115 protein-coding genes, 1 pseudogene and 1 riboswitch (1 of these 117 cut by a window edge) are annotated in these 113,821 nt (G+C 57.0%); of the genes and pseudogenes, 88 read left to right on the forward strand and 28 right to left on the reverse strand.

All coding sequences use genetic code 11. The features are described from left to right. The 29 genes from G403_RS22955 to rplQ form a co-directional block, all read left to right on the forward strand. Positions 1-339 (forward strand): EF-Tu C-terminal domain-related protein (locus G403_RS22955; protein WP_036233445.1); only part of this gene is annotated, 339 nt, incomplete at its 5' end. A gap of 206 nt (positions 340-545) precedes the next feature. Beyond that, a complete protein-coding gene (gene rpsJ, locus G403_RS0110515) occupies positions 546-857 on the forward strand; it encodes a 30S ribosomal protein S10 (RefSeq protein ID WP_027853959.1) in 312 nt (103 codons plus the stop codon). Between the two features lie 111 nt (positions 858-968). Then, positions 969-1,607 carry a 50S ribosomal protein L3 gene (rplC, locus tag G403_RS0110520; protein ID WP_027853960.1) on the forward strand — a complete coding sequence of 213 codons (639 nt, stop codon included), beginning with the start codon at positions 969-971 and terminating at the stop codon, positions 1,605-1,607. An 11-nt stretch (positions 1,608-1,618) separates the two neighbouring features. Further along, the gene (gene rplD / locus G403_RS0110525) at positions 1,619-2,224 is read left to right on the forward strand and encodes a 50S ribosomal protein L4 (RefSeq protein ID WP_027853961.1); all 606 of its coding nucleotides are present in this window, start codon (positions 1,619-1,621) and stop codon (positions 2,222-2,224) included. Beyond that, positions 2,221-2,517 carry a 50S ribosomal protein L23 gene (gene rplW, locus G403_RS0110530; protein ID WP_027853962.1) on the forward strand — a complete coding sequence of 99 codons (297 nt, stop codon included), beginning with the start codon at positions 2,221-2,223 and terminating at the stop codon, positions 2,515-2,517. The genes rplD and rplW overlap by 4 nt, the downstream gene beginning before the upstream one ends. 14 nt (positions 2,518-2,531) lie before the next feature. Next, entirely contained in the window at positions 2,532-3,359 is an 828-nt protein-coding gene (rplB, locus tag G403_RS0110535) for a 50S ribosomal protein L2 (RefSeq protein WP_027853963.1), read from the forward strand. Between the two features lie 12 nt (positions 3,360-3,371). Continuing rightward, positions 3,372-3,650 carry a 30S ribosomal protein S19 gene (rpsS, locus tag G403_RS0110540; protein WP_027853964.1) on the forward strand — a complete coding sequence of 93 codons (279 nt, stop codon included), beginning with the start codon at positions 3,372-3,374 and terminating at the stop codon, positions 3,648-3,650. Between the two features lie 7 nt (positions 3,651-3,657). Then, entirely contained in the window at positions 3,658-3,990 is a 333-nt protein-coding gene (gene rplV / locus G403_RS0110545; protein ID WP_425411698.1) for a 50S ribosomal protein L22, read from the forward strand. A gap of 25 nt (positions 3,991-4,015) precedes the next feature. Further along, positions 4,016-4,696, forward strand: coding sequence for a 30S ribosomal protein S3 (rpsC, locus tag G403_RS0110550; RefSeq protein ID WP_027853966.1), 681 nt, complete (start codon positions 4,016-4,018; stop codon positions 4,694-4,696). An 11-nt stretch (positions 4,697-4,707) separates the two neighbouring features. Continuing rightward, complete coding sequence (gene rplP, locus G403_RS0110555; protein ID WP_027853967.1) at positions 4,708-5,121, forward strand: 50S ribosomal protein L16; 414 nt, start codon at positions 4,708-4,710, stop codon at positions 5,119-5,121. Beyond that, entirely contained in the window at positions 5,121-5,315 is a 195-nt protein-coding gene (rpmC, locus tag G403_RS0110560; protein ID WP_027853968.1) for a 50S ribosomal protein L29, read from the forward strand. The genes rplP and rpmC overlap by 1 nt, the downstream gene beginning before the upstream one ends. After that, positions 5,312-5,575 carry a 30S ribosomal protein S17 gene (gene rpsQ / locus G403_RS0110565; protein WP_027853969.1) on the forward strand — a complete coding sequence of 88 codons (264 nt, stop codon included), beginning with the start codon at positions 5,312-5,314 and terminating at the stop codon, positions 5,573-5,575. The genes rpmC and rpsQ overlap by 4 nt, the downstream gene beginning before the upstream one ends. A gap of 80 nt (positions 5,576-5,655) precedes the next feature. Further along, positions 5,656-6,024 carry a 50S ribosomal protein L14 gene (gene rplN, locus G403_RS0110570; protein ID WP_027853970.1) on the forward strand — a complete coding sequence of 123 codons (369 nt, stop codon included), beginning with the start codon at positions 5,656-5,658 and terminating at the stop codon, positions 6,022-6,024. A gap of 99 nt (positions 6,025-6,123) precedes the next feature. Continuing rightward, positions 6,124-6,447 (forward strand): 50S ribosomal protein L24, encoded by a 324-nt coding sequence (gene rplX, locus G403_RS0110575; protein WP_027853971.1) that lies wholly within the window; start codon positions 6,124-6,126, stop codon positions 6,445-6,447. Positions 6,448-6,462: 15 nt separating this feature from the next. Further along, positions 6,463-7,002 carry a 50S ribosomal protein L5 gene (gene rplE / locus G403_RS0110580; protein WP_027853972.1) on the forward strand — a complete coding sequence of 180 codons (540 nt, stop codon included), beginning with the start codon at positions 6,463-6,465 and terminating at the stop codon, positions 7,000-7,002. A gap of 14 nt (positions 7,003-7,016) precedes the next feature. Then, the gene (gene rpsN / locus G403_RS0110585) at positions 7,017-7,322 is read left to right on the forward strand and encodes a 30S ribosomal protein S14 (RefSeq protein ID WP_027853973.1); all 306 of its coding nucleotides are present in this window, start codon (positions 7,017-7,019) and stop codon (positions 7,320-7,322) included. A 92-nt stretch (positions 7,323-7,414) separates the two neighbouring features. Beyond that, entirely contained in the window at positions 7,415-7,807 is a 393-nt protein-coding gene (gene rpsH, locus G403_RS0110590; protein WP_027853974.1) for a 30S ribosomal protein S8, read from the forward strand. A gap of 10 nt (positions 7,808-7,817) precedes the next feature. Further along, the gene (gene rplF, locus G403_RS0110595; RefSeq protein WP_027853975.1) at positions 7,818-8,351 is read left to right on the forward strand and encodes a 50S ribosomal protein L6; all 534 of its coding nucleotides are present in this window, start codon (positions 7,818-7,820) and stop codon (positions 8,349-8,351) included. A 9-nt stretch (positions 8,352-8,360) separates the two neighbouring features. Continuing rightward, positions 8,361-8,711 (forward strand): 50S ribosomal protein L18, encoded by a 351-nt coding sequence (gene rplR / locus G403_RS0110600; RefSeq protein WP_027853976.1) that lies wholly within the window; start codon positions 8,361-8,363, stop codon positions 8,709-8,711. Positions 8,712-8,722: 11 nt separating this feature from the next. Further along, positions 8,723-9,226 carry a 30S ribosomal protein S5 gene (rpsE, locus tag G403_RS0110605; protein WP_027853977.1) on the forward strand — a complete coding sequence of 168 codons (504 nt, stop codon included), beginning with the start codon at positions 8,723-8,725 and terminating at the stop codon, positions 9,224-9,226. 3 nt (positions 9,227-9,229) lie between these two features. After that, positions 9,230-9,412: a 50S ribosomal protein L30 gene (gene rpmD, locus G403_RS0110610; RefSeq protein WP_027853978.1), complete on the forward strand. Its 183-nt coding sequence runs from the start codon at positions 9,230-9,232 to the stop codon at positions 9,410-9,412. A 13-nt stretch (positions 9,413-9,425) separates the two neighbouring features. After that, positions 9,426-9,860 (forward strand): 50S ribosomal protein L15, encoded by a 435-nt coding sequence (rplO, locus tag G403_RS0110615; RefSeq protein WP_027853979.1) that lies wholly within the window; start codon positions 9,426-9,428, stop codon positions 9,858-9,860. Beyond that, a complete protein-coding gene (secY, locus tag G403_RS0110620) occupies positions 9,861-11,186 on the forward strand; it encodes a preprotein translocase subunit SecY (protein WP_027853980.1) in 1,326 nt (441 codons plus the stop codon). 17 nt (positions 11,187-11,203) lie between these two features. Beyond that, positions 11,204-11,320: a 50S ribosomal protein L36 gene (gene rpmJ, locus G403_RS0110625; RefSeq protein ID WP_027853981.1), complete on the forward strand. Its 117-nt coding sequence runs from the start codon at positions 11,204-11,206 to the stop codon at positions 11,318-11,320. A gap of 142 nt (positions 11,321-11,462) precedes the next feature. Further along, positions 11,463-11,819 carry a 30S ribosomal protein S13 gene (rpsM, locus tag G403_RS0110630; protein WP_027853982.1) on the forward strand — a complete coding sequence of 119 codons (357 nt, stop codon included), beginning with the start codon at positions 11,463-11,465 and terminating at the stop codon, positions 11,817-11,819. A 19-nt stretch (positions 11,820-11,838) separates the two neighbouring features. Continuing rightward, positions 11,839-12,228, forward strand: a complete 390-nt coding sequence (gene rpsK, locus G403_RS0110635) for a 30S ribosomal protein S11 (protein ID WP_027853983.1) — start codon at positions 11,839-11,841, stop codon at positions 12,226-12,228. 15 nt (positions 12,229-12,243) lie between these two features. After that, on the forward strand, positions 12,244-12,864 hold the full coding sequence (rpsD, locus tag G403_RS0110640) for a 30S ribosomal protein S4 (RefSeq protein ID WP_027853984.1): 621 nt from the start codon (positions 12,244-12,246) through the stop codon (positions 12,862-12,864). A gap of 26 nt (positions 12,865-12,890) precedes the next feature. Then, positions 12,891-13,895, forward strand: coding sequence for a DNA-directed RNA polymerase subunit alpha (locus G403_RS0110645; RefSeq protein ID WP_027853985.1), 1,005 nt, complete (start codon positions 12,891-12,893; stop codon positions 13,893-13,895). Positions 13,896-13,934: 39 nt separating this feature from the next. Next, positions 13,935-14,330: a 50S ribosomal protein L17 gene (gene rplQ / locus G403_RS0110650; protein ID WP_027853986.1), complete on the forward strand. Its 396-nt coding sequence runs from the start codon at positions 13,935-13,937 to the stop codon at positions 14,328-14,330. Between the two features lie 66 nt (positions 14,331-14,396). Here the strand turns inward: rplQ and uvrA are convergent, their stop codons facing one another. Beyond that, positions 14,397-17,222, reverse strand: coding sequence for an excinuclease ABC subunit UvrA (uvrA, locus tag G403_RS0110655; protein ID WP_027853987.1), 2,826 nt, complete (start codon positions 17,220-17,222; stop codon positions 14,397-14,399). Positions 17,223-17,378: 156 nt separating this feature from the next. Here uvrA and ssb point away from each other — a divergent pair, with 156 nt between their 5' ends. Further along, entirely contained in the window at positions 17,379-17,882 is a 504-nt protein-coding gene (ssb, locus tag G403_RS0110660; protein ID WP_027853988.1) for a single-stranded DNA-binding protein, read from the forward strand. 3 nt (positions 17,883-17,885) lie between these two features. Next, the gene (rfbD, locus tag G403_RS22960; protein ID WP_051298869.1) at positions 17,886-18,860 is read left to right on the forward strand and encodes a dTDP-4-dehydrorhamnose reductase; all 975 of its coding nucleotides are present in this window, start codon (positions 17,886-17,888) and stop codon (positions 18,858-18,860) included. Here the strand turns inward: rfbD and G403_RS24945 are convergent. Next, positions 18,795-19,178, reverse strand: coding sequence for a SirB2 family protein (locus tag G403_RS24945; RefSeq protein ID WP_084404009.1), 384 nt, complete (start codon positions 19,176-19,178; stop codon positions 18,795-18,797). The two genes, rfbD and G403_RS24945, sit on opposite strands and share 66 nt — an antisense overlap. Before the next feature lie 97 nt (positions 19,179-19,275). Here G403_RS24945 and moaA point away from each other — a divergent pair, with 97 nt between their 5' ends. The 14 genes from moaA (at position 19,276) to atzF (ending at position 34,870) form a co-directional block, all read left to right on the forward strand. Beyond that, complete coding sequence (gene moaA, locus G403_RS0110675) at positions 19,276-20,280, forward strand: GTP 3',8-cyclase MoaA (protein WP_036233458.1); 1,005 nt, start codon at positions 19,276-19,278, stop codon at positions 20,278-20,280. A 40-nt stretch (positions 20,281-20,320) separates the two neighbouring features. Further along, positions 20,321-20,863 carry a molybdenum cofactor biosynthesis protein B gene (gene moaB / locus G403_RS0110680; protein ID WP_027853991.1) on the forward strand — a complete coding sequence of 181 codons (543 nt, stop codon included), beginning with the start codon at positions 20,321-20,323 and terminating at the stop codon, positions 20,861-20,863. Continuing rightward, positions 20,860-22,077, forward strand: coding sequence for a molybdopterin molybdotransferase MoeA (locus G403_RS0110685; RefSeq protein WP_027853992.1), 1,218 nt, complete (start codon positions 20,860-20,862; stop codon positions 22,075-22,077). Before moaB ends, G403_RS0110685 begins: the two co-directional genes overlap by 4 nt. Positions 22,078-22,161: 84 nt before the next feature. Beyond that, a complete protein-coding gene (locus G403_RS0110690; RefSeq protein ID WP_027853993.1) occupies positions 22,162-23,283 on the forward strand; it encodes a 1-acyl-sn-glycerol-3-phosphate acyltransferase in 1,122 nt (373 codons plus the stop codon). Next, positions 23,280-23,762: a cyclic pyranopterin monophosphate synthase MoaC gene (moaC, locus tag G403_RS0110695; RefSeq protein ID WP_027853994.1), complete on the forward strand. Its 483-nt coding sequence runs from the start codon at positions 23,280-23,282 to the stop codon at positions 23,760-23,762. Before G403_RS0110690 ends, moaC begins: the two co-directional genes overlap by 4 nt. Next, positions 23,759-24,010 carry a molybdopterin converting factor subunit 1 gene (gene moaD / locus G403_RS0110700; RefSeq protein ID WP_027853995.1) on the forward strand — a complete coding sequence of 84 codons (252 nt, stop codon included), beginning with the start codon at positions 23,759-23,761 and terminating at the stop codon, positions 24,008-24,010. The genes moaC and moaD overlap by 4 nt, the downstream gene beginning before the upstream one ends. A gap of 1 nt (position 24,011) precedes the next feature. Continuing rightward, a complete protein-coding gene (locus G403_RS0110705; protein ID WP_027853996.1) occupies positions 24,012-24,749 on the forward strand; it encodes a lysophospholipid acyltransferase family protein in 738 nt (245 codons plus the stop codon). 268 nt (positions 24,750-25,017) lie between these two features. After that, positions 25,018-25,149, forward strand: a riboswitch (guanidine-I (ykkC/yxkD leader). Positions 25,150-25,235: 86 nt separating this feature from the next. Continuing rightward, positions 25,236-26,291, forward strand: a complete 1,056-nt coding sequence (locus G403_RS0110710; protein WP_027853997.1) for a putative urea ABC transporter substrate-binding protein — start codon at positions 25,236-25,238, stop codon at positions 26,289-26,291. A gap of 48 nt (positions 26,292-26,339) precedes the next feature. After that, positions 26,340-27,158, forward strand: a complete 819-nt coding sequence (locus tag G403_RS0110715; protein ID WP_027853998.1) for an ABC transporter permease — start codon at positions 26,340-26,342, stop codon at positions 27,156-27,158. Beyond that, positions 27,158-27,931, forward strand: coding sequence for an ABC transporter ATP-binding protein (locus G403_RS0110720; RefSeq protein ID WP_027853999.1), 774 nt, complete (start codon positions 27,158-27,160; stop codon positions 27,929-27,931). Before G403_RS0110715 ends, G403_RS0110720 begins: the two co-directional genes overlap by 1 nt. 23 nt (positions 27,932-27,954) lie before the next feature. Next, positions 27,955-28,671 carry an urea amidolyase associated protein UAAP1 gene (locus G403_RS0110725; protein WP_027854000.1) on the forward strand — a complete coding sequence of 239 codons (717 nt, stop codon included), beginning with the start codon at positions 27,955-27,957 and terminating at the stop codon, positions 28,669-28,671. 10 nt (positions 28,672-28,681) lie between these two features. Beyond that, positions 28,682-29,323 (forward strand): urea amidolyase associated protein UAAP2, encoded by a 642-nt coding sequence (locus tag G403_RS0110730; protein WP_027854001.1) that lies wholly within the window; start codon positions 28,682-28,684, stop codon positions 29,321-29,323. A gap of 95 nt (positions 29,324-29,418) precedes the next feature. Beyond that, positions 29,419-33,048, forward strand: a complete 3,630-nt coding sequence (gene uca / locus G403_RS0110735) for an urea carboxylase (protein WP_027854002.1) — start codon at positions 29,419-29,421, stop codon at positions 33,046-33,048. A gap of 10 nt (positions 33,049-33,058) precedes the next feature. After that, positions 33,059-34,870 (forward strand): allophanate hydrolase, encoded by a 1,812-nt coding sequence (gene atzF, locus G403_RS0110740; RefSeq protein WP_027854003.1) that lies wholly within the window; start codon positions 33,059-33,061, stop codon positions 34,868-34,870. A gap of 57 nt (positions 34,871-34,927) precedes the next feature. Here atzF and fabB read toward each other — a convergent pair whose 3' ends face one another. Both fabB and fabA read right to left on the reverse strand, forming a co-directional pair. Further along, entirely contained in the window at positions 34,928-36,145 is a 1,218-nt protein-coding gene (gene fabB, locus G403_RS0110745; protein WP_027854004.1) for a beta-ketoacyl-ACP synthase I, read from the reverse strand. 108 nt (positions 36,146-36,253) lie between these two features. Further along, on the reverse strand, positions 36,254-36,769 hold the full coding sequence (gene fabA, locus G403_RS0110750) for a 3-hydroxyacyl-[acyl-carrier-protein] dehydratase FabA (protein WP_027854005.1): 516 nt from the start codon (positions 36,767-36,769) through the stop codon (positions 36,254-36,256). Between the two features lie 122 nt (positions 36,770-36,891). Between fabA and G403_RS0110755 the strand changes: the two genes are divergently transcribed. Next, positions 36,892-37,521, forward strand: a complete 630-nt coding sequence (locus G403_RS0110755) for a thiopurine S-methyltransferase (protein ID WP_027854006.1) — start codon at positions 36,892-36,894, stop codon at positions 37,519-37,521. A 15-nt stretch (positions 37,522-37,536) separates the two neighbouring features. Here G403_RS0110755 and G403_RS0110760 read toward each other — a convergent pair whose 3' ends face one another. Further along, positions 37,537-38,505 (reverse strand): polyprenyl synthetase family protein, encoded by a 969-nt coding sequence (locus G403_RS0110760; protein WP_027854007.1) that lies wholly within the window; start codon positions 38,503-38,505, stop codon positions 37,537-37,539. A gap of 269 nt (positions 38,506-38,774) precedes the next feature. Here G403_RS0110760 and rplU point away from each other — a divergent pair, with 269 nt between their 5' ends. From rplU to proB, 4 genes are all read left to right on the forward strand, one after another. Beyond that, a complete protein-coding gene (rplU, locus tag G403_RS0110765) occupies positions 38,775-39,086 on the forward strand; it encodes a 50S ribosomal protein L21 (RefSeq protein WP_027854008.1) in 312 nt (103 codons plus the stop codon). A 19-nt stretch (positions 39,087-39,105) separates the two neighbouring features. After that, positions 39,106-39,363, forward strand: a complete 258-nt coding sequence (rpmA, locus tag G403_RS0110770; protein WP_027854009.1) for a 50S ribosomal protein L27 — start codon at positions 39,106-39,108, stop codon at positions 39,361-39,363. A gap of 95 nt (positions 39,364-39,458) precedes the next feature. Further along, entirely contained in the window at positions 39,459-40,661 is a 1,203-nt protein-coding gene (cgtA, locus tag G403_RS0110775) for an Obg family GTPase CgtA (RefSeq protein ID WP_027854010.1), read from the forward strand. Positions 40,662-40,732: 71 nt separating this feature from the next. Continuing rightward, positions 40,733-41,857: a glutamate 5-kinase gene (gene proB, locus G403_RS0110780; RefSeq protein WP_027854011.1), complete on the forward strand. Its 1,125-nt coding sequence runs from the start codon at positions 40,733-40,735 to the stop codon at positions 41,855-41,857. A 162-nt stretch (positions 41,858-42,019) separates the two neighbouring features. On the opposite strand, the gene rpsT is transcribed toward proB, so the two are convergent. Beyond that, positions 42,020-42,283, reverse strand: a complete 264-nt coding sequence (rpsT, locus tag G403_RS0110785; RefSeq protein WP_027854012.1) for a 30S ribosomal protein S20 — start codon at positions 42,281-42,283, stop codon at positions 42,020-42,022. Between the two features lie 190 nt (positions 42,284-42,473). Between rpsT and murJ the strand changes: the two genes are divergently transcribed. The 19 genes from murJ to G403_RS0110880 all read left to right on the forward strand — a co-directional run bounded on the left by murJ (position 42,474) and on the right by G403_RS0110880 (position 65,100). Next, entirely contained in the window at positions 42,474-44,036 is a 1,563-nt protein-coding gene (gene murJ, locus G403_RS0110790; RefSeq protein ID WP_027854013.1) for a murein biosynthesis integral membrane protein MurJ, read from the forward strand. A 110-nt stretch (positions 44,037-44,146) separates the two neighbouring features. Next, complete coding sequence (gene ribF, locus G403_RS0110795) at positions 44,147-45,085, forward strand: bifunctional riboflavin kinase/FAD synthetase (protein ID WP_027854014.1); 939 nt, start codon at positions 44,147-44,149, stop codon at positions 45,083-45,085. A gap of 17 nt (positions 45,086-45,102) precedes the next feature. After that, positions 45,103-47,919, forward strand: coding sequence for an isoleucine--tRNA ligase (gene ileS, locus G403_RS0110800; RefSeq protein ID WP_027854015.1), 2,817 nt, complete (start codon positions 45,103-45,105; stop codon positions 47,917-47,919). Further along, the gene (lspA, locus tag G403_RS22965; RefSeq protein ID WP_036233464.1) at positions 47,919-48,419 is read left to right on the forward strand and encodes a signal peptidase II; all 501 of its coding nucleotides are present in this window, start codon (positions 47,919-47,921) and stop codon (positions 48,417-48,419) included. Before ileS ends, lspA begins: the two co-directional genes overlap by 1 nt. Before the next feature lie 4 nt (positions 48,420-48,423). After that, positions 48,424-48,852, forward strand: coding sequence for an FKBP-type peptidyl-prolyl cis-trans isomerase (locus tag G403_RS0110810; RefSeq protein WP_027854016.1), 429 nt, complete (start codon positions 48,424-48,426; stop codon positions 48,850-48,852). 48 nt (positions 48,853-48,900) lie between these two features. Then, positions 48,901-49,518 carry a GspH/FimT family pseudopilin gene (locus G403_RS24495; RefSeq protein ID WP_156899679.1) on the forward strand — a complete coding sequence of 206 codons (618 nt, stop codon included), beginning with the start codon at positions 48,901-48,903 and terminating at the stop codon, positions 49,516-49,518. Further along, positions 49,515-50,360, forward strand: coding sequence for a PilW family protein (locus G403_RS0110820; protein WP_027854017.1), 846 nt, complete (start codon positions 49,515-49,517; stop codon positions 50,358-50,360). Before G403_RS24495 ends, G403_RS0110820 begins: the two co-directional genes overlap by 4 nt. A gap of 1 nt (position 50,361) precedes the next feature. Beyond that, positions 50,362-51,657, forward strand: a complete 1,296-nt coding sequence (locus G403_RS0110825; protein WP_027854018.1) for a pilus assembly PilX family protein — start codon at positions 50,362-50,364, stop codon at positions 51,655-51,657. A gap of 36 nt (positions 51,658-51,693) precedes the next feature. Then, on the forward strand, positions 51,694-53,637 hold the full coding sequence (locus G403_RS0110830) for a type IV pilus modification PilV family protein (RefSeq protein ID WP_027854019.1): 1,944 nt from the start codon (positions 51,694-51,696) through the stop codon (positions 53,635-53,637). Positions 53,638-53,639: 2 nt separating this feature from the next. Continuing rightward, a complete protein-coding gene (locus tag G403_RS0110835) occupies positions 53,640-54,158 on the forward strand; it encodes a type IV pilin protein (RefSeq protein WP_425411699.1) in 519 nt (172 codons plus the stop codon). Positions 54,159-54,228: 70 nt separating this feature from the next. Continuing rightward, entirely contained in the window at positions 54,229-54,783 is a 555-nt protein-coding gene (locus G403_RS24500; RefSeq protein ID WP_051298875.1) for a GspH/FimT family protein, read from the forward strand. A gap of 145 nt (positions 54,784-54,928) precedes the next feature. Continuing rightward, positions 54,929-55,402 (forward strand): GspH/FimT family pseudopilin, encoded by a 474-nt coding sequence (locus G403_RS22980; RefSeq protein ID WP_051298877.1) that lies wholly within the window; start codon positions 54,929-54,931, stop codon positions 55,400-55,402. A gap of 19 nt (positions 55,403-55,421) precedes the next feature. Then, complete coding sequence (gene pilV, locus G403_RS22985; RefSeq protein WP_036233470.1) at positions 55,422-55,883, forward strand: type IV pilus modification protein PilV; 462 nt, start codon at positions 55,422-55,424, stop codon at positions 55,881-55,883. A 10-nt stretch (positions 55,884-55,893) separates the two neighbouring features. Beyond that, complete coding sequence (locus tag G403_RS22990; protein ID WP_169719899.1) at positions 55,894-56,910, forward strand: PilW family protein; 1,017 nt, start codon at positions 55,894-55,896, stop codon at positions 56,908-56,910. Further along, positions 56,907-57,347 (forward strand): pilus assembly PilX family protein, encoded by a 441-nt coding sequence (locus G403_RS24505; protein ID WP_051298881.1) that lies wholly within the window; start codon positions 56,907-56,909, stop codon positions 57,345-57,347. The genes G403_RS22990 and G403_RS24505 overlap by 4 nt, the downstream gene beginning before the upstream one ends. A 15-nt stretch (positions 57,348-57,362) precedes the next feature. Continuing rightward, a complete protein-coding gene (locus G403_RS24510) occupies positions 57,363-61,802 on the forward strand; it encodes a pilus assembly protein (RefSeq protein WP_051298883.1) in 4,440 nt (1,479 codons plus the stop codon). Between the two features lie 15 nt (positions 61,803-61,817). After that, positions 61,818-62,258, forward strand: coding sequence for a type IV pilin protein (locus G403_RS0110870; RefSeq protein WP_027854021.1), 441 nt, complete (start codon positions 61,818-61,820; stop codon positions 62,256-62,258). Between the two features lie 85 nt (positions 62,259-62,343). Next, positions 62,344-63,453: a glycine oxidase ThiO gene (thiO, locus tag G403_RS0110875; protein WP_342665438.1), complete on the forward strand. Its 1,110-nt coding sequence runs from the start codon at positions 62,344-62,346 to the stop codon at positions 63,451-63,453. Positions 63,454-63,471: 18 nt separating this feature from the next. Further along, positions 63,472-65,100, forward strand: a complete 1,629-nt coding sequence (locus G403_RS0110880; protein WP_027854023.1) for an NAD+ synthase — start codon at positions 63,472-63,474, stop codon at positions 65,098-65,100. A 55-nt stretch (positions 65,101-65,155) separates the two neighbouring features. Here the strand turns inward: G403_RS0110880 and G403_RS0110885 are convergent, their stop codons facing one another. Beyond that, positions 65,156-66,097, reverse strand: a complete 942-nt coding sequence (locus G403_RS0110885; protein WP_027854024.1) for an outer membrane protein assembly factor BamD — start codon at positions 66,095-66,097, stop codon at positions 65,156-65,158. Positions 66,098-66,228: 131 nt separating this feature from the next. On the opposite strand from G403_RS0110885, the gene rluD reads away from it, so the two are divergent. Next, positions 66,229-67,197: a 23S rRNA pseudouridine(1911/1915/1917) synthase RluD gene (rluD, locus tag G403_RS0110890; protein WP_027854025.1), complete on the forward strand. Its 969-nt coding sequence runs from the start codon at positions 66,229-66,231 to the stop codon at positions 67,195-67,197. Further along, positions 67,194-67,940: a peptidoglycan editing factor PgeF gene (pgeF, locus tag G403_RS0110895; protein WP_027854026.1), complete on the forward strand. Its 747-nt coding sequence runs from the start codon at positions 67,194-67,196 to the stop codon at positions 67,938-67,940. Before rluD ends, pgeF begins: the two co-directional genes overlap by 4 nt. A gap of 4 nt (positions 67,941-67,944) precedes the next feature. Here the strand turns inward: pgeF and G403_RS0110900 are convergent, their stop codons facing one another. From G403_RS0110900 to G403_RS0110920, 5 genes are all read right to left on the reverse strand, one after another. Next, positions 67,945-68,376, reverse strand: a complete 432-nt coding sequence (locus G403_RS0110900; protein ID WP_027854027.1) for a universal stress protein — start codon at positions 68,374-68,376, stop codon at positions 67,945-67,947. 16 nt (positions 68,377-68,392) lie between these two features. Next, positions 68,393-70,984 (reverse strand): TRAP transporter permease, encoded by a 2,592-nt coding sequence (locus G403_RS0110905; RefSeq protein ID WP_027854028.1) that lies wholly within the window; start codon positions 70,982-70,984, stop codon positions 68,393-68,395. A gap of 81 nt (positions 70,985-71,065) precedes the next feature. Then, positions 71,066-72,031, reverse strand: coding sequence for a TAXI family TRAP transporter solute-binding subunit (locus tag G403_RS0110910; protein WP_027854029.1), 966 nt, complete (start codon positions 72,029-72,031; stop codon positions 71,066-71,068). 72 nt (positions 72,032-72,103) lie between these two features. Next, the gene (locus tag G403_RS0110915; protein WP_027854030.1) at positions 72,104-72,928 is read right to left on the reverse strand and encodes a beta-keto acid cleavage family enzyme; all 825 of its coding nucleotides are present in this window, start codon (positions 72,926-72,928) and stop codon (positions 72,104-72,106) included. After that, complete coding sequence (locus G403_RS0110920; protein WP_027854031.1) at positions 72,918-74,270, reverse strand: aspartate aminotransferase family protein; 1,353 nt, start codon at positions 74,268-74,270, stop codon at positions 72,918-72,920. The genes G403_RS0110915 and G403_RS0110920 overlap by 11 nt, the downstream gene beginning before the upstream one ends. Positions 74,271-74,378: 108 nt before the next feature. Between G403_RS0110920 and G403_RS25275 the strand changes: the two genes are divergently transcribed. From G403_RS25275 to feoB, 6 genes are all read left to right on the forward strand, one after another. Then, on the forward strand, positions 74,379-75,281 hold the full coding sequence (locus tag G403_RS25275) for a LysR substrate-binding domain-containing protein (protein WP_027854032.1): 903 nt from the start codon (positions 74,379-74,381) through the stop codon (positions 75,279-75,281). Positions 75,282-75,379: 98 nt separating this feature from the next. Next, positions 75,380-76,006, forward strand: coding sequence for a translesion DNA synthesis-associated protein ImuA (imuA, locus tag G403_RS0110930; RefSeq protein WP_027854033.1), 627 nt, complete (start codon positions 75,380-75,382; stop codon positions 76,004-76,006). Then, on the forward strand, positions 76,006-77,397 hold the full coding sequence (locus G403_RS0110935; protein WP_027854034.1) for a Y-family DNA polymerase: 1,392 nt from the start codon (positions 76,006-76,008) through the stop codon (positions 77,395-77,397). The genes imuA and G403_RS0110935 overlap by 1 nt, the downstream gene beginning before the upstream one ends. Positions 77,398-77,401: 4 nt before the next feature. Further along, positions 77,402-80,521 (forward strand): error-prone DNA polymerase, encoded by a 3,120-nt coding sequence (locus G403_RS0110940; protein WP_027854035.1) that lies wholly within the window; start codon positions 77,402-77,404, stop codon positions 80,519-80,521. A 124-nt stretch (positions 80,522-80,645) separates the two neighbouring features. After that, positions 80,646-80,897 carry a FeoA family protein gene (locus G403_RS0110945; RefSeq protein ID WP_027854036.1) on the forward strand — a complete coding sequence of 84 codons (252 nt, stop codon included), beginning with the start codon at positions 80,646-80,648 and terminating at the stop codon, positions 80,895-80,897. Further along, a complete protein-coding gene (gene feoB / locus G403_RS0110950) occupies positions 80,890-82,845 on the forward strand; it encodes a ferrous iron transport protein B (RefSeq protein WP_036233476.1) in 1,956 nt (651 codons plus the stop codon). The genes G403_RS0110945 and feoB overlap by 8 nt, the downstream gene beginning before the upstream one ends. Positions 82,846-83,173: 328 nt before the next feature. Here feoB and G403_RS0110960 read toward each other — a convergent pair whose 3' ends face one another. From G403_RS0110960 to G403_RS0110990, 7 genes are all read right to left on the reverse strand, one after another. Next, positions 83,174-83,632, reverse strand: coding sequence for a hypothetical protein (locus G403_RS0110960; RefSeq protein WP_027854038.1), 459 nt, complete (start codon positions 83,630-83,632; stop codon positions 83,174-83,176). A 70-nt stretch (positions 83,633-83,702) separates the two neighbouring features. After that, positions 83,703-84,926 carry an organoarsenical effux MFS transporter ArsJ gene (gene arsJ, locus G403_RS0110965; RefSeq protein WP_027854039.1) on the reverse strand — a complete coding sequence of 408 codons (1,224 nt, stop codon included), beginning with the start codon at positions 84,924-84,926 and terminating at the stop codon, positions 83,703-83,705. 160 nt (positions 84,927-85,086) lie between these two features. After that, positions 85,087-86,100 (reverse strand): ArsJ-associated glyceraldehyde-3-phosphate dehydrogenase, encoded by a 1,014-nt coding sequence (locus tag G403_RS0110970; RefSeq protein WP_027854040.1) that lies wholly within the window; start codon positions 86,098-86,100, stop codon positions 85,087-85,089. Between the two features lie 69 nt (positions 86,101-86,169). Continuing rightward, the gene (locus G403_RS0110975; protein ID WP_027854041.1) at positions 86,170-86,406 is read right to left on the reverse strand and encodes a thioredoxin family protein; all 237 of its coding nucleotides are present in this window, start codon (positions 86,404-86,406) and stop codon (positions 86,170-86,172) included. A 25-nt stretch (positions 86,407-86,431) separates the two neighbouring features. Beyond that, positions 86,432-87,424: a permease gene (locus G403_RS0110980; RefSeq protein WP_027854042.1), complete on the reverse strand. Its 993-nt coding sequence runs from the start codon at positions 87,422-87,424 to the stop codon at positions 86,432-86,434. A gap of 16 nt (positions 87,425-87,440) precedes the next feature. Continuing rightward, positions 87,441-88,460, reverse strand: a complete 1,020-nt coding sequence (gene arsB / locus G403_RS0110985) for an ACR3 family arsenite efflux transporter (RefSeq protein WP_027854043.1) — start codon at positions 88,458-88,460, stop codon at positions 87,441-87,443. A 35-nt stretch (positions 88,461-88,495) separates the two neighbouring features. After that, complete coding sequence (locus G403_RS0110990) at positions 88,496-88,846, reverse strand: metalloregulator ArsR/SmtB family transcription factor (RefSeq protein WP_036233480.1); 351 nt, start codon at positions 88,844-88,846, stop codon at positions 88,496-88,498. Positions 88,847-89,007: 161 nt separating this feature from the next. Between G403_RS0110990 and G403_RS0110995 the strand changes: the two genes are divergently transcribed. The 3 genes from G403_RS0110995 to tdh all read left to right on the forward strand — a co-directional run bounded on the left by G403_RS0110995 (position 89,008) and on the right by tdh (position 92,265). Next, entirely contained in the window at positions 89,008-89,976 is a 969-nt protein-coding gene (locus G403_RS0110995; protein ID WP_027854045.1) for a calcium/sodium antiporter, read from the forward strand. A 67-nt stretch (positions 89,977-90,043) separates the two neighbouring features. Further along, positions 90,044-91,237, forward strand: a complete 1,194-nt coding sequence (locus G403_RS0111000; protein ID WP_027854046.1) for a glycine C-acetyltransferase — start codon at positions 90,044-90,046, stop codon at positions 91,235-91,237. After that, positions 91,237-92,265: an L-threonine 3-dehydrogenase gene (gene tdh, locus G403_RS0111005; protein ID WP_027854047.1), complete on the forward strand. Its 1,029-nt coding sequence runs from the start codon at positions 91,237-91,239 to the stop codon at positions 92,263-92,265. Before G403_RS0111000 ends, tdh begins: the two co-directional genes overlap by 1 nt. Before the next feature lie 28 nt (positions 92,266-92,293). Here the strand turns inward: tdh and G403_RS0111010 are convergent, their stop codons facing one another. Together G403_RS0111010 and G403_RS0111015 are read right to left on the reverse strand one after the other, a co-directional pair. Beyond that, positions 92,294-94,030: an FAD-dependent oxidoreductase gene (locus G403_RS0111010; RefSeq protein ID WP_027854048.1), complete on the reverse strand. Its 1,737-nt coding sequence runs from the start codon at positions 94,028-94,030 to the stop codon at positions 92,294-92,296. Positions 94,031-94,324: 294 nt separating this feature from the next. Further along, a complete protein-coding gene (locus tag G403_RS0111015; RefSeq protein ID WP_027854049.1) occupies positions 94,325-94,753 on the reverse strand; it encodes a VOC family protein in 429 nt (142 codons plus the stop codon). A 193-nt stretch (positions 94,754-94,946) separates the two neighbouring features. On the opposite strand from G403_RS0111015, the gene clpB reads away from it, so the two are divergent. The 5 genes from clpB to G403_RS0111040 all read left to right on the forward strand — a co-directional run bounded on the left by clpB (position 94,947) and on the right by G403_RS0111040 (position 100,469). Continuing rightward, positions 94,947-97,523, forward strand: coding sequence for an ATP-dependent chaperone ClpB (clpB, locus tag G403_RS0111020; RefSeq protein ID WP_027854050.1), 2,577 nt, complete (start codon positions 94,947-94,949; stop codon positions 97,521-97,523). Between the two features lie 150 nt (positions 97,524-97,673). Continuing rightward, positions 97,674-98,234: a cytochrome c3 family protein gene (locus G403_RS23005; RefSeq protein WP_051298887.1), complete on the forward strand. Its 561-nt coding sequence runs from the start codon at positions 97,674-97,676 to the stop codon at positions 98,232-98,234. Between the two features lie 23 nt (positions 98,235-98,257). Beyond that, positions 98,258-99,592, forward strand: a complete 1,335-nt coding sequence (locus G403_RS0111030; protein ID WP_211232676.1) for a multiheme c-type cytochrome — start codon at positions 98,258-98,260, stop codon at positions 99,590-99,592. A 176-nt stretch (positions 99,593-99,768) separates the two neighbouring features. Continuing rightward, positions 99,769-100,149, forward strand: coding sequence for a PH domain-containing protein (locus tag G403_RS0111035; RefSeq protein WP_027854052.1), 381 nt, complete (start codon positions 99,769-99,771; stop codon positions 100,147-100,149). Between the two features lie 5 nt (positions 100,150-100,154). After that, positions 100,155-100,469, forward strand: a complete 315-nt coding sequence (locus G403_RS0111040) for a hypothetical protein (protein WP_027854053.1) — start codon at positions 100,155-100,157, stop codon at positions 100,467-100,469. A gap of 66 nt (positions 100,470-100,535) precedes the next feature. On the opposite strand, the gene G403_RS0111045 is transcribed toward G403_RS0111040, so the two are convergent. From G403_RS0111045 to G403_RS0111055, 3 genes and pseudogenes are all read right to left on the reverse strand, one after another. Then, the gene (locus tag G403_RS0111045; protein ID WP_027854054.1) at positions 100,536-101,651 is read right to left on the reverse strand and encodes a hypothetical protein; all 1,116 of its coding nucleotides are present in this window, start codon (positions 101,649-101,651) and stop codon (positions 100,536-100,538) included. 588 nt (positions 101,652-102,239) lie between these two features. After that, positions 102,240-103,214: pseudogene (locus tag G403_RS25825) on the reverse strand (methyl-accepting chemotaxis protein); the annotation flags it as partial. A 310-nt stretch (positions 103,215-103,524) separates the two neighbouring features. Beyond that, positions 103,525-104,874 (reverse strand): aminotransferase-like domain-containing protein, encoded by a 1,350-nt coding sequence (locus tag G403_RS0111055; protein WP_027854056.1) that lies wholly within the window; start codon positions 104,872-104,874, stop codon positions 103,525-103,527. A gap of 89 nt (positions 104,875-104,963) precedes the next feature. Here G403_RS0111055 and G403_RS0111060 point away from each other — a divergent pair, with 89 nt between their 5' ends. Beyond that, positions 104,964-105,566, forward strand: coding sequence for a DJ-1/PfpI family protein (locus tag G403_RS0111060; protein ID WP_027854057.1), 603 nt, complete (start codon positions 104,964-104,966; stop codon positions 105,564-105,566). A gap of 89 nt (positions 105,567-105,655) precedes the next feature. Here G403_RS0111060 and G403_RS0111065 read toward each other — a convergent pair whose 3' ends face one another. The 3 genes from G403_RS0111065 to G403_RS0111075 all read right to left on the reverse strand — a co-directional run bounded on the left by G403_RS0111065 (position 105,656) and on the right by G403_RS0111075 (position 110,319). Continuing rightward, a complete protein-coding gene (locus G403_RS0111065) occupies positions 105,656-106,708 on the reverse strand; it encodes a proline racemase family protein (RefSeq protein WP_027854058.1) in 1,053 nt (350 codons plus the stop codon). Beyond that, positions 106,708-107,850, reverse strand: coding sequence for a zinc-binding dehydrogenase (locus G403_RS0111070; RefSeq protein ID WP_027854059.1), 1,143 nt, complete (start codon positions 107,848-107,850; stop codon positions 106,708-106,710). Before G403_RS0111070 ends, G403_RS0111065 begins: the two co-directional genes overlap by 1 nt. Positions 107,851-108,051: 201 nt before the next feature. Next, a complete protein-coding gene (locus tag G403_RS0111075) occupies positions 108,052-110,319 on the reverse strand; it encodes a TonB-dependent receptor (RefSeq protein WP_027854060.1) in 2,268 nt (755 codons plus the stop codon). Positions 110,320-110,583: 264 nt separating this feature from the next. On the opposite strand from G403_RS0111075, the gene G403_RS0111080 reads away from it, so the two are divergent. Next, a complete protein-coding gene (locus tag G403_RS0111080; protein WP_027854061.1) occupies positions 110,584-112,767 on the forward strand; it encodes an OsmC domain/YcaO domain-containing protein in 2,184 nt (727 codons plus the stop codon). Between the two features lie 65 nt (positions 112,768-112,832). Here the strand turns inward: G403_RS0111080 and G403_RS0111085 are convergent, their stop codons facing one another. Further along, positions 112,833-113,129: a DUF1127 domain-containing protein gene (locus G403_RS0111085; RefSeq protein WP_027854062.1), complete on the reverse strand. Its 297-nt coding sequence runs from the start codon at positions 113,127-113,129 to the stop codon at positions 112,833-112,835. 167 nt (positions 113,130-113,296) lie between these two features. Here G403_RS0111085 and G403_RS0111090 point away from each other — a divergent pair, with 167 nt between their 5' ends. Further along, positions 113,297-113,821, forward strand: partial view of an SDR family oxidoreductase gene (locus tag G403_RS0111090; RefSeq protein ID WP_027854063.1) — the 5' portion only. 204 nt of this gene lie beyond the right edge of the window; only the first 525 of its 729 coding nucleotides appear in the window; it begins with the start codon at positions 113,297-113,299; the stop codon falls past the right edge of the window.

Genomic DNA, 113,821 nt, shown 5'->3' on the forward strand with positions numbered 1-113,821 from the left:
AAGCGTGACGAAGTTGAGCGTGGTCAGGTCCTGGCTAAGCCGGGTTCCATCACTCCGCACACTCAGTTCGAAGGCGAAGTCTACGTACTGAGCAAGGAAGAAGGTGGTCGTCACACTCCGTTCTTCAAGGGCTACCGTCCGCAGTTCTACTTCCGTACCACCGATATCACCGGTGCGGTTGAGCTGCCGGAAGGCGTTGAGATGGTCATGCCGGGTGACAACATCCAGATGGCTGTTACCCTGATCAACCCGATCGCCATGGAAGAAGGTCTGCGCTTCGCGATTCGCGAAGGTGGCCGTACCGTGGGTGCCGGTGTTGTATCCAAGATCACTGCCTGATCCCGTGATCTGATCTGGAAAGGCCCTCCCTGTGAGGGCCTTTTTGCTTTTAAGTGACCTCCCGCCGGCGGTTTTCTTTCGCTGGTTGTTTTTTATACCTTTCGTGTTGACCCTTTTCCCTCCGCGGAGTAAGATTTGCGTCCCCTTTTATCCAAGGGGAGGTCGGCTATTGCCGTAAAGAAACTTACAGGAAATGCGTGATCAGAATGCAGAACCAAAAAATCAGAATTCGTCTGAAGGCTTTTGATCATCGCCTGATCGATTCTTCCGCTCAGGAGATTGTTGATACAGCCAAGCGGACAGGTGCTCAGGTGTGTGGTCCGATCCCACTTCCTACCCGCAAAGAGCGTTACACCGTTCTGATCTCTCCGCACGTCAACAAAGACGCGCGTGATCAGTATGAGATCCGTACGCACAAGCGAGTCCTCGACATCGTTGAGCCGACAGAAAAAACTGTCGACGCACTGATGAAGCTGGATCTGGCAGCGGGTGTCGAAGTGCAGATCAGCCTCGGCTAATCAGCACCGCGCAGAATTATTAACTTAATGAAGCGCTATTTGTGGAATGCGCCTGAAAAGGGCAGCCATAGTGGGTGACAGCCCCGTACACAACTGGCAAGAGGTAAAAAAATGTCTGTAGGACTTATCGGACGTAAAGCGGGTATGACTCGCATCTTCACAGATGAGGGCGTGTCCGTGCCAGTCACCGTCATCGAGGTGGAACCGAACCGCGTTACTGGCGTTAAAACTGTCGATACCGATGGTTATGCCGCCGTGCAGGTGACAACCGGTACTAAAAAGGCTAATCGCCTTTCCAAGCCGCTCGCCGGGCAGTATGCCAAGGCAGGCGTCGAGGCCGGTCGCGGTTTGTGGGAGTTCCGCGTGAATGGTGATGAGGGAATCAACGTCGGCGACGCGCTGACAGTTGAGCGCTTCGAAGCAGGTCAGAAAGTAGACGTGACAGGTCAATCCAAAGGTAAGGGCTTCCAGGGCGGCGTTAAGCGCTGGAACTTCCGTACTCAGGATATGACTCACGGTAACTCTCTTTCTCACCGTGCTCCGGGTTCCATTGGTCAGTGCCAGACCCCGGGCCGCGTATTCAAGGGTAAGAAGATGGCAGGTCACATGGGCGCCGAGCGCTGCACAATCCAGACTCTGGAAGTTGTGCGCGTTGACGCCGAGCGTAATCTGCTGATCGTCAAGGGTGCCATTCCTGGCGCAACCGGCGGCGACGTCATCGTTAAACCTGCTGTTAAAGCACGCGCCTGAGGGAGGTTTCCATGAATCTGAATCTGACTGGAGCCAACGGTTCGGTTGAAGTATCCGAACTGGCTTTTGGTAAAGAGTTCAATGAGGCGCTGGTACACCAGGTTGTAACTGCTTACATGGCAGCGGGCCGTCAGGGTACCAAAGCGCAGAAAAATCGTTCCGCCGTCTCCGGTGGTGGTGCGAAGCCCTTCCGTCAGAAGGGTACCGGTCGTGCACGTCAGGGTACTACCCGTTCGCCGATCTGGCGTACCGGTGGTGTGACCTTCGCTGCACAGCCTCGCGATTACGCTCAGAAAGTGAACAAGAAAATGTATCGCGCAGCGATGCGTTGCATCCTGTCTGAGCTGGTGCGTCAGGAGCGTCTGGTTGTTGTAGAAGACTTCTCTGTTGATGCACCGAAGACCAAGCCGTTTATCGCCAAGCTGAAAGAGCTTGAGCTGGATAACGCGCTGCTGATTACTGAAGACGTCGAACAGAACCTGTTCCTGGCTGCGCGCAATGTTCCTCATGTGGACGTTCGTGATGCCGCCGGTATCGACCCGGTAAGCCTGGTCGGTTTTGAGAAGGTTCTGGTCACCGTGCCGGCGCTCAAGAAGATCGAGGAGGTGTACGCATGAACCAGGAACGCATCTATAAAGTGCTGCTCGGTCCGCACATCTCTGAGAAGGCCACTATCGTTGCTGAGGGTACCCAGCAGGTAGTGTTCCGCGTAGCTTCAGACGCGACCAAGCCGGAAATCAAAAAAGCGGTTGAAGAACTGTTCAACGTAAAAGTTGAGGGCGTCAACGTGCTGAACATCAAGGGCAAGACCAAGCGCACCATGCGCGGCATGGGCAAGCGCACTGATGTTCGTAAGGCGTACGTTCGACTGGCTGACGGTTCCGAGATCGATTTCCTGGCTGGCGAATAAGAGGGGTTTGAATAATGGCAATCGTTAAAGCAAAGCCGACCTCTGCCGGACGTCGTCACGTCGTTAAGGTAAGCAGCGCCGACCTGTACAAAGGCAAGCCGCACGCTGCTCTGGTCGAGAAAAAGTCGAAGTCCGGTGGTCGTAACAATAATGGTCGCATCACCACTCGCCACGTAGGCGGTGGTCATAAGCACCATTATCGTATGATCGACTTCCGTCGCAACAAGGATGGTATTCCTGCGATCATTGAACGCATCGAATACGATCCTAACCGTTCTGCACACATCGCTCTGCTGAAATACGCCGATGGTGAGCGTCGTTACATCATCGCTCCGAAAGGTCTGCAAGCAGGTGCTCAGGTTCAGTCTGGTGAAGTGGCTGACATTAAGCCGGGTAACGCGATGCCGCTGCGCAACGTGCCGCTGGGTAGCACTGTGCATTGTGTTGAGCTTAAGCCTGGTAAAGGCGCTCAGATGGCTCGTTCCGCTGGAACGTCTGCTCAGCTGGTTGCTCGTGAAGGTGCATACGCGACGCTGCGTCTGCGCTCTGGTGAAATGCGCAAGGTCCTGGCGGAATGCCGCGCGACCCTGGGCGAGGTCAGCAACTCCGAGCATAGCCTGCGTCAACTGGGTAAAGCTGGTGCCAAGCGCTGGCGTGGTGTTCGTCCGACCGTTCGCGGTGTGGCGATGAACCCGGTTGATCACCCCCATGGTGGTGGTGAGGGTCGTACCTCCGGTGGTCGTCACCCGGTTACTCCGTGGGGCGTGCCGACCAAGGGTCACAAGACTCGCAAGAACAAGCGTACCGATAATCTGATCGTACGCCGTCGTCAGGCTAAATAAGAGGAATCAGCTGTGCCACGTTCACTGAAGAAAGGTCCCTTTATCGACCTTCACCTGCTGAAAAAGGTAGAGGCTGCAATCGAGGCTAACGAACGTCGTCCGATCAAAACCTGGTCACGTCGTTCTACCGTCTTCCCGAACTTTGTCGGGCTGACAATTGCAGTACATAACGGCCGTCAGCATGTCCCGGTGTACATCACCGAAGATATGGTCGGTCATAAACTAGGTGAGTTCGCTGCTACTCGTACATACCGCGGTCATGCAGCCGACAAGAAGGCCAAGAAGAAGTAAGGGGTAGATGATGGAAGTTATCGCCAAGCATAAAGGCGCCCGCATCTCCGCCCAGAAGGCCCGTCTGGTCGCAGATCAGATCCGTGGTAAGTCTGTGGGCGAAGCTCTGAATATCCTGGCGTTCAGCACTAAGAAAGGTGCTGACCTCGTCAAGAAGGTGCTGGAGTCTGCAATTGCGAATGCAGAGCACAACGAAGGTGCCGACGTCGATGAACTGCGCGTGTCCGCGGTCTTCGTTGATGAGGGTATGACTATGAAGCGTATCATGCCACGTGCCAAAGGCCGTGCTGACCGCATTCTGAAGCGTACCTCCCACATCACCGTCAAGGTCGCAGACTAAGAGCTGAAAGCCAGGAGAGTTTGATATGGGTCAGAAAGTAAACCCAACCGGTATCCGGCTTGGAGTCATCAAGGATCACACGTCTGTGTGGTACGCGGACAAAGCCGACTATGCCAACAAACTGCTGAATGATCTTCAGGTACGTAGCTACCTGGAAGGACAGCTGAAAAACGCGTCTGTGAGCCGCATCGAGATCGAGCGTCCGGCGCAGAATGCAAAGATTACAATCCATACTGCCCGCCCCGGTATCGTTATCGGTAAGAAGGGTGAGGATGTCGAGAAGCTGCGTGCTGCCGTTTCCGAGATGATGGGTGTGCCCGTTCACATCAATATCGAAGAAGTACGTAAGCCGGATCTGGATGCCAAGCTGGTCGCCCAGGGCGTTGCCAGCCAGCTCGAGCGCCGTGTGATGTTCCGTCGCGCCATGAAGCGTGCGGTGCAGAACGCCATGCGTATCGGTGCCAAGGGTATCAAGATTCAGCTCGGCGGACGTCTGGGCGGTGCCGAAATTGCGCGTACCGAGTGGTATCGTGAAGGTCGTGTTCCTCTGCACACTCTGCGTGCAGATATCGACTACGCCACCTATGAAGCGCACACCACCTACGGTGTGATCGGCGTCAAAGTATGGATCTTCAAGGGTGAGATTCTCGGCGGCCTGGAGCAGGTTCGCGCTGAGAAGAAAGCACCCGCGAAGAAAGCTAAGTGAGGTAGACGTCAATGCTGCAACCAAAACGTCTCAAATACCGCAAGGTAATGAAGGGTCGCAACCGTGGCCTGGCTCAGCGCGGCAGCAAGGTCAGCTTTGGTGAGTATGCACTCAAAGCGACTGATCGCGGTCGTATTACAGCGCGCCAGATCGAAGCGGCTCGTCGTACCATGACTCGTCACGTAAAACGTGGCGGTAAGATCTGGATCCGGATTTTCCCGGACAAGCCGATCACTACCAAGCCTCTTGAAGTTCGTATGGGTAAGGGTAAGGGTAGCGTCGAGTACTGGGTTGCTCAGATCCAGCCGGGTAAAGTGCTGTTCGAAATGAGCGGTGTGCCTGAAGATCTCGCGCAGGAAGCCTTCGCCCTGGCGGCAGCCAAGCTGCCGGTTCAGACAACTTTCGTTAAGCGGACGGTGATGTGATGAAAGCACAAGAACTGCGTGACAAGTCCGTAGAAGAGCTGCAGCAGTCTCTGCTGGGTCTTCTGAAGGATCAGTTCAACCTGCGTATGCAGAAGGCAACTGGGCAACTGGCTCAGACCCACCTGCTGGGTCAGGTTCGTCGCGATATTGCTCGCGTTAAGACAGTACTCAATGAAAAGCAGGTGACTAAATGAGCGCTGAAAAACGTACTCGTACTGTGACCGGCAAGGTCGTCAGTGACAAGATGGACAAGACCATCACCGTTCTGGTCGAGCGTCGTGAGAAGCATCCGCTCTACGGCAAGTACATCAAACGCTCCACCAAACTGCACGCTCACGATGAGAAGAATGAGTGTCAGATGGGTGATCTGGTGACTATCGCCGAGTCTCGCCCGCTGTCCAAGACCAAAACTTGGTCTCTGGTTCGCATTGAAGAGCGCGCAGCGAAGGTGTAATATAACGCGCCTTTGCTGCTCCAGTTGCCGGTTCGCCTGCTAAAGAGGCAGGCGACCGTTAAAAGTTTGTGGAGTAGACCATGATTCAGACTGAAACGATGCTTGATGTGGCTGACAACAGCGGCGCCAAGCGTGTGCAGTGTATTAAGGTCCTGGGTGGTTCTCACCGCCGCTACGCCTCTGTTGGCGACATCATCAAGGTGACCGTCAAGGAAGCGATTCCGCGCGGTAAGGTGAAAAAAGGTCAGGTTCTTAAGGCTGTCGTAGTGCGTACCCGTAAAGGTGTTCGTCGTCCGGACGGTTCACTGATCCGCTTTGATACTAACTCAGCGGTTCTGTTGAACAACAACGACGCACCCATCGGTACTCGTATCTTCGGGCCAGTAACGCGTGAACTTCGCTCAGAGAAGTTCATGAAGATCATTTCCCTGGCGCCTGAAGTGCTTTAAGACCCCTGTTCAGGCAGGGTTCTTGCGAAAACGCCATTCCCGGAAGGGTTTGGCGTTTTTGAGCATGAGGAAGGTAGCAGGAAACGAAGGTAAATCTAAATGCGCAAGATTCGTCGCGACGATGAAATCATCGTGATCGCAGGTAAAGACAAGGGCAAGCGTGGCAAAGTCATGCGCGTCCTGGAAAACGATCGTCTGATCGTGTCCGGCATCAACATGGTTAAGAAGCACCAGAAACCGAACCCGATGGCAGGTCAGCAGGGTGGTATCGTTGAGAAGGAAGCGGCTATCGCGACTTCCAACGTTGCTATTTTTAACCCGCAGACCAACAAAGGTGATCGTGTGGGCTTCAAGCTGCTTGAAGACGGCACCAAGGTACGTTTCTTCAAGTCCACCGGCGAGCTCGTCGCCGGAGATAAGTAAGAGGGGTTGGTGCAGATGTCTAGACTGAAAGCGCTCTACGAAAACGAAGTAAAAAACAAGCTGAAAGAGGAGCTTCAGGCTCCTAACGTTATGGCCGTTCCCCGTATCACCAAAATCACCCTGAACATGGGTGTTGGTGAAGCGCTGGGCGACAAGAAACAGCTTGATTTCGCCATTGGCGATATGACCGCTATTGCCGGTCAGAAGCCGATTGTCACCAAAGCGCGCAAGTCCATCGCGGGCTTCAAAGTGCGTGAAGGCTGGCCGATCGGTTGTAAGGTGACTCTGCGTGGCGAACGCATGTGGGAGTTCCTCGACCGTCTGGTTGATATCTCCATTCCGCGTATCCGCGACTTCCGTGGTCTCAGCGCCAAGTCCTTCGATGGACGCGGTAACTACAGCATGGGTGTGAAAGAGCAGATCATCTTCCCGGAGATCGACTACGACAAGGTCGATAAACTGCGTGGTCTCGATATTACGATCACCACAACCGCGAAGAACAACGACGAAGGTCGTGCACTGCTGTCTGCGCTGCAGTTCCCGTTCAAGAAATAAGACAAGGTTGAACCATGGCTAAAGTTTCTATGATCAATCGCGAGCTCAAGCGCGAAAAGCTGGCTAACAAATACGCCGCTAAGCGCGCTCAGCTCAAAGCAATTGTTGCTAGCCCGAACAGCTCAGAAGATGAGGTTTGGGACGCACAGATCGCGCTGCAGAAATTGCCGCGCGACGCGAGCCCGGTACGCAAACAGCGTCGTTGCCAGGTGACCGGTCGTCCGCATGCGGTTTACCGCAAGTTCGGACTGTGCCGTAACCAGCTGCGCGAAGCTGCCATGCGTGGCGATGTCCCGGGCCTGAAGAAGGCGAGCTGGTAATACAGTTCGCCAAACGGTAAGCACGGCGGTCTGGGCGAAACCCGTGAGGGCTTCGCTACCGCGCCGCGCTGCACTAAGAGGATGTTAATAGCATGAGTATGCAAGACACACTCGCGGATATGTTTACTCGTATCCGTAACGGGCACATGGCTGAGAAACAGGTCGTGTCCCTGCCGTCCTCCAAGCAGAAGCTGGCGATTGCCCAGGTTCTCAAAGAGGAAGGTTACATCACCGACTACAGCGTAGAAGGTGATGTTAAACCGGTTCTGACCATCGAGTTGAAGTACTTCGAAGGTAAGCCGGTTATCGAGGAGATTAAACGCGTAAGCCGCCCCAGTCTGCGTATCTATAAAGCCGCTTCCGAGCTGCCTAAGGTATCCGATGGTCTGGGTGTTGCGATCATCTCCACCAGCAAGGGCGTCATGACTGATCGCGCTGCTCGCGAAGCGGGTATCGGCGGTGAAGTAGTCTGCACGGTATTCTAAGAGGTCTCCAATGTCACGAATTGCGAAGAAACCCGTAGTAGTACCGTCAGGCGTGGAAATCAAAATCGCTGGCCAGAACGTTGCCGTCAAGGGCAAGAACGGTCAGCTGGCGATTGATGCTCACCCGGCTGTTGCTGTAGAGCAGGCTGACGGTCAGTTGAATTTTGCACCGCGCGACGGTTCCAAGCAGTCCATGGCGCTGGCCGGGACGATGCGTTCGCTGGTGAATAACATGGTGGTCGGTGTAAGCGAAGGCTTTAGCAAGACCTTGGCGCTGCAGGGCGTTGGTTATCGCGCCCAGGCCAAGGGTAAGGTTCTGAACCTGACTCTGGGCTTCTCTCATCCGATCGATTACGAACTGCCTGAAGGTGTTTCCGCCGAAACGCCAAACCCGACCACTATCGTTATCAGCGGTGCTGATAAGCAGCGTGTCGGTCAGGTGGCTGCAGAAGTTCGCGGTTTCCGTCCGCCTGAGCCTTATAAGGGCAAGGGTGTTCGCTATGCCGACGAATATGTACGCCGCAAAGAGGCTAAGAAGAAGTAAGGCAGGGTCATGAACGTTAAGAAAGAAGCTCGTATCCGTCGTGCGCGCCGTGCTCGCGCCAATATGCGCGAACAGGGTGCTGTACGTCTCTGCGTCAATCGCACCCCGCGTCACATCTATGCGCAAGTCATCTCTGCCGACGGCAGCAAGGTGCTGGCCAGCGCTTCAACGCTGGAAAAGGATCTGCGCGAAGGGGCTACCGGTAACATCGAAGCCGCCAAGAAGATCGGTTCTCTGATCGCTTCGCGGGCCAAAGAAGCCGGTGTTACTGAAGTCGCGTTTGACCGCTCAGGTTTCAAATACCACGGTCGCGTAGCGGCTCTCGCTGATGCTGCTCGCGAAGGCGGCCTGGAATTCTAAAGGTTTCGAATATGGCAAATCACGAACAGAAAGACGGTGAACTGCAGGAGAAGCTGGTTCAGGTAAACCGCGTCGCCAAAGTGGTAAAAGGCGGTCGTATTTTCGGTTTTACCGCGCTGACTGTGGTCGGTGATGGCAATGGTCGTGTCGGTTTCGGCCGCGGCAAGGCGCGTGAAGTGCCTGTTGCGATCCAGAAAGCGATGGAACAAGCCCGTCGCAACATGGTAAGCGTGCACCTGAATGGGCACACACTGCAGTACCCGGTCAAAGCCAACCACGGCGCTGCCAAGGTTTACATGCAGCCGGCGTCTGAAGGTACTGGCGTTATCGCCGGTGGTGCGATGCGTTCCGTACTGGAACTGGCCGGTGTGCACAACGTACTGGCCAAGTGCTACGGCTCTACCAACCCGGTGAACGTTGTACGCGCGACCGTTAAAGGTCTGGCTTCCATGAAGTCTCCGGAAGATGTAGCTGCCAAGCGCGGCAAGTCTGTCGACGATATCCTGGGGAACTAAGAGATGGCTGACAAGATCAAGGTAACACTGGTTCGCAGCACCATCGGCACCCTGCCCAAGCATAAGGCTTGTGTGCAAGGCCTGGGCCTGCGTCGCATCGGTCACGTCGTAGAAGTGGAAGACACCCCTGCGGTACGTGGCATGATCAACAAGGTTAACTACATGGTTCAGGTAGTTAGCGAGTAAGAGGAGTGACCCAATGCGTTTGAATTCTCTGCGCCCGGGTGCCGGCTCTAAGCACGCTCCCAAGCGTGTCGGTCGTGGCATCGGCTCCGGTCTGGGTAAAACTGGTGGCCGTGGCCACAAGGGCTTGAAATCCCGCTCCGGCGGAAGTGTAAACCCGGGTTTTGAAGGCGGTCAGATGCCGATCCAGCGTCGTCTGCCGAAATTTGGCTTCAATTCCCGTCAGGCGCGTTACGTCGCTGAGATCCGCCTCAATGAGCTGGCTGCTGCCGGCGTTGAAGTGGTCGATCTTGACGCGCTGAAACAGGCGGACATCATCAAGCAGGAAATTAAATCTGCTCGCGTGATCCTGTCTGGCGAGATCAACAAGGCAGTCACCGTTAAAGGTCTGAAAGTGACTAACGGTGCGCAGGCTGCGATCGAAGCTGCTGGCGGTAAAGTCGAGGCGTAAATGGCTAAGAAAGGACAAATACCAGCGGGAATGCAGAGTGGACTGGGCGAGCTTTGGTCTCGCCTGCGCTTCGTGCTGATAGCGATCATTGTTTACCGGATCGGGGCGCATATCCCGGTGCCGGGTATTAACCCCGATCGTCTCGCTGCGCTGTTTGATCAGAATCAGGGTACGATCCTGAGCCTTTTCAACATGTTCTCGGGCGGCGCTCTGGAGCGCATGTCCATCCTGGCTCTGGGTATCATGCCGTACATCTCTGCATCCATTATCATGCAGCTGATGACGATAGTGAGCCCCACGCTTGAGCAGTTGAAGAAAGAGGGAGAAGCCGGACGGCGCAAGATCAACCAGTATACCCGCTATGCGACAGTGGCTCTGGCTACTGTTCAGTCGCTGGGTATGGCAGTAGGTCTTGCTAACCAGGGGGTCGCGTTCGTAGCGGACTTCAGCTTCTACTTCGTGGCGGTCGTGACATTGGTCGCCGGTGCCGTATTCCTGATGTGGCTTGGCGAACAGGTCACTGAGAAGGGGATCGGTAACGGGATCTCGATTCTGATTTTCGCGGGTATTGTGGCCGGCTTGCCCAGTGCAATCGGTCAGTCCTTTGAAGCGGCGCGCCAGGGTGATCTTAACATCCTCGCGCTGCTGGCTATCGCCGTGATGGCGGTTGCCACTGTTGGTTTTGTGGTGTTCATGGAGCGCGGTCAACGCCGCATTACCATTAATTATGCCAAACGCCAGCAGGGCCGCCGCGTATACGCCGCGCAATCCAGCCATCTCCCGCTGAAAGTGAATATGGCCGGCGTTATCCCGCCGATCTTCGCTTCCAGTATCCTCCTGTTCCCGGCCTCGATCGGTCAGTGGTTCGGGCAGGGTGACGGTATGGATTGGCTGCAGGATGTGGCTCTGGCTCTTGGGCCGGGACAGCCGCTGTACATTCTGCTGTTTGCAATTGCGATCGTATTTTTCTGCTACTTCTACACGGCGATTGTTTTCAATCCCCGAGATGTGGCGGATAACCTGAAAAAGTCAGGTGCCTTTATTCCTGGGATCCGTCCTGGTGAGCAGTCCGCACGCTATATCGATACGGTTCTGAGCCGCCTGACACTGTTCGGTGCGCTCTACATAACAGCCGTATCACTAATGCCGCAATTCCTGGTCGTTGCCTGGAATGTGCCCTTCTACTTTGGGGGTACCTCTCTGCTGATCGTGGTAGTTGTGGTGATGGACTTCATGGCTCAGGTGCAGTCGCATCTGATGTCACATCAGTACGAATCACTGATGAAAAAATCGAATCTTAAAGGCGGCGCAGGTCTCCTGCGCTAAGCCGAATGAGGTGGATCATGAAAGTACGTGCATCTGTTAAAAAGATTTGCCGTCACTGCAAGATCGTACGTCGCAACGGTTCCGTGCGCGTGATCTGCAAGGTGGAGCCCCGTCACAAGCAGCGCCAGGGCTAATCCACGCAAGGCTGGTCGTGGGGCGCGCATCACTTGATTTAAAAATGATCAACGTGTAGTATTGCGCGCCTTCCACGGACTAATTGATTAAAACGGTCTCCGAAGCTAACCAAGCCGGGGACGAAGATTTGGAGTACATTGAATGGCCCGTATAGCTGGCGTCAATATTCCTGACAATAAGCATGCGGTAATTTCTCTGACTTACATTTACGGTATTGGCCGCACGACTGCTCAGCAGATCTGCGAAGCGACCGGCATCGAGCCGACTGTTAAAGTCGGTGATCTGTCTGAAGAACAGCTCGATAATGTTCGTGGTGAAATTGCCAAGTTGACTGTTGAAGGCGACCTGCGTCGTGAAGTCAACATGAACATCAAGCGTCTTATGGACCTCGGTTGTTTCCGTGGTCTGCGCCATCGTCGCAACCTGCCGGTTCGCGGTCAGCGCAGCAAGACCAACGCTCGCACCCGCAAGGGACCGCGTAAGCCGATCCGTAAGTAAGCGATAGGAATTTCCGAATATGGCAAAGCCAGGTAATCGCACACGTAAAAAGGTTAAAAAGCAGGTAGCGGATGGCCTCGCGCACATCCACGCCTCTTTTAACAACACCATTATTACTATTACCGATCGCCAGGGTAACGCACTGTCCTGGGCGACCTCCGGTGGTTCAGGTTTCCGTGGCTCGCGCAAGAGCACCCCGTTTGCCGCTCAGGTGGCTGCGGAACGTGCCGGCAACGCGGCACTCGAATACGGACTGAAAAACCTGGACGTGTTTGTGAAGGGCCCGGGACCGGGTCGCGAGTCTGCAGTTCGTGCTCTGAACGGCTGCGGCTACAAAATCACAAACATCACTGACGTAACGCCGATTCCGCACAACGGTTGCCGTCCGCCGAAGAAGCGTCGCGTTTAATCTGGAGACAGTAATATGGCTCGTTATCTTGGACCTAAGTGCAAGCTGTCCCGTCGCGAAGGTACCGATCTCTTCCTGAAGAGCGGTGTCCGCGCACTCGATAGCAAGTGCAAAGCAGAAACAGTACCGGGTATGCACGGCGCCCGTCGTGGCCGCCTGTCCGACTACGGTCTGCAGCTGCGTGAAAAGCAAAAAGTACGTCGTACCTACGGTGTTCTGGAACGCCAGTTCCGTAGCTACTATAAAGAAGCGGCTCGTCAGAAGGGCGCAACAGGTGAAGTCCTGCTGCAACTTCTGGAAAGTCGTCTCGACAACGTTGTCTATCGCATGGGTTACGGTTCAACCCGCGCGGAGGCTCGTCAGATCGTGTCCCACCGTCAAATCACCGTTAATGGCCAGGCAGTCAACGTACCGTCCTACCAGGTCAAAGAAGGTGATGTTGTAGCAGTGCGCGAAAAGGCCAAAAACCAGCTGCGTATCAAACACGCACTGGAACTGGCCGCTCAGCGCGCACCCGTCGAGTGGATCGAGGTAGATACTGCGAAGATGGAAGGCGTCTTCAAGGCACTGCCGGAACGCAGCGATCTGTCTGCGGATATCAACGAGCACCTGATCGTTGAGCTCTACTCGAAGTAATCTTTGAACTCTTGACTGGTGGAACTATGCAGCGTTCAGTAAACGAGTTTCTTAGCCCACGTCACATCGACGTGCAGGAGATCAGTAAGACACGCGCCAAAGTGACTCTTGAGCCGCTTGAGCGTGGATTCGGTCACACTCTGGGCAATGCGCTGCGCCGTATTCTGCTCTCTTCCATGCCTGGCTGTGCCATCACGGAAGCGGAGATCGAGGGTGTGCTGCACGAGTACAGCAGCATCGAAGGGGTTCAGGAGGATGTCATTGAGATCCTGTTGAACCTCAAGGGTGTGGCTATCGCGTTGCACAACGCCGACGAAGCGGTGCTGACGCTCAGCAAGTCTGAGCCCGGTCCTGTCACAGCGGGAGATATCCAGCTGACCCAGGACGTGGAACTGGCTAACCCGGATCACGTGATTGCTCACCTGAATACCGGCGCAAGCCTGAATATGCAGCTGACCGTATCGCGCGGTCGTGGCTACGTGCCTGCCGATGCGCGCATCAGCGAGGACGATGAAACTCGTTCCATTGGTCGCCTGCAGCTCGATGCCAGCTTCAGCCCGGTATTGCGTGTCTCCTACGCCGTAGAGAGCGCCCGTGTTGAGCAGCGCACCGACCTGGACAAACTCGTTATCGACATCGAGTCCAACGGGACTATCGATCCGGAAGAGTGCATCCGTCGTGCAGCGACAATCCTTCAGCAGCAGCTGGCGGTATTTGTCGATCTCGAGGATGCGAGCGAGCAGACCAAGTCTGAGCCGAGCGAGCCGGAAATCGATCCGGTGCTGTTGCGCCCGGTAGATGACCTGGAACTGACTGTACGTTCCGCGAACTGTCTGAAAGCAGAGCAGATCTATTACATCGGTGATCTGATCCAGCGCACCGAAGTTGAGCTGCTGAAAACTCCTAACTTGGGCAAGAAGTCTCTGACCGAGATCAAGGACGTGCTGGCGTCCAAAGGGCTCTCGCTGGGTATGCGCCTGGAAAACTGGCCGCCGGCTAGCCTCAAGGGCGACGACAAAGCCGTCTCTTAAGGTCAGGCTTCAAACGCTAAGTTGTAAAGGATTTAGAAAATGCGCCATCGTAAATCTGGTCGTCACTTAAATCGTACAAGTGCGCACCGCAAAGCGATGTTCAAGAACATGGCGGTGTCTTTGTTCGAGCACGAGCTGATCAAGACCACACTGCCAAAAGCTAAAGAACTGCGCCGCTTTGCCGAGCCGCTGATTACCCTGGCCAAGACTGACTCGGTTGCAAACCGTCGTCTGGCTTTCTCACGCACTCGCAGCCCTGAAGCTGTGGGCAAACTGTTTAACGAACTGGGCCCGCGTTACGCGAATCGCCCGGGTGGTTATATCCGCATTCTGAAATGCGGATACCGCGCCGGTGATAAAGCGCCGATGGCTTACGTTGAACTGGTTGACCGTGCGCCGGGCCAGGCTGTTGTTGAAGAGTCTGCCGAAGACTAAGAAACAGCAGAGAGATATAAAAAACCCGGCTTTGCCGGGTTTTTTTGTGCCTGTAGAAACCGCGCCTTAACGGTTAAGGAGCGGCTTGAGGAAGCGGCCGGTATGGGAGTGCTCGTTGTTGGCCACTGCCTCGGGGGTGCCTGTCGCAATGATTCGGCCGCCACCGCTCCCGCCTTCCGGTCCAAGGTCGATGATCCAGTCTGCAGTCTTGATTACATCCAGGTTGTGCTCGATTACGACAATGGTATTGCCGTGGTCTCGCAGTCGGTTCAGTACGGTCAGCAACTGTTCGATATCGTGGAAGTGCAAGCCGGTTGTCGGCTCGTCCAGGATATATAACGTCTTACCGGTATCGCGTTTGGACAGCTCACGGGCAAGCTTGACACGTTGGGCCTCGCCCCCGGAGAGGGTTGTCGCGGCCTGCCCCAGACGGATATAGCTGAGGCCAACATCGATTAACGTCTGCAGACGACGCGCCAGTGCCGGAATGGCGTCAAAGAAAGTACGCGCATCTTCCACCGTGAGCTCCAGTACTTCATGAATGCTCAGCCCCTTGTATTTAACTTCAAGGGTCTCACGGTTGTAACGCTTGCCTTTGCAGACATCGCAGGGGACATAGATGTCCGGCAGAAAGTGCATTTCTACCTTGATAACACCGTCCCCCTGACAGGCCTCACAACGTCCGCCTTTCACGTTAAAACTGAATCGGCCGGGTTTATAGCCGCGGGAACGCGCCTCCTGGGTACCGGAAAACAGCTCGCGTATCTGGGTAAAAATGCCGGTGTAAGTCGCCGGGTTTGAACGAGGGGTGCGGCCGATGGGGCTTTGATCGATATCGATCACCTTATCGAAGTGGTTAAGGCCCTCGATCGATTGATAGGGTGCTGCCTCCAGTGTGGTTGCTTTATTGAGCTCAGTGGCCGCGACCGGGAACAGCGTATTGTTGATCAGTGTGGATTTGCCCGAACCGGATACGCCGGTTACACAGGTCATCAAACCGACCGGGAGTTCCAGCGTTACATCATTGAGATTGTTGCCTTTAGCGCCTTTCAGAACCAGCTGCTTGTCAGAATCAACCGGTGTTCTCTGTGTGGGGATATGGATCGCCCGGGTTCCGGTAAGAAACTGACCGGTTACGGAGGCCGAGCAAGACATGATCGCTTCGGGCGGGCCGTCTGCGATCACCTGCCCACCGTGAACACCGGCGCCCGGACCGATATCGATGACCCAGTCGGCCATCCGGATCGCATCCTCGTCATGCTCGACGACAATCACCGTGTTGCCCAGGTTACGCAGATGCTCCAGAGTCTTCAGCAAGCGGTCATTGTCGCGCTGATGGAGGCCGATTGAGGGCTCGTCAAGGATATACATCACACCGACCAGTCCCGCGCCGATCTGGCTGGCGAGACGAATGCGCTGAGCTTCACCGCCGGAGAGGGTTTCGGCACTGCGTTCCAGCGAAAGGTAATCCAGGCCCACGTTCACCAGAAACGAGAGACGTTCGCGAATCTCCTTAAGAATTTTCTCCGCGATCTCGCCCTGTTTCCCGGTCAGCGTCAGGCCCTCGAAATATTCATAGGCAGCGCCAATCGGCAGACGCACCAGGTCAGGCAGTGTGCGCGCGTCGATATAGACATGACGGGCATCGCGTCTTAAGCGGGTGCCATGGCAGCTGGGGCAGGGCTGCATATTCAGATAGCGCGCCAACTCTTCGCGCACCATCTCGGATTCGGTCTCCCGGTAGCGCCGTTCGAAGTTATTGATGACGCCTTCGAACGGGTGTGACTTGGTAACCACGGTGCCGCGGTCATTCACGTACTGAAACGGGACTTCGACTTTACCGCTCCCGTGCAGGATCACCTTGCGGTGCTCGTCACTCAACTGATTGAACGGCGTGTCCATGTCAAAGCCGTAGTGCCCGCCCACTGATTTCAACTGCTGGTAGTAGTACAGGGTGCGCCTGTCCCAGCCACGGATTGCACCCTCGGAGAGGGTCAGGGACGAATCATGAACAACTTTGGTCGGATCAAAGTATTGCCGGACACCCAGACCATCGCAGCTGGGACAGGCACCATGGGGGTTGTTGAACGAGAACATCCGGGGTTCCAGTTCATGGATGCTGTGGCCGCACTTCGGGCAGGCAAAGCGTGACGAAAAAACCATCTCCTCGGCTTCGCCGTCCATCCAGGCGACGGTGGCGATGCCATCGGTGAGGGCCAGAGCGGTCTCAAAGGATTCAGCCAGACGGGTTTGCAGATCGTCGCGGACCTTGAATCGATCAATCACCACCTCGATGTTGTGTTTCTTGTTTTTCTCCAGTGCAGGCGCTTCATCCAGGTCCACCACGATGCCATCGATTCTGGCACGGACGAAACCTTGAGCGCGCAGGTCGGCCAGTGTGTGCAGCTGCTCACCCTTACGATCCTGCACCACGGGCGCGAGTAGCATCAGTTTGCTGCCCTCAGGCTGAGCCAGTACCTGGTCCACCATCTGGCTGATGGTTTGTGCGGCCAGTGGCAGATCGTGGTCGGGGCAGCGCGGCTCGCCGGCGCGGGCGAACAACAGGCGCAGGTAGTCGTAAATCTCGGTAATGGTGCCCACGGTGGAGCGCGGGTTGTGAGAGGTGGATTTCTGTTCAATGGAGATCGCCGGCGACAGGCCCTCGATATGGTCTACATCGGGCTTTTCCATCATTGACAGGAATTGACGCGCGTAGGTGGAAAGTGACTCCACGTAACGCCGCTGCCCCTCGGCATAGAGGGTATCAAACGCCAGGGATGACTTGCCGGAACCGGATAATCCGGTGATAACAATCAACTTGTCGCGGGGGATTTCCAGGTCGATATTTTTCAGGTTGTGGGTGCGTGCACCACGTACCAGAATTTTGTCCATGAATGCTCCGGCCAGACTGCGCAAAAGGTCTATTATAGGCATTCCGGCGGGGCGCCTAAAACCGTCCTGCTGTGTTATTCTCAACGCACTGGGCTGAGGAGCATTCAGGGAGGCGCTCGTCGGCAGTGAACCGATCAACCGAAACTGGAGATTAAGATGGCGCGTGGCATCAATAAAGTGATTCTGATTGGTAACCTGGGTGGGGATCCGGAGGTGCGGTATATGCCTTCGGGCAATGCGGTGACCAACGTGAACCTCGCGACCAGTGAGTCATGGAAGGACAAGCAGACCGGGCAGCAGCAGGAACGTACGGAATGGCATCGTGTGGTATTTTTTAACCGCCTTGCTGAGATAGCCGGTGAATATCTGCGCAAAGGCTCAAAGGTCTATATCGAGGGCTCCCTGCGTACGCGCAAATGGCAGGGACAGGATGGGCAGGATCGCTACATCACTGAGATTGTAGCCAGTGAAATGCAGATGCTGGACGGTCGCAGTGGCGACGGCGGTGGCTATGCGCAGCCCGACCCCATGGGCTACGGGCAGCCACAGGGGCAGCAACGTTCCCCTGCACCTCAGCAGCAACGTCCGCAGCAAGCGCCTCAGCAACCCGCTGCGCCGGCACCGGATATGGATCCCTTTGACGACGATATTCCCTTCTGATCAATGGTCGCGGACACCTTTACAGAGCAGGCCCGTGTTCTGGTAACCGGAGCCGAAGGACAGATCGGCCAGGAGCTGACCGGGCTCCTGGCCCGGGAACCCGGCTTTACCTTGGTTGCGCGCTCAAAAGGCAGCCTGGATATTACCCATCGCGCGGAGCTCGAGCGGGAGCTGGCGGAGGAACTGCCTGACGTGGTGGTTAACTGTGCCGGCTTCAACCGTGTGGATCCGGCTGAGAGTGATCCCGGCCAGGCTTATGCCGTGAATTCGGAAGCGGTTCGAGGGCTGGCCGAGGTTTGCGCGGAACTCGGCATTATCCTTATCCATCTGTCTTCGGACTATGTATTCGATGGCCACTATGCCAGTGGCTACAGCGAGTCGGACGAGGTCGCTCCGTTAGGCGTTTATGGTGACAGCAAGTGGCAGGGAGAGGAGCATATTCGTCGCCTGCTCCCCCATCACATCATTCTGCGTGTGAGCTGGATTTTCAGCGAACACGGTACCAACTTCCTGTTACGTCTGCTGGATCAGGCACGCCGTGAAAAGCGGGTGTTGGCCGTGGATGATCGTCGTGGCTGTCCCACCTCGGCAGGCGATGTGGCTCGGGTTCTGGTTGCTATACTGAAACAGGTGGCCAGCGGAGCCGAGGCTTGGGGAACCTATCATTACTGTGGCGCGGAGGCGACAACGCGTTACGGTTTCAGTGAAGCGATTCTGGCCGCAGCTCGCCAATATGAGGAGCTTGCTGTGGTGGAGCTGGTGCCGGTGTCATCCCGTGATTTGCCTGAAGCAGCGGAACGTCCGGCATCCTCTGTACTCAAATGTAAGAAGCTGCTCAATACCTTTGGTATCCGGCAGCGGCCCTGGCGTACCGAGCTTCAGCAGTTGGTGCGCGCTCTGTATGAAGAGCGTTCAGAACAGGCCGAGCGTGGGAGAGTGGGTCCGGGCGACGGCAAGCAGGTAGCCCAGGCTGACTAAAGCGCCGACCAGGCTCAGCAAGCGTATCCGCCGGCTGCGGCCACGGTGCAGTGCCAGGCTGCCCAGCAGAATATAAGCGAGAAGTGCCATCAGCTTGGCCGTGAGCCAGTGGTTGACCAGCGGGTACTGGCCAATGGTCAGCATCAGGCCGATAGCACTGGCCAGCAAGACAGTGTCGTTGATGTGGGGGACGACTCGAATCCAGCGTTTGCGCAGCTGGTTGGGCCACCATAGCATCAGCGCGGCTCGGAATAGAAAGAGCAGAATTGTTACAGCGACCGTCAACAGATGAATGTGTTTTAGCGTGGTGTATAACATCACGACAACCTCTAAGGAGCGGGGGAGTGTTGCAAACCATGCGTGAAACCGGGACTGGAAGTCAACTCGAGTCACGGTGGCTGCGCCGGAGAGAGCCATGAGCGACCGTACCCTGAATACCGATCCATTGATTGACCGCTTCGGTCGACAGGTCACCTACCTGCGGCTTTCGGTGACCGATCGCTGCGATTTTCGTTGTGTCTACTGCATGGCGGAGAAGATGGAATTTTTGCCCCGTGCGGAAGTGCTCTCGTTGGAGGAGCTTTACGACGTGGCTGCGGCTTTTGTGAGGCGAGGTGTTCGCAAAATCCGTCTGACCGGCGGTGAACCGCTGGTCCGGCGTGACGTGATGACGCTGATTGAACGCCTGGGCCAGCTTCCTGTGGAATTGGTATTAACCACCAACGGCTCTCAACTGCCTGTTCATGCCGACGCACTGGTCAAGGCCGGTGTCAAACGCGTCAATATCAGTCTCGACTCTCTCAACCCTGAACGCTTTCATGAATTGACTCGCACCGGGCGGCTGGAAAAAGTGCTGGATGGGATCGAAGCGGCGCGGCAGGCCGGTTTTGAGCGGATTAAGCTTAACACCGTTGTACTCAAGGGGCGCAACGAAGATGAGGTGCTCGATCTGGTGGAGTTTGCCCGGCGCGGCGGACTCGATATCAGCTTTATCGAAGAGATGCCGCTGGGTCAGATCGTGGAACATGGCCGTGCCGAAAGTTTTTGTTCCAGTGATGAACTGCGAGAGCTGATCAGTAGCCGCTATCCGCTGGTCGAGAGTACTGAGAACACCGGTGGGCCTTCGCGTTATTTTCGCATGGCGGATTCAGCGTCCCGGGTCGGTTTTATCTCCCCTCACAGCCACAATTTCTGCAGTGAATGCAATCGCGTGCGAGTGACCGTTGAGGGGCGCCTGTTGCTCTGCCTGGGGAACGAGCATTCGGTGGATCTGCGCGATGTTCTGCGCCGCTATCCCGGCGATGCGGGCAAGCTGGACCAGGCATTGGTGGACGCGATGGAGATTAAACCGGAGAAGCACGAGTTTGATCTGGACCAGGAACCCCAGATTCTACGCTTTATGAACATGACCGGCGGCTGATATCCCCGGTTTGAGTGTTGAGTCGAGTTGAGGAGAGCAGATGGCTCACGTGACGGAAAAAGAGTTTATTCCACTCAGTATTGCGGTACTGACCGTATCGGACACCCGAACCTCCGAGAATGACACGTCGGGAGATGTGCTGGTTGAGCGTCTGAAAAACGCCGGACACCAGTTGGCTGCTCGCTGTATTGTCAAAGATGATGTCTACCGTCTGCGGGCGCAGGTGTCAGTCTGGATCGCCGATCCGGAGATTCAGGTGGTCCTGCTGACCGGCGGTACGGGCTTTTCCCACCGCGACTCGACGCCGGAAGCGATCGCCCCGTTGCTGGATAAGCAGGTCGAGGGCTTTGGCGAGCTATTCCGTCACGTTTCCTGGCAGGAGATCGGTAGCTCCACAGTGCAATCGCGGGCATTGGCCGGTTTGGCCAATGGAACCCTGATTTTTTGTCTGCCGGGCTCCACCGGCGCCTGCCGAACAGGGTGGGACTCGATCATTTCGGAGCAGCTGGACAGTCGTCATCGGCCCTGTAATTTTGTCGATACACTGATGCGTGCCCGGGACGAGAGGCGAGCGCTGTCATGAGTTGCGAACAGCCGGGGCTGATCCCGCTGGAGAGTGCCCGAGAAGCGCTTCTGGAGCTCTGCATACCGACCCGTGAGACATGGGTTTGCCCGCTGGCGGACGCCTTGGGCCGGGTGCTGGCCGAGCCGATACGCTCTCAGATCGATGTGCCGCCAGCGGATAACAGCGCGATGGATGGCTATGCGTTGCGCACGTCAGATCTTGAGGACGCGGCTCCAACCCGGTTGCCGCTCAGCCAGCGGATAGCCGCCGGTGCACAGACCCGGCCTCTGGCTCCAGGGACCGCCGCACGTATTTTCACCGGGGCTGAGATACCGCCCGGCGCCGATGCTGTGGTGATGCAGGAGCAAGTGACCGAGGATGGCGATGCCGTGGTTTTACCGGAGGGTATCCGTCCCGGTCAGAACATACGACCGCGGGGGCAGGATATCAGCCGGGAGCAGGAGGTTATTGCTGCCGGACGGCGGCTCGACCCGGTGGCGCTGGGTGTGCTCGCTTCCATCGGGATTACCGAGGTTTGCGTCTACCGGCCGCTCAGGGTCGCTGTTTTGTCCACCGGTGATGAGCTGGTCGAACCGGGGCAACCACTGGCACCGGGCCAGATCTATAACTCCAACCGGTATCTACTGCAGGCGTTGATTCGCGAACAGGGTATGGAGCTGGTCGAGATCGGTTCTGTAGCGGATACCCGGGAGGCGACTGAAGCCGCTTTACAACGGGCGTCTGATGAGGCGGATGTGATTTTGACCACCGGGGGCGTCTCGGTGGGGGAGGAGGATCATGTTCGGGCCGCTATCGAGCAATTGGGGCAGCTGCGGCTCTGGCGAATCAATATCAAACCGGGCAAGCCCTTCGCCGCCGGTGAGATTAACGGCGTACCGCTGTTCGGTCTGCCCGGCAATCCCGGCGGAGCCTTGATCACGTTCGCGCTGCTTGCGTTGCCCTGTCTGAAGAAACTGCAGGGTGCCGAGGTGCCCGCTGCGTTCTCGGTACCGGCAAAGTCCGGCTTTTCCCGTACCAAGGCGATCACCCGGGATGAGTATCTGCGTGTGTATTGTGACTCTGAGGGTGTCATCCACCCGTATGCCAATCAGAGCTCCGGGATGCTCTCGGCGTTACTGCACAGTAATGGCCTGGCGCTGATTCCCGGTGGTCGTGTCGTGGCAGAGGGAACGCTGCTTGATTTCTACCCGTTAAGCAGTCTGTTGCGATGAATCCGCAGTTGAACATGAAAAGTGGTAAATAGTTGGCTAAAATATGCGCCCTTTTGACGCGAAGTTCGAGGTTGCTGTCGGCGCATGAGTGAACTAGATCTGGTGAACGATCCCTATCAGGCGATTCGTCCCTATCGGGATGATGAGGTTGGGGAGATTCTGACCGGCCTGATATATAACGACGAATTCGTGCGTGCCATTACCCACTACCAGTTTCCGCGCCTGTCGGAATGGGCGGGATGGGTTGTGCGTCCCATCGTGCGTATCCTGTTGGCTGCCCGCATTGGCGACGTGTCAGACGTGCACGATTTTCAGAAGCTGGTGGCGAACTACATGGCGAAGATGATCTCTCGCACCACCACCCGTCTGACCTGCTCCGGAATTGAGCAACTCGATGAGGAGGAGGCATATCTCTTTGTTTCCAATCATCGGGATATCGCCATGGATCCGGCCTTCGTCAACTGGGTTCGCTACCAGTACGGTATGAGTACGGTGCGTATAGCGATTGGCGATAACCTGCTGCGCAAGCCTTACATCTCGGACCTGATGCGTTTGAACAAGAGTTTTATCGTCAATCGTTCAGCCCGGGGGCGTGAGATGATGACGGCGCTCAATCAGCTCTCCGCCTACATCGACCACAGCATTCAGAGTGGTCATTCAATCTGGATCGCTCAGCGTGAGGGACGAGCAAAGGATGGTAACGACCGCACCGATCCTGCGCTGTTAAAGATGTTTTACATGTCGCAGCGCAAACAGCGCAGTTTCTCCGAGGCGGTTGAGCGGCTGAATATTGTGCCGGTATCGATCTCCTACGAATATGACCCCTGTGATGCGAATAAAGCTAAGGAACTGGCGGCCAAAGCCAGTGGGGGCATCTATCAGAAGGCGGAATTCGAGGATATCGACAGTATCGTCAAAGGGATCACCGGGGATAAAGGGCATGTGCATGTGGCGTTCGGTACGCCGCTAAAGGGGGACTTCGAAACCCCGGAACAGCTGGCGCTGGAGATCGATCGCCAGATCTATCTCAACTATCACTTGCATCCATCCAATTTGGCTGCTGCTGGAGAAACGGTTGCCGATGCAGATCTCGCTCGTTTCAACTCACATCTGGAGCGCGTATCAGAAGGACCTGAACGCGAAATTATGAAGCAGATGTACGCCAATCCGGTCTTCAATCAGCGCCGGGCGCAGGGGGAGGTATGAGTCGACTGACACACCTGGATGAAAGCGGTCGCGCGGCCATGGTTGATGTGTCGGAAAAGCCGGCTACAAGTCGGGAAGCCGTGGCGGAAGGGCGCGTTCGTATGCTTCCTGAAACCCTGAAACTGGTGATCGAGGGCGGGCATAAAAAGGGTGATGTACTCACTGTTGCGCGTATTGCCGGTATACAGGCCGCTAAACGGACTCATGAATTAATCCCGTTGTGTCATCCACTTATGCTGACCGGCATCCGGGTGGAGTTAACGCCCAATACCGATGAAAACTGCATCGATATACTGGCCAGCTGTCGTGTCAGTGGCCAGACCGGGGTCGAGATGGAAGCACTGACGGCCGCCTCGGTGGCCGCGCTGACGATCTACGATATGTGCAAGGCGGTGGATCGGTGGATGGAAATAGAGGGTGTTCGCCTGCGGGAGAAGCGGGGCGGAAAAAGCGGATCCTGGCAGCGGGGTGAGGAATGAAACTGGTCTATTTCGCCAGCGTAAGAGAAGCTCTGGGAGTCGGTGAGGAACAGCTGCCCCTCCCGCAGGGGGTAGGTACGGTCGGGCAACTGTCGGACTGGCTCTGCCGTGAGCGTGGAGAGCCCTGGTGTAAGGTACTTGGGCAGGATCGGTTGCTGAGCGCTGTGAATCAGGAGATGTGTGGGCCAGAGCAGCCTCTCAATGACAGCGATGAAGTAGCGTTTTTTCCACCAGTGACCGGAGGTTGAGTTGAGCCAGGGATCCAGGATTCTGCCGGCTATACGTTCGGCCTGTTACTACGCCGGGTTTTATCCGGTGACCATTGTGTATGCGCTTTTCTGCTTGATTGTCGGGCCCTTGCTCCCGTTTCGACCGCGTTTCGCGGTGCTCAGTAGTATCAACTACTTTTACATCGCCTGGCTGCGCATCTGCTGCGGCGTACGTGTTGAGGTTCAGGGGCGGGAAAATCTGCCGAAAGAGGGCGCTTATGTGGTAGTGGCCAACCATCAGAGTGAATGGGAAACGCTCTACCTGCAGTTGCTGGTGCGGCCCCAAGTGGTGGTGCTGAAAAAAGAGCTGCTCAAGATTCCTTTCTTTGGCTGGGCGCTTGCCTTGCTCAAACCCATCGCACTGGATCGTTCCGCACGAAGGGGGGCACTTAAACAGCTCCTGGAGCAGGGAACAGCGCGTCTGAAAGAGGGGTTACCTGTACTGATTTTTCCGCAGGGAACTCGGGTGCCTGTCGGTGAGTTGGGGCGGATGAACAAGGGGGGCGCGATGTTGGCCGCCCGTGCTGCGGTGCCGATCGTTCCATTGGTGCATAACGCGGGCCTCTACTGGCCCGGTAAATCGTTCCTGAAGTTCCCCGGTACCGTCCAGGTCAGAGTGGGTCCGGCGATACCCGGTGATAATGCCAGTGTGGATGAACTTCACAGTCAATCTACCCAGTGGATGGAGCATCAGATGCGTGAAATCGGTGCCATTTGACGCCGATCTGTCGTGTTGTATCGCCCTTGACTGGTGCGCTCGTGCACTTTTTTCGTGCGTTCTGTGATGTTCTCGATTGATGGAGGATGAGCGGCAATCGTTATTTCGGGCGCGTTGCTCTCTCTTGGGTCGAAGATGTAACTCACTGAAATTAAGGTTAATTTATTTTAGATAAGGGGTAAGCCAGTAACGCCACGACAAAAGGTGGCCCGATACTTGTATCGTCTTTGGTAACCGTACTCTTGGCGATACGGCTAACTACAATTTGGAAATAGAGCGCTAGGGTTCCGGTCATGCAACTGTTTCAGGCATGACGACTGGTCCGAGAGCACTCGACCTCTCAGCTGGAGCAGCTTTTGCTCGGCGATGGGTTACACGGCGGGACAAAAGCCCGGGAGACTTGTTTGGCGTATTGGCCAAGAGTACTCCGTAGCAACCGTTAATCCATAAACGCATTCGGGAACCGAAGCTGAAGAGGTCACACACATGAAGCTTTCTAGCAAAAAAGCCGCAGCACTGGCACTTTCCACAGCCCTTCTTTCCTCTCCCACGTTCGCAAAAGACGATTTCAAGATCTGCTGGTCGATCTATGTCGGCTGGATGCCCTGGGCCTATGGTGCCGAAGAGGGGATCGTGCAGAAGTGGGCCGACAAGTACGATATCAACATCGACGTGGTCCAGATTAACGACTACGTGGAATCGATCAACCAGTACACCGCCGGTGGCTTTGATGCCTGCACCATGACCAATATGGATGCACTGACTATTCCCGCGGCTGGTGGCGTGGACAGCACCGCACTTATTGTTGGTGACTTCTCCAACGGTAATGATGGTGTTGTCCTCAAGGGCAAAGACTCTCTGGCGGATATCAAAGGCCAAAACGTTAACCTGGTAGAACTCAGTGTTTCCCACTATCTGCTGGCGCGTGGTCTGGAAACCGTCGGGATGTCTGAGGCCGATGTTCAAGTGGTTAACACCTCCGATGCCGACATGGTTGCTGTTTACGGCACTGACGATGTGACGGCGGTGACCACCTGGAACCCGCTGCTGAGCGAAATCACCGCCATGCCGGACTCGCATAAGGTATTCGACTCCTCCCAGATCCCCGGTGAGATCATCGACCTGTTGGTTGTTAACACCGATACCCTCGCGGAAAACCCGAAACTCGGCAAAGCGTTGACCGGCGCCTGGTACGAGATCATGGCTACGATGAGCGGTGAAGGCGCCGATGCCCAAGCGGCCCGTACTTACATGGCTCAGGCGTCCGGCACCGATCTGGCCGGTTACGATGCCCAGCTGGCCAGCACTGAAATGTTCTACACCCCTCAGTCCGCACTGGCACTGACCAACAGTGAGCAGTTGATGGAGACCATGCAAAACGTTGCGGAATTCTCCTTCGATCACGGCTTGCTCGGTGAGGGTGCGCCGGACGCCGGCTTTATCGGCATTGAAACCCCGGCCGGGGTCTACGGCAGCGAGAGCAACATCAAGCTGCGTTTTGATCCGACCTATATGCAGATGGCTGCCGACGGCGAACTCTAATCATCAGAAGAACCGATACGGGGGCACACGCCCCCGCAGGGATCTTTCATGACACGCATGATCAACAAAACGCCGGGTTCGGTATTGCGGATGTCACTGGGGCTGTTGCCTTTTGTGCTGATCCTGCTGGTCTACATGGCCGGCTCCGATGCACGGCTGGAGCTGAACCCCAATGACAAGCTGCTGCCCAGCTTTACTCAGATGGGTGATGCGATCCACCGAATGGCGTTCGAGCCCAGCAAGCGCACCGGGGAGTACCTGTTCTGGGCCGATACCGGTAGCAGTCTGACCCGGCTGGGGCTGGGGGTGGCCATCGCGGCGGTGGTCGGTCTGCTGCTGGGGATGGTTACCGGCGCATTACCGATGATCCGCGCCGGAATTTCGCCGTTGCTGACAGTGGTTTCACTGGTACCGCCGCTGGCGTTGCTGCCGATCCTGTTTATCGTGTTCGGCCTCGGTGAGCTGTCCAAGGTGGTGCTGATCGCCATCGGCATTACACCGTTTATCGCCCGCGATATTCAGCGCCGCACCGAAGAGATTCCAACCGAGCAGCTAGTGAAAGCCCAGACGCTGGGCGCCAGTACACTGCAGATTCTGATCCGGGTGGTACTGCCCCAGCTGATGCCCAAGCTGATCGATGCCGTGCGCCTGTCACTGGGTGCCGGCTGGCTGTTCCTGATCGCCGCTGAGGCGATCGCCTCCACCGATGGTCTGGGTTATCGCATCTTCCTGGTGCGCCGTTACCTGTCGATGGATGTGATCCTGCCCTACGTGGCCTGGATCACGCTGCTGGCGTTCCTGCTGGATATCGCCCTTGCCTGGGTAAGTCGCCGACTTTACCCCTGGAACGTACAAGGAGGCCGCTGATGATCGAAGCCAGAAACCTGTGGAAACGCTATGGCGACAACGTGGTGCTGGAACGGATCAACATGACAGTGGCCGAGGGGGAGTTTGTCACCATGGTCGGCACCTCCGGCTGCGGTAAAAGCACCTTTCTGAAGATGCTATTGGGCACCGAGTCCCCGTCCAGTGGTGAGCTGTTGCTAGACGGTCAGCCGATCCCGGATGAGCCGGGGCCCGATCGCGGCATCGTGTTCCAGCAATACTCGGTATTTCCTCATATGACCGTGCTGGAAAACGTGATGGCAGCGAAAGCCTTCGCTCGCAAGGGGCTGACCGGTTACCTGTTTGGCGCAGCGAAGCGTGAGGCTAAAGAGGAGGCTTGCGCCATTCTGGAGCAGGTGGGTCTGACCCAGGCCTTGAGCAAATACCCTCATGAACTCTCCGGCGGCATGAAACAGCGTCTGGCGATCGCCCAGGCACTGCTCGGCAAGCCACGGATTCTTTTGCTTGATGAGCCGTTCGGCGCACTGGACCCCGGCATTCGTGCCGATATGCACGAGCTGGTACTGAACCTCTGGCAGCAGCACAAACTTACCGTGTTCATGGTCACCCATGACCTGAAAGAGGGCTTCTACCTGGGAACCCGACTCTGGGTATTCGACAAACTGCGTCAGGACCCTCAGGCACCTAACGCGTATGGGGCCAGCATCACCTATGACCTGCCGGTGGGGGCGCTGGATCACGCCACTTACGAAGAGATCGACGACAACCTGAGACCGGTGGTCAAAGCCGTCTAATCGAGGTTGGAAGGAAACGAGAGATGAACGAGATCAAATACGAAACCGAGATCGCCCCCGGCGGGCACTGGTCGCTGCGGCTGCGCAAAGGCACGCTGATGCGTCTGACCGATATCGACGGCGGTGCCAATGTGGGCATGCTGTTCTATAACCCGGAAAATCTGCTCGAGCGCTACAACGCGCCGGATACGCTGAAGTGTCAGCACACCTTCAAGCTGACACGCGGTCACTGCCTTTACTCCGATATGGGGCGCATCTTTGCGTCCATTGTCGAGGACAGCCTGGGCTGGCATGAGAGTGTCTGCGGCAACAGCCACGCCGATCAGGTCGCGGCGCGCTGGGGTAAACGCGATTATCAGGGGGATCGTAACGACTGGCACCAGAACGGGTATGACGCCTTTCTGGTTGAGCTGGCGAAGTATGGCCTCACTCGCGCGGATATGGCGGCCAATATCAACTGGTTCAGCAAGGTTGCCACCGATGCCGAAGGCAATATGGCGCTGGAGCAGGCGCACAGCGCGCCCGGAAGCCAGGTCACCCTGCGTTTTGAGATGGATACATTGGTGCTGCTGCATACCTGTCCGCATCCGCTCAATACCTCTGATCAGTACCCGCGCAAACCGGTGAAAGTGGAACTGGGTGAGGCGGAGCCGGTGACCGACGATGATTACTGCCTGAACTTCCGCCCGGAGAACCGGCGCGGCTTCCAGAACAACGCCCTCTATCATCTGGGCAAATAAGGAGAGCGCCATGCTGACCGAAAGTACACGCCAGCCGGAGCAGGCGGCTTCCCGGACAACCATTGATGCCGGCGACTATTACATCGGTATCGTCAAGGCAGGGCAGACCCTGCGTATTCTCGATCTCGAAGGTAACCAGGCCGCCGATACGCTGTTCTACAGTGCCGCTGATCCCAGTGAGCGCTACAGTGCCATGGATACCATTCGTGAGCAGGGTAACGTGTATCTGACCACCGGCTCGGTGCTGCGCTCCAACGAGAATAACCCGATGCTGGAGATTGTCGCCGATACCTGCGGCCGACACGACACCCTCGGGGGCGCCTGCGCCACCGAGAGCAACACCGTCCGTTACGATCTTGAAAAGCGCTGCATGCACGCCTGCCGTGACAGCTGGATGCTGGCGATCGCCGAGCACCCGGAGTACGGCATCGAGAAGCGGGATATCGCGCACAACATCAACTTCTTCATGAATGTCCCGGTGACAGAAGCCGGGGGGCTTACCTTCGAGGACGGCATCTCTGCACCCGGCAAATACGTGGAACTCACCGCGAAGATGGATGTAGTGGTGCTGATCTCCAACTGCCCGCAGCTGAATAATCCCTGTAATGGTTATAACCCGACACCGGTTGAACTACTGGTTTGGGATAACTGATGTGAACCCTGACGGTTCTCAGCTGACTTTTTACCTTCAGTGGACGACCACTGTCGTAAAAAACGAAACGGGACGACCCGTGTCAGGTTGAAACTATGTTTAGCAAAGTCCTGATTGCCAATCGCGGCGCCATAGCAACCCGTATTATCCGCACCCTCAAGCACCTGGGAATCGGCTCGGTGGCTGTGTATGCCGACTGCGATGCCGACAGCCTGCATGTGCGTCTGGCGGATGAAGCCTACTGCCTGGGCGAGGGTAGAGCTGCCGATACCTACCTGAATATGGACCGGCTGCTGGCGATTGCCACAGAGTCGGGTGCTCAGGCGATCCATCCCGGATATGGCTTCCTGAGCGAAAACGCCACCTTCGTAGGTCGCTGCGAGCAGGCCGGTATCGCCTTTGTTGGCCCAACCGCGGAGCAGATGCAGGCGTTTGGTCTGAAACACCGTGCCCGTGAGTTGGCCCAACAAGCCAAGGTGCCCCTGCTGCCGGGGTCTGAGCTGCTCACCGATCTGGCTGCTGCCAAGTCGGAAGCCGGGCGGATCGGTTATCCGGTGATGCTCAAGAGCACGGCGGGCGGTGGCGGTATCGGTATGCAGTTATGCCACTCTGAGGATGAGCTCGCTGGCGCCTTCGACAGTGTAAAGCGCCTGGGTGCCAACAACTTCGCCGACGATGGTGTGTTTCTGGAAAAGTTCATCCAGCGGGCCCGTCATATCGAGGTGCAGGTATTCGGTGACGGTCAGGGCGGGGCGCTGGCGCTCGGTGAGCGCGACTGCTCAAGCCAGCGTCGTAACCAGAAAGTGGTGGAAGAGTGCCCGGCGCCCAATCTCACCGATGCGGTGCGTACCGAGCTGCATTCCACGGCCGAGAAACTGCTCGCCAGCGTCTGCTATCGCAACGCCGGTACCGTGGAGTTTATCTACGATGCCGATACCGATGCGTTTTACTTTCTCGAAGTGAATACCCGCCTGCAGGTGGAGCATGGTGTCACCGAAGAGGTCTATGGCGTGGACCTGGTGGAGTGGATGCTGCGTCAGGCGGCGGGCGAGCCGCTGTACCTGGATCACAAGCGCGCATCGCTGTCACCGAACGGTCATGCGATCCAGGTACGGCTTTACGCTGAAGATCCGTTTCGTAACTTCCAGCCCAGTGCGGGTTTGCTGACCAAGGTCGAGTTTCCACAGGGAGAGGGCATCCGCATTGATCACTGGATTGAGTCCGGTATTGATGTACCCCCGTTCTTCGATCCGATGCTCGCCAAGGTCATCGTTCATGCCGATGATCGCCCGGCTGCGTTGGCGAAGCTTCAGGAAACCTTGGATGCCACCGAACTTTACGGCAGCGAAACCAACCTGGGTTACCTGCGCGCGCTCAGCCAGGACAGGGTGCTGGCACGCGGTGAAGTGACCACGCGCTATCTGAACAGCTTTGCCTATCAACCGGCGCGTATCGACGTCATTCAGGGCGGTACCCAAACCACGATCCAGGATTATCCCGGACGCCGGGGGTACTGGGATGTGGGCGTGCCACCATCGGGCGCCTTCGATAACTACGCCCTGCGTCTGGCGAACCGGCTGCTGGATAATCCAGAGGATGCCGCGGCGCTGGAAATCACGCTGCAGGGGCCGGTGCTGAGTTTCGCCAGCGATACCCAGATAGTGATCACCGGTGCGGATATCGAGGCGCGCCTTATCGATGAAAATCGGGGTGATCAGCCGCTGGCGCTTTGGCAGGTGGTCCAGGTGAAAGCGGGTCAGCAACTGAGTCTCGGCCGGATCAAGGAGGCCGGAGCACGCGCCTATCTGGCAGTGAACGGCGGCTTCCAGTGCCCTGATTACCTGGGCTCCAGGTCCACCTTTACGCTGGGACAGTTTGGTGGCCATAACGGTCGTGCATTGCGCGCCGGTGACGTGCTGAAGCTGGATCCTTCGGCGACGCCGGTGCAACAACAGTCACTGCCGGAGGCGCTAAAACCCGAGGTGGTTAACGCTTGGGAGCTGCGTGTTATCTATGGTCCCCACGGGGCGCCCGATTTCTTCACCGATGAAGATATCCACACCTTCTTCGCCACCGACTGGGAGATCCACTACAACTCCAGCCGAACCGGTGTCCGTCTGATCGGGCCCAAGCCGCAATGGGCGCGCAAGGATGGCGGGGAGGCCGGGCTGCATCCCTCCAATATCCACGATAATGCCTACGCCTTCGGAACTGTGGATTTTACCGGTGACATGCCGGTGATCCTGGGGCCGGACGGACCTTCATTGGGCGGCTTTGTCTGCCCGGCAACGGTGATTACGGCGGATCTCTGGAAGCTCGGCCAGTTGCGGGCCGGGGATAGGGTGCGTTTTGTGCCTGTATCCATTGATCAGGCCGTCGCGCTGGAGCAGGCGCAGACAGCACAGATCGCTGCGCTCTCCGAACAGCCGGTGCAGTGGCAGCCGGTTGAGCCGGTGACTCCCATTCTTAAAACTCTGGATGCCTCGCGCTTTGGCGATGAGATCGTCTACCGGGCGGCAGGCGATCATTTTCTGCTGGTGGAGTATGGCGAGCAGGCGCTGGATATCCGGCTGCGCTTTCGTGCCCACGCGTTGATGCAGTGGCTGCAGAAGAATCCTGTCGAAGGGCTGCGGGAGCTGACACCCGGTATCCGTTCTCTGCAGATCCATTTCGATTCGCAAACACTTGGCCATGCCGAGCTGCTGGCCCATCTGGAGGCCGCCGAGAAATCGCTGGCCGAGCAACTGACTGAATTGAGCGTGCCTTCTCGCATCGTTCATATTCCGTTGTCCTGGGATGACGTGGCCTGTCGGTTAGCGATCGAAAAATACGATCAGTCGGTGCGCAAGAATGCGCCCTGGAGCCCGAGTAACCTGGAATTTATTAGACGCATCAACGGTCTGGAAAGCATCGATGAGGTGAAGCAGGTGGTGTTCGATGCGTCCTACCTGGTGATGGGGCTGGGAGATGTCTATCTCGGTGCGCCGGTGGCCACGCCCATCGATCCGCGCCACCGCCTGGTCACCACCAAGTACAACCCGGCCCGCACCTGGACAGCGGAAAACTCGGTCGGTATTGGCGGCTCCTACCTCTGTGTCTATGGCATGGAGGGCCCGGGCGGGTATCAGTTTGTGGGGCGTACGCTGCAGATGTGGAACCGCTATCGCAAGACCGCTGAGTTCGAGAACCCCTGGTTACTGCGCTTTTTTGATCAGATCCGCTTCTACGAGGTCAGCCACGAGGAGCTGCAAAGGATTCGGCGTGATTTCCCCCAGGGGCGCTACTCGCTGAAGATCGAGCAGTCTACTTTCTCCCTGGCCGAGTATGAGCAGTTTATTGGCGATCACGCCACCGATATAGAAACCTTCAAGGCCAGGCGCAACCAGGCGTTCGAAGAGGAGCTGGCTCGCTGGCACGCCAATGGCCAGTTCAACTTCGAATCCGAGGAGCCCGAGACGGCTGATGAGGGTGTCGATTGGCCTGAGGATGCCACGGTGGTGGACAGCCCGGTATCGGGCAGTGTCTGGCAGACGGAGGTGAATCCGGGCGACACCGTGGAGGCCGGGCAGGTATTGATGATCCTGGAGTCGATGAAGATGGAAATCCCGATTCATGCGCCTTGCGCCGGCGTGGTCAGCCGACTGCTGCTCAGTGCGGGAAATCGTGTAAATGCAGGTCAGGCACTGATCATTATCGAAGAGTCGGTGTTGGAAGAGCAGGTTTAAGGAGATAACGATGAGCAACAGTATGACCATTGCGCGGCTGCGTGCCGCCTACCGGGCGGGCGAGCTGACACCGGCTCAGTTGATGGCGCAGATCCGTGAGCGCTCGACTCAGTACAGTGACCGTAATATCTGGATCCACCAGCTGACTGAGACTGAGCTGCAGCCTTACCTGGACGCGCTTGCCGAAAAGTCGCTGGACAGTCATCCGCTCTGGGGTGTGCCCTTCGCGATCAAGGATAATATCGACCTGGCCGGTATACCCACCACGGCCGGCTGTCCTGAATTTGCCTATACGCCGACCGAGAATGCGCAGGTTGTTCAGCAACTGATTGATGCGGGCGCCATCCCGGTGGGCAAGACCAATCTGGACCAGTTTGCCACCGGTTTGAACGGTACGCGCTCGCCCTTCGGCCCCGGTCGTAACGCCTTTGACCCCCAGTACATCAGTGGCGGTTCCAGCGCAGGGTCGGCGGTATCGGTCGCCTTGGGGCTTGCGAGCTTCAGCCTGGGGACCGATACCGCCGGTTCAGGCCGGGTGCCCGCCTGCTTCAACAACCTGGTTGGTTTGAAGCCCACTCGAGGCCTGTTGTCCAGCACGGGCTTGGTACCCGCCTGTCGCAGCCTGGATTGCATCAGTATCTTTGCCTTGACGGCGGATGACGCAAACACCGCACTGGCGTGTGCAGAAGGATTTGATGAACGTGATGGTTACAGTCGTGCCAATCCATACTCGAATCAAAGCCGTCAATACGGGTACCGGGACGGCCGGTTAAGCGTTGGGATTATTCCGGACGATCAGCTGAAGTTTTTCGGTGATCAGGCCTACGAAAGCGCCTACCGGGGAACGCTTAAAAAGCTGAGTGGTCTGGGGTTTGAATTTGTGGAGATCGACTACGAACCCTTTAATGAGGCGGCCCTGTTACTCTATGAGGGGCCCTGGGTATCGGAGCGCTACATCGCCTGCCAGCCGCTGATTGATGACAATCCTGAGGTGATTCATCCGGTGGTCCGGGCGATCATCGAGCCGGGGGGCAAACCTCGCGCCACGGACCTGTTCAAGGCTCAGTACCGGTTAGAGGCGCTGAGGCTGAAGTGCCTGAAGCAGATGGAGGGGCTGGATTGCCTTCTGACCCCTACCGCCGGGCGGCTGTTCACGGTCGATGAACTGCATGAGGAGCCGATCCTTTATAACTCCCAGCTTGGCTACTACACCAATTTTATGAACCTGCTCGATATGACATCGGTGGCGGTGCCCACGGCGTTTACGGACGCGGATCTCCCCTTTGGTATCACGTTAGTCGGTAATCACTTCAGCGATCGGGCCCTGCTGTCGATCGCAAATCGTATCCAACAGGGGCTGAAGTTACCGCTGGGCGTTGAGAACGAAGCACCCTGTGAGACGGTGATGAATAACCAGCCGGTGGATAATCCCGAGCGGATCGACGTGCTGGTTTGTGGGGCTCACCTGGAAGGGCTGCCGCTGAACTGGCAGTTGACTGAGCGCGGCGCGCGGTTGAAGCAGAAGACGACAACCGCGCCAGTCTACCGCATGTATGCGTTGGCCGGGGGCCCGCCCCATCGTCCCGGACTGGTGCTGGATGAGCAGCAGGGAGGCGCCATTGAAGTGGAAATATGGTCTGTTTCCACTGCGGAGTTTGGCAGTTTCGTGGCGGGTATTCCGGCGCCTTTGGGGATCGGTAAAGTGCGATTGAGCGATGGCTCCAGCGTCAGTGGATTTATCTGTGAGCCCTACGGACTGGAGGGGGCCGAGGAGATTACGGCATTGGGGGGGTGGCGAGCCCACCTGGCCGGTCAGCAGTAAACAGAAACAAAAAACCCGTCTCGAAAGACGGGTTTTTTATGCAGTCTATGCCAGGGGTCAGTCGCTGTATTTCTGGAACACCAACGTGGAGTTAGTGCCACCAAAACCGAAGCTGTTGGACATGACGCGCTCCAGGTTGACGCCATCCTGACGTTCGGTCACCACCGGCAGGCCCTCGGCCTCTGGGTCCAGGTCCTGGATGTTGGCGGACGCGCAGATGAAGTCGTTCTGCTGCATCAGCAGGCTGTAGATCGCTTCCTGAGCGCCCGTGGCGCCGAGGGAGTGGCCGGTCAGCGACTTGGTTGAACTCACCGACGGCATGTCGTCGCCGAAGGTGGTCTTCATCGCTTTCAGCTCCTGGATATCGCCGGCCGGGGTCGATGTGCCGTGGGAGTTGATATAGTCGATCTTGCCGTCCACGGTGGACATCGCCTGCTGCATGCAGCGTACAGCGCCTTCTCCGGACGGAGCGACCATGTCGTAGCCGTCGGAGGTCGCGCCGTAACCCACCAGCTCAGCGTAGATCTTGGCACCACGCGCCTTGGCGTGTTCCAGGTCTTCCAGAACCAGCATGCCGGCGCCACCGGCGATGACGAAACCGTCGCGGTTGGCATCGTAGGCACGGGAGGCCAGCTCCGGTGTGTCATTGTACTTGCTGGACAGCGCGCCCATGGCGTCGAACATGCAGGTCAGGGACCAGTGCAGCTCCTCACCGCCGCCGGCAAAGATAACATCCTGCTTACCCAGCTGGATCTGCTCCATGGCGGCACCGATACAGTGCGCGCTGGTGGCGCAGGCTGAAGTGATCGAGTAGTTAACACCCTTGATCTTGAACGGAGTAGCCAGGCAGGCAGAGACGGTTGAGCCCATGGTGCGGGTTACACGATAAGGACCTACACGGCGTACACCCTTGTCGCGCAAAATATCGGCTGCTTCCACGATATCGGCGGAGGAGGCCCCGCCAGAGCCGGCAATCAGACCGGTACGGACATTGGATACCTGATCTTCGCTCAGACCGGAGTCCTCAACTGCCTGATTCATGGCGACATAAGCATAGGCCGCCGCATTACCCATGAAACGGCGTAGTTTGCGATCGATCAGGCTGTCCAGGTCGATATCGACACTGCCTGCCACTTGGCTGCGAAAGCCCAGATCAGCGTACTCCGGTTGATACTTGATGCCGGAGCGCCCCTCTTTCAGCGAATTAAGAACCGCTTCCTTGTCATTGCCCAGACAGGAAACAATCCCCATACCGGTCACCACGACGCGTCGCATGTGTAGCCTCTCTCAATTATTGTGAACTCTGTTAATTGGATGTGCGGTCCGGGTTCGAGTTCGCCCTCAAGCGTGATCTTTATTCAACCTTGACCGCGCTGCACTGACTTAAAAATTATCCGTCTGCTTGAAAAGCCCAACCCGCAGGTCCTTGGCAGTGTAGATCTCACGGCCATCGACGGAAAGTGAACCATCGGCTATACCCATCACCAGTTTGCGCTCGATGACGCGCTTCAGGTTGATATGATAGGTAACTTTCTGCGCGCTCGGCAGCACCTGGCCGGTGAATTTAACTTCGCCGGAGCCCAGCGCGCGGCCGCGGCCTTCGTTTCCGCGCCAACCCAGGAAAAAGCCCACCAGCTGCCACATGGCGTCCAGGCCAAGGCAGCCTGGCATCACTGGATCGCCCGGAAAGTGGCAATCGAAAAACCACAGGTCGGGGCGGATATCCAGCTCCGCGATGATTTCACCCTTGCCATACTCGCCACCTTCGGCGGTAATCAGGGTGATGCGGTCCATCATCAGCATATTGTCGACTGGCAGCTGGGCGTTACCCGGGCCAAACATCTCGCCGTGACCGCATTTGAGCAGGTCTTCGCGTTCAAAGGAGGAAGGTCTGGTCATGAGAAACTGTTTATCCACATCCGTTTTGTTCAGAATAGCCATATATTATACCGGTTAGGTCCGGCTAGAGCACGGACTGTGTCGGCAAAATTGGTTTCTCGGTGATCGGGGGCATAATAAAAATGGAAAAAGCGTTCTGGCATCAGCGCTGGCAAGAGGGGCGGATCGGTTTTCATCAGGATCAGGTTAACGTCTGGCTTGAGCGTTTCTGGGACCGATTGAGGGTGGCACCTGATACACGGGTACTGGTTCCTCTATGCGGCAAATCCGTGGATATGCTCTGGCTGCGGGAGCAGGGGCTGGAGGTGCTGGGGATCGATCTTAGCGATATCGCCTGCCGTGACTTCTTCCATGATCAGGGCATCGATGTGGCACCGGTCACCATCGATAACTATCACCGCCGTGAACGGGACGGTATCGTGCTGATTACCGCGGATATGTTCGAATTGCCCTGGGAGGTATTTCGTGGCGTCGGCGCCGTCTATGATCGCGCCGCTTTGATTGCACTGCCTCCGGCGATGCGTAAGCGTTATGCCGAACGCCTCGTGCAGCGTACGCCGTCGGGTTCGCCGATGCTGCTGGTCACGATGGAGTTTGGCGGTGACGCCGGCCCTCCCTTCGCGGTTTACGAAAACGAGGTGCGCGAGCTGTTTGAACCCGCCTTTACCGTCATTCGATTAGAGGCGGGGGAGCCGGAGGAGACGCACCGGGGGACTCAGCGGGAGGTGGCTTATCTGCTCCATCGGCAGTAAACCACGCATGCGCGGTTAGCGGGTACGCTCGACCGCTTTCTCGGCGATCTTGGTCAGTGTGTCGGTGAAGCTTGTGCCAGGCAGCTTGGCCAGCTCTGCCAGGGCTTTATCGACCTGGGCCTGGGCCTGGGCTTTGGTGTAGTCGATGGCGCCGGTACGGCGCACCACATCCATCACCGGTGCCAGATCATCCAGTCCGCCTTTGCGGATCGCTTCGCGCACCAAAGCGCGTTCTTCATCGTTACCTTCGCGCATGGCATAGATGAGCGGCAACGTGGCTTTGCCTTCGGCGAGGTCGTCGCCCACGTTCTTGCCCATCTCTTCGCTGCTTGAGAGGTAGTCCATGACATCGTCCACCAGCTGGAAGGCGATACCCAGATGGCGGCCATACAGACGCAGGGCCTCACGGGCCTGCGCATCGCTGCCAGCGAGGATCGCTCCACACTCGGTCGCCGCCTCAAACAGCATGGCGGTCTTGCCGAGAATCACGTTCATATAGGACTCTTCGGTGGTATCCGGGTTGCGCTGGTTAAGCAGCTGGAGTACTTCGCCCTCAGCGATAACCGTGGTCGCGTTGGAGATCACTTCCATGATCGGCATGCTGCCTATCTCCACCATGATCTGGAACGACCGGGAGTAAAGGAAGTCGCCAACCAGAACGCTTGGGGCGTTACCCCACTTGGCGTTGGCCGTGGCGTTGCCGCGCCTGAGTTCGGAATTATCAACCACGTCGTCATGCAGCAGTGTGGCGGTATGGATAAACTCAATCACGGCGGCCAGCGGGATATGCTGTTTGCCTTCATAGCCACAGGCGTTGGCCGCCAACAACACCAGCAGCGGGCGCAAGCGTTTGCCGCCACTCTCTACGATGTAGTGACCGATGTTTTCGACCAGCGGGACGTTGGAGCCCAGATGGTTGAGAATGTAGTCAGTAACCGCATCGAATTGCGGTTCTATCAGCGGGTTGATCTGGTGTGGCTGCATGGCTGGGGCATGGCTGTCGACAGAATAGTTCGCGAAATGCTAGGGAGATGGTCGGAGAGTGTCAAGAAAAGGCGACGACACGCCGGGATAAAAACGGGATTGTGCTTGAGCTTTGTAGGCGCTTTCTGTATTATTGCGCGCCCTAAGCCTGTCCAACTTTGCTCCCTACCATAGGGTGTCAGCGCCCAAGCGGTTTTGGCCGTTAAGCGGGGCCCTTAGAAGTAGGTTTTCTGACTAGTAGCCGGGCAGGCGTAATACTGGAGAAAAACATGTTTGCAGTTATTGTGAGCGGCGGTAAGCAGTACCGCGTTCAGGAAGGCCAGACGCTGAAGCTGGAAAAGCTGTCGGCTGAAGCGGGTTCCAATGTTGAGTTTGATCGTGTGCTGCTGGTCGGCAACGGTGATGACGTTAAAGTCGGTGCGCCGGTTGTTGAAGGTGCCAAGGTTGCGGCTGAAGTCGTTTCCCATGGTCGTGGCGAGAAAGTGAACATCATCAAGTTCCGTCGTCGTAAGCATCACATGAAGCGTCAGGGCCACCGTCAGTGGTTCACTGAGGTCAAAATCACTGGTATCAGTGGCTAATCAGACAGGAGATTGAATAATGGCTCATAAGAAGGCTGGTGGTTCCACGCGTAACGGACGCGACTCACAGTCCAAGCGCCTTGGTGTTAAGCGCTTCGGTGGTCAGAACGTTATCGCTGGCAATATCCTGATCCGTCAGCGTGGTACCAAGTTCCACGCAGGTGAAAACGTTGGTCAGGGTAAAGACTTCACCCTGTTCGCCAAGGCGGATGGTGTGGTCAAGTTCGAGGTTAAAGGCCCGAACAACCGTAAGTACGTCAGCGTCGTTTCTGCCTGAGCGGCACGCTGAAGTCGAAAAAAGCTCCGCTAAGGCGGGGCTTTTTTTGTTTATAACCCGACTGTTCGGGGTCAATACCTTTCGGGAGGTGAGTTGTGAAATTTGTCGATGAGGCGATCATTACGGTTGAGGCCGGTAAGGGCGGAAACGGCTGCATGAGCTTCCGGCGCGAAAAATTCATCCCGAAGGGTGGTCCTGACGGCGGTGATGGTGGTGATGGTGGCTCTATCTTTGTTGAGGCTGATGATGGGCTGAATACGCTGATCGACTACCGCTATACCCGCCAATACAAGGCACAAAATGGTGAGCAGGGCAGTGGTCGTAACTGTACCGGTGCCAAAGGTGAAGATCTGGTGTTGAAACTGCCGGTGGGTACCACGGTGGTGGATGTGGATACCGATGAAGTGTTGGCTGATCTGACTGAAATCGGTCAGGTAGTTAAAATCGCCCAGGGCGGTTTTCATGGTCTTGGCAATACCCGTTATAAAAGCAGTGTTAACCGTGCGCCGCGGCAGACCACCAATGGTACTCCGGGCGAGCTGCGCCATGTGCGTCTGGAGCTCAAGGTTATTGCTGATGTGGGGCTGTTGGGATTGCCGAACGCGGGCAAGTCTACACTGATTCGTTCTATCTCCGCCGCTAAGCCCAAGGTGGCCGACTATCCGTTTACCACGCTGGTGCCGAACCTTGGTGTTGTGCGTACCGAGGCGCATCGTAGTTTCGTGGTTGCGGATATCCCGGGCATTATCGAGGGTGCGGCTGAAGGTGCGGGGCTGGGGATTCGTTTCCTCAAGCACCTGGCGCGCAATCGGGTGCTGCTGCATCTGGTGGATATGGCGCCCTGGGATGAAGTAACGCCTGCCGAAGCGGCGGTCACTGCGGTCGAAGAGTTGACCAAGTTCAGTCCTACGCTGGCCGAGCAGCCTCGCTGGCTGGTTCTGAACAAGCTGGATCTGCTGCCGGAAGAGGAGCGTGAAAGCGCCTGTCAGGCGGTTCTTGACGCGCTGGAGTGGTCCGGGCCTGTCTACCGGGTCTCGGCGCTGGCGAAAGAGGGATTGTCGCCTCTGGTGCATGATCTGCAGGATTTTCTGGATGCGCGCCGTGCCGCAGCTGCCGAAGATCCGGAGTTGCTGGAGCAGGAGCGTGAGACGCGTGCGATCATTGATCATGAGGCGCGTGAGAACCTGGAGCGTCTCAAGGCTGAAATGCGGGCCCGTCGTCAGGCTCAGAAGGACGGGCTGGATGATGACGATTTCGATGATGACGACTACGACGTGGATGTGGAGTGGGTGCGCTGATAGCGCCTCCCGCCTTGATGATCGCGTTGAAAGCGTTGGGTTTAATAGGATTAAGGGCGGAGTAAGAATACGTGGTAGCGGGTCGTGAAGGATTGGCGCAGCCCGGGCGCTGGGTTGTCAAGATTGGCAGTGCGCTGTTAACCAATGATGGGCAGGGGCTTGATCTGACTGCCATTGGTCACTGGGTTGATCAGGTGGCTCAGCTGCGTAAACAGGGTGTCGAGGTCGTGCTGGTTTCCTCGGGTTCAATTGCCGCGGGTATGCAGCGTCTCGGCTGGAGCGATCGTCCTACCGAGGTACATCGGCAGCAAGCCGCTGCGGCTGTTGGTCAGATGGGGCTGGTTCAGGCGTACGAATCGAGCTTTGCGCGCCATGGACTGCATACCGCCCAGGTTTTGCTGACCCATGATGACCTGTCCAACCGTAAGCGCTATCTGAATGCGCGTTCTGCGCTTTCCACCCTGATTGAGCTGGGTGTTATCGCCGTTGTGAATGAAAACGACACGGTGGTGACCAGTGAAATTCGGTTTGGCGATAACGATACGTTGGGGGCGTTGGTCGCTAACGCAATTGAAGCGGATGCGCTGATTCTGCTGACCGATCAGAGTGGTCTGTATGAGTCGGATCCGCGCAACAACCCGGGTGCGCCCTTTGTGCATGAAGCGAGGGCGGAGGATGATCGTCTTATCTCCATGGCGGGGGGTGGCGGTAAGCTCGGGCGCGGCGGCATGGCCACAAAGGTGCGTGCGGCGCGTCTGGCGGCGCGCTCTGGTGCGCAGACGGTGATCGCCAGCGGGCGTGAGCAGAACGTCTTGCTGAGGCTTGCAGCGGGCGAGCAGCTGGGAACGTTGCTTGTTCCTGAGAAAGAGCCGGTGGCGGCGCGCAAGCAGTGGATCGCGGGTCACCTGCAGGCTCGGGGTTCCCTGGTCCTGGATGCCGGGGCGGTGCGGGCGCTGGTATCCGGTGGCAAAAGCCTGTTGCCCGCCGGTGTGGTGTCGGTGTCCGGTGAGTTCTCCCGGGGTGAGATGGTACTGATGCTGGATGAGGCGGGTGCCATCGTGGCGCGAGGGCTGGTGAACTACGGTATCGAGGATGCGCGTCGAATTATCGGCTTTCCCAGTGCGGAGATTGTAGGGCGGCTCGGCTTTATGGGTGAGCCGGAGCTGGTGCATCGGGATAATCTGGTTCTGGCCTGAGCGCTTCTGATAGTGTGAAATTTAAAAAGCGAAAGCGCCGGCCGATGTCGGCGTTTTTTTATGGCGGTTCTTTTTGAATAAGGAGCTGGGGTCTGTGTCCGGCATCGCGCGGACGCAAAAAAACCGGCCTGGGCCGGTTCTTTTGGAGCTTCGATCCAGCGCTTATGCCAGCGCTTTGATCTTGGCGTTCAGGCGGCTCTTGGTGCGGGCTACCTTGTTTTTCTTGAAGATGCCCTTGTTTACCGCGCTATCCAGCAGCGGCTGAGCAGTCTTGAAAGCTTCCTGAGCTGCAGCCTGGTCGCCGCTGGCAATTGCTTTCAGAACTTTCTTGAAGTATGTGCGCACCATGGAGCGCAGGCTAGCGTTGTGCTTACGACGCTTCTCCGCCTGGCGAGCACGTTTACGGGATCCTGCGGAATTCGCCACGATCTGGCTCCTTAAAATTTGGGTTGATCAGAATACGTCGGTACGTGTGCCGAAAATTAGACGCGAGATTATTCATGTTTGACAGAGGTATGTCAAGCGTCTGAATCTGTTCTGGCGGGATTTTCAGTTTCGTCAGCGTCCGGCGCGCTGTATGATTCGCCGAGCATATCAAGCTTGTGCCTCTCAGGGAATGGCCATCGTGTCCGAGTCTCAGTCAAAATCACCCGGTCTGCTTCGCTCCAGCGGTGTCGTGGGCGTTATGACCATGCTCTCTCGCGTGTTGGGCTTAATCCGTGATGTGGTGATCGCGGGTTATTTCGGCGCCAGCGGCAGCGCAGATGCCTTCTTTGTGGCCTTCAAAGTGCCCAACTTTCTACGCCGTCTGTTTGCTGAGGGTGCGTTCTCGCAGGCGTTTGTGCCCGTGCTTTCGGAATATCGCAGCCAGCGCGACCTGAGTGCTGTGCAGGAACTTGTAAACCGGGTCGCCGGTTCTCTGGGGTCGGTATTGTTGCTGGTAACCTTGGCAGGTGTACTTGGAGCTCCGCTGCTGGCCGTCCTGTTCGCGCCCGGTTTTTATCTGGATGGCGGTGAAAAGTATGATCAGGCGGCGCAGATGCTGCGGATCACCTTCCCCTACCTGATGCTGATCTCGCTGACCGCATTTTGCGGTGCGATCCTGAACGCCTATGAGCGGTTCGCGATACCGGCGTTTACGCCGGTACTGCTCAATATGTCGCTGATCGGATCAGCGGTTCTGCTCAGTCCGCAACTGGAAACGCCGGTGATGGCGCTGGCCTGGGGAGTGCTGATGGCGGGTGCTGTCCAGCTCATGTTTCAGCTGCCGTTTTTGGCTCGATTGCGGCTCCTGCCAGTGCCGGCGTCCGGTTGGAAGGATGAGGGCGTTCGTCGCATATTGCGCTTGATGGTACCGGCGCTGTTCGGTGTGTCGGTAGCACAGATAAACCTGCTGCTCGATACGGTGCTTGCTTCTTTCCTGCAAACCGGCAGTGTGTCCTGGCTGTATTATTCCGATCGTCTTTCCGAGCTCCCGCTGGGTGTGTTCGGGATCGCTATTGCTACCGTGATTCTGCCCAGTCTTTCCCGGCGCCATGCGGAAAAATCAGCCGATCAGTTTTCGCGCACGCTGGACTGGGCGATCCGTATGGTGCTTCTGATTGGCGTACCGGCGGCGCTGGCACTGGTGATACTGGCTGAGCCTCTGTTAACCACGCTGTTTCACTACGGTGCTATGAGTGACCGCGATGTGGTTATGTCGGCGATGAGCCTGAGGGCTTACGGCATCGGACTGGTTGCCTTTATGCTGATCAAAGTGCTCGCGACCGGGTATTTCTCGCGCCAGGATACGGCAACGCCGGTTAAGATCGCGGCCTGGGCCATGGCGGCCAACATGGTTTTTAATCTGATTCTGGTCTGGCCGCTTGATCACGCGGGGCTGGCGCTGGCAACCAGTCTGTCGGCGTTTATTAACGCCGGTTTCCTGTTTCGTGGGTTGTTAAAAGCGGGCGTTTTTCAGCGTCAGCCCGGTTGGGGGCGTTTTACGCTTCGGCTGGTGCTGGCCAACGGTTCCATGGCGCTGTTTCTGCTCGGGCTGGCGCAGGCGCCTGGGCAATGGCTGGAAGCGGATCTCTGGTTGCGCGTGCAGTGGATGGCGCTACTGGTCAGTGGTGGTGTGTTGATTTATGGGGCGGTCCTCTTTCTCTGTGGTGTTCGATTGCGCCATCTGAGAGGTTGATCAGGACTTAATCACCCCGGCGGTTCTGCGGTATACTCCGGCGTTTGCACGGCGCGGATATGGGCGCACGTGGGCAAAGGCATGTTTCTCCGGGTGGTCGATTCATAAATATGGAACTGATTCGCGGTTTACACAATCTGCGCGAACGTCATCAGGGCTGTGTGGCCACGATCGGTAATTTCGATGGTGTTCATCGCGGTCATCAGGCGGTGTTAGCGCAGGTTCACGCTAAAGCGGCGGAGCTGGGGCTGCCCAGTGTGGTGATTATTTTTGAGCCCCAGCCACGCGAATTTTTCACACCCGAGCAGGCGCCTCCGCGTCTGACCCGCTTTGGTGAAAAAGTAAGATTGCTGGAGTTCGCCGGGGTCGAACGCGTGCTCTGCCTGATGTTTAACACGCGGCTGCGGAGCATGTCGGCTGACGATTTTATCCGTCAGCTGCTGGTTGAGCGGCTCCACGTCAGTCATTTCGTGGTCGGGGATGATTTCCGTTTCGGTTGTGACCGTCGGGGAGATTTCGCGCTGTTACGCGAAGCCGGCACGCAGTATGGCTTCAGTGTGGAAGAAACAGCCACCTTTGAAGTTGATCAGGAACGTGTCAGCAGTACCCGGGTCAGAGCCGCGCTGCAGGCCCACCAGTTTGACCTGGCCGAGCGGCTGCTGGGACGTCCATACCGGGTTGCCGGGCGCGTTATGCATGGCCAGAAGCTGGGGCGGGAGCTGGGAGCGCCTACGGCCAATGTGCGTATGCACCGTTTCGCCTGCCCGTTACGGGGCGTCTACGTGGTCGACTGCCTGGTACGGGGTAAGCGCGTGCCCGGCGTTTGTAACGTGGGCATGCGACCGACGGTGCACGGTCGCCAGCCGGTATTGGAGGCTCATCTGCTGGACTTTCAGGGCAACCTCTACGGCGAGTTGGTGCAGGTGGAGTTCAGGCACTTTTTGCGTGAGGAGCGCCGGTTCGACGGGCTGGATGCACTCAAGACACAGATTAGTAGCGATATCGAAGCCGCCCGCCAGTGGCTGGTATCGAGTCGCTCGCACGATTAACGCTGGGACATATTGTTATGACCGATTACAAACCGACTTTGAATTTGCCTGAAACGGCCTTCCCGATGCGCGGGAACCTGCCCAACCGTGAACCTTCACGTCTGGAGCGTTGGGCTGAGATCGACCTCTATGCCAAGTTGCGCGCGGAGGGTAAGGGACGCCCGCAATTCATCCTTCATGATGGCCCTCCCTATGCCAACGGCAATATTCATATCGGTCACGCGGTCAACAAGGTGATCAAGGATATGATCGTCAAGTCGAAGACGCTGAGCGGCTTCGATGCGCCCTATGTGCCGGGTTGGGACTGTCACGGTTTGCCGATTGAGCACAAGGTGGAAACCATGATCGGTAAGGCCGGCGAAAAGGTGCCCTACCGTGAGTTCCGTCAGAAATGTCGCGAATACGCCGCCGAGCAGGTTGAAGGTCAGAAGAAAGACTTTATCCGCCTGGGTGTGATCGGTGACTGGGAAAACCCCTACCTGACCATGAACTTCGATACCGAGGCCAATATCGTTCGCGCCCTGGGCAAAATCATCGCCAACGGTCATCTGGTCAAGGGCTACAAACCGGTTTACTGGAGCGTCGTGGGCCAGTCAGCCCTGGCTGAAGCGGAAGTGGAGTACCAGGACAAAACCTCCACTGCCATCGATGTGCGTTTCACCTTCGTGGATCAGGACAAGGTGCTGAAGCTGTTCGGGGCGGAGGCGATCGCCACGCCGGTATCCGTGGTTATCTGGACCACCACGCCCTGGACTATCCCGGCTAACCAGGCGGTTTCACTCAACGGTGCGCTGGATTATGCGCTGGTGGAAGCGCATACCGAGCAGGGGCTGGACCGTCTGGTGCTGGCTGCCGAGATGGTTGACGACATCATGGCGCGCTGGGGTGTGGATAAGTTCGAAGTGCTCTCTACCTGCAATGGCGCAGCACTGGAGCTGCTCCAGCTTAAGCATCCGATCTACGACAAGCAGGTGCCGGTAATTCTTGGCGATCATGTCACCACCGATGCTGGTACCGGTGCCGTACACACCGCCCCCGATCACGGTATGGAGGATTTTGTGGTCGGTCAGCAGTACGGTCTGGAGACCCTTAATCTGGTGCAGGCTAACGGTACCTATACCGATGCGGCGGGCGAGTTTGCCGGTATTCATGTTTACAAGGCCGATGAGCCAGTCTGTGATGCGCTGTCCCGTGAAGGCAAGCTGGTTCATCTCAAGCGCTTCCAGCACAGCTACCCGCACTGCTGGCGCACCAAGACACCGCTGATCTACCGGGCGACGCCGCAGTGGTTTGTCTCCATGGAGGAGAAGGGACTCAAGAAGCATGCGCTGGAAGCGATTCAGGGGGTGCAGTGGTTCCCGGACTGGGGCCAGAATCGCATCGAGGCGATGGTCGATCAGAGTCCGGACTGGTGTGTCTCCCGTCAGCGCACCTGGGGTGTGCCGATCACACTGTTTACCCACAAGCAGACCGGTGAGCTGCATCCGCGTACCCAGGAGTTGATCGAACAGGTGGCGCAGAAGATCGAAGCGGGCGGTATGGATGCCTGGTTCGAACTGGATGCCAAAGAACTGCTGGGTAATGAAGCGGACGACTACGATAAGGTTACCGATACGCTGGATGTCTGGTTCGATTCCGGTGTGACCCACTACTCGGTACTGGCTCAGCGCGACGGCCTGCGTTTCCCGGCGGATATGTATCTGGAGGGCTCGGATCAGCATCGAGGCTGGTTCCAATCCTCGCTGAAAACCTCCATTGCTATCAACGAGTGCGCGCCCTATAAGCAGGTGCTGACCCACGGCTTTACCGTCGATGAGAAGGGCTACAAGATGTCCAAGTCGCTCGGTAACGTGATCGCGCCGCAGGAGGTAACCGACTCTCTGGGTGCCGATATCCTGCGTTTGTGGGTGGCCTCCACCGACTACTCCGGCGAGATGGCCGTGTCCAAGCAAATCCTGCAGCGCACGGCAGACTCCTATCGCCGTATCCGTAATACAGCGCGCTTCCTGCTGGCCAACCTGAACGGCTTCGATCCGGCCACCGACATGGTGCAGCCCGAGGAGATGCTGGCGCTGGACCGCTGGGCCGTTGATGCGACTGCACGTCTGCAGAAAAAGGTGACCGACGCCTACGATGGCTACCGCTTCCTGGATGTTTATCAGCAGGTGCATAACTTCTGCGTCCGTGAGCTGGGCGGCTTTTATCTGGATATCATCAAGGACCGCCAGTACACCACCAAACCAGACAGTCTCGCGCGCCGCTCCTGCCAGAGTGCGCTTTACCACATCGCGGAAGCGCTGACCCGCTGGATCGCACCGGTCCTGACGTTCACCGCCGAGGAGATCTACGAAGTGCTGCCGGGGCAGCGTCGTGAATCTGTGCTGCTGACCACCTGGTACGACGGTCTGAGCACGGCAGCCTTCGATGATGAATTTGGCCCTGATTTCTGGCAGCAGGTGATGGCCGTCAAGGACGCGGTTAACAAGTGCCTGGAAGACGCCCGTAACGAGAAGCTGGTCAAGGCCTCCCTGGCTGCTGAAGTCACCTTGTACGTGGATGAGACGCTGCAGGCATTGCTGTCCAAACTGGGTGATGAACTGCGCTTTGTCTTGATTACATCCGTGGCGCGCCTGGAGCCGCTGGCCGATGCAGCTGACGCCCGTGACACCGACGTGAACGGGCTGAAGGTGGCGATTAAGGCATCGGAGCAGGCCAAGTGTGGCCGCTGCTGGCACCATCGCGAAGATGTGGGGCAGCACAGTGAAGATCCGGAGCTGTGTGGGCGTTGCATTGATAACGTGAAAGGAGCGGGCGAGCAGCGTCAGTACGCCTGATGGATACACTGCAGAATAAAGCCAGCGCTCTGCGCTGGCTCTGGCTGACGCTCGTAGTTTTGGTAGCGGACTGGGTCACCAAATATCTGGCTGATACCCGGCTCGACTATGCTGACCCCGTGCCGATACTGCCGGTGTTTGACCTTACCTTGCTCTACAACCGAGGGGCTGCCTTCAGCTTTCTCGCCGGTGGTGATGGTTGGCAGCGCTGGTTTTTTATTCTGGTCGCCGTGGCTGTGAGTCTGCTGCTGCTGGTCTGGATGAAGCGCTCACCCTTAAAGCCCTGGTGGTTAGGCTGCGGTCTGGCACTGCTGCTCGGCGGTGCTCTGGGCAACCTGTATGACCGTATTATCCATGGGCATGTGGTCGATTTCATTTCGCTGCATTATAGCGGGTGGTACTTCCCCGCGTTTAATCTGGCCGATACCGCGATCACACTGGGTGCCGGACTGCTGATCATCGATATGTTGATTGGCGATAAACAATCTTCACAGAGGTAACAACATGAGTGAACTGGCTGTGGGGCCGGGTCGGACCGTCACCCTGCATTTTGCGATCAAACTGCAGGACGGGCAGATTGTCGATTCCAACTTTGAAGCAAACCCTGCGACCTTTACTTTTGGTGACGGTAATATCCCGGAAGGGTTCGAACAGGCGATGCTGGGCCTGAAGGCGGGCGAACATGCCGAACTCACCATCGCACCGGAACGTGGTTTTGGGCAGCATAACCCCTCCAATGTGCAGGTTATGGCACGCAGTGAGTTCAAGGATATGGATCTGGAACCGGGGTTGGTGGTCTCTTTTCAGGAGCCAGGTGGCGAAATACCGGGCATCGTGACCGAGTTTAACGATGACAAAGTTTCAGTGGATTTTAACCATCCGCTGGCCGGAAAAACCCTGTTGTTCGAGGTCAATATTCTCGACATCAGCTAGCTATTTTTGGGGACCCAGTCTGCTATAGTTCAAAGGACGAACGAATGTTTGGACAGGGATATGCGGCGACAAATCGGATTTACCCTCATCGAGCTCATGATCGCGCTGGTGGTCCTGGCTGTTTTGGCTGTGGTCGGCGCCCCTGCCATGAGCTCTTTCTTCGAAAAACGGCGCGTCACCGATGCCGCCATGGCCGTGTACAGCCAGCTGCAGCTGGCCCGGTCCACAGCGATTGCAAATTCCACGGATATCACCGTTGTGGTTTCTGGCTCGGGCAGCTCCTGGGTTATTGGGCTGACCGATGACGACGACAACAGCTGCGATCTATCTATCACCGCAGAAAATGTTCAGACTAATTTTGATAACGGGGATGCAGATCCCTTCGGCGATGCCTGTGCGATAGATACGGATCTGGATGATGCTGATCCCAAAAAGCAGGAACTACATCGTTTGTCTGCTGATCAATTTTCCGGTGTGACATTCAGTGCGCCCGACGATGGCTGGACTCTTATTTTCGATTCGATGCGCGGAACGGCCCCTGCCAGAAACGTGACATTCACCAGTGATGGTGATGCGGCCTATAACCTGTCTGTGTATGTCCTTCCTCTGGGACAGGTGAAAGTCTGCTCGTCAAATATGCCAGGATATGGAAGTTGCCCATCATGAAGAAGAATATCAGACAAGCGGGCATGTCCCTGATCGAACTCATGATTGCCATCTTCGTCGGTCTTATTGTTGTGGCTGGCGCGCTTACCGTTTACGTCAACACAGTCTCCAGCAGCTCCAGTACGTTGAAGATGTCGATGCTTAATCAGGAGCTCAGTACTTTAATGAGCGTGATGGCCATGGATATTCGCCGTGCGGGTTACAGCGGGCTGATTACGACCAGCCCAGTTTTGGATAACGGGTTTCAGGTGGATGCGACACCTGAAGATCCAAGTGATCCGAGTGATCCCGACATCGGTAAGCAGATGATTACGCGAGTCATTGATACCTATGGTGATGATGGCAGTGATATTACCGACGTGGTGAGCGCTCCGGGCGCAAACTCACCCGGTGAATGTATCTTATATGCCTATGATGCAAACCTCGACGGTAATGCCGATAACTCTGAGTTTATTGGCTTCAGGCTGGTTTCTGGAGCTGTAGATATGAGAAATAGCGTCACGGATGCTTCAGCCATAGTGGATAACAATGATGGAGGCGGCGCTAATTACCCGGATAGCTGTGCAGATGCGAGTGGAAGTTGGGAAACGGTAACCGACGATGAGCTAATAGAAATCACCGAGCTGACTTTCAATCTCGATAAATCCACGTGCCTCAACACGACCGACAGCGCTAAGGCTGATTGCTATGATGCCGCTAACACCCCTGCGACTGGCGATATCACCATAGAAAACTACGTGGTTACCATTCGGATAGCGGGGCAACTGAAAAACGACCCCATTGTCAGGGCTGAGCTGGAGCAGGATGTCCAGATCCGCAACGCCATAGTGAGGGAGAGATGAAATGATTAACTCAACCCATTCTCCCAGGCGGGAAAAAGGCGCCGTTACCCTCTTTATGGCGGTGATCGTCTTGGCCCTGATTACCATCGTTGCCTTCTACACCACCCGTACAGTCCTTTTCGAAACCAAGGTTCAGGCGAATAATCTGCGAGCCAAGCAGGCGTTTGAGGCGTCGGAAGCCGCGCACTCCTATGTTCTGAATGTGCTGAATGACACGGCTGATAACAAAGAGCAGTTGGCTGATATCGATCTAAATGATGACTGTTACCGATCCGTTAACGGTGAAGATTGGTACGACCTGAAGTGCAGAGCTAACGTCTTGGGGTGGCCTGACTTTACGTACTCAGCCAACGTAAGGCTAGATACGGTAACTGTCTCGGGCGGATCGGACGAGGTAGACCGGGTCAATATCATCGGCTTCAGCGAGGATACCCGGGCCAAGCATTATATTTTCCAGACTCTTGTCCAGGAGCGGCCGCTACCCAATGCTCCGTTGACCCCCATCACGGCGAAAGGTGGCTTCATCGTGCAGGGCTCCGCGACAGTTTATAACCCTGAAGGTGTCTCTACGATCTGGAGCGGTGGCGATGTGGATCTGACTCAAAACGCTTCCAGCTCGACCTTCGTGGCAGACCCCAGCTATAACGTTAACGCGGCAGATGGCTATCCTGCCTGCCTTGATGAATCCATGACCTGCCACATGGTGACGACATCCACTCAAATAGCTGCTGGCCCGGATATTATCGAGTTCGATAACAACCTGAAAAACTTAAGCGATGAAGAGCTGTTTGAGCACTTTTTCGGATTTCCCATGGATGAGTATGTGGATCGCTTCGCAACGATAGAATTGGATGTCGATGCTGGCGATGAAGTCAGCAGCATTAACAATGCGACGGGTGAAGTGGTCTATATCGATGCCGGTAGTGGAATTGATATAGGTTCAAGTGACTTGAAAACCGTTGGTTGTAGCTACGATATTACCGGTGTTAATGCAGACAATAATGGTGGATACCTACCAAGCGAAACCTGTGCAGATAGCCCGCTAAAACCGACAATCGTTATTATTGATGGTGATGTTTCTTTCAAAGGGTTACCGGTTTTCTACGGCATTCTTTTTGTTAAAGGGGAGCTCTCGGGCAACGGTACCCCGGCGGTGGAGGGGGCGATGATAATGACAGGCGCAAGTGGTTCAACCGGTAGTGTCGATGTCTGGTATAACTCCAATATGTTGCAGGCTCTGAATGATCAGGGTGATTTCTTCGGCCTTTCCGGGGGCTGGCGGGATTGGGCGAATTAAAGCCTCATCGATAGATTGGCCTGGGAGGCATGAGCAATGAAGAACCTTAATATGAGAAAAGCCAGAGACCAGGGCTTTACAATGGTTGAGGTGTTAATCGCCTTTGTCATTGTTACCGTGGGGCTTTTGGCAATAGGCGTATTGCAGTCTGATATTATTGGAACAAGCGCTGAGTCAAAATCCCGAACCGAGGCGCTGACAATAGCGGAAGGGCAGCTTGAGAACTTTCGTTCAATCCATTTTAACTCTGAAGTCACTGATCAAGAAACTTGGTGTGATGATATAGCCGGAGAGGTCAAATCACCGGATCAGCCCACAGGTGAATATATAAACGACTATGCGCTATCAGCTGAGCTTACCTTGAGCTACGTGTCGGGGCCGGGCAGTGATGGTAAATATGGTACGGGCGATGACGTGGTTGCAACAGCGACCGTCAACAGTGATACCAGTGATGTTAACTCCGTTTGCGACGCGTATGGGGCGAGCCTACGCCCAATGGGAGGAGAGCTGGTACTTGAATTGAGCTGGGATGGCAGTGATCAGCCTATCGCGTTAAATACTAGGCTCTCCTATCTCGATCCCAAAACGCTGGTCGCCAACGTCGGCGCCTTGACAGATGGTGCGATTGATTCACCGGCAGGTCGTGCGGTTATTGGTGAGGGCTATAAGCAGGTAGAGAGTAACGATGCCCTTGATAAAAACGACGACGGCACAGCAACGGTGGAAGATGGCAACGACCTTTTGCTGGTTGATCAGCAAGGTAAAAGCGGCGATGTGGATGACCTTAACAAGAAAGTCTATCTGACGCTGGAAGAAGCCTGTGTATCGGGTAACTGTACACAATTTGTTTCAATTTCTGGTCGAATTTATGTGGATCGTGATGCGCTCAAGATAAATAGTAACGCATCCTTCGATTTCTCTAATTTCTTTATAAAGGCTTCGGACGCCTCATATTGCCGGCTTTGGAAGGAGGGTGTTGGGGATATACCATCCACGTCCGATGTTTCTCAGCCCTATAAAACGCCGAATGAAGATTACGATTTTGTCAGCTACACCTGTTATCTTGGTGGTGGCTGGTATGGCAATATCGGGATGATCTTAAACGGCGGGGTCACCAAGAAAGATAAGTTATGTATGGGCGATCCTAACTCTAACGATCCTGATGAGGAGCTAGCCATAGAATACCGAAGGGCGTACCGGGGTATGCTTCAGAATGCAAGTTTGACCACGGGGGTAAGTTCAATCGGTATCCTGGATGGCGCTCAACTTACCGGCCATGATTTCGTTTATTCACAGATGAACGGTAATGACATCGAGGGTGAGAAGTGTCGTGATAACTTTACGGTGGTTCGAGAGGATTCAAAGTACACACGGGATAATCTTTTAGTTGCATCGGCGAATGCCAGCCCCGATGATCCGGGGGACAATAATCTGACGGGAAAAGCCTTTGAGGGTAACCCCACGGATTTCTTTTGTCTGAATGAGGCGACAACGGTCCGTGATATTGATGGCAATAATGTCACCGTGCCACTGATAGACGGTGGCCTAGATGGCAGCGGCAATTATGTGGTCGATGATAACGGCAACTATATCGATATTACTGGCAGTGTGACGGCGGCCACTGTTCCCGGCAGTTGTCCCTACGATCCCACCGGTGCTGCTGTCGATAAGCTGTTTGTTGAAGTGCAAGTCGAGTTCCCCGCCTCCGTGGCCGACGCTGATTTCACCCTTAACATCGTCGATAACGAGACAACCTGTGATATCGCCAGTGGTGCCGGAACGGCTTTACATGTCTATCGCTGTATGGTGTTTGAAGAGGGGGACAACGGCTGGTCAGGAACCATCGAGATTGAAACGAAGCCGGATACCCAGGAATGCGCGCCAGTTTCACTGCCTTATTCGGGGTTGACCGGCGATAATGGCAGTGTTGTCGATGAGGGGGATACCGATATTATCTGCACAGCGATTGAGGAAGCATGATCGTGGCTATTTTCGCGTTAACAAAAGCGCCGCATAAAGCGAGAGGGAGTAAAGGCTTTACCCTGATCGAGGTGATGATCGTGGTCGTCGTCATCGGCATACTCGCGGCCATCGCCTATCCCAGCTATACGGACTACGTGCGTAAGTCACGTCGTGCGGATGGTATGAATACACTGATGGCATTGCAGTTGGCGCAGGAGAAGATGCGGGCGAACTGTAAATATTATGCTTATGCGCTTGCGGGAGCCGATGTTTGCAATAGTGCCGGTACTGTTGATGCTCATACAACTACCGTGGATTTCGACTCTGCGAGCCCTGAAGGCTATTACACGATAGCAATCCTCATTACTGATGACGACGGTAATGATGTGAGAGCCAATAGCGTACGGTACGTTGCTAAGGCCACGGCTCAAGGAGATCAGGCTCAGGATGACGAAGAGGGACAGAGTTGTGCGACGTTGACGCTGACAGTCAACGCGGCAAACCCTCAAGGGGATAGAGCACCAGAGGAATGCTGGTGATGTTCAGCCGTTATGAGGCCAAGGTGGTCTAAGGCTGGTTAGTCGAAAAGAAAATTAAAAGGAGCTGGTTGTGTCCAAGGATCGGACAGAAACCGGCAGCTTCAAGAAATGCTGTTACCGGAGAAACGGATTTTCTCTGGTCGAGCTGCTGGTCGTTGTTTCTATATTAGTGATTCTCGTTTTCGTGGGTGTGCCCTCGGTCAACGGCTTTTTCGCCAGCGCCAAGCGGCAGGGAGCCCTGTCTGAATTACGTTCAATGCTTTCGCTGGCGCGTAGCGAGTCGATTTCCCGTTGGGAGCGAGTCACGGTTTGTCGCTCCATCGATGGCGCGGTCTGTGCCGGTACCGGAAAAATGGGGACGATTCCCTGGCAGGGGGCGATCACCTTTGTTGATCTGGACAAGGACCGTCAGTATCAGGCTGGTACTGAAGCCCTGGTATCGTCAATGGAGCCGGGCGATGGTGTTGCGTTTACCTGGAACCGGGGCGATTCCCTGAGTTACCAGCCGGACGGTACGGTCACCGGCGGTTCAAACGGTACTTTTCAGTTCAGTTTTGCTCATGACGGCTCATCCTGTCGTGTTGTGCTGTCCATGTCAGGACGCAGCCGTCAGAGTTGTCCTTGAGCTGTTTTGCAGGATTCTAACGCCATTGCACGGTGTTGAGCCTGATCATGAAATATACTGATTAGACTTTTACTGACCGGATGATCTGGTTATAGTTTTAGTACTACAGGTCCCTGCTCAGGGGGATAGAAAAGGTGTGCTGATCATGGCCTCGTCTAAAGGCTTTTCGCTTATCGAGCTAATGATAACGATTAGTATCTTGGCTATCGTTGTTTTTATAGGGGTTCCCGGCTTTCAAAATATGCTGGGTGCCAGCCGTGAGAGCGCCTCCAGAGAAAGTCTCTTTTCAGCCCTGCAACTGGCCCGTGCCGAAGCCGTTACCCGTGGAACTCAAGTGACTGTCTGCCAGCGTAATGCGGGTGCGACGGCATGTGATAATGACTCCAGCTGGGGGCAGGGCTGGATGGTTGTGACGGCAGGGGGCGAAGTGCTTCAAGCCTGGGATCCGCTCAATGGGGGCGCAGCACTGGCTGTAGCCGGGGGGGCGGACAGTGTGGTGTATCAGCCGGATGGTGGAATCCAGGGAGTGGCCCGGACCTTCACACTGAGTGTGAACGGTAACGATGCCTGTTTCCGGCTTGGGCTTACCGGTTCTATGTCATCGGTAGGCTGTCCATGATGATGGAAAGGAGTGTGTAATGAACAGTCATGGCATTAAGCAGGGCGGTTCGACGTTGATCGAGGTCCTGGTCGCAATGCTGGTGATTTCGGTCGGCCTGTTAGGGGTTGCCGGCACACTTTCCTTTTCTGTCAAAAGTAACCAAAGCGCCTACCAGCGCTCGCAGGCTGCAATTCTGGCTTACGATCTGGCCGACAATATGCGTGCTTCGCGCCCGGCAGCGATTAATGGTGAGTTCAACGATGACTGTGATCCCAATACATCGCTTGCTTGTCAGTACCGGCAAGCCTGGGATCAGCGTCTGGCTGCTGAAATCAATGCGGCAACGGCTACGGTTGCTCAGGCTGCGGGTGATGCAGCGGATATTACAATCACAGTAACCTGGAACGACTCCAGGGGGGCGGTGACAGATGGACAGGGAAATGGCTCAGCGGATACGAGCCCGGAAAACCAGACATTCCTGCTCGATACCCGGCTCTGAGCGGATGACGATGAGCAGGCGAGAAGTCGGTTTCAGTCTGGTTGAGCTGATGATAGCCATGCTCATCGGGCTTTTCATCGTGCTCGGCGTTGTGCTGGTATACGCGAGTGCGGTTCGTACCCAGGTGCTTAACGAGTCGCTTTCGCGAGTCCAGGAAAACGGTCGCTTCGCCGTCTCCTTCCTTTCCCGCGATATTCGAATGGCCGGCTTCAGTGGAGGGTGTCCGAAAGCTCCAAAAGTCCTTCTTGACGTGGATGCTACCAATGCAAACTATGACTTATTGAGTCTAGATCAGTCGGTGATGGGTTGGGATAATAGCTCTGGGCCACATTCCGCCTTTCTTACAGGCTATCAGGCGGGAACGGATGTGATTTCTTTACAGTATGGGGCGAGTGGGCGGACGCTCATTGCTCGTAATAACCAATCGCACGAGACTTCACTTAACGTAACAACAGCAACTGATGTTCCGAAAGATAGCGTGGTCTTAGTGACCGATTATCAGTCGTGTGATTTGTTTCGAAACAGAAGTGCTAGTAACGCGACTACGCTGAATCGCGCGCCGGGCTCTCCTAATCCATCGCCCCCAAACAAGAGCCCAGCAAGTTCGAATCCCTACAGCACTGCATATAATGGGGAAATCTTCGTCTCTATATTTGAAAGTGTTATTTACTACATAGGTACTGGAGCCAATGGGCGACCAGCACTCCGCCGAGTCCGCTTTTCACAGGGTATCGGTGCCAGCAACGCTTCCGAAGAGCTGGTCAGTGATATCGCCGATATGCAGATCGAGTACGGTGTCGACGCCGATCGTGACAGGGACCCCGAAAACTTTGTGAATGCCGGGGCTGTTGGCGACTGGGGTGATGTCATTGCCGTCCGTCTCTGGCTGTTGACTGAAGGTCAGAACGGCAATGTCTTGGAGACACCGCAGCAGCTGCCCGCTCCGTTCAATGGACTGGATGTCTCCGACCGGAGGCTGCGTCGCGTGTTTACCGCTACCAGTGCGATCAGGAACCGACTGCCATGAAACCGACCTATTACCGACGTAACGAAAGCGGTGCTGTGCTGATTGTCTCATTGATCATGCTGGTCGTTATCTCCATCGTAGGCTTCAGTACGGTCAAGCTTTCTGTGATGGAAGAGCGGATGGCGGGTAACCTGATGGACTCCGAGCGTGCTTTTCAGGCTGCGGAAGCGGCTCTTCGGGCGGGAGAGGCTGCCGCTCAGGCAGCCTACCCTGATACTGACAACATCCCTGATGGGACTGTCACCCTGGCAGGCCCAAACGGCGATACGTTCAATGCGCAGTACCAGGTGGAAGAGGTTATAAGCTATGAGGTGTCGTTGAAGGCAGGGGAGCCTGTCGACACTAGCGGAACGATCGTCCGGGTTACAGCCCAGGCTAATGGTCTAACGGGAGTCAGAGCGATTTCGCTGGAGTCGACCTACCAGGTAACGGAATAAGTACAGGTGACTATTATGCAACGTTACAAACTCACTATGCTGAGCGTGGGCTTTCTGGCTTTCGCAGTATCGGCTAACGCAGAAGTCGCCCAGGAGCCTCTGTTTCTTGGCGGGGGAAACGTCCCCGGTAACCTTGCCATCGTCCCGTCAGTCGAGTTTCCGACCGTTAATAGTGTAGCCAACCTCGATAGCAGCTATAACCCGGACAAGGCCTACATCGGCTATTTTGATTCCAATAAGTGCTACGACTACGAGGGTAGCAACACCGAAAGCGAGCGCCATTTTTATCCTGTTACTGTCACCAATAACATGCGCTGCCCCGGCCCGGTCTGGAGCGGTAACTATCTGAACTGGGCGACGACCCAGACCATCGACCCTTTCCGCTGGGCCTTGACTGGCGGGTTGCGCGTTAAGGATACACCCACCGAAACCTGGGTCGAGAAGGCGCGCCACGATGGACAGGGCAGCTACTTTCCTCAGCGCACCGTCAGTGGTTCTTCACTCGTTGCTGACGTGACACCGTTCAGCGCAGATTGGGTCAGAACCGATATCGACGGCCTGGATAAACAGATGCGCTTTGAACTGCCCGGTGATGCTACCTTGCAAGCCGGGGGTGGCGATGCGCCGACGACTCGCGTCGTGTTTGAAGACTCGGGAGCCGGGAACGGTAACAACTTGGCTTACTGGACGGATTACCGAAGCGGTGATCTTGACCGAAATAGAGATTCCGACGGGTATAGAAGCGCGCCGGCCTCCATCGAAAAAGACAATAATAATGATCCCGATGGCGGTTATGCCAGCATCGGCGAAACGTTGAACACCCGTACCTTTACTTTGCATGGCTGGTTCCGCTATGAGGGCGGCGGCGGATCTCTGGTACGGTTGGCTGTATCGGATAACAATGCTGACGGCTATGGTTTCAGCATCGGCCCCAATGATATCCGTGTGGAAAAGCGCAATAACGGGGGCGCTTCGAATATGGGCGGCTCCGCGGGCTGGAATCGTTCGGACGATACCTGGTATCGATTTGAGTTCATTGGCCAGGCCGATAATCGATTCGAACTTAAGGTCTATAGCGAGTCGGGCAATCTGCTCCAGTCCGTGACCAGCTCGTCTGACAGCTCCTACAGTGATTTCTCAAGGATCTATATTCATGGTGGTCATCGATTTTATATCGACGACCTTCGCCTGGAAGTGACTGAAGGGGGGGGCGGTGCCGGCAACTGGCCTTACGTTGATCAGGGTAGCAATCACTATGACGCCGCTGTTCGGGTCAAAGTCTGCGACGACAGCGTCGGCGTTGAAGCCAACTGTGTTCAGTACTCACAGGGCTGGAAACCGGAAGGTTTGATGCAGGAGTACTCGGATCGGATTCGTTATAGCGTTTTCGGGTATCTGAATGACAGTGATAAAGGGCGTGATGGCGGCGTACTTCGCGCCAGTCAGAAGTTTATCGGGCTGCGCGCCCGTGATCCAAATTCCGGCTGGGGCGTGAACAGTGCGGCGGAATGGAGTGAAGTAACGGGCCAGCAGGTCCGCAACCCGGACTCATCAGCCGCGTCGAGTACGGCCAGTTATTTCGGAATCACTGTCGAAGACAGCGGTGCGATGAACTACATCAACAAATTCGGCGAGCTGAACTCAAACAACTTCAAGTCGAACGATCCTGTGAGTGAGCTCTATTACACGGCAACCCGGTATTTCCGGGGCCTGTCGGCCGTGCCTGAATATTCGACACGCTCACCGGCACATGATTCAAATCCGAGTTCGTCTACTAAAGCGCGCTGGGTGGATGGTTTCCCGGTGGTTAGAAGTTGGGACGATCCTATTCAGTACAGCTGCCAGAAAAACGTGATCCTGGGGATTGGCGACGTCTACACGCACAACGACCAAAACCTGCCGGGCCGCACCGGTACTTCTGGAGAGCCATCGCGCCCATCGGCGGTCTCGTCAGACAATGAAGTCGATGTCGAAGCGCTGAATGCGGCCGTTGGCGCGCTGGAAGGGATGAATCTTAACGACGAAGGTCGCTTTGGTTCGACGCGTAACGCCGGTTATATGATCGGTCTGGCCTTTGATGCGAGGACTCGCGATATACGGGATGATATCGATGGCAAGCAGACAATCAAAACCTACTGGGTGGATGTTCTTGAGAACCAACGGCTGGAAGGGATCGGGCGCAACCAGTATTGGTTAACTGCGAAGTACGGCGGTTTCGAGCCCCGTTGCCCAGCCAATAATGCAAACTGCACTTTGCCGGAAATTGATGGCCCTTATGACGGAGATATCCCGGATCCCTTGCCTGAAAACTGGTGGTTTACCAACGGTGAAGTGCTTACCCAGTCCAACGCCAACCTCAAGCGCACCGATAACTACTATCCTGCCGGTCAGGCGGACACGATGGTGGACGGGCTGAAAAAGGCGTTTGCCGATATCGCCGCCAATCTGAAAAGTACCGCAACCTCGCTTTCGTTTAACAGTAGCCGTTTGAAGACCGGTTCGCTGCTGTATCAGGCGCTACTGGATACCACATACTGGAGTGGGGACCTTCAGGGCAGTGTTATCGCCTCCGATGCCACCGTTGCCGACACGCCGTCATGGAGTGCGGCTGACAAACTGGACGCGCTCAACGCTGCTGCCCTTGCTACGCGTAAGATCGTCACCGGCTCGGACCTTGCGTCCGATGGTGATGGCGGTATGCAGACTGGCGGTGGGCGTGCGTTCCTCTGGAGCAGCCTGACCGCATCTCAGCAGTCCGCACTGGAAAAGGATGATGAAAACGGCGCCGTCGTGAATTCGAGCACTGCTGAACGCCGTCTTGAATATTTGCGTGGTAACCGGAGCCATGAGCAGACCTACAACATGCGGGCCCGGGGAAGCCGTTTGGGTGATATCGTCAATTCAGACCCACAATATATCCATCACGATAACTTTGGCTACGCGGCGCTCTCCTCAGAAAACGGTTTCACTGATGCGATCGGTGATGCATATACGAGCTACCGCACCAGTGCGAACTACCAAAATAAGACCCCGGTGGTTGTTGCCGGGGCTAACGATGGCATGTTCCACATTTTTGATGCAGCCGATGATGGGGGCGACGAGCTCTTTGCCTACGTGCCGGTGAGTATCTTTGATCAGCTCTATAAGCTGACCAAGCCTGACTACATCCACCAGTATTACGTGGATGGTACCGCGCGCCTGGGCGATGCCTGGCTCGGTGATGTGACAGGCTGGAGAACGCTGGCTGTGGCGACCACCGGGGCCGGGGGTTCCGGTGTCTTTGCGCTGGATATTACCGAGCCTGAGTTGATGAGCGCGACCAGCCTGTTGTGGGAGTATTCGAATCCCAAGATGGGGCTTCTGGTGCAGCAGCCCTCTTTGGTGGCGTTGGCGACTGGACGGTTCGGTGTCGTTGTGACCAGTGGTTATGATGCTCCACAGTCTGAAGGTTATGTCTGGATTCTCGATGCCGAGGACGGCAGCCTGATCAAAGAGTTCGAATTGCCTTCTGGAGAGCTTGGTGCCCCGCTGGTGATCGATCTTGAGCGAGATCGGGTTGCGGATCGTATCTACGTGGGTGATACGGAAGGTAATATCTGGCGGTTGGATATCGAGGGTTCCAACGTGAATCAGTGGGGGGCTATTGGCGATCTGAAGCAGGGTAATACCGTGCTGCCTCTTTATACCGCCCTGGATCCTGCAGGCAATCCGCAGCCGATTACCGCACCGCTGACAGCGGCATACAGTGAAACGGATGATCCGATGCTGTTTTTCGGTACTGGCAGCTATCACCAGGTGAATGATATCTCCGTAGGGCAGTCCCCACAGGTACAGACGTTCTATGGAATTATTGATAAGAGTGAGAGCAGCAGCGGCCGGGGCGACCTGACCATGCAGGAGATACAGCTCGAAACCCAGACCGGCGATTTTGCGGCTCGCGTCGTGAGCCAGAATACACCGCTCAGCGATAGCGATGGCTGGTACCTGGATTTGCAATGGGCAGCGGCAAACGGTGGCCCTGGCCCCAATGGGGAGCGTGTGGTATCTGAGGCGAGCTTTGCCGGGCACCAGGTGGTGTTCAGTACCCTGATTCCCTCCAGTGATCCCTGCGAAGCCGGCGGCGACAGCTGGATTATGGCGCTGAATATGTACCACGGTGGACGTGGTGACGATTTCTTCGACTATAACCAGGACGGAGTCGTGGACGGCAACGACAGTGTCACCATTACGGTTCAGGACGAAGAGGGTAACGATGTTGAGGTCGAAGTGCCCGGTTCAGGTATTAAGGAAGAACCCTCCAACGGTATTATCAAGTCACCATCGGTACTGACGGCTGATGATGGGACCCGGTATGTTTGTTATGCAGGCTCCGGCGATACCGAAAAGCGCTGTGTTTTGGTACAGGGTTCAATGGAACAGGGACGTCAGTCCTGGCGTGAAATTATCCCCAACTAGGAAGTTGTAGCTTAAATGAGTAAACAGCAACATGGCTTTTCCCTGATTGAACTGATGATTGCAGTCGCGATCGTGGGAATTTTAGCGGCGGTGGCCTATCCGGCCTATACGGAGCACATCCGCGAAGCGCGGCGCTCCGATGCCCGGGTTAGTCTGTTGGAGCTGACCCAGTTTATGGAGCGCTACTACACCAGCAATGGGCGCTACACGGAAACCGCCGCTGCGGACTCAGGAGGGCCCGCCCTGCCTTTTACGGAATCTCCTCGGGATGGCAGTGACAAGTATTATGACCTTTCGTTACTGGACGTGAATCCCAACGACCTGACCGCTACTGCCTATACCATCCGCGCGGTGCCCAAGGGAGCTATGGCCGGTGATACCTGTGGCACCTTGACGATTAATCAGGCGGGCGTCAAAGGTGCCGGTGGCGACCTGGACGACTGCTGGGGGCTTTAAGTCAGCTGCATTGCGCCCCCTCAACCCCGCGACCCGACCGATGTGTTAACCTACGTTCCTTCGTAGTCTTGCGGGGATCTGTTCAGTGAGTATCCGTTCTGTCGTAGTAGTAGGTGCCGGCGTTATCGGCCTGATGACCGCCCGAGAGCTGGCGCGGGCCGGCATCGATGTAACTCTGATCGACCGTGGTTCCTGTGCCCGGGAGGCATCCTGGGCCGGTGGCGGTATCGTTTCTCCCTTATATCCCTGGCGTCATGGTGAAGCAGTGACCCGCCTCGCGCTCTGGTCGCAGAGCAGTTATATCCTGCTGGCGCAGGAGCTAAAAGATGAAACCGGCTGTGATCCTGAGCTGCGCCAGAAAGGGATACTGATGGTTGACGTCCACGACGAGGCCGAAGCGCTGAGTTGGGGCCACCACCACTATCGGCCACTAACGCGTGTAGACCGTGCTTTCATTCAGGAGAAAGAGCCGCACATCAACAGCGCGTTTGAATCGGCCATGTGGATGCCGGAAGTGGCCAGTATCCGTAACCCCCGGTTGGGGCGTGCGTTGCGCTTGAGCGTCGAACTTAATCCGCGTATTCGTCTGCTGGAGAATTGTGCTGTTGAAGCCTTCCAGTTGGAAGGTGAACGGGTCAGCGGTGTAAAAACGGCATCAGGCGAGGTGTTGTCGGCCGATGCGACGGTGATAGCCGGAGGAGCCTGGAGCGGTGAGCTGATGGCCACACTGGGGTTCAAGCTCCCGGTAGAGCCGGTCCGCGGCCAGATGATGGTATTTAAGGCACCTGTGGGTTTGATTGACCGCATTGTCATGCTTGATGGACGTTACCTGATACCGCGTAGTGATGGCCGGATACTGGTGGGTAGTACGCTTGAGCATGTGGGGTTCGACAAGCAAACCACCGAGCACGCTCGCCAGTCACTGTATGAAACTGCTCTGACAATCTTGCCTGATCTGGCACAATATCCGGTTGAACATCACTGGGCGGGACTCAGGCCCGGCTCCCCCGACGGCATTCCCTTTATCGGCGCGGTGCCCGGTTGCGATGGCCTGTATCTTAACTGCGGCCATTTCCGAAACGGTCTGGTTCTGGCGCCGGCTTCGACCCGCCTGCTGGGTGATCTTCTGCTGGAGCGCACGCCGATTATCGACCCGGCGCCTTACAGTGTCTCCGGCCGTCTCGAACAGGACTGACAGGTATCTTGAGCAGCAATGAGTAAAACGATTCGGGTCGCCATGGCCCAACTGAACCTGGTGGTGGGCGATATTCCGGGTAATACGCGGCGTATTATCGATACTGCCCACCAGGCGCGAGACCAGCATCAAGCGGACCTGGTTCTTTTCCCCGAGCTGGCGGTTAGCGGTTATCCACCGGAGGATCTGTTGCTGCGTCCCAGTCTGGAGCTTCGGGTTGAACAGGCAATCAGACAGCTTTGCGAAGAGATCAAGGGTATCACCGCCGTCGTGGGGTATCCGCGCTACCGCAAAGGCGCACTCTATAATATGGCCGGTGTGATTCGTGATGGCGAGATCATCGCCGAGTATGCCAAGCAGTGCCTGCCGAACTACCAGGTGTTTGATGAGGAGCGCTATTTTGTTTCCGGAGCACAACCGGGGGTGTTCGACTTTGAAGGCTTCCCGATCGGGTTGAGCATTTGTGAGGATATCTGGCACGCGACTCCGATTCAGCAGCTTAAAGCGGCCGGTGTCCGGCTGATCCTTAACATCAACGCCTCGCCTTTCCATGCCGGTAAGCATGATGTGCGTACCGATGTGATCGCCCGCCAGGCGCAGACAGCCGGTTGTCCGGTGCTTTACGTTAACCAGGTGGGTGGACAGGATGAGCTGGTATTCGACGGTGGCTCCCAGGCGGTTGATGCCGGGGGCAGTCAGGTCTTCAGCGGTGCATTCTTCGAAGAGGCGCTGTATGTCACCGAAGTCGATCCTGTACAGGGTACGGTGGTTAGTTGTCAGCCCAGCTTGCCGGCACTGTCGCTGGAGGAGTCCGTCTATAAAGCGTTGGTGCTCGGGGTGCGTGATTACATCCACAAGAACGGCTTCCCCGGCGTGGTGCTGGGTCTCTCTGGTGGGATCGACTCTGCCGTGACCGCAGCGGTCGCTGTCGATGCGTTGGGTGCCGAAGCGGTTGAAGCAGTGATGATGCCCTTCCGCTATACCTCGGAAATGAGTATTGAGGATGCGGCGGAAGAGGCTCGTCTGCTCGGTATTCGGCACGAAGTAATCTCCATCGAGCCGATGTACGAGAGCTTTATGACGGCACTGGCCACTGAGTTTGAGGGGTGCAGTGCTGATACCACGGAGGAAAATCTGCAGGCCCGTTGTCGCGGTGTTCTTTTGATGGCGATCTCCAATAAAAAAGGCGCACTTGTCCTGACCACCGGTAACAAATCGGAGATGGCAGTGGGGTATTCCACGCTCTACGGTGATATGGCCGGTGGTTTTGATGTGTTAAAGGATGTGCCAAAGACGCTGGTTTATCGCCTGGCACGTTATCGCAACAGCCTGTCACCGGTGATCCCTGAGCGGGTCATTATTCGTCCACCCTCGGCGGAGCTGGCACCGGATCAAAAAGATCAGGATAGTCTGCCCGACTACGATGCACTGGACCGTATTCTGGAGCTCTATGTGGAACGGGACTTCAGTGCTCAGGCGATCATCGAAGAGGGTTTCGATGAAGCTGTCGTGAAGCGAGTGGTACGTCTGGTGGATATCAACGAGTATAAGCGGCGGCAGGCCCCGGTGGGGCCGCGCATCACCCAGCGTGGTTTTGGTCGAGATCGTCGTTACCCGATTACGTCCGGCTGGAAGCCGGGTGAGTAACTAAGACATAAAAAAACCGGCCACGCGCCGGTTTTTTTATGTCTGGTGGAGGCGCTTACTCGAAGATACCGAAGGTGGCCTTGTGGAACCAGGAGCGTTCCGCTTCCTGCGCTTCTTTTTCGGCAGTTGCTTCGGCTTTGGTTTCACCCAGTGAGCGGGTCGGGCGCGCCGGGACGGCAGGTTCTTCCGCTTCTCCCATCAGGCCAAAAGTGGCTGTGTGCAGCAGGGTAGAGCGCGCCTCTTTGAATGTACGGCGCTGGTAATCTGGATAGTTCAACGAGAGCACTTCATTGGCATCCGCGGCCAGCTCCGTCAGTCCCAGCTCGGTGTAGGCCTCAACCATGATCGCCAGCGCATCCGGTACGGCCGGCGTCTCCTGGAAGTTTTCCACCACGTAGCGTCCGCGGTTGGCAGCGGCAACCCAGGCACGGCGTTTCATGTAATAGCTGGCGACGTGGATCTCGTGGGTGGCGAGGCGGTTCTTCAGGTAGAGCATCCGCTTCTGCGCATCGGGCGCATACTCGCTTTCCGGGTAACGATTTACCAGTGTGGAGAAGCTCTCGAAGGAGTCGAGCGCCGCGCCGGGGTCGCGCTGGGTTTCATCCAGAGGCAGGTAACGGGTGATAAAGGAACGATCCTTCTCAAAGGCGGTGAGCCCCTTCATGTAATAGGCGTAGTCGATATTGTCATGGTTAGGGTGCAGACGGATGAAGCGATCCGCGGCGGCGGCGGCGGACTCCGGTTCAAAAGTCTGGAAGTAGGCGTAGATCAGCTCAAGCTGAGCCTGCTCCGAGTAGCGTCCGAAGGGATAGCGTGCTTCCAGCAACTGGAATTTTTCGACTGCCAGGGCATAGTTTCCGGCATCCATAGCCTCGAGCGCGTCATCGTAGAGCTCCTGCTCCGGAATATCGGGTGCCAGCTTGTCACCGCCCCACCAGGAGCAGGCCGACAGCAGGGTCACGAGCATTACGGCAGCACAGGTTTTCACGAATCGCATCTTTATCGTCCTGAAGCAGGGGCGTGTTCGGCGGAACGCGCCGCATTCGGGTATAATCGGTGGAAAATAGAGTCGTATTTAAACACAACCCGAACCCAACCAAAACATCCGCACGGATGAGTAGTGAGTCGATGTCAGAACAGGTTGAACTAGAAGCCCAGGTGCCGAGCGAAATGTTCGGTATGCGATTGGATCAGGCGGTCGCCCAGCTGTTTCCCGAATATTCCCGTTCCCGGCTGCAGGGCTGGATCAAGGATGGCTCTCTGACCGTGGATTCGGAGGTTCGCAAGCCCCGGGATAAGCTCAGTGGGGGCGAATGGGTGCGTGTGGCCGCCCAGTTGGAGTTGATCGACGATCATCAGCCCGAGGCGATTCCGCTGGATATCGTCTATGAAGACGATCATATACTGGTCATTAACAAGCCCGCCGGTCTAGTGGTTCATCCGGCGGCCGGGCATGCAGCGGGTACGCTGCTCAACGCTCTGCTGCACCACTGTCCTTCGATCGCGCACGTACCCCGGGCGGGAATCGTTCACCGTTTGGACCGGGACACCACCGGCCTGATGGTGGTGGCTAAAACCATACCGGCGCAGACCGATCTGGTGGCTCAGCTTCAGGAACGCACCATGGGGCGTGAGTATGAGGCGGTGGTCAACGGGGTTATGACCGGCGGTGGTTGTGTTGAAGAGCCGATGGGACGTCACCCCCGTAACCGCCAGAAGATGGCGGTGGTCGGTGTCGGTAAAGAGGCGATTACCCATTACCGGGTTTTGGAAAAATTCCGGGTCCATACCCATATTCGGCTGAAACTGGAAACCGGGCGCACGCACCAGATCCGGGTTCATATGGCGCATATCCACTATCCGCTGGTGGGCGACCCCATGTATGGTGGCCGCTTCCAGCTCCCCAAGGGGTGCAGTAATGCCATGCGCGAGACGCTTAAGGCGTTCCGTCGGCAGGCGCTGCATGCCAAGCGGCTCGAGCTTTGGCATCCCGAGAGTGGGGAGCCAATGGCCTGGGAGGTGGATCTGCCCGAGGATATGCAGCAGCTCTTGGCTGTACTGAAACGAGACGCGGAACGCTACGACTACGAGCTATGAAACTGATACGTGCCGATTGGCAGGCGCCCGACCATATTCATGCGCTGACCACCACCCGGTTGGACGGCTACAGTCATGCACCCTTTGCCAGCCTTAATCTGGGTACACATGTGGGGGATGATCCCGAGGCGGTGGCTCAGAACCGGCAGATCCTGCTGCAGGCACTGGGCCTGGAGAAAACACCCCAGTGGCTGAACCAGGTGCATGGCGTACAGGTCGTCGAAGCGAGCGATGATGGCCAGGTCAGAGAAGCTGATGGTTGCTGGAGCGAGCAGCCGGGCGTGGCCTGCGTGGTAATGACAGCCGACTGCCTGCCGGTGCTGTTCTGCGATACGCGCGGTCGCAAGGTGGCCGCAGCCCACGCCGGCTGGCGCGGACTGGTCGACGGTGTGCTGGAGCAGACCCTGTCGGTGTTCGAAAAGCCAGGCGACGTTCATGTCTGGCTGGGGCCTGCTATTGGTCCTCTGGCGTTTGAAGTGGGCGACGAGGTTCGGGCCCGTTTTATAGAGCAGCAATCTGCGGCAGAGTCAGCGTTCGTTGTTTCGCCCACCGATCCCAGCAAATGGTTGGCGGATCTGTACCGGTTGGCTCGCCTGCGGCTGGAAGCGCAGGGCGTTACACAGATCAGCGGCGGCGATTACTGCACGTTCAGCGAGTCGGACTACTTTTTCTCCTATCGCCGGGATGGTCAGACCGGCCGCATGGCCAGTCTGATCTGGATTGAACCCGGAGCGTTGGGCTGAGAGCTCAGCCCTTGATCACCAGAACCGGGATATCGGAACGTCCCACTACCTTGTTGGCCACCGAGCCCAATACACTGCGTTCCAGCCGTGACTGCTTATGGCTGGCCATCACGATCAGGTCGGCACCGACACGGACCGATTCCGATAAAATCAGGTCGGCCGGTTTGCCCTCTTCGACCAGCAGGGTGCATTCGCTGGGATCAATCGGCAGCTGTTGTGCGACGAAATCGGTCAGTTGCTGACGAATGTCCTTTATCACTTTATTGAAAGTGCCCGGGGGAAAATAGGAACCCACCAGTGGCATCTGGTAGCCGGCCACCACGGTCAGCAGAATTAGCTGACCGTGGGGCTCGAGTACGCCCAACGCATGCTTGACCACTTTATCGGTGTAGCCCTGTTCGGAAAGGTCCACCGGAACCAGAATCGTCTTGTACATGATCGTCCTCTCCGTCCTAGGCTGTGGCAGCGGTGTTCTGTGGCATACGCCGGCGTTGCAGCCAGCCGATAAAGACCAGCAGTAGCAGCGCGGGGATAAAGACCAGCTCCTTCGGCGGTCGATCGGTCTGCTGCTGGATACCGGTTAACTCCCAACCGAAGTCCACGCCCGATTTCTCGGCGGCACTGCCGAAGACCACTAGGTCCACGATCCACTGGTCGCCCTGTTGAGACATCATCAGGCCCATGGATTCCAGCCGCTGGGTCGCATCGCCGTCCGGGCTGTCCAGTTGCAAGGAGACGGTTTTGCTGACCTGATCCCCTTCGATGGTCATGCCCTCAAAGTTGAGCTGGATAAACTCCCCTGGATTCATCTGCTCGACCTGTGTTTCCAGCTGACTGGCCGGCAGATCGACAGTGGGCGGATATACCATGTCCCACCAGTATCCGGGCCGGAACAGGCTGAATGCGATCAGTAGCAGCGCCAGTGTTTCCCAGAGCCGTGTTTTCACGAACCAATAGCCCTGAGTGGCAGCCGAGAACACCAGAATAGCGATCACGGCGCTGACCACGGTGACGATCAGATCAAACACCGAGGTGATACCGATCAGCAGCAGCTGGGTGTTGAAGATAAACATGAATGGCAGAATCGCCGTTCGAATATCGTAGGTAAAACCCTGGATACCGGTCTTGATCGGGTCGGCACGACCAATAGCAGCGGCCGCAAAGGCGGCCAGCCCTACCGGCGGCGTATCATCTGCGAGTATCCCGAAATAGAACACGAACAGGTGCACGGCGATCAACGGTACGATCAGGCCGTTTTCAGCGCCCAGTGTCACGATCACCGGCGCCATCAGGGTGGATACCACGATGTAGTTGGCAGTGGTGGGCAGCCCCATCCCCAGGATGATGCAGATGATCGCGGTAAAGATCAGGATCAGAATCAGGCTGCCCCCGGAGATAAACTCCACGAACTCAGTCATCATCTGGCCCAAACCGGTCAGGGTTACGGTACCCACGATAATGCCGGCGGCTGCCGTAGCGATACCGATCCCCACCATGTTGCGGGCACCGGCCACCAGTCCTTCGATAAAGTCGTGCCAACACACCTTGAATTGAGCCAGCCAGTCACTGTCGCCCCGGAACCAGGCCTTGATTGGGCGGTGGGTGAGGACCACGGCAATCAGGAAGGCTACGGCGTAGAACGCGGACTGTTGTGGCGAGTACTGTTTCACGGCCAGGGCCCAGAGCAGAACCACAATCGGCAGGCCGAAGTAGAGCCCGGAGAAGATGGTTGGACGGGGTTCCGGCAGATGGTCCAGCGTGATGCTGTCATCATCTTCGGCTAAGTCTGGGTAGGAGGCGGACAGTTTCACCAGCGCAAAATAACCGGCGATGATCACCAACAGCATTACCAGATAACCGATACCACCCAGCGTGGATTCCAGGAAGGTGGAGCCGTAGTACACCACGGCACCCAGAATCAGCATGATCAGTGTGGTCGTCATCCAGGAGAGCATGCGTTGGGATATGGTCGGCTTATGCAGCCGCTCGATCCCCTGCATATTCAGTTTGATCGCCTCCAGGTGGACGATATAAACCAGCGCGATGTAAGAGATCAGAGAAGGGAGAATGGCGTGCTTGATCACCTCTATGTAGGGAATACCCACGTACTCCACCATCAGGAAGGCGGCGGCCCCCATGATTGGCGGTGTCAGCTGGCCATTGGTTGACGCGGCGACCTCCACAGCACCGGCTTTGGTCGCCGGGAAGCCCACGCGCTTCATCAATGGAATCGTGAAGGTACCGGTGGTCACCACGTTGGCGATGGACGATCCGGAGATAATCCCGCTCAGCCCGGACGCAACCACGGCGGCTTTGGCCGGGCCGCCGCGCATATGCCCGAGCAGCGAGAAGGAAACCTTAATCAGGTAATTACCGGCGCCGGCCTTGTCGAGCAAAGCCCCCAGTAACACAAACAGGAATACGAAAGCGGTTGAAACACCCAGGGCGACCCCGAAAACCCCCTCGGTGGTGAGCCACTGGTGAGAGGCGACCTTGTTCAGGCTGGCGCCCTTGTGAGCAATCACGTCCGGCATGTACTGGCCGCCAAATGTGAACGCCAGGAACACCACCGCCACCACCAGCAGGGGCGGCCCAAGGGCGCGGCGGGTGGCTTCGAGCAGGGTCAGCATACCGATAACGGCGATCACCACATCGGTGGTGGTGGGTGCACCGATACGGTCGGCCAGCTCGTTTCGAAAAACCAGGAGATAGAGGCAGGACAGCGAGGCCCCCAATGCAAAGAGCGCATCAAAGGGCGTTATCGATGTGTGGCTCGATTTGCGCGTGGCTGGAAACAGGCAGAATGCCAGAAAGGTGGCAAACGCCAGGTGGATGAACTTGGCCTGGTCTTCATTCAGGGTGGCAAAGTTCAACATGAATGGCAGTGGCGAGGCATACCAGAGTTGGAACACTGACCAGGCAATTAACAGCCCGATCACCAGTTTGCCCATGGGACCGGACAGGGTCCGGCTGCCGGTTTCCGAGCTTAGCAGCTCCTCGATCGCCTTCTGATCGGCGCTATCTGAGGTACTTTCCTTGGCCATGGATATCTCCTGGAACAAAGAACGAGGCGGGGCTCAAGGCCCCGCCGGTTTTCGGCTGGTTGTATGAGAGTCGCGCTCTCCTTACATCAGGCCGGCTTCCTTGTAGTAGCGCATGGCACCTTCATGCAGCGGTGCGGAGAGACCGTCAGTGATCATCTCCTCTTTCTTCAGGTTGGCGAAGGCCGGGTGCAGTTTCTTGAAGGTATCGAAGTTTTCAAACACCGCTTTAACGGTGTGATAAACCAGATCGGCATCCACGTTGGAGGAGGAGATGAAGGTTGCGCCGACACCGAACGTCTTCACGTCTTCATCGGAACCGCGGTACATGCCGCCTGGGATGGTGGCAACGCGGTAGAACGGGTTCTCATCCACCAGCATCTGCACGGTAGGACCTGCGACTTCGACGATGACGCTATCGCATGAAGTGGTTGCTTCCTTGATGGAGCCGCTTGGGTGACCCACGGTGTAGACCATTGCATCGATCTTGTTATCGCACAGAGCCTTGGACTGCTCGGCTGCTTTCAGCTCGGAGGCAAGGGCAAAATCATCCATGCTCCAGCCCTTAGCTTCCATCAGGACTTCCATAGTACCGCGCTGACCGGAACCGGGGTTGCCGATATTGACGCGCTTGCCTTTCAGGTCATCAAAGGTCTTGATGCCGGCATCAGCACGGGCAACAACGGTGAATGGTTCGGGGTGTACGGAGAAGACCGCGCGCAGCTCTTTAAAAGGACCGGCGTCGGCAAACTGGCTGGTACCATTGTAGGCGTGGTACTGCCAGTCGGACTGGGCAACGCCCATATCCAGCTCACCGGCGCGAATGGTGTTGATGTTGTAAACCGAGCCCCCTGTACTTTCCACCGAGCAACGGATGCCGTGCTCTGAACGGTCTTTATTAACCAGACGACAGATAGCGCCACCCGTGGGGTAGTAGACCCCGGTGACACCGCCGGTCCCGATGGTGATGAAGTCCTGAGCCTGTACTGAAGTGGCGCCAAGCATAGCCGTGAGGCCAGCGCCGATCAGGGCGGATTTAATCTTCGTCATATCACTCTCCTTGGTTATTGCTCTTTCGAACGAATATGAAAGTTAGTCTAGTTCATCACTTGGTTTTTGGTACTAATCGAACGTTATCCCCTCCAGGAACTCTTTCGTACTCATGGCGGTGATCTCATCTTTGGCCAGGCGTGCCATCAGAGCACTTACCTGGGTGGCATTGTCAGCGGCCAGAACGCCATCGGCCGAGTACAGATTATTCTCAAAGCCGATGCGCATATCGCCGCCTGCTCGGGCGGCTGCCAGCAGGCAGGTCTGCTCAGAATGGCCGAAGGCGCATAGCGCCCAGCGCACACCGTTAAGGCGAGGTATCAGCGCAAGAAAGGGGGCCAGATCATCGGGGCTTGATTGCTGGCCGGCCGTATAGCGGCCGAGCACAAACAGCAGATGATGTCCGTTGCGGGGCAGGAGACCGCGTTCGATCAGGTTCAGGTAGTAGGCCAGGTCCTGCTCCGAGTAGAGGATGTATTGGGCCAGAATCCGTTGTTCAGCCACCCAATGGAAAAAATCGGCCGCAGACTGCTCGTGATCGGGTGAGGGAATCAACTCTCGCAGGGCGAAAGAAGCCGCCTGCGGCTGCAGGGCCTTAATCAGCGCCATCTGCTGATCGGGTTGATAACGTCCCACCGCCTCGGTGGTGAGCTGAACGATCACCCGATCACCCAGCTGTTCACGTACCGCCTCCAGTACGGCGCGATTATCCTCTACCTCCAGTGAGTGTTCACCGGAGGGGGTGCGGGCATGCAAGTGGACCATGGCGGCACCCGCATCGGCGCAGCGGGCCACGGTGTCAGCCAGTTCCGCCGGTGTTATCGGCAGCGCGGGGTGATCAGCCTTGGTGCGGCGAGCGCCGTTGGGAGCAACGATGATCAGCCGTTTATCCGGCATCCGGGTACTCCTTCATCACCACTTGCGTCACGTTGTCGACCGCGCTGTAAAGCTTGTCGGTCAGCTCGTCCAGTTGATCGTCACTGATGATAAACGGCGGTGCCAGCAGAATATGGTGGCCACGATTGCCATCGATGGTGCCCGACATGGGGTAGCACATCAGGCCCTGTGCCATTGCTTCACGTTTGATCCGACTGTCCAGCTTGGAGCGAGGGTCGAACGGACGCTTGCTGTCGCGGTCATGGACCAGCTCCAGGGCCATGAACAGGCCGCGTCCACGGATATCCCCCACATGAGGATGGTCGGCAAAGCGGGTTTGCAGGCGTGCATTCAAAGCTGCGCCTGTGGGCAGTACACGTTTCAGCAGTCCCTCGTTTTCGAAGGCATCCAGCACCGCCAGGGAGCCTGCCATGGCGGTGGCATGGGCCATATAGGTGTGGCCGTGCTGAAAGAAGCCGGAGCCGCTGGAAATCGTGTCGTAGATCTCATCCGAGGCCAGCATGGCACCAATCGGTTGATAACCGGCACCGAGTCCTTTGGCGATGGTGACGATATCGGCTTCAATGCCCTCCTGCTCGTGGGCAAACAAGGTGCCGGTACGACCCATACCACACATGACCTCATCCAGAATCAGCAGAATGCCGTAGCGGTCACAGATTTCCCGGATCCGCTTGTAGTAACCCTCGACGGCGGTTAAAGCACCGGCTGTTGCGCCCACCACCGGTTCGGCAATAAACGCGATCACGGTTTCCGGGCCCACGGTGAGCAGGCGCTGTTCAAGCTCGTTGGCCACGCGCTGGCCGTACTCGAGCAGCGTTTCGTCCGGCTTTTGATCCCGGTATGCGTAGCAGGGGGCTATATGTTCGGCATGCATCAACAGTGGAGAGAAGGGGGCACGCCGCCAGGCATTACCGCCGACAGCCAGCGCGCCCAGGGTGTTGCCGTGGTAGCTCTGGCGGCGGGCGATAAACCGGGTGCGTTGGGTATCGCCGCGCTCGACAAAATACTGTCGTGCCAGCTTAAGCGCCGCTTCCACCGCTTCCGAACCGCCGCTGACAAAGTAAACATGGTTCAGTGCGCCGGGCGCCTTCGCTGCCAGACGATCCGCCAGGTTTTCGGCAACCTCGGTGGTAAAAAAGGAGCTGTGGGCGTAAGCCAGCTGATCGATCTGGCGGTGCAGCGCTTCCCGGACACCGGCGTGGCTGTGGCCCAGACAGGAGACCGCGGCACCGCCGCTGGCATCCAGGTAGGCCTTGCCGCTCTGGTCGTATAGATAAACGCCTTCGCCGCGAACTGCCAGCGGCAGAGGCGTATGGCAATGACGATGAAAAACCTGAGTCACGATGCACCTGTATCGGTTGTTGGTCGTGTCTGCATTAAAGGTTGGTTACAGAGACTCAACAAACGATATATTCTCAGGGGGTATGATATTTTTTCATGGGGGTTTGGTATGCCTAGTTCACTGCCACCGCTCAATGCGCTGCGGACCTTTGAAGTCGCCGCCCGCAAGCTCAGTTTTTCGGCGGCGGCCCGTGAGCTGTGTGTTACCCAGGGAGCGATCAGCAAACAGATTCAGTTACTGGAACAGTATCTGGAGCAGCCGCTGTTCGATCGCTCCAGCTCCGGCATCACCCTGACCGAGGCGGGGCGACAGTACCTGCCGTTTATCTCCAGGGCCATGGAAACCATTCAGGGCGCTACAGCCATGTTGCAGCAGAATGTGCATGGCCCGCAGAGTCTGGTGCTCAACCTGACCCCCTCATTCAGTAATCTCTGGTTGATTCCACGCCTGGCCCAGCTTAATAAGGCGATGCCTGAACTGAGCCTGCGTATGACCTCAGGTGATGGGGCGTATCAGTTTCAGGGCGCGGAAGCGGATATGGCGATACGCTGTCTGCCGCTGTCGCTCAGTCATGAGCATTCAACACTGCTGGTAGAGGAGGTGCTCTTGCCGGTGGTCAGCCCCGAGCGCCTGCGCCACTCCCCCATTCATGAGCCGCTGGACCTGCTCAGCCATAAACTGCTTTTGCATACCACCCGGCCTCAGCTCTGGCGGCAGTTTTTACAGCAGTGGATCGACCTGACCGGGACGGGGTTTCAGCCCCGGTACAACCATGGTTTTGAACATTTCTATATGTCTCTGGAGGCGGCGAGACAGGGGCAGGGCATCGCCCTGATTCCAGACTTTATGGCCCGGGATGCCTTGCAGAGCGGAGAGTTGGTCAATCCGTTGGGCATTCAGTACCAAAGCGGTTATGGGTTCTATTTCCTGGTGCCGCCCTATCGCAGCCGCAATGGTGGTGTTCAGCAGTTCTACCACTGGCTGTTGGACGCATTAAACGAACCTGCCTGATTTGAACCACGCATCGGTTGCACGGGCTTTGATCTTGTGCCGGGCCTTTTTTTACCTCAAAATACTGTATGCATAAACAGTATTCTGCGGAGGTTGTCGTGGCACTGGCAGACTTGATAGCGCAGGGATCTCTATGGCGAGGCTCGGAGGAAGCAGCTGCACACACGGGTGACGTTGAGCCCTCTGGATACCCGGAACTGGATGCCCTGTTAGCGGGAGGTGGCTGGTTCAAAGGGCAGCTGATTGAACTGCTCTATGCGGCGGAGGGCTGTGGCGAGCTACGCCTGTTATGGCCTCTGCTACAGCGTTACCAGAAACCGGATGGCCTGGTGATCTGGGTTGACCCACCGTTTCAACCCTACCCTTTGGCGCTGATTCAGGCCGGTATCTCCCTGTCCAGTCAGCGAGTGGTACGTACCGGCTCCATGAAAGAGCGGCTCTGGGCTACAGAGCAGGCCCTGAAAAGTGGCTGTGTCCCCCTGGTGCTGAGCTGGCTGGGGCCGCAGGTATCCACCGCGGCACTTCGGCGCCTGCAGTTGGCGGTGCAGGAGGGGGGCGGACTGGGCTGGATCATGCGGCCGGAACAGGTCCGTGAACAGTCCTCGCCGGCCGGATATCGGTTACACCTGCGGCCGGGTTTGGTCGCGGCAGAGCTGACACTGCTGAAGCGCCGTGGTGGCTGGCCACTACCGCCCACCGAGCTAGAACTGCCGGCTGTGGTCTGATGCGCTGGCTCTGTCTGCATTTCCCCTGGCTGGCGCTGGAGCTACATGGCATACCGGCGGATCAGCCCCAGGCGCTACTTGATACCCGGCAGCGGATAGATCTGGCTAACCCCTGTGCGCAGGACCAGGGGGTGAAACCCGGTCAGGCCCTGGCGACGGCACTGGCGTTAAGCTCGGAGCTGCAGCTGCTGGAAACTCCGGCGGCGCGACTGCACACCGCGCTGAATCAGCTGGCTCTGTGGGCCGGAGGATACAGTGCGCGGATCAGTCTCTGTCCTCCCCGCGCCCTGCTGCTGGAGATGGCCAGCATGCTGCACTATTTTGGCGGGCTGGATGCTTATCTGAGGTGTATTCGTGAGGGGGTGGCCAGTACCGGTTACACGGTCCGGCTGGCCATTGGTGAGACGGCGCGCGGAACTGAGCTGTTAGCCGCAACGACAGAGTGTCTGGAGCCAGATAAACGGCAATGGTGGCAACGTCTGGAGGCGTTACCGATCGATGCTCTGGGGTTGCCGACACGGCAGGCTGAGCAATTACAGGGTGTGGGCCTGAGCACGCTGGGCGAGCTGCGGGCTCTGCCCCGACATGAACTGGCCCAGCGATTTGGGCAGGGCATGCTGGATAGTCTCGACAGGGTTCTGGACCCGGGGGCAGCGCTACCGGATATATTTGAACCGCCGGAGCAGTTTCATCAACGTATAGAACTGGGTAGCGAGGTCAGCCATACCCAGGGGCTGCTGTTTCCGCTGCGACGTCTGTTGGCAATGCTGGAGGGTTTTCTGCGTCAGCGACAGCAGCATGTGACCCGGATCAAACTGCAACTCTATCCTCGGGATGGGCAGATTCAGGTGGTGACTGTGCACCATGACGGCGGCTGTGTAACGGCTGCTCAGTGGATGGAACTGTGTCGGTTACGGCTGGAGCGGGAGCGGTTACAGGCACCGGTACTGATATTGGAGTTGATTGCCGAACAGGGACTGTCGCGCAGCTTAATCAACCAGGATCTGTTTGCTCCGGCCCGAAATGCGGAGTTACCGGAGCAGCTGATCAGTCGTCTGCGCAGTCGGTTGGGTGAGGCTGCCGTCATGGAGATGGAGGTACAACTGGATCACCGGCCGGAACAGGTTATAAGCGCTCGTACCGGTCGGGGAGCGCCGGTGTCTGATTTCCATGCTGCGCGACCCGGCTGGTTGCTATCCCGACCTCAGCCTCTCTCTGCACATTTGCAGCGGCGCTTGGATTGGCTAATGGGCCCGGAGCGGATCTGCAGTGGTTGGTGGGATAAGCCCGTGGCGCGGGATTATTTTATCGCCCGCTGGCCGGATGGTCGATGCGGCTGGGTTTTCCGGGACACGCGGGGGCACTGGTTTATCCACGGTTGGTTCGGGTGATGACATGAGCAACGATTCCTGCCGTTACGCAGAGCTGCATGCGATCTCCAACTTCAGTTTTCTGCGTGGCGCTTCCCATCCCGAGGAGCTGGTGGCCCAGTCCGCTGCATTGGGGTATGAAGCCCTGGCGCTGACCGACGAGTGTTCACTGGCGGGTGTTGTGCGCGCGCACCAGGAAGCTAAAGAGCTGGGTCTCAAACTTTTGGTCGGCAGTGAGTTCCATATAGACGGTCGCGTGCTGGTACTGCTGGCACGGGATCGGATGGGCTATGCACAGCTGTGCACATTGATTACCCGCGGGCGTCGGCGTGCAAAAAAAGGTGAGTATTTACTGACGCTGGAAGACTTTGAAACCGGGCTGGATCGCTGCCTGTTACTGTTCCAGCCGGGGCCGGAGGAGGCTCAGTTGGCGGCTGATATGGCGTGGCTCAAGCGTTATCACGCTGGACGTGCCTGGTTGCTGGTTGAGCGTTTGCTGGATGCCGATGATAGCTGGCGCTGGCAGCGTTTGCTGGCCCGGGCCGGGAACGGGGATATTCCTCTGGTCTGCGCCAGTGCTGTCTGTATGCACAGTCCTGAACGCCAACCGTTGCAGGATCTGCTAACGGCCATCCGGTTACGTACCACAGTGTTTCAGGCGGGTTGGCAGTTGGCCGCCAATGCCGAGCGCCACCTGCGCCCCCTTGCTGCCCTGGCACAGCTTTATCCACAGGCGCTGCGGCAGGAGACTCTGAAAATTGCTGCGTTGTGCGACTTCTCTCTGGATGAACTGCGTTATGAATACCCGGCCGAACTGGTGCCTGCCGGGCTCAGTGCTCGGGCGCATCTGCGTAATCTGGTTGAGCAGGGGATTAAGCGCCGCTTTCCCGACGGCGAGCCGGAGACTGTTCGTTCAATGATTGAACATGAACTGAAGGTGATCGCTGAACTCGACTATGAGCCCTATTTTCTGACCATTGAGGATATTGTCCGCTTTGCCCGCGAGCGTGACATCCTCTGCCAGGGGCGAGGCTCTGCGGCTAACTCCGTGGTGTGCTACTGCCTGGGGATAACCGAGGTAGACCCGCGCCAGGTGAACCTGCTGTTCGAGCGATTTCTATCGAAGGAGCGTAACGAGCCGCCCGATATCGATGTGGACTTTGAACATCAGCGTCGGGAGGAGGTGATTCAGTATATCTACCAGCGCTATGGTCGTGAGCGGGCGGGATTGGCGGCAGCGGTTATCAGCTATCGCAGCCGCAGCGCTATCCGCGATGTGGGACGGGCACTGGGCTTTGATGAGGCGTATCTGGGGTGGTTGATCAGTCAGCTTGACCGGCGCGATACTCAGTTGCCTTGGCTTGAGCAGTTGCGGCAGCTGGGCGGTGAGAAGCCGGCACCGATGTTCCGTCATCTGCTGGCGCTGGTACCGCAGATCCTGCATTTCCCACGGCACCTGTCCCAGCATGTCGGTGGCTTTGTGATCGCCTCCGGCCCCTTGCATGAGCTGGTGCCGATCGAGAACGCGGCCATGGCCGATCGTACCCTGATCCAGTGGAACAAGGATGATCTGGAAGCCCTGGGGTTGTTGAAAATCGATGTGTTAGCTCTGGGGATGCTCAGCGCCCTGCGCCGGGCTCTGCATCTGTTGGGTGAGCGGGATGGCCGTAACTGGCAGATGCAGGATATACCGCGGGAAGATCCTCAGATCTATGCCATGCTCAGTGAAGCGGACTCCATGGGGGTATTCCAGGTGGAGTCGCGGGCGCAGATGAACATGCTGCCCCGTCTGCGGCCCGCCAAATATTATGATCTGGTGGTGCAGGTGGCGATTGTCCGGCCGGGCCCGATTCAGGGTGATATGGTGCATCCTTACCTGCTGCGCAGGCAGGGCAAGGAAGCGGTGGATTACCCCAGCGAGGAGGTGCGCGCGGTGCTTGAACCTACGCTGGGGGTACCCATATTCCAGGAGCAGGTGATCCGTCTGGCGATGGCGGCCGCCGGTTTCAGTGCCGGCGAGGCAGACCAGTTGCGCCGGGCCATGGCAGCCTGGCGACGCAGCGGCAGCATTGCCCGCTATCAGCAGAAGTTACGAGAAGGATTATCCGGCCGAGGCTACAGTGCCGAGTTTGCCGAGCGGATCTGTCGTCAGATCGAAGGCTTTGGCGAATACGGTTTTCCTGAATCCCATGCCGCCAGTTTTGCCTTGCTGGTTTATCTTTCCGCCTGGCTCAAGTGCCATGAACCGGCTGCATTTTGCTGTGCACTGCTCAACAGCCAGCCCATGGGGTTCTACTCACCCTCCCAACTGGTGCAGGATGCCCGTCGTCATGGTGTGGAGGTCCGCCCGGTCTGTATCAACGCCAGTCACTACGACTGTACGCTGGAGTATGACGTGCGACCGCCTGCATCTGGACAAGCGGGTGCTTTGCGCTTGGGATTTCGGTTGATCAAGGGGTTCTCACAGAGCGGCGCCGAAGCGTTGGTTACAGCACGGCCTGACCCGGGATATTCCAGTATCAATGAGTTACGTCGCCGGGTCGCCCTGAGCCGGGGAGATTACGATGCACTGGCCGCTGCCAATGCGCTGGTGCAGATTGCCGGACATCGGCATCAGGCCCGCTGGGCATTACTTAATCAGGAGCCGGAACTGTTACTGGATATTGAAGCCCCGGAAGTGGATGAAACTCGAACGTTGGAAGCGGCGACACCCATGCCTGTGCCAGATGAGTGTGCCGAGCTGCAGGCGGACTATCGGCATACCGGCTTGTCGCTGGGGCGTCATCCTGTACTGCTGTTACGGGAGCAGGGGCAGCTGCCCCGCGCCGTGCGTTCGGATCGCTTGAGTGCAATCAAAAGCGGGCGTCCGGTTCGCGTCGCCGGATTGGTTACCAACCGACAGCGACCGGGTACGGCTACCGGCATCACCTTTGTCACACTGGAGGATGAAGCGGGGCAGATCAACCTGGTGGTCTGGCAGGCAACGGCACGGGCGCAGCGCAAAGCACTGTTGGGTAGCCGAATCCTGCAGGTGGATGGGATTCTGGAGCGTGAAGGCGAGTTGATCCACGTGATTGCCGGACGTCTGACCGATATGACGTCACTCTGGGCCGGGTTGAGTAATCGCTCGCGGGATTTTCATTAGGATTGATGTGGTTTTTAGAACAAAGTTTTGCACAAGAGGCTGCTTCCTTGATCCAGCGCAGTCGTTTAGTTTCGAGTACTGAGTACTATTGATAATTGTTATCATTGTTTTTTCGAGGTGGCTTATGGCGTGTGTACCACTGAGCGAAATGAACAAGCAGCATTCCGGTCAGATCCTTCGTCTACGCGGATCTCGGAGCCTGCGTCAGCGTTTGGCGGCCATCGGTATTCTAAAAGGTCAGCCGGTTTCGCTAAAAGCGACCACCCTCTGGGGCGGGCCCCGCGTCTACACCATCGGTCAGCATCAGTACTGCCTGCGCCATGAAGAAGCCTGCCAGATCGAAGTTCAGCTAGCGGATATTGCCGATTGTGCCTAAGCGTCGTTTCACTGTCGCGTTAATCGGCAACCCCAACTGCGGAAAAACTTCATTATTCAACCAACTGACCGGTGCCAATCAGCGTACCGGTAATATGCCCGGCGTCACTGTCTCTGCCCGTTTTGGGGAGCGTGAGCACCAGGGGGTAGAGATCCACTTTGTGGACCTGCCCGGTATCTATTCACTGAGCCAGAACCGGGTTGAAGAAAGAGTCGCGCGCGATTATCTGCACGAGACACCTCCTGATCTGGTTCTCAATGTACTGGATGCCGGTCACTTAGGCCGCCACCTGGCGTTGACCAGCCAACTGCTAGAGCAGGGTGTCCCCATGTTGCTGGCGCTGAATATGCTGGATGAGGCGCGCCGCAACGGTATTCAGACCGATCTCGAAAAGCTCAGTGCTCACCTGGGTGTCCCGGTTCTACCCAGCGATGGGCGTCGTCGTACCTACCTGGATGCGCTGCTCGATGCACTGGTTAATCAGTTGCTCCATCCCGGTGAGCCGCGTACTCACAGCATCCGTTACGATGCAGCTATCGAGTGCCCGATCGATGCCCTGGTAACCACCGGCTTACAACGCTGGCAGGCGGTGCGTCTGCTGGAAGCGGACGGCGACGTACCTTTCGCCTGCAATGAGGTGCAGAAACGGATCCTGCAAGATGCCCTGGTCGAGTTTGATGACGAGGATGAGGAGAGCCCCGGTGAGCGTTTGGTGCATGGACGATACCAGTGGATTCATGACCTGCTACAAAGCGTGGAGCAACGCCAGCCCGGTCAGGCGGGTATCGATGACCGGCTGGACCGCTGGGCGCTCAACCAATGGCTGGGCGTGCCTCTGTTCTTCGCCGTGATCTGGCTGATGTTTGAGGTGACCTTTACCCTCGGGCAGGTCCCGGCCGATTGGATCGATGCCGGCTTTGTGGGGCTCGGTAATGGCATTGCCAGTCTGTTACCCGATTCTCTGCTCAAGGCGCTGCTGGTGGATGGCATTATCTCCGGCGTGGGCGGGGTCATGGTCTTTCTACCCAATGTGGTGCTGCTGTTTCTGTTTATGGAGTTGATTGAACAGAGCGGCTACATGGCGCGGGCGACCTTTCTGGCAGACCGCTTGATGAGCCGGGTCGGCCTCCATGGCAAGGCACTGGTGCCGTTGGTGATGGGCTTTGGCTGTAACGTGCCGGCGATCATGGCAACGCGCAGTATCGAAGAGCCCAGGGCGCGGTTGATTACGATACTGATCAACCCTTTTATGAGCTGCTCGGCACGACTGCCGGTGATGCTGTTGCTCTCGGGCGTATTCTTTCCGCAGCATGCGGGTACGGCCCTGTTTGGTATCTATGTGCTGGGGGTGGTGGTCGCTTTTGCGGTGGCGATGATTCTCTCGCGCAGCCTGCCAACTTACTACGATGAAACCTTTCTGATTGAGTTGCCCCCCTGGCGTTTTCCCACCTGGCACTCGCTGATGCTGCATCTGTGGGAGCGCTCCCGTTTCTTCCTGACCAAAGCAGGGACTGTGATTCTGTTCGGCTCAATGCTGATCTGGCTGCTGCAGACCTTCCCCCGCGAGGGGACATCCTGGCTGGAGCAGTTTGGTCACTGGTTGACGCCCCTGTTCACGCCGCTGGGGTTCACCTGGCATGAAACAGTGGCATTGCTCTCGGGGTTTGTGGCCAAGGAGGTAATCGTCTCAACCCTCGGCGTGGTGTATCACGCTGCCGGTGATAATTCGGCCCAGTTGGCGCAGAGCTTGTCGGCTACGCTGGACCCGGCTGCCGGGCTGGCGCTGATGGTCTTTACCCTGCTTTACATGCCCTGCCTGGCTACCATGGCCGTGATCCGTCGGGAAGCGGGAGGCTGGCGTTGGACGCTTGCCTCCACAGTGGTTGGGCTCGTGCTGGCCTGGGGTGCTGCTTGGGCGGCCTATAACTTGGGGAGCTTGTGGTTATGAGCGGCTTGAGCGGGTTCGACCTGGTGGTTCTGGTCGTTGTTGTTACGGTCGTGGGAATCTGGCTCTTTCGCTTTGTTCGACGGGCTCTGGCAGCGCGCTGCGGTTGTGAAAACACCGCCAAGTGCAGGGGTTGTGGTAGTCGGCCATTTTGTGAGGACGATGCGGATAAGTAGCAGTAGCGAAGGGAAAAAGGTACGGCAGTCGCCGCTTTTATCTGGCCGGACGCCGTGAGAGGCGTAGGCCAGGAACCCTGAAGCCGGGTGAGCATTGCGACTGCCGTCTAACTTCATTGTAGTCCATATTTGGGGGCGCGCCACTCAATACACCCTTAAATATCACCCAGCAGATTGGACGCACTTGAGAGGCGCATCGCTTCATGTTTTTCCAGGGCCGCCAGCTCTTCCAGCAGGTCCACAGCCGGTGTGGCAACCGCTCGGCTGGCCAGGAACTTGTAGAGTTCAACGATCTGACTGTGCTCTTCCTCGATCTTGCTGATGATCTCTTCCGCAGACAGGTTTTCGAACGGGGCTCCGAGCTCGTTCAGTGGCTTGATCGGTTTCTTGTTGAGAAATTCCATCACCCAGGTATTGAGCGCCTTTAAATTGTCGGTCTCTTCGAAGGCGCGAAGCGCATCGGAGAGTTTGCTCTCATGCTCGGCCAGGTAGTCCAACAGAATCCGTGCTTTTTCGCTGGATTGGCCGGTGCTGCTATTGCTCAGGCAGTCCGCGAGCTGCTGGTGGTAAGCCCGGGTCCAGTGGATAATGTCGCGGAAGGTATCGATCTGCATGTGTGCCTCCTAGGTTACACCTTCTGACTACAGAATATGCCAGCACAGTCAGAATGCCAGTCGCCGGCCCTTACTCATTTCCTGAGGGCAAAGCCAGCGAGATCAAGGTGGTGAGTAGGAGTAGCGCTGCAGAGATCCAGAGACATGCGGCCAGACCGTTACTGCCAAGCCCCGCAGCCTGAAACACCCAGCCGGAGAGTACCGTCCCGAGCAGCCGGCCCAGGGCATTGGCCATGTAGTAGAAACCCACATCCAGGGATACGCCATCCTCCCGCGCCAGGCTCACTATCAGGTAGCTGTGCAGAGAGGAGTTGATGGCGAACAGCACGCCGAACAGCAGTAATCCGCCGATCAGCAGGATGGCCGGGTTGATCGCCAAGCCCAGGCCCAGCGCAATCAGTGCCGGAATGGCGCTGAGCAGCGCGGCCCAGACCAAGGCGCTGCGCCCATCCGGCACTTTGTCGTCGGCTTTTCCGGTAATGCGCGGGGCCACCGCCTGTACCATGCCGTAGCCGATAATCCACAGGGCCAGAAAACCGCCGGTCTGCCAGTGACTCCAGCCCAGGGTTTGCGAAAGAAAGACCGGAAGGGCGACCACAAACCAGACATCCCGGGCACCAAACAGACACAGGCGAGCCGCCGACAGAATGTTAATTGCCCGGCTTTTGGAGAAAACATCGCGAAACTTGGGTTTGGCTTTCGCCCGGCCCAGGTCCTTGCGCAGCAGTATCAGGCTGATGATCCAGACCAACATTAGCGCAGCTGCCATAGCCGCTACGGCACCTGCAAAACCGAGCCCCATCAACAGCGCACCGCCCAGGAAAAAGCCGGCCCCCTTGAGCGCGTTCTTGGAGCCGGTAAGCAGTGCCACCCACTTATAGAGCGTGCCCTGGGCATCGGTCGGGACCAGCAGTTTGATGGAGCTTTTGGCGCTCATCTTGTTCAGGTCTTTGGCGATGCCGGAAAGGGCTTGCGCGGCCATGACCCAGGGGACGGTGAGCATCGTCGCAGGCACCAACAGCATGGCCAGTGCCACCACCTGCAGAGCCAGGCCGATATTCATGGTTCGGTTAAGGCCCAGATGCGCGCCGAGCCAGCCGCCCACCAGGTTGGTGATGACGCCGAAGATCTCGTAGAACAGAAACAGCAGTGCGATCTCCAGCGGCGCGTAGCCCAGTTCATGAAAATGCAGCACCACCAGCATCCGCAGGGCGCCATCGGTGAGGGTAAAGGCCCAGTAGTTACCGGTAACGATCAGGTACTGGCGAATGGCGGGGGAGAGGTGACTCAGCATATAAAGCCTGCTTTAAATGTAGACTCGGTAGTGGTGTATGACCGGCAGGCATCATGTTGACGACACGCTGTCACATCCCTGTTCGCTCGGACGGCGCCATCCGTGGCGCCCTACGGTTATCAACATGAAGCCTCCCGGTCTCTGTGGAGCGCGTGCCAGATTAGCCTTGATCCATCCGCCCAACTTTCAAAGCCAGCTCCGCCGTGCGATTGGCGTAGCCCCACTCGTTATCGTACCAGGCGTAGATCTTCACCTGGGTTCCATTGACCACCATGGTGGAGAGCGCATCGATGATGCTGGAGCGCGGATCGGTTTTGTAATCGATGGAGACCAGCGGACGCTCCTCGTAACCCAGGATGCCGCTCAGCTCGTCGTCTGCAGCCGCCTTGAGCAGGGCGTTGACCTCTTCTGCGCTGGTTTCGCGGGCCACTTCGAAAACGCAGTCAGTGATCGAGGCATTGGCCAGAGGGACGCGGATGGCGTGGCCGTTCAGCTTGCCCTTCAGCTCCGGGAAAATATGGGTGATCGCCGTGGCCGATCCCGTGGTGGTCGGTATCAGACTCATGCCGCAGGCCCGCGCCCGGCGCAGATCCTTGTGCGGCGCATCCAGAATGGTCTGGGTATTGGTGATATCGTGGATGGTGGTCATGGAGCCGTGCTGGATGCCCAGCGCTTCGTGGATCACCTTGACCACCGGTGCCAGACAGTTGGTGGTACAGGAGGCGGCGGTAACGATCGTATGTTCAGCTGGGTTGTACAGGTCGTCGTTCACCCCCATCACCATATTGAGGACGCCTTCCTCCTTCACCGGTGCGGTCACCACCACGCGCTTGACGCCCTGATCCAGGTAGGCCTGCAAAAGCGCCTTCTTATTCATTTTACCGGAGGCTTCGATCACCAGGTCGCAGCCTGACCAGTCGGTTTCGGCGATGCTCTTGTTGCGGCTGGTGCTGATGCGCCGGTCATCGATCAGGATACTGTTTCCTTCGGCGCTGGCCTCATGGTTCCAGCGTCCGTGGACCGAATCGAAATTGAGTAGGTGGGCCAGGGTGGCGGCATCCCCGGCCGGGTCGTTGATATGAACAAACTCGATCTCAGTTTGCTCCCAGGCGGCCCGAAAAGTCAGGCGCCCCATGCGCCCGAACCCGTTGATTCCGATCTTGATCTTGGCCATAACACATACTCTTAATTTCGTTGAATGAATAACGTCAGGAGAGCCTGTCGCGGATCGCGTCCTGGCTCTTTAGCTCTTCAGCCATCCGCGAATCGCGTCTTGGCTGGGAATACTGCCGCTGTGGACAACTTGGTCGTCGATGACCACGGCCGGTGTACTCATTACGCCGTAGTTCATGATCGCTTCCGGGTTGGTCTCTTTAATGACATTCACATCGGTGCCCACTTCGGCAGCAACTTTGCTGATGATTTCCGCGGTCTTGATGCACTTGCTGCAGCCGCTGCCCAGTACTTTTATCTCTTTCATGGTGTTTACCTCGCGTTGCCGGCGCTCAGATAAAGGGCGTCAGCAGATTGAATATCCAGCCCACCAGCGTGAAAGCTGTCAGCAGAACCGCAAACAGAATCGCCAGCAGACGCCACTGCATCACCTGTTTGAGCAGGATGAACTCCGGGAAACTGGCGGCTACGGTACTCATGCAGAACGCCAGCGTTGTGCCGATGGGTAAGCCGTTGACGATCAGACTCTCCATCACCGGAATCACGCCGGTGGCATTGGAGTAAAGCGGAATGCCCAGCCCCACGGCCGCCGGTACCGACCACCACTGGCCATCGCCCAGGTGGGTTTCGATCCAGCCGTCCGGCACGAAGCCGTGCAGGGCAGCGCCAAGGCCAACACCGATGATCACCCACTTCCAGACCCGGCCGAAGATCTCGCCGGTTTCTGTTTTCGCGAAGCGGTGGCGCTCGCTGAATGCGAGCTTTTCAACCGGGCCTGTCTGTGTCGGCTGCTGGTGCTGCCTGCCGCGTTCCAAGGCTTTCTGAGCAAAGGATTGCAGCCAGCGCTCGGCACGGATCTGATCCAGAAAAAGGCCACCAAGAATGCCAACGCCCATACCGACAATCACGTAGAGCAGGGTGAACTTCCACCCCAGCAGACTCATCAGCAGCAATACCGCGACCTCGTTGATCAGCGGCGAGGTGAGCAGAAACGCCATGGTGATGCCCACCGGAATACCGGCCGAGGTAAAACCGAGAAACACCGGGATGCTGGAGCAGGAGCAGAAAGGTGTAATAGCACCGAAGCCGGAGCCCAGCACATAGCCGACCCCCCGATGACGACCGGCAAGAAAGTCCCGCACTCGCTCCACATTGAGCGAAGCGCGTGCCAGGGCGATCAGATAGATCATCACTACCAGCAGCACGTAGATCTTGCTCACATCCTCGACAAAAAAGTGCAGGGCATCGCCCAGCTTGGTGTCCGGCGATAGCCCCATCAGTCGATACACCAGCCAGTCGGCCAGCTGGGTGAAGATCTCAAACATGCTTTAACTCCTCACCTTAATTCCCAAACCAGTGCCGCGTCCGGTTGGCAAAAGCGACCAGCGACAGCATCACCGGTACCTCCACCAGCACGCCGACCACGGTGGCCAGCGCCGCGCCGGAGTGCAGGCCAAACAGTGAGATCGCCACCGCCACGGCCAGCTCGAAGAAGTTGGAGGTGCCAATCATGCAGGCGGGCGCCGCGATATTGTGCGGCAGGCGTAGCCAGTGGGCGGCGGCATAGGCGAGCGCGAAGATGCCATAGGTCTGGATCAGCAGCGGAATTGCGATCAGACCGATGGTCTGTGGCTGGGCCAGAATGGTATTGGCCTGGAAGCCGAACAGCAGAATAACAGTGGCCAGCAAACCGAGAATCGAACAGGGTTTAAGCCGGTGCACGAAGGCATCCACCCGGGCGCCGTCGCTGCCGCGCTCAAGCTGATGCCGGGTCCAGATCCCGGCGACCAGCGGCAGTACCACGTAGAGCACCACCGACAGCAGCAGGGTTTCCCAGGGCACCTGGATATCGCTGACGCCGAGCAGAAAAGCGGCGATCGGGGCAAAGGCAAACACCATGATGATGTCGTTGATCGAGACCTGTACCAGCGTGTAGTTCGGATCGCCCTTGGTTAGCTGACTCCAGACAAACACCATGGCGGTGCAGGGAGCCACCCCGAGCAGGATCATACCGGCGATGTATTCGCTGGCGCTTTGCGGGTCGACCCAGTCGGCAAACAGAACACGAAAGAACAGCCAGCCGAGCAGCGCCATGGTGAATGGCTTGATGAGCCAGTTCACCACCAGCGTCAGAATCAGTCCTCGGGGGCGTTTACCCACATCTTTAATGGCGCTAAAGTCGATCTGCACCATCATCGGGTAGATCATCACCCAGATGAACAGCGCAACCACCAGGTTTACATGGGCGAATTCAAGCCCGGCCACCTGGGCGAACAGGCCCGGTGCCAGGTTGCCGAGCAGCACGCCGCCGAGGATGGAAAGCGCGACCCAGAGGGTCATGTAACGCTCGAAGATACCCATGATTCAGTCCGTCCTTTTTGCTGTCTCGGGGGTGGTTAGCTGTTGCTCGCGCAAAGGTTTCTGCCCGGACGCTCCTTCATGGTATGGAGGCGGTCCAGGCTTTCGGCCAGATAGTCGGCGTTGGCTTTCGCGGTCTCTTTCAATACCCGGTGAATCCAGGGCGACATCTGCGGATCAAGGGAGTAAAACACCCACTGACCGGCACGACGGTCCGCCAAAACACCACTGCGACGCAGCAGGGCCAAATGGCGGGAAACCTTGGGCTGGCTTTCATCCAGCGCACAGGTCAGTTCGCAGACGCATAACTCTCCCTCCTGCTCGATGAGCAGCAGGCTGGTGAGTCGGATGTGGTCGCCTAACGCCTTAAACAGCTCCACCGGTGTCATTATTCAGTACCACTCAAAATCTGCTTGCTTATATATATGCTAAGCCATATATATGGAAATTCATATGTATCAAATCAATGTTGCAGTTAGGTGAAGTAGGCGTGGCTTGACTAGGCTATCTGCCAGTCAGATTTTCAAATGCTGGTGTTTAAGGAAAACGTATGGGATTGGCATTAACCGCCCTGGTGGGTGGATTGGTCGTTCTGGTCTGGAGCGCCGGGCGCTTTGTGGAAGGCGCGGCGGCCACGGCGCGGCATTTTGGTATGTCGGCCCTGCTGATCGGCATGGTGGTGGTAGGTTTTGGCACCTCGGCCCCGGAGATGCTGGTTTCTGCACTGGCCTCTCTACAGGGCAACCCCGGTATCGCGTTGGGTAACGCCTACGGCTCCAATATCACCAATATCGCTTTGATTCTGGGGGTAACGGCACTGATCAGTCCCATCGCGGTACACTCTCGGATCTTAAGCCGTGAGCTACCGCTGCTCAGCGGTATAACCCTGTTTGCCGCCTGGCTGCTCTGGGATGGTTTTCTGAGTCGTATGGATGCGGTTCTGCTATTGGGTGCGTTTGGCCTGCTGATGGCCTGGACCATCCGGGCAGGCACGAAAAGCCAGGATGACGCGCTGCAGAGCGAGATGGAGCAGGAGCTGGTGGAACATGAACTACCGCTACGCAAGGCGGTGTTCTGGCTGGTGCTGGGCCTGATCCTGTTGATCGCCAGCTCCCGTGCGCTGGTCTGGGGCGCGGTGGAGATCGCCCTGGCGTTGGGTGTCAGCGATCTGATCATCGGTTTAACGATCGTGGCGATCGGTACCTCGCTGCCGGAGCTGGCCTCGTCCATCATCGCTGCCCGCCGGGGCGAGCATGATATTGCCCTGGGCAACATCATTGGCTCCAACCTGTTCAATACCCTGGCCGTGGTGGGGATCGCCGGTGCCATCAGCCCGATGGCAGTGGTGCCCGAAGTTCTGTCGCGGGATATGCCGGTGATGATTGCGCTGACCTTTTCCCTGTTTCTCTTTGGCTACGGCTTCAAGCGGATGGGGCGGATCAACCGCTTGGAGGGCGGCATCCTGCTGGCCGCCTATGGAGCCTACACGCTCTACCTGGTCAGCGGGCAGTTTGCCTAGCGGTAGGGCGTCCATCATCTGAGCGTCTATCTTTAACATCAGACTGACCTGATGTGTGGGAGGGGCGATGAAAGCGGAGCAGTTTCTGGCAACGCTGGCCGAGCAGAGTGAGCAGCTCAAACGTGAAGGACTCTACAAGCAGGAACGTCAGATCGCTTCGGCCCAGGCCCAGGAGATCACGCTCGGTGGCGGGCGTCAGGTGATCAACTTCTGCGCCAACAACTACCTGGGGCTGGCCGATCATCCGGCGCTGATAGAGGCCGCCAAGCAGGGGCTGGATGAACACGGTTTTGGCATGGCCTCTGTGCGTTTTATCTGCGGCACTCAGGATATCCACAAGCAGTTGGAGCAACGTCTGGCTGACTTTCTTGGGATGGAAGACAGTATCCTCTATTCCTCCTGCTTTGATGCCAACGGCGGGCTGTTCGAAACTCTGCTTGGGGAAGAGGATGCGGTAATCAGTGATGCACTGAATCATGCCAGCATTATCGATGGCGTGCGCTTGAGTAAGGCGCAGCGCTATCGTTATGCCAACAACGATATGGCCGAGCTTGAGCAGCAGCTCAAGGCAACGCAGGATTGCCGGGTACGGTTGATCGCCACCGACGGTGTGTTCTCCATGGATGGTGTTATTGCCGACCTGCCGGCGATCTGTGACCTGGCCGAGCGCTATGATGCGCTGGTGATGGTGGATGATTCTCATGCCGTTGGCTTTGTGGGCGATACGGGGCGAGGCACACCGGAGTATCACGGCGTAACCGACCGCATCGATATCCTGACCGGTACCTTTGGTAAGGCGCTCGGCGGTGCGTCGGGTGGCTATACCGCTGCGAGAAAAGAGATCGTCGACTGGCTTCGACAGCGTTCACGGCCCTATCTGTTTTCCAATTCGCTGGCGCCGCCCATCGTGCAGGCCACACTGGCATCGCTGGCGTTGGTTGAGTCCCAGGGTGGTGAGCTGCGTAAGCAACTGAAAACGAACAGCGCCTACTTCAGAGGCGAAATGGCCAGTGCCGGATTTACCCTCGGTGGTGCTGATCATCCGATTATCCCGGTGATGATCGGTGATGCAGCGCTGGCCGGTGCCATGGCTGAAAAACTGCTGGAAGAGGGTATCTATGTGATCGGGTTCTCCTACCCAGTGGTGCCCATGGGGCAGGCACGGATCAGAACCCAGATGTCCGCGACCCATACCCGGGAGCAATTGGATCGGGCCATTGAGGCATTTTCTCGGATTGGCCGTGAGTTGGGGGTGATCTGATGCGGGCACTGGCAAAGCTTCACCCGGAGCAGGGCATATGGCTGCATACCACCCAGCGGCCCAAGGTGGGTCACAATGATCTGCTGATCAAGATCCACAAGAGCGCGATCTGCGGTACCGATGTGCATATCTACAACTGGGATGACTGGGCCCGTAAAACCATCCCGCTTGGCATGACGGTGGGGCATGAGTACGTGGGTGAAGTGGTGGAGATCGGATCCGAGGTAGAGGGCTTCTCAATCGGCGACCGCGTCTCCGGTGAAGGTCATATTACCTGTGGCCACTGTCGTAACTGCCGTGCGGGCCGACGCCATCTGTGTCGCAATGCGGTGGGGGTGGGCGTAAACCGTCCGGGGGCCTTTGCCGAATATCTGGCAATTCCTGCTATCAACGCGTTCAAAATTCCGGAGAATATATCGGATGACCTGGCGGCTATTTTCGATCCCTACGGCAATGCCCTGCACACGGCGCTTTCATTCGATCTGGTGGGCGAGGATGTGCTGGTCACCGGTGCCGGTCCCATCGGCATTATGGCGGCGGCCATCGCGCTGCACGTGGGCGCGCGGCATGTGGTGTTAACTGATGTGAACCCCTATCGGTTGGGACTCGCCCGACGTATGGGGGTTATTCATACGGTCAATGTGGCGGAACAGTCGCTGGACGGAAAAATGCGTGAGCTGCAGATGAGCGAAGGGTTCGATGTGGGGCTGGAGATGTCCGGCGCGGAACCGGCGTTTCGTTCTATGTTGAGCGCCATGAATCACGGTGGCAAGATTGCCATGCTGGGGATTCCCACCGCTGATATGGCTATCGACTGGACCGAAGTGATCTTCAAGGGGCTGATTATCAAGGGAATCTACGGGCGAGAGATGTTTGAGACCTGGTACAAAATGGCCTCGGTGATTCAGTCCGGCCTCAACCTGGCTCCGATCATTACCCATCGTTTTGCCATCGACGATTTTCAGCAGGGGTTCGATGTCATGCGCTCGGGCGAATCCGGTAAGGTAATACTGGAGTGGCCGGGCTAGCGCCTGGCCACTTTCTCCTCAATCCGGGTCAGTCGATCTTGCATTCGTAGTCAGTGGCGCCGGCGGCGTGACGGCCCGCAATATAACCAAAGGTCATGGCCGGTCCCAGGTTGATCCCGCCAGACGGGTAGAAGCCACCCATCACGCTGGCCATATCGGTCCCCGCCGCATAGAGGCCCGGGATTGCTTCACCGGCACTGTTGAGTACCTGCGCCTGAGCGTTGGTCTGAAGCCCGGCAAAGGTGCCAAAGCTGCCTGGCTGCACTTTCACCGCATAGAAAGGCCCGTTCTCGATCGGTGCAACACAGGGGTTTGGCCCTGAGTTGAGCGGATCACCCTGCTTGCGGTTGAACGGCGTGGTGCCACGCCCAAACTCTGGATCTTCGCCACGGCGGGCGTTGTCGTTAAAGGTCTTGATCGTGGCGGTTAAGCCTTCCGGATCGATACCGCAGACGTTCGCCAGTTCCTGGATCGTTTTCGCGCGCTTCAGGTAGCCACTGCGCACGGCGGGACCAACCGGCAGCGGGAAGGGGCGTGAGTAGCCCAGTCCGTAACGGCGCTGGAAGTGATGGTCACAGATCAGCCAGGAGGCGACCTCTTCACCTTCAGGGGCCGCCGCAATCATGGCCGAGGTATAGTCGTAGTAGCCGTTCGCTTCATTGCAGAACCGTTTACCGGTGGAAACGACGCCGATAATCCCGGGCTTGCCGCGATCGATAATGTGAGGGAAGTGACCCACGCTGCCATCCGGGTAGGGGATTTTCGAGACCGGGGCCCAGGCCGCAGCAGAAGCGACATCGGTGACCAGCTCGCCACCGACCGACTCTCCCAGCGTGAGACCGTCGCCGGAGCAGCTCTTGGGTGGTAGCGCCAAGTGCTCATGCCCGGTGGGTGTGCGTGGGAACAGCGCTTTACGTCGATCAATATCATTGGGGAAACCACCCGCTGCCAACACCACACCCTTAGCGGCGTTGATAGCTACCATACCTTCCTTGGTTTGCACCAGTGCGCCTGTGACTCTGTCGCCATCGAAGATCAGTTCGTTGGCCGGCGCGGATTCGATCATCTGCACGCCAAGTTTTTCGGCAGATTTAGCCAGTCGGCCGATCAGTGCCACCCCGTTGACCAGGTGCATGGCACGGCCATGGCGGGTCAGATCCCACAGGTGACGTAAAAAGCGCTTGTTGACGTGGATAAAGGACTTCAGCGAACGGGTCATGGTCAAGAAGGCCATCAGGTCTGGCCCTGCCATGATCGGCATCCCCAGGAACGAGGTCTCACGCATGGTTTTGCGCAGCCGCTTCAACAGTGGTCCGATTTTACGCGCATCATAGGGTGCGGCGATCACCTGATGGCCCTGGGTTGCGGCACCCGGTGTATTGCCGTGCATATCGGGAATCGCGTTGCCATCGACAAACTGCAGCTCGGTTCGCTGCTCAAAGAACGCCACCATGTAGGGGCAGTTATCGAGGAATGCATCCACCCGTTCGGGGTTGTAGCGATCACCGAGTTCATTCTTCAGGTAGGTGCGAGGCTGTTGCGGGTCCTCCTTGATCCCGGCGCGCCGAGCGAGCGGGTTACCCGGAACCCACATCCAACCGCCGGACCAGGCACTGGCGCCACCTAAGGTTTCGTCCTTTTCCACAACGACCACTTTAAGGCCGTGCGATGCAGCGGTAACGGCGGCAGAGAGCCCGGCAGCACCGGATCCGACGACGAGCAAGTCACAACTGATCTGGCTTGATGTGGTGTTCTGGCTTTTCACAGTGATCGACCTTTGGGAATGTGGATTTTATTTATTGGGATATTAATCAAAAACTGAACAAAGTTCTAGTAATTGATTTTGGCGCTAGGGAGGACCAGTCCAGGTCGGGTCATTGCGGAAGGGGAAGAAAAAAGAAAACCCGACTCTGTTAAAAATCGGGCTCAAGCTGACAAGTCAGTGTTCAGCGAGTCTGTCAGTCGACGGTCACGCTGCGCCGGTCCTGCTTCTGTGACCGGCGACACATTGTACTCGACAGCTCATGACAGTAATAAGTCAGCAGTATCGAGGCATGGTCTACGTCGCAAACAGCGTTTCCAGATTTTTGAATGCCTTGATCTCAATGGCATTATCGGACGGATCAAGAAAAAACATAGTAGCCTGCTCGCCCACTTCTCCCTTGAACCGGATATAGGGTTCGATAACGAACTCTGTGCCAGCCGCTTTCAGCTTGTTGGCCAGGGCTTCCCACTCAGCCATAGGTAATACCACACCAAAATGTTTGGCCGGCACCTTATGGTTATCCACAGTGCTGAGCGCCTCGCACCCGCACTCTTCAGGCGCCACATGGGCCACTATCTGATGGCCATAGAAGTTGAAATCACACCACTTGCCCGGCGCGCTGCGGCCCTCGCTGCAACCAAGTACCTCGGTATAAAAACGGCGGGCTTGCTCCAGGTCTCGGACCGGAAATGCCAGGTGGAATGGATGAATTGTCTGGTTCATATGACCTCCTGCGGGTAGTTATCTGCTGGTTAGTCTAACGCGCTTATGGCAGTCTTTCCGCGAAAACTTATATGCGCTCTGGCTAATTTTTATACGGTTGGCTCTTGAAGACTGGGGAAACTACCCTCATTTACAGGGGTAACAGAGAAATACCGGAGTCCTTTCCGGCGCACTGAGTTCAAAAGGAGAGCCTATGCGTCCCGATAAATTCACCTCCAAACTCCAGGAGGCCCTGGCCGATGCTCAATCACTGGCAATCGGCAAAGACCACAACATGATCGAGCCGATCCACCTGCTCGCTGCTTTCCTCGAGCAGCGTGGTGGATCCGTGCGCCCGATTCTTAAACAGGCGGGTGCCGAGATGGGCTCGCTGACCCGCAAGATCGGTGAAGCGATTGAACGTCTGCCGGTGGTCTCCAGCCCCGATGGCGAGATCCGCCTGTCCCAGAACATGGCACGTCTGTTCAACCTCACCGACAAGATGGCCCAGAAGCGTGGCGACCAGTTTGTAGCCAGCGAGCTGGTTCTGTTGGCGATGCTGGAAGATAAGGGCGATACCAGCAAGGTACTGAAAGAGGCCGGTGTTACCCGTGAGTCGCTGCAGGCCGCTATTGAAAATGTGCGCGGTGGCGAAGCGGTGACCGATCCGAACGCCGAGGAGAGCCGTCAGGCGCTGGATAAGTATTGCATCGACATGACCGAGCGTGCCGAGTCCGGCAAGCTGGACCCGGTGATCGGCCGTGACGATGAGATCCGCCGTACCATTCAGGTGCTGCAGCGTCGTACCAAGAATAACCCGGTGCTGATCGGTGAGCCCGGTGTGGGTAAAACCGCCATCGTCGAAGGCCTGGCGCAGCGTATCGTCAACGGCGAGGTGCCGGAAGGCCTGAAGCACAAGCGCGTGCTGGCGCTGGATATGGGTTCGCTGATCGCCGGTGCCAAGTTTCGTGGCGAGTTCGAGGAGCGCCTGAAGGGTGTGCTGAACGAGCTGGCGAAGCAGGAAGGCCAGATCATCCTGTTTATCGACGAGCTGCACACCATGGTCGGTGCCGGTAAGGCCGAGGGTGCCATGGATGCCGGGAACATGCTCAAGCCCGCATTGGCCCGTGGCGAGCTGCACTGCGTGGGTGCGACAACGCTGGACGAATACCGCCAGTATGTGGAAAAAGATGCGGCGCTTGAACGCCGTTTCCAGAAGGTGATCGTCGATGAGCCGTCCGAGGAGGACACCATCGCCATCCTGCGTGGTCTGAAAGAGCGCTATGAAGTGCACCATGCCGTGGATATCACCGACCCGGCGATCATCGCGGCGGCCAAGCTGAGCCAGCGCTACATCACCGACCGTCAGCTGCCGGACAAAGCGATCGACCTGATCGACGAAGCGGCTTCCCGCATCCGTATGGAGATGGACTCCAAGCCGGAGGAAATGGACCGTCTCGACCGCCGTCTGATCCAGCTGAAGATGGAGCGTGAGGCGCTGAAGAAAGAGAAGGATGAGGCGTCCCGCAAACGTCTGGGTGAGCTGGAAGGCCACATCGCCGAGCTGGAAAAAGAGTACTCCGACTTCGAGGAGATCTGGAAAGCCGAGAAGGCCACCCTGCAGGGGGCGGCTCAGGTCAAAGAGCAGCTCGATCAGGCCCGCATCGAAATGGAGCAGGCTCGCCGAGCCGGTGACCTGGGTAAGATGTCTGAGCTGCAGTACGGCAAGATTCCGGAGCTGGAAAAGCAGCTTCAGGCTGCCGACAGCGCCGAGCAGACCCAGACCGAACACCAGTTGCTGCGTAACAAGGTGACCGAAGAGGAGGTGGCCGAGGTCGTCTCCCGCTGGACCGGCATCCCGGTGGCGAAGATGCTCGAAGGCGAACGTGAAAAATTGCTGCGGATGGAAGATGCGCTGCATCAGCGTGTGGTCGGCCAGGATGAAGCGATCACCGCCGTCTCCAACGCCGTGCGTCGTTCACGTGCCGGTCTTGCCGACCCGAACCGCCCCAATGGCTCCTTCCTGTTCCTGGGACCAACCGGTGTGGGTAAAACCGAACTGTGTAAATCGTTGGCCAGCTTCCTGTTCGATACCGAAGAGGCGATGGTACGCATCGATATGTCCGAGTTCATGGAGAAACATTCCGTGGCTCGCCTGATCGGTGCGCCTCCCGGCTATGTCGGGTATGAAGAGGGCGGTTACCTGACCGAAGCGGTGCGCCGCAAGCCGTACTCCGTGCTGCTGCTCGACGAGGTGGAAAAGGCCCACCCGGATGTGTTCAACATCCTGCTGCAGGTGCTGGAAGATGGCCGCCTGACCGATGGTCAGGGCCGCACCGTGGACTTCCGCAACACCATCGTGGTCATGACCTCCAACCTGGGTTCGGATCTGATCCAGAACTACACCGAGGACGACGACTACGATCTGATGAAAAAGGCGGTGATGGAGGCGGTGGGCACCCACTTCCGTCCGGAGGTGATCAACCGCATCGACGAGGTGGTGGTTTTCCACAGCCTGCGTAAGAGCCAGGTGGCCGGCATAGCCAACATTCAGCTGGAGCGTCTGCGCAAACGTCTGGCTGAGCGTGACCTGACCCTGAGCCTGACCAGCACCGCGCTGGACAAGCTGGTGGAGGTTGGCTTCGAGCCGATCTACGGTGCGCGCCCGCTCAAGCGTGCGATCCAGCAGTGGATAGAGAACCCGCTGGCACAGAAAATCCTCTCTGGTGACTACGCGCCGGGTACCGAGGTTGGTGTGGATGTGGAAGCCGGAGAGTTTGTGTTCCGCTAAGCTGAATTACAGCGACGACTGAGTAAAGAGCCTGCCGAGTGATCGGTGGGCTCTTTTTGTTTGATCTACAGCCTCACCTGGCGGCCTGAGATAACTTGACTATAGTGTCAGTAAATTAATAGCCATCTAATAAGAAAGGGAATTCATCCCATGCTGAAGGCGGTGAAAATCCTGCTGATACTTGGGCTTCTTGGTCTCGCGACCGTGTTGGCCTGGGGGGTTACCGATAAGGCACTGCATATTACCTCCGATGCTGCATTCTGCGGCAGCTGTCACAGCATGGTGCCGATGCAGATCTCTTTTCTTAACAGCAGTCACGGTGGGCGCTCCACCACCGGTGTCGAAGTGCTGTGCACCGACTGTCACCTGCCCCACGACAGCACCGTCAATTACCTCTACATGAAAGCACGCAACGGCGCCTGGGATGTCTGGAAGGAGTTTGTCATCGGCGCCGACGATGTGGATTGGCATGCCAAGCGTGAACGCGCTCACGAGTACGTGTATGAGTCCGGCTGCCTCAAATGTCATAACGGTCTCGAGCGCGGCAGCGAAAGCAACAGTGTCCAGTTCGTCGCCCACAAGCCCTATTTTCAGGGCGCGGTCGATAAGACCTGCATCGACTGCCATAACGTGGGCCACCGGGATTTGACTCAGGCGTTGTTGACCCACGAACGCCTGAATCGTCCACCCTCTGTTACCGCTAACCCCTGAACAATAAGAAAAAGGATGTGCCCATGGTTCCCCTTAAATCCCGCTCATTAATCGGAATGTTTGCAGCCGTGTTACTGCTGCTGAGCCTTCCCTTACAGGCTCAGAATGAGAACGTGAACATGGCCCAGGTTCGCACACTGGCATTTACTCAGGGGCTGAGCGAGCTGGATAAGCAGTGTGTGGCCTGTCACCAGGAGGAGCAACCCGGCATTGTTGCCGACTGGAAGGACAGTCGGCACAGTCATGTAGGCGTTGGTTGTAACGACTGTCATGCGGTCAGCAAATCCCAGCCCGATGCTCAGTTGCATAATGAGGAGGGGCTTCAGGGTGTGTACATTACGCCGCTGGTCTCTCCCAACACCTGCGGGCGCTGTCATGCCGAGGAACAGGCCCAGTTCAATGAAAGCGGACACTTCCGCTCCTATCACCAGATCATTCCCAAGGACAGCCTGCATGCCTTGGTGAAATTTCACGAAGGGCGCAACAACGAGGAGCTGGGTGGGGCTCCGGGTGAGACCGGCTGTATGCAGTGCCACGGTACCGAACTTGCTCTGAATGAAGATGGCACCCCGGATCCAACCACATGGCCCAACTCCGGGATGGGTAACATCTATCCGGATGGCAGCACCGGCAACTGCGGGGCTTGTCATACACGCCATAAGTTTTCGTTGGAGGAGGCGCGTCAGCCGGCGGCCTGTGCCAGTTGCCACCTGGGCCCGGACCATCCCGATATAGAGGTGTACGAGAACAGCAAGCATGGCCAGATCTACGCGACAGAAGGGCACAAATGGAGCTGGGATGAACCGGCTGGCGCTTGGGAACCGGGTGATTATCGTGCCCCGACCTGCGCCACCTGTCATATGAGTGGCGTCGGTGATCTGGCCAGTACCCACAACGTCAGTGAGCGCCTGTACTGGAACCTCTGGGCTCAGCGCTCGGAGATGCGAAACTCCACCGATGTGCTGAGTCCGCTCTTGGGTAATGGGCCTCAGGGGCGTGAGAAGATGAAACAGGTTTGCTCGGCTTGCCACAGCGAGAACCACACAGAGGGTTTCTTTGCCCAGGGCGATAAGGCGGTCAAGCTGTATAACGTCGAGTATTACGATCCTGCCAAGAAGATGCTGGACGACCTGGAATCCAAAGGGTTGTTGCTGGAGAATCCGTGGGCCGACGAGTTTCAGATTACCTTCTACCACCTCTGGCATCATGAAGGGCGTCGTGCGCGCCACGGTGCCTTGATGGCTGGCCCCGACTATGCCCATTGGCACGGTTTCTTCGAACTGCAGCTGGATTACTATAAGCTGGAAGCGATCTATAAACAGCGGTTGGCCCGGGGTGAGATAGAACTGCGCGAGTGAACTCTATTTAACGCAGCTCAGGACTGCGTTAGAGCTGTTTGAGCCGTACCTGGGGTACGTCGGTTCGGCGTGCTCGACTTTCCGGCGGTTCCGGCGTGACAAGGGCGGTGAACTCCTACAGTATTAGCGGGGCATCAATAGGGGATGTGAAACGCAGGTGCTCAAGGAGACAACAGATGAGTGAGCTCTACTCCGAAAATCCGGTCATGTTCAAGAACAACCCGCTTGGGTTTATCCTTTCGATATTGCTGATTCCGGCTTTCGGCATCGGCATTATTATTCTGCTCTATTGGTATCTGCAGACCAAGGCGTCCAAGCTGTCGGTGACCGAACACGACATCCTTTATGAGAAAGGACTGCTTAGCAAAGAGCGCTCAGAGATCGGCATCACCAGTGTGCGAACGGTGACCGTGAAACAGTCTTTTTTTAATCGTATTTTCGGTGTGGGGTCGGTGGAAATCTTTACCGCAGGTGATGATCCGGAGATCAACGTGAAGGGGCTGCCGGACCCGAACAGGGTGCGCGAGCTGATCAAGGCGCGTCAGAACGGCGGGTAGGCGAAATGGTTGGCGAATCCGATAACAAGGACAAGAACGAATCCCGCAAGATTGCGATCGTCCTGATCTCGCTGGCGCTTCTGCTGGGCGTGGCGATCATGCTGATGCTGCCCGCGCTGTCGGAGGTCGTCGCCGTGCATTTCGCACCGGGGTTGGGGTTGAAAACAGCGGCTGTGATCTCCTTTTTCGTTACCGTTGCTACTCTGCTGGTGTTTGCATTTGCCTCGGGTGACGGTTTGCTGGGGGAGATTCAGTTTATCCTCATGGGCTTCTTCGGTTTTTTCCTTGTTTTCTGGCTGATGATCGCCTGGATTTTTTAGGCGGGTCGTCTTGATTCATCGATGGGTATGAGTCGGGGCCCGAAGGCCCCGCTCCAGTGGTGACGCCTAAACAACCATATCGATCTGCTGAACAGTGCCCACGCCACCATTTTCCGTGAAGTAAACACCGCTGTTTTTGACTCTGCCGTTGTGTTGATTACCCTCGCCCTTGATATCGAACGGGGTTTCGCTGGATCCTAAATAGATCGCGCCGATATCCTGGGATGCAAGCGTCTCCAGCGAGTCATTATCTGGGGTTTTGTTCCAGACCATCAGTTGCTCAAAGATTGAGTCGGCTTCGTCGATGTAGCCGTTACCATCCTCATCGTATTCCGCCAGCTCTGCAAAACCGTTGCCGGTCAGTGCGCCAAAGAGCTCCGATCCATCGTTAATGATGCCGTCGTTATTCTTATCGAGGGCCAGCATGCCGCTGTTGCCGGTAAGGTAGCTGATCAGCTCGGTATTTCCGTCGGCGTCCAGGTCAAACTCAAACTTTTCGTTGGTCAGGTCCGCGTGGTTACCCGCGTAGTTAAGAATCAGGGGGTCGGTGAAGACGACCTCCTGTGTCATTTCGACCTCCCGGGTTTCTGAGTAACTGCGTTCCATGGTCAGGTTAAGATCAAACTCGATCGTCTTGCCGTCGGCGGTTGAAACCGAACCGCAGCTACTGAAACTTGTGCACTCATACTCTTCGATGGTTTCTGTCGCACGAAAACTCATCTGCAGGGATTTTGGGCGTAATGCGATGACCTCTCCGGCGTCCGAGGCGGTTGTCTCTGCAGCTGGCTGATCCGGGAGTTCGATATCATCGATACGCGTTAGTGCTTTGTTTTGAGGATTAAGTGCATGCAGCAGGCTGTACCACATCAGAGCCCGGATTTTCTCTTGCTCTGTTTTGTCGCTATCGCCCTCATTTTCAACGGGCTGGAAACGGGCACCGTCTGGGGTCGCTAAAAGCGCGGAGCTGAAGTTCATCGATTGGGTGCTGGATTGGCTAAGGCTGAAGCCGAACATCTGAGCACCCCTTAACGCCTCAGATTCGGGGCTGCTTGCCAGCAGCTCCTGTAGTCGAAGACCAAAGCCGTTATTCGCTGACTCTGCGTCCAGTAAGCGGGATGTTGTTCTGAGTTCGTTTTTCTCATGTTCCGAGCTCATATGAATACTACTGGTCTGAATAATCATTCTGTTTCTCCAGTTTTTAGGCAACATGCAACCCTGCCGCTCTTTTACAAAGCTCAGCATTTGCTGATGTCAGGGCGTAACAAACCCGCTCGTGCAGTGTGCAAAGCTCGAAAATGCGGGTATGCGTTGAATGAGGAAAAGTGCTGCCGCCATTACGACGTGTTGCGGCCACAGTTCACCCTACCGGATTTCGATCCAGTAACAGGTTTCACCTCATTCGATGACAGTTGGTTTGGTTAGTCAGTGTTAAATGATTCTTTCCGGATGAGCGTTTCCCCCTGTGCAACTCTCTGAAACCCTTGTGTTTATTGGCCAATAGCCCAGCCGCAGCAGCAATGGGTGAGCCGTCAGACTGTTCATTTCAGCGATAACCTGACTCGGGTTCAGTAGAGAACTGTGAATTGAGTAAGAGAGAAATCAGCAAGAAACGGACCGGAACAGGATCCAGTCCAGGCCATCAGAAGAATTAGGGAGTTTCTTTATGAGGTCAGACCGAGGAGGGAGTACACGTGATGAGAGCCTGCAGTTAAGACTGGCAGGCTCTGTTTGGCTTGGGCGAGGATTGGGGCGCGGAAGCTATTCCACCTGCTGCCGGAATTGATTGAGCATATCTTGAATTCTTTGCGTGGCGTCGCGGGTTCGTCCGGCCAGCAGCTTGACCTCATCGGCTACCACGGAAAATCCACGCCCGGTTTCACCTGCCCGTGCCGCTTCGATAGCCGCATTGAGTGCCAGCAGGTTGGTTTGATCCGCGATAGCGCGAATAACATCAACGACACCCGATATCTGTTCGTATGTGTTTTGCATCACCCCCAATTCACGCTGGTGAAGCTCTTCCGCACGCTTTTCATCGCTGATATCACGGGTCGCCCCCACGACACGGCACAGTTTTCCTTCTTCGTCGCGCAGCCCGAGGCCACGTTCACGAAACCATATATAGCCCTTGGTTTTGTGTTTCATGCGGTATTCGACGACGTAATCGGCATTTGGGTCGGTGCTGGCCACAAATTTCTCAAACTCTTCGAAGACCTGTTTGCAGTCGTCGGGATGGGTAACCCGTTCAAACGCATCCCAGCCATCGGTAAACTCCTGAGCGGTATAGCCGATCAGATCCCGAAACTCTTTAGACCAGCGCAGTATGTTGTCCGGGTGATCCGGGTCGCCATCCACCACCAGATAGTCCCAGCTGCCCTCGACCATCGCGCCCTTGATCAAGTCCCAGACCTGTTGCTCCTGGCGGAACACTTTAAGATCGGTCTCGCGGGCCTCAAGTTCTGCGCGCGTACTTTCTAACTCCAGGCGATAGCGTTCACGCTGGTCCGCTAGGTCCCGGAGTTCAGCTTTAAGCTCATCGAGTTGGTTTTCCAGTTGCTGTTTTTCACGCAGGGGCTCACCTGCCCGGCCCTTTAAGTCCGTCCAGCCGTGATGAAGCCTTTCAAGTGCCTTGCCAAGGACGGGGTAAGCGTCTGCGCCCTGCGACTGCGGGGGCCGTCCTTCCATGATCTGGTTGATGCCGTCGGCGATATGTGTCGCCATTTCCTGAAGTCGTTTTCCGGCAAACATCTCCCTCTCCCACAATGAAATGATGGTTTGTCAGCACACGCCGCACTACAGGAAAGACAGATTGGCCCGGGTGTGCGATGAGCAGGGCCGCTTTCCGTGCAGGGGTATGGACGGCTATACGCGTTGCTGGAGTTTCACGTTCGGTAAAGCCAGGTCGCACTTTTTATAGCTTCAAGTCGTGGCCAAATGCATGGATTTATAGTTGGCTTGGCCAAGCCTGTACTGCTGACGCTGATAATAAACATCGAGGGACGGTTTAAAGATGCCTCTATTGCTCAATTTTGTAAAGTGAATCAGTAGGATAGATGCATTATTGGGCACCCAGGCCGTACACATCGGCTTCCACCTGATCCCTTATGACAATCAGCGCGTCTGATAATTGGCTCATTTTCACCGAGCCCAAGGCTATGCGGAGCGCTTGAGGAGTATGGCTTGTGGTGGCAAACGGTTGGGCGGTGGAGACTGAAATACCGCCGTCCAGGAGGTTGGCTGTGATGCGGTCGGCTCGCGCGTCCGGAGGGAGAGGCAGCCAGAGGAAATAGGCGTTGGGGTGGTGAATAAAATGGAAATCCTGAAACACCTTCTTGGCGATCTCCTGTCTGGCACGGGCATCCGCTCTTTTCGCCTCTTCCAGTCTGGATACGGTACCGTCTTGCACCCACCGGGCGACCAATGCGGTCATCAGAGCGGGCGTATTCCAGGTCGTAGCGCGAATGGCTCGCTCCAACTTCCCGATCCAGCATGTAGGCGCGGTTAAAAATCCCACCCTTAGTCCGGTGGCGATACTCTTCGAAAACCCGGATATGTACAGGGTGCGCTCAGGTGCTATAGAGGCCAGCGGTGGGGGCGCTGACGCCGCGTGAAACGCGTAGGCAGCGTCTTCAATCAGGATCAGGTGGTAGGAGCGTGCGATTGAAACCAGCATCTCTCTGTCGGACTGGCTTAATACCCAGCCCAGCGGATTGTGCAGCGTCGGCATCGTGTAAACGGCTTTTACGCGTCGGGTGCGACAAAGCTGCATCAATGCATTCAAATCCGGGCCGGTTTCATTTGATGAGAAAGGCACAAGCTCCAGCCCATTCGCCTGCGCCACTGTTTTAAAGCCTGGATAGATCAATTCATCCACGGCGACAACATCGCCCGGCTCCAGCAGGGTCATGCAGGCCAGGGCCAAGCCGTGTTGTGCGCCACTGGTTACAAGCAGCTGATGGGCATCTACCCTGAGCCCCCTGCGACTCAGGTGCCGGGCAAAAATCTGCCGTTCATGGAGGCGACCTACATGGGGCTGATAATGCAGGACCGACTCCAGATCACCGGAGTAGGCCAGTTGTTTTAAGGCCTCCCTCAAGTCGTCGGTTTGTCCGTCCAGAAGGGGGGAGTTGAAGTTGAGATCGAGCGTGTCGCTGGGAACTGCCTGTTGATCCATGCCGTGGCCTGGCGGTAAGCGGGTTTCTTTGACAAAGGTCCCTCGGCCTTTTTCACCGCTGACCAGTCCCATTTTGGCCAGCTCGGCATAAACCCGGGTGGCGGTAACCAGTGCAATTTTCTCTTGGCTTGCGAAAGCCCTGTGAGTCGGTAGCTGTGTGCCCGGGGGAAACTTGCCCGACCGTATATCCAGAGCACACCGGTCAACCAGTTGTTTGTAACGGGAGGGTCGCATGAGGGATTGTATCCATTACAATAATTTTAATGTAATGATTTTAGGCTTTAGGCTGCACTCTGACTATCTATTGAGAGACAGAGGTGGCTATGCAGATCGCTATCGTTACATTTGATGGCTTCAACGAGCTCGATTCCCTGATTGCGTTGGGTGTCTTGAACCGGATCAAACTGCCGGGATGGCGGGTGTTGATCGCGAGCCCTGATGAGTTTGTAACGTCGATGAATGGGGTGGTAATGAAATCCCATCTATCGCTTGAGTCAGCTTCCAGTGCAGATGCCGTGCTGATTGGGAGCGGCAGTAAAACGAGAGAGATCGCCAAGGACGGGAGGCTGCTGGAAAGGCTTTCATTGGATCCTTCCCGGCAATTAATCGGCGCCCAGTGTTCGGGTTCGCTGATACTCTCGCGTCTCGGGTTGCTTGAGGGGGTGCCCGCGTGTACCGATGTAACCACGCGCCCCTGGGTAGAACAACAAGGGATCCGTGTGCTCGATCAGGCCTTCTTTGCGCAGGGTAATATTGCCACGGCTGGTGGCTGCCTGGCATCAACCTATATGGCTGCCTGGCTTATCGGGCGTCTGGTTAACCGGCAGGCGGCTGAAGAGGCGATTGACTATGTTGCTCCCGTTGGTGAAAAAACCGTATATGTGGAACAAGTGATGAAAAATGTCGCGATGTCTCTGCGCGGATAATGACTGAACGCAACGCAACGCAACCAGCGATGCGCAATCTGGTTGAGGATATCAGGCAGGCGATGCCGTTCGACATGCCGGAAGCCCCTTCAGGCTTCCGGCTCCGGGTGTTGTGTGGACAGGATGTGGCGAAGGCTGGCGCAGGTGACCATCGGGTCATCACAGTTGACGACTATATCGGAACGGGCAATTACGTAGCCTTTACCGGTGATGTTGTTTTTGACGACCTGATATTCGCCTTCCTGCTCTACAGCGCTGAGCTGGCCGATAAAGCCGGTTTCGCGCAGTGAGATAGTTTCCAGCCGGTCACCGGGCTTGATGCTGTTTTCGTAGTTCATCAGCGCCAGACGGGCCGATGTGCCTGTGCCGGTGGTGCTGCGGCAGATTACCCCGGGGTGCACGTAGGTGGCCGAGCGGGACCGGAAGTAGCCCTCTGCCACATGCTCAACCGGACCCATGAAATGCAGGAAGGGCAGGGGGCCCACATCACCCAGCGTGTAGTGGGAAAAACCACGTTCGGCCGTGATCGCCTCGACAATGGCATGGGCGGTTTGGGCCAGCGTGCGCTCCTCGTCCAGGGTCAGATCGAATCCCAGCGCTTTGGCATCCACCAGTGCATAAAAGCCACCGCTGTAGGCCACGCTGTAGGTAACCTCGCCCAGGGAGGGGACATCGATGGTTGCCCTGTAAGTGTGGATATAGCTGGGCAGACCCTCGCAGGTGATCGCCTCTACAACGCCGTCACGTACCGTCGCTTCAATTTGAACAAGGCCGGCGGGTGATTCCAGCATAAACTGCTGCTTGCCCTCCTGCTTGGGGACAATGCCCGTCTCCAGTACGGCGGTGGCGGTGCAGATGGTGTTGGAACCGGAGTAGATCGGATAACCCATTACCTCCATGATGATGTAGCCAGCGGCGGCACGCGGGTCTGTCGGTGGGACCAGCAGGTCCACTGACATCTCGGGTATACCGTAGGGTTCCTCAAGCAATAACCGGCGCAGGCCGTCGGCGTCATCTCTTAGATACTCCATCTGTGCCCGCACGCTGTTACCGGGCAGCGGCATAATCCCGCCGGTCACGATCCGGCTGACATCACCCCCGGCATGGGTATCCATTAGCTGAATCGTCAGTTCCTGTTTCATCAGGCGTTCTCCAGCGCAAACGGCTTGCCATGTTCATTCCACTGACTGTCGGGAACAATTACGATCTTGCCCAGGTAGTTACTGCCCCGGTTCATGAAATATGTCTCGGCATGGTGCAAGTCGGAGAGTTTAAAAGCGCCGTGAAGTACCGGTTTAAGCTGGCCGTGGCGGATCCAGGTCATCAACTGCTCCGCTTCTTCGCGGGTACCATGGGATACACCGAAAATCTGCACCTGATAGAGGTAGATGCGGGTCCAGAGAATCTCACTGATATTGCCGCCGCTGGCACCGGCGATGCTGAGTCTTGGGTAAGTGGAACGGCTATTCATATCGAAGATCATGCTGTCGATGAAGCGGTCGGTCATTTCGCCACCCACCAGATCCATCACCGCGTCGATCGGCTTGCCGCCGGTAGCCGCTTTGACCCGGTCCACAAAGCTATCCAAGTCTGAGCGATCCAGTACCGCTTCGGCGCCCAGCTCCAGCAGTGCATCGGCCTTGTCCTGCTTGCTCACAGCATAGGGGATGGCGCCGACGATGCGGCAAAGTTGAATCAGTGCGGTACCGACCCCGCCGCTGGCGCCGGAAACCAGTACTCGCTCGCCCGCCTTGACCTTGGCTGACGTGACCATGTGGTAGGCGGTCTGGTAGGAGCACATGCCCATGGCGGCAAGCTCGGCATCGGCCAGCTCCGGATTTGAGATTCGGTGAAACTGGTCTGAGGGCAGGGCTACATACTCGGCATAGCCGCCATCTGCACCGTGTCCGTAGTAGTCCGGTGTCAGGTTGATATCCCGGCGTTGGTCCGCGTAGATGTTGAAATCCAGAAGGCCCCGCTCACCGATGCGGCTCTGATCGACTCCCTCACCAACGGCGACGACGCGACCGGCGATATCGGCCCCCTGAATCCGTGGGAAAATCAGCGTTGGCTTACCTCCCATCTGGAAGGAGGTCATCTCGCCTTTTTTGGTCGGGTAGAGCCCCTCTCGCGCCTTGCGGTCGGTGTTGTTCTTGGCGGTGGCTGTTACCTGCACTAATACTTCGCCAGCACCGGGCTCGGGCGTGGGAACCTCCTGATAGACCAGTTTGTCGATGTCACCGTGGCCGGTGAGGACCATGGCTTTCATGGTACTTGGAATCATGTGCAGGTCATCCTTTCCTGTGGGTTGAAGTTAATGTGTTGCTTCAGGATAGGAGAGAATAGGTGGGCTGTCAGTGGTTGTGTCGGATAAAGCCTGGGGGTTAGGTTTATTTTGTCGGGTTGATTGGTTTTTCTGAAGTAATCAACCTGGTTTGGCCGGTGATGCAGAGAGCGCCCAGGTCCTCTGCATCACCGTTGGTGCTTAGAACTTGACGGTGACACCCACATAGGCCGAGCGACCCATGCCGGGCACGGCGATACCCCAGGGGATGCCTGTCATCGACATGGTACGACCCTGGCCGGTGTAGGTGCCGCCGGTGGGCAGTGCATAGGCGCGGTCAAACAGGTTCTCTACACCGAGGTCCAGGCGAAGCTGCTCCCAGTTATGACTGGTGCGCAGGTTGAGCAGGCTGTAGCCGTCGGTACCGATTTCGTTGCGCAGATCAGAAACATCATCCTTGGCGTCAACCACAACCCATTCAATTGCATTATCCCAGCCGTTGTTTTGATGAGTCAGTGTAAAGCGGCCGTTCAACGGCATGATGTTGTACAGGGCGTCACCGGTATCCCGGTTCTCACCATGGGTGTAGTTGATGACGCTCTCCAGGCTCCAGCGACCCCAGTCGTTGTTGGCCAGCGGCAGGTACATCGACAGGTCGAGTCCGTAGAGTCGGGCGGTTTGGTTGGCATACTGCAGAACATTGAACTGGTCCTCGGCCCAGTTTGTGCCTGCAACCGCATCGATGTAGTCATCTACATGGGTGATGAAGGGGGTTGCCCGAAGGGACCAGCCGGAATTGCCAGCATGCCAGTCGAAGGTGATGGAGGCGGTGTAGGCGGTTTCGGGGTCCAGGTCGATATCACCGATGTAACCGTTGCCGTCGCCCACGAAATTATTCATGGTGGCGGCCATGGCCCAGCTTGACCAAGTATAGCGCTCATACAGGTTGGGCGAGCGCACCTTGCGGGCAAGGCCCAGTTCGATGTCCAGTGTGTCGCTGTGCCGGTAGCGCGCCAACGCGGTCAGATCCACATTGTGATCAATCTGTTCGTGATCGCGGGCGTTGAACGCGGTGGAATCGATGAACTGCATGCCCGGTGCCGTGGGCGTTGTGTTGTAACCATGCACATCATCGGCATCGCTGCGCACGCGTTCGTAACGGAGACCGAACAGGGTCAACCAGCGTGCGTTCAACTCGCTTTCCAGTTCAGCGAATGCCGCGATGCGGTCGCGTTCTCCGCCGTTGATATTCTGGAAGGTGCCTGGCCCCATGCCGCCGCCTGATGCGGTCCAGTAGTCATCAAGCCGATAGCGCTGTAACTCGGTGCCGATGCGAAGCTGTTGGTTGGCAGTTAGATCGATGCCGGCCTTTAGGGTAAGACCTGTGTTTTCGCTCTCCGAGTACATCGGCATACCCGCCGCGCAGGTGCCGGCCGGGTCGCCATGGAAGCTGATAGGATCGCAGGGATTGCCCGGGCCGGACAGGGTGCCATACCAGAAGCGCTTGTCGTCACCGAAATCCATGAAGTGGTCTACGGTTTCGTGATAAAGGCGGGTTTCCAGTTCGCCCCAGTCCGTTTGTCGGGTCCAGGCCAGATTGACCAGCTTCTGCTCATTATCCAACAGGTCCATGCGTTGATTGGGGTAGAGTTGCTCGGGCATATCCTGATAGCTCAGCTGGGTCTCAAACAGGTCCCGACCGGCTTTGAACGCCAGGTTGAGCGTGTGATTCTGAGTCTCGTAAGCGGTTGAACCAACTTCATCCAGCGCCAGAGTGTGGCCAGGGCGACCTGTATCGGTGAAGGTCTTGAAGTCGTCGCCGGCCGAGTAGTTCTCGGCCTGGCTCCAGGCTCCGCTGTAACGAATACTGACGTTTTCTGTGGCGTGGCCCAGGGCCAGGTTGCCGCCCACCGCGTTGTTGTTGCTGCGATAGAACGCACCGATTTCACCGTTCGTGCGGGGTGACTCGTCGCCGAGTGTGAAAACCGGCTCGGGCTTGTCGGCGATAACGGTGCCGCCGATGCTGTCGCCACCGACGCTGACGGGGGTTATACCCGCGAACACTTTGAGTTCGCCCAGATTACTGGGGTCAAGATAGGAGAGCGGCGGGTTCATATGGTTGGGACAGGCGGCGATCAGATCCATACCGTCGACCTTGATCCGCAGTCGGTCGTCGGCCAGCCCACGGATAGACGGCAGACTGGACACGGCGCCGGCGCCGTTCAGGCTGACGCCCGGTACATTACGCAGCAGGCTTGCGGTGTCATTGGTTGCCGGTTTCAGCTGTTCCATCAGAGCCGGGTGAACAGCCTCGGCATTATCCAGTGGTAGCGCTTTGCCCTCCACCACAACAACCAGCGGCTCCTGTTCGGCCCCTTGAGCAAGTGTGCCCTGGGACAGCGTGATGATGGCAATGGCCATTGACAGCGGGCCGGGCTGAAAGGGTAATCGGCGGTTCTGGTTCATCATGAAAACTCCAGATTCTCTGCAGATGGCTATTAACAGGCCCGGTTTTGGTGCTGTCCTGAAGTGCGAGACAACGGTGTGGCGACTCAGCCGAACCCGGTAAGAAAACTGACACGAAGTTTAAGGAAATGGCCGGGGGCTGGCGTGAGGCATAAGGTCGCAGTCTGAGGTGGTGACATATCACGAGACGGCCACTGCCAAAATCTGGATAATGGCAGGTGTTCAACGCCAGCCCCGCTGCAATTCACCCAATCCGGTACACCACCCATGGAAATCAAGGTTAACTTCCTCGACAACCTTCGGCTCGAAGCCAAGTTTGATGACTTCAGCGTTATTGCCGATCAGCCTATCCGCTATAAGGGCGATGGGTCGGCGCCGAGTCCGTTCGATTATTTTCTGGCCTCGTCCGCGCTCTGTGCGGCGTATTTCGTGAAGGTGTACTGCAACGCCCGGGATATTCCCACCGACAACATCCGTCTGTCGCAGAACAATATCGTTGATCCCAACGATCGCTATAACCAGATCTTCAAGATTCAGGTCGAGCTGCCGGAGGATTTGTCCGACAAGGATCGTCAGGGGATTTTGCGCTCTATCGATCGCTGCACCGTTAAAAAGGTTGTGCAGACCGGGCCTGAGTTCGAAATCGAAGAGGTCGACAACCTGGATGAGGATGCTCAGGCGTTGCTGATGGCTCCGCCCGCCGGAGAGGTGTCCACCTGGATCGAGGGTAAAGATCTGCCGCTGGAGCAGACCATCGCCAATATGACCGGTATCCTGGCGGATCTGGGGATGAAGATCGAAATCGCCTCCTGGCGCAATATCGTGCCCCATGTCTGGTCGTTGCATATCCGTGATGCCGCCTCCCCCATGTGCTTCACCAACGGTAAGGGAGCTACGAAGGAAAGTGCGCTGTGCTCAGCGCTGGGCGAGTTTATCGAGCGCTTGAGTTGTAACTTCTTCTATAACGATCAGTTTTTTGGCGAGGAGATCGCCAACGCGGAGTTTGTTCACTATCCCAACGAGCGCTGGTTTGAGCTGAATGAGGAAGATGAACTGCCCGAGGGTATTCTGGATCCCTACTGCCTGGCGATCTACAACCCGGATGATGAGCTCTGTGGGTCCCACCTGATCGATACCAACTCAGGCCGTATTGATCGTGGTATCTGTGCACTGCCGTTTACCCGGCGTTCGGACGGGGAGACGGTTTACTTCCCGTCCAACCTGATCGAAAACCTGTTTCTCAGTAACGGCATGAGCGCCGGTAATACGCTGTGTGAGGCGCAGGTTCAATGTCTTTCAGAGATCTTTGAACGCGCGGTTAAGCGCCGGATTCTGGAAGAGGAGCTGGCGCTGCCTGATGTGCCTGCCGAGGTGCTGGCCAAGTACCCCGATATTGTTGAGGGGATCGAGGCGCTGGAGGCTCAGGGGTTCCCGGTACTGGTGAAGGATGCCTCTCTGGGCGGAGTCTTTCCGGTAATGTGCGTCACCCTGATGAACCCGAAAACCGGTGGTGTGTTCGCCTCCTTTGGTGCCCACCCGAGCTTCCATGTGGCGCTGGAACGCAGCCTGACCGAGCTTCTGCAGGGGCGCAGTTTCGAGGGGCTGAACGATGTGCCGCCACCCACATTTAACTCCATGGCGGTTACCGAGCCCAACAACTTTGTGGAGCACTTTATCGACTCCACCGGGGTGGTTTCCTGGCGGTTCTTCAGCGCGCGCCCGGATTTCGAATTCTGTGAGTGGGACTTCTCGGGCAGTAATCAGGAAGAGGCCGATACACTGTTCGGTATTCTCGAATCGATCGATAAAGAGACGTATATAGCGGTGTACGAGGAGCTTGGCGCGCCTGTCTGCCGTATTCTGGTACCCGGGTATTCCGAGGTGTATCCGGTAGAAGATCTGGTCTGGGACAACACCAACAAGGCGTTGCTGTTCCGTGAGGAGATTCTCAATCTGCACCGCCTGGACGATGACGAGCTGGCCGACCTGGTGGAACGTCTCGAAGAGAGCCAGCTCGATAACTACACTGACATCATCACCCTGATCGGTATCGAGTTTGACGAAAATACAGTTTGGGGCCAGCTGACTATTCTGGAACTGAAGTTACTGATCTACCTGGCGTTGGGGCAGCATGACGCGGCACTGGAGCTGGTCGAGGCGTTCTTGCAGTACAACGACAATACGGTGGAGCGGGGTCTGTTTTACCAGGCCATGAATGCAGTGTTGGAGATCGCTCTGGATGAGGAGCTGGCGCTGGATGATTACCTGCCCAACCTGACGCGAATGTTTGGTCAGAGCACCATGGATGCGGTGGTTGGTTCAGTGAACGGTGAGGTGCGCTTCCACGGTCTGACGCCGACCAGCATGAAACTGGAGGGGCTTGATAAGCATCTGCGCTTGATCGAGAGCTACCGGAAGCTGCATGCCGCCCGGGCGGCTAAAGCGCATTAAGCAGAGGTCTGTGCCATCCGGCTTGAAGTGCACGCCGGATGGCCAAACTTAGCAACCAAAACCGGTTACCCGGTAATGGAGCGTTCACGCTGCCACTGATCCAGCGCCCTGCGGGCACTCTGTGACAGGGGAAGGTCAATGGCGGTCAGTAGCGCGCCACGCGGCATACCAATATCTTCCAGGATCGAGTCGTCTCGATCGAGCAGGGCGGCCAGGGTACGGCGATACTTCCACTCAGTGATGCGTGCGTTCAGGGCAGGGAAAATCTGTGCTGCAAGCGCTTTTAACCCGTCGAGCTTGGGTTTCTGTTCCCAGTTAGCCGGGTGATGAATACGGTTTGCATTGATATCGAATGTAGACATACGAGGGGACCTTTAATTGGCGATATTTCATGGATATCGCTCATATACTATTTGTTACTTCCTGCATATTTTTCTATGCATGGTGAATTATCCTGCCTGCCTGGTCAGCTTACAAAGTATAAAAAATATCGAATTGGTTAAGTTTTATTCATCGATGGGGGGTTCTCATGACGAAAATAGCGTTGGTGACCGGTGCCAGTCGTGGAATTGGTGCTGCGACGGCAAAGCTACTGGCTGTGCAGGGGTACGCGGTGTGTATCAATTACCGTGTGCAGAAAGAGCTGGCTGAACAGCTGGTCACGCAGATTCAGGCAGGCGGTGGCAAAGCGGTGGCAGTTCAGGCCGACGTATCGTTGGAAGCTGATGTAATCAGGCTGTTCGATGAGGCCGAGCGGCTATTGGGGCCGGTGACGCATCTGGTCAACAATGCCGGCGCACTGTTCCGGCAATCGCGGTTAGTGGATATGGAGCTGGAGCGCTTCAACCGGACCTTGCAGGCTAATGCCACCAGCTGTTTTCTCTGTTGCCGGGAAGCTGCCCGTCGAATCAAGCAGGGTGCTATCGTTAACCTCTCCTCAGTGGCCGCCCAGCTCGGCGCTCCATTCGAATATATCGATTATGCTGCCGCAAAAGGCGCGGTCAACTCTCTGACCAAGGGGTTGGCGAAGGAGCTGGCAGGGCAAGGAGTTCGA

Origin of the sequence: Marinobacterium litorale DSM 23545, assembly GCF_000428985.1 — a bacterium.
Taxonomy (GTDB): domain Bacteria; phylum Pseudomonadota; class Gammaproteobacteria; order Pseudomonadales; family Balneatricaceae; genus Marinobacterium_D; species Marinobacterium_D litorale.

Excerpts from the sequence above, each read along its gene's own strand:
- rplR (WP_027853976.1), top strand. The coding sequence starts at position 8,361 with ATGAACGTTAAGAAAGAAGCTCGTATCCGTCGTGCGCGCCGTGCTCGC.
- ribF (WP_027854014.1), top strand. The coding sequence starts at position 44,147 with ATGGAACTGATTCGCGGTTTACACAATCTGCGCGAACGTCATCAGGGC.
- G403_RS23005 (WP_051298887.1), top strand. The coding sequence starts at position 97,674 with ATGCTGAAGGCGGTGAAAATCCTGCTGATACTTGGGCTTCTTGGTCTC.
- rplD (WP_027853961.1), top strand. The coding sequence starts at position 1,619 with ATGAATCTGAATCTGACTGGAGCCAACGGTTCGGTTGAAGTATCCGAA.
- pilV (WP_036233470.1), top strand. The coding sequence starts at position 55,422 with ATGAACAGTCATGGCATTAAGCAGGGCGGTTCGACGTTGATCGAGGTC.
- G403_RS0110995 (WP_027854045.1), top strand. The coding sequence starts at position 89,008 with ATGGGATTGGCATTAACCGCCCTGGTGGGTGGATTGGTCGTTCTGGTC.
- G403_RS0110725 (WP_027854000.1), top strand. The coding sequence starts at position 27,955 with ATGAACGAGATCAAATACGAAACCGAGATCGCCCCCGGCGGGCACTGG.
- G403_RS0111040 (WP_027854053.1), top strand. The coding sequence starts at position 100,155 with ATGGTTGGCGAATCCGATAACAAGGACAAGAACGAATCCCGCAAGATT.
- G403_RS22980 (WP_051298877.1), top strand. The coding sequence starts at position 54,929 with ATGGCCTCGTCTAAAGGCTTTTCGCTTATCGAGCTAATGATAACGATT.
- rplO (WP_027853979.1), top strand. The coding sequence starts at position 9,426 with ATGCGTTTGAATTCTCTGCGCCCGGGTGCCGGCTCTAAGCACGCTCCC.
- G403_RS0110915 (WP_027854030.1), bottom strand. The coding sequence starts at position 72,928 with ATGCCGGATAAACGGCTGATCATCGTTGCTCCCAACGGCGCTCGCCGC.
- G403_RS24505 (WP_051298881.1), top strand. The coding sequence starts at position 56,907 with ATGAAACCGACCTATTACCGACGTAACGAAAGCGGTGCTGTGCTGATT.
- G403_RS0110825 (WP_027854018.1), top strand. The coding sequence starts at position 50,362 with ATGATTAACTCAACCCATTCTCCCAGGCGGGAAAAAGGCGCCGTTACC.
- G403_RS0110755 (WP_027854006.1), top strand. The coding sequence starts at position 36,892 with ATGGAAAAAGCGTTCTGGCATCAGCGCTGGCAAGAGGGGCGGATCGGT.
- moaD (WP_027853995.1), top strand. The coding sequence starts at position 23,759 with ATGAAACTGGTCTATTTCGCCAGCGTAAGAGAAGCTCTGGGAGTCGGT.
- uca (WP_027854002.1), top strand. The coding sequence starts at position 29,419 with ATGTTTAGCAAAGTCCTGATTGCCAATCGCGGCGCCATAGCAACCCGT.
- rpsD (WP_027853984.1), top strand. The coding sequence starts at position 12,244 with ATGGCTCGTTATCTTGGACCTAAGTGCAAGCTGTCCCGTCGCGAAGGT.
- G403_RS22990 (WP_169719899.1), top strand. The coding sequence starts at position 55,894 with ATGAGCAGGCGAGAAGTCGGTTTCAGTCTGGTTGAGCTGATGATAGCC.
- G403_RS24510 (WP_051298883.1), top strand. The coding sequence starts at position 57,363 with ATGCAACGTTACAAACTCACTATGCTGAGCGTGGGCTTTCTGGCTTTC.
- G403_RS0110645 (WP_027853985.1), top strand. The coding sequence starts at position 12,891 with ATGCAGCGTTCAGTAAACGAGTTTCTTAGCCCACGTCACATCGACGTG.
- G403_RS0110885 (WP_027854024.1), bottom strand. The coding sequence starts at position 66,097 with ATGCGATTCGTGAAAACCTGTGCTGCCGTAATGCTCGTGACCCTGCTG.
- G403_RS0111055 (WP_027854056.1), bottom strand. The coding sequence starts at position 104,874 with ATGCGACCCTCCCGTTACAAACAACTGGTTGACCGGTGTGCTCTGGAT.
- G403_RS0111045 (WP_027854054.1), bottom strand. The coding sequence starts at position 101,651 with ATGATTATTCAGACCAGTAGTATTCATATGAGCTCGGAACATGAGAAA.
- rplB (WP_027853963.1), top strand. The coding sequence starts at position 2,532 with ATGGCAATCGTTAAAGCAAAGCCGACCTCTGCCGGACGTCGTCACGTC.
- uvrA (WP_027853987.1), bottom strand. The coding sequence starts at position 17,222 with ATGGACAAAATTCTGGTACGTGGTGCACGCACCCACAACCTGAAAAAT.
- G403_RS0110690 (WP_027853993.1), top strand. The coding sequence starts at position 22,162 with ATGAGTGAACTAGATCTGGTGAACGATCCCTATCAGGCGATTCGTCCC.
- murJ (WP_027854013.1), top strand. The coding sequence starts at position 42,474 with ATGGCCATCGTGTCCGAGTCTCAGTCAAAATCACCCGGTCTGCTTCGC.
- rpsH (WP_027853974.1), top strand. The coding sequence starts at position 7,415 with ATGAGTATGCAAGACACACTCGCGGATATGTTTACTCGTATCCGTAAC.
- rplE (WP_027853972.1), top strand. The coding sequence starts at position 6,463 with ATGTCTAGACTGAAAGCGCTCTACGAAAACGAAGTAAAAAACAAGCTG.
- rpmD (WP_027853978.1), top strand. The coding sequence starts at position 9,230 with ATGGCTGACAAGATCAAGGTAACACTGGTTCGCAGCACCATCGGCACC.
- G403_RS0110990 (WP_036233480.1), bottom strand. The coding sequence starts at position 88,846 with ATGACACCGGTGGAGCTGTTTAAGGCGTTAGGCGACCACATCCGACTC.
- G403_RS0111000 (WP_027854046.1), top strand. The coding sequence starts at position 90,044 with ATGAAAGCGGAGCAGTTTCTGGCAACGCTGGCCGAGCAGAGTGAGCAG.
- G403_RS0110710 (WP_027853997.1), top strand. The coding sequence starts at position 25,236 with ATGAAGCTTTCTAGCAAAAAAGCCGCAGCACTGGCACTTTCCACAGCC.
- rplU (WP_027854008.1), top strand. The coding sequence starts at position 38,775 with ATGTTTGCAGTTATTGTGAGCGGCGGTAAGCAGTACCGCGTTCAGGAA.
- rplN (WP_027853970.1), top strand. The coding sequence starts at position 5,656 with ATGATTCAGACTGAAACGATGCTTGATGTGGCTGACAACAGCGGCGCC.
- rplV (WP_425411698.1), top strand. The coding sequence starts at position 3,658 with ATGATGGAAGTTATCGCCAAGCATAAAGGCGCCCGCATCTCCGCCCAG.
- G403_RS0111065 (WP_027854058.1), bottom strand. The coding sequence starts at position 106,708 with ATGAAACAGGAACTGACGATTCAGCTAATGGATACCCATGCCGGGGGT.
- G403_RS0111015 (WP_027854049.1), bottom strand. The coding sequence starts at position 94,753 with ATGAACCAGACAATTCATCCATTCCACCTGGCATTTCCGGTCCGAGAC.
- rplX (WP_027853971.1), top strand. The coding sequence starts at position 6,124 with ATGCGCAAGATTCGTCGCGACGATGAAATCATCGTGATCGCAGGTAAA.
- G403_RS0111070 (WP_027854059.1), bottom strand. The coding sequence starts at position 107,850 with ATGATTCCAAGTACCATGAAAGCCATGGTCCTCACCGGCCACGGTGAC.
- rfbD (WP_051298869.1), top strand. The coding sequence starts at position 17,886 with ATGGTCGCGGACACCTTTACAGAGCAGGCCCGTGTTCTGGTAACCGGA.
- rpsK (WP_027853983.1), top strand. The coding sequence starts at position 11,839 with ATGGCAAAGCCAGGTAATCGCACACGTAAAAAGGTTAAAAAGCAGGTA.
- rluD (WP_027854025.1), top strand. The coding sequence starts at position 66,229 with ATGTCAGAACAGGTTGAACTAGAAGCCCAGGTGCCGAGCGAAATGTTC.
- G403_RS0110880 (WP_027854023.1), top strand. The coding sequence starts at position 63,472 with ATGAGTAAAACGATTCGGGTCGCCATGGCCCAACTGAACCTGGTGGTG.
- rpmJ (WP_027853981.1), top strand. The coding sequence starts at position 11,204 with ATGAAAGTACGTGCATCTGTTAAAAAGATTTGCCGTCACTGCAAGATC.
- rpmC (WP_027853968.1), top strand. The coding sequence starts at position 5,121 with ATGAAAGCACAAGAACTGCGTGACAAGTCCGTAGAAGAGCTGCAGCAG.
- rpmA (WP_027854009.1), top strand. The coding sequence starts at position 39,106 with ATGGCTCATAAGAAGGCTGGTGGTTCCACGCGTAACGGACGCGACTCA.
- G403_RS0110905 (WP_027854028.1), bottom strand. The coding sequence starts at position 70,984 with ATGGCCAAGGAAAGTACCTCAGATAGCGCCGATCAGAAGGCGATCGAG.
- G403_RS0110830 (WP_027854019.1), top strand. The coding sequence starts at position 51,694 with ATGAAGAACCTTAATATGAGAAAAGCCAGAGACCAGGGCTTTACAATG.
- G403_RS0110900 (WP_027854027.1), bottom strand. The coding sequence starts at position 68,376 with ATGTACAAGACGATTCTGGTTCCGGTGGACCTTTCCGAACAGGGCTAC.
- tdh (WP_027854047.1), top strand. The coding sequence starts at position 91,237 with ATGCGGGCACTGGCAAAGCTTCACCCGGAGCAGGGCATATGGCTGCAT.
- G403_RS0110870 (WP_027854021.1), top strand. The coding sequence starts at position 61,818 with ATGAGTAAACAGCAACATGGCTTTTCCCTGATTGAACTGATGATTGCA.
- G403_RS0110730 (WP_027854001.1), top strand. The coding sequence starts at position 28,682 with ATGCTGACCGAAAGTACACGCCAGCCGGAGCAGGCGGCTTCCCGGACA.
- clpB (WP_027854050.1), top strand. The coding sequence starts at position 94,947 with ATGCGTCCCGATAAATTCACCTCCAAACTCCAGGAGGCCCTGGCCGAT.
- rpsE (WP_027853977.1), top strand. The coding sequence starts at position 8,723 with ATGGCAAATCACGAACAGAAAGACGGTGAACTGCAGGAGAAGCTGGTT.
- moaB (WP_027853991.1), top strand. The coding sequence starts at position 20,321 with ATGGCTCACGTGACGGAAAAAGAGTTTATTCCACTCAGTATTGCGGTA.
- rplC (WP_027853960.1), top strand. The coding sequence starts at position 969 with ATGTCTGTAGGACTTATCGGACGTAAAGCGGGTATGACTCGCATCTTC.
- G403_RS0111075 (WP_027854060.1), bottom strand. The coding sequence starts at position 110,319 with ATGATGAACCAGAACCGCCGATTACCCTTTCAGCCCGGCCCGCTGTCA.
- G403_RS0110810 (WP_027854016.1), top strand. The coding sequence starts at position 48,424 with ATGAGTGAACTGGCTGTGGGGCCGGGTCGGACCGTCACCCTGCATTTT.
- rpsQ (WP_027853969.1), top strand. The coding sequence starts at position 5,312 with ATGAGCGCTGAAAAACGTACTCGTACTGTGACCGGCAAGGTCGTCAGT.
- arsB (WP_027854043.1), bottom strand. The coding sequence starts at position 88,460 with ATGGGTATCTTCGAGCGTTACATGACCCTCTGGGTCGCGCTTTCCATC.
- G403_RS0110945 (WP_027854036.1), top strand. The coding sequence starts at position 80,646 with ATGGCGTGTGTACCACTGAGCGAAATGAACAAGCAGCATTCCGGTCAG.
- moaA (WP_036233458.1), top strand. The coding sequence starts at position 19,276 with ATGAGCGACCGTACCCTGAATACCGATCCATTGATTGACCGCTTCGGT.
- rpsC (WP_027853966.1), top strand. The coding sequence starts at position 4,016 with ATGGGTCAGAAAGTAAACCCAACCGGTATCCGGCTTGGAGTCATCAAG.
- G403_RS0110685 (WP_027853992.1), top strand. The coding sequence starts at position 20,860 with ATGAGTTGCGAACAGCCGGGGCTGATCCCGCTGGAGAGTGCCCGAGAA.
- arsJ (WP_027854039.1), bottom strand. The coding sequence starts at position 84,926 with ATGCTGAGTCACCTCTCCCCCGCCATTCGCCAGTACCTGATCGTTACC.
- rpsN (WP_027853973.1), top strand. The coding sequence starts at position 7,017 with ATGGCTAAAGTTTCTATGATCAATCGCGAGCTCAAGCGCGAAAAGCTG.
- rplW (WP_027853962.1), top strand. The coding sequence starts at position 2,221 with ATGAACCAGGAACGCATCTATAAAGTGCTGCTCGGTCCGCACATCTCT.
- rplQ (WP_027853986.1), top strand. The coding sequence starts at position 13,935 with ATGCGCCATCGTAAATCTGGTCGTCACTTAAATCGTACAAGTGCGCAC.
- G403_RS0110975 (WP_027854041.1), bottom strand. The coding sequence starts at position 86,406 with ATGAAAGAGATAAAAGTACTGGGCAGCGGCTGCAGCAAGTGCATCAAG.
- ssb (WP_027853988.1), top strand. The coding sequence starts at position 17,379 with ATGGCGCGTGGCATCAATAAAGTGATTCTGATTGGTAACCTGGGTGGG.
- fabB (WP_027854004.1), bottom strand. The coding sequence starts at position 36,145 with ATGCGACGCGTCGTGGTGACCGGTATGGGGATTGTTTCCTGTCTGGGC.
- G403_RS0111060 (WP_027854057.1), top strand. The coding sequence starts at position 104,964 with ATGCAGATCGCTATCGTTACATTTGATGGCTTCAACGAGCTCGATTCC.
- G403_RS0110760 (WP_027854007.1), bottom strand. The coding sequence starts at position 38,505 with ATGCAGCCACACCAGATCAACCCGCTGATAGAACCGCAATTCGATGCG.
- moaC (WP_027853994.1), top strand. The coding sequence starts at position 23,280 with ATGAGTCGACTGACACACCTGGATGAAAGCGGTCGCGCGGCCATGGTT.
- rpsM (WP_027853982.1), top strand. The coding sequence starts at position 11,463 with ATGGCCCGTATAGCTGGCGTCAATATTCCTGACAATAAGCATGCGGTA.
- secY (WP_027853980.1), top strand. The coding sequence starts at position 9,861 with ATGGCTAAGAAAGGACAAATACCAGCGGGAATGCAGAGTGGACTGGGC.
- G403_RS0110980 (WP_027854042.1), bottom strand. The coding sequence starts at position 87,424 with ATGTTTGAGATCTTCACCCAGCTGGCCGACTGGCTGGTGTATCGACTG.
- G403_RS0111030 (WP_211232676.1), top strand. The coding sequence starts at position 98,258 with ATGGTTCCCCTTAAATCCCGCTCATTAATCGGAATGTTTGCAGCCGTG.
- G403_RS0110820 (WP_027854017.1), top strand. The coding sequence starts at position 49,515 with ATGAAGAAGAATATCAGACAAGCGGGCATGTCCCTGATCGAACTCATG.
- G403_RS0110720 (WP_027853999.1), top strand. The coding sequence starts at position 27,158 with ATGATCGAAGCCAGAAACCTGTGGAAACGCTATGGCGACAACGTGGTG.
- G403_RS0110960 (WP_027854038.1), bottom strand. The coding sequence starts at position 83,632 with ATGCAGATCGATACCTTCCGCGACATTATCCACTGGACCCGGGCTTAC.
- G403_RS0111035 (WP_027854052.1), top strand. The coding sequence starts at position 99,769 with ATGAGTGAGCTCTACTCCGAAAATCCGGTCATGTTCAAGAACAACCCG.
- G403_RS0110935 (WP_027854034.1), top strand. The coding sequence starts at position 76,006 with ATGCGCTGGCTCTGTCTGCATTTCCCCTGGCTGGCGCTGGAGCTACAT.
- G403_RS0111080 (WP_027854061.1), top strand. The coding sequence starts at position 110,584 with ATGGAAATCAAGGTTAACTTCCTCGACAACCTTCGGCTCGAAGCCAAG.
- ileS (WP_027854015.1), top strand. The coding sequence starts at position 45,103 with ATGACCGATTACAAACCGACTTTGAATTTGCCTGAAACGGCCTTCCCG.
- atzF (WP_027854003.1), top strand. The coding sequence starts at position 33,059 with ATGAGCAACAGTATGACCATTGCGCGGCTGCGTGCCGCCTACCGGGCG.
- G403_RS24945 (WP_084404009.1), bottom strand. The coding sequence starts at position 19,178 with ATGTTATACACCACGCTAAAACACATTCATCTGTTGACGGTCGCTGTA.
- pgeF (WP_027854026.1), top strand. The coding sequence starts at position 67,194 with ATGAAACTGATACGTGCCGATTGGCAGGCGCCCGACCATATTCATGCG.
- fabA (WP_027854005.1), bottom strand. The coding sequence starts at position 36,769 with ATGACCAGACCTTCCTCCTTTGAACGCGAAGACCTGCTCAAATGCGGT.
- G403_RS0110715 (WP_027853998.1), top strand. The coding sequence starts at position 26,340 with ATGACACGCATGATCAACAAAACGCCGGGTTCGGTATTGCGGATGTCA.
- G403_RS0110940 (WP_027854035.1), top strand. The coding sequence starts at position 77,402 with ATGAGCAACGATTCCTGCCGTTACGCAGAGCTGCATGCGATCTCCAAC.
- G403_RS0110910 (WP_027854029.1), bottom strand. The coding sequence starts at position 72,031 with ATGACGAAGATTAAATCCGCCCTGATCGGCGCTGGCCTCACGGCTATG.
- rplP (WP_027853967.1), top strand. The coding sequence starts at position 4,708 with ATGCTGCAACCAAAACGTCTCAAATACCGCAAGGTAATGAAGGGTCGC.
- G403_RS25275 (WP_027854032.1), top strand. The coding sequence starts at position 74,379 with ATGCCTAGTTCACTGCCACCGCTCAATGCGCTGCGGACCTTTGAAGTC.
- G403_RS0111085 (WP_027854062.1), bottom strand. The coding sequence starts at position 113,129 with ATGTCTACATTCGATATCAATGCAAACCGTATTCATCACCCGGCTAAC.
- rplF (WP_027853975.1), top strand. The coding sequence starts at position 7,818 with ATGTCACGAATTGCGAAGAAACCCGTAGTAGTACCGTCAGGCGTGGAA.
- lspA (WP_036233464.1), top strand. The coding sequence starts at position 47,919 with ATGGATACACTGCAGAATAAAGCCAGCGCTCTGCGCTGGCTCTGGCTG.
- rpsJ (WP_027853959.1), top strand. The coding sequence starts at position 546 with ATGCAGAACCAAAAAATCAGAATTCGTCTGAAGGCTTTTGATCATCGC.
- G403_RS0110970 (WP_027854040.1), bottom strand. The coding sequence starts at position 86,100 with ATGGCCAAGATCAAGATCGGAATCAACGGGTTCGGGCGCATGGGGCGC.